The following is a 103,216-nucleotide window of genomic DNA, read 5'->3' as shown; positions in this document are numbered from 1 at the left end:
CGACCACCCAGTGAAGTTCACCAACGAGGGCGTCCAACTCGACCATCAACCGCAGAACAACTACGAGTGGTACGTCAAAATCCCGCACCACGACGACTACCACCTCTGGATCCCCACCGCCGCAAACCCCGAGCAACGCCCGTGGCTGGAAGCGTTGCACGCGGGTGACGCCGAGATGGGTGAGTGTCGGCTACTGGAACGCGACGGCAAGTGGTATCTGCACGTCACCGCGACCCGCGATCTCGAGAAGCGGTCGGCGTCTGACCCTACAGACCGGACGCCGGTCGGGGTGGACATCGGGGATGCTGCCTTGGCTACGGTGTGTCACCGTGACGAGCGCGGCACCCCGACCGCTCCCGATATCTACAGCGACGAGGCATCGCAGGTACGGTACCTCCGCAAGACGTACTTCTCGGCCACCCACCGCCTCCAGCGGCGCGAGAGCGAACGGATTGCGGAGGAGTATGGTGACAGTCTCTGGGAGCGCATCGACCACATCATCCACCGTGTCTCGCGGCAGGTGGTTGAACGCGCCCAACAGGTCGATTATCCCGTGCTGGTACTGGAGAATCTCCGGTACATCCGCGAGAACTTGGACTACGACGCGTTCATGAACCGCCGACTGCACGGGTGGGCGTTCGCCAAACTCCACGCACAAATCCAGTACAAGGCCGAAGAAGTCGGGGTTCCCGTCGCAACGGTGAATCCCCGGAACACGTCCAGAGAGTGCCACGTCTGTGGCGAGACAGGGACACGGCCACAGCAGGCGACGTTCCGATGCACGAACGACGAGTGTTGGGTCGGAGAGTATCAGGCGGACGTAAATGCCGCGCTCAACATCGCAGACCGCTACCGTAGCGGAGAGAGCCAGCCCCAAACCGACCAAGATTCCGGTCAGAAGACGGCTGGCGATGACTCGGCTACGGATGGGGCCTCATTGACCGGGCCACAAGACAGCCACTCCGAGGGCGAAACCCGCCTGGCGACGAGTGGAACGCATACGTCTTGAAACCTCGAAGTGCCAGTAGCCTGGCCCGAAATCCCATGTGGGGATTCCACGGCGTTTAAGCCGTGGAGGAGGTCAACGATCATGTACTCGACCTCTCCTTGTTCGAACCGGAGATTGAGGGGCATAGGTACGACACCAGCTTTCATGGCCCCGTAGAATCCGAAAATGAACGCCGGGACGTTGGGCATGTAGATTGCCATGTGATCTCCAGGCCCTAGCCCGTGGGCTGTGAGGACGTTTACAAATTGACTCGCGCGATCGTCGATTTCGCTCCAGGTGAACGTCTGGTCTTCGAAGAACAGTGCTGGGGCGTCAGGTTGGCTGCGAGCTTGGAGCTCTAGTTCCGTCGCGAAGTTCATGGGTGCTATTGTCAAACAATCTCCATAGTTCTTTCTGTCGGTAGTATCGGAAGCGGTGTCTGGGGTAGAGCGACGTGTTGTGGAGTATGGCGAAGACGCTGAGCACAATCTGGTTGAACTGGCGGTACTTCGATGGGGGATCGTTGTCAGAAGCACCTGGTTCGGTATCTGAATAGACCGGATTACGCTCGATGTGCTTTCGATTTTCCCACGGTTTTCGCTCGTACTTGCAGTCGAGATGTTCGAGCAGCCGGTCGGACCACGGCCCGCGGTCCCCTCGCACCAGCGGGCGACTGCGACATCGTTCGCGGATGTCCTCCAGAAACAGCAATACAGTGAGGCCTGATCGACCAGGCGAGATGTTGCCGGCTAGAATCTCTAACGCATCGGTTCGACTGCCGCACGAGCTGAGTCCTGTCACCCTTGCACGGCCGGCCAAACGGATGGGTGGTTCACACACTCCGGTCTCCAATCGCGAGTGGCCACGTGTCGCTGTCGCTGTCGAGCGCTGCCAGAACCTCGTCCACGGCACGGTATGTGCCATCGACGCTTTCGACATCTCCCTGTTGCTGGAGGTGTTCGAGGTGGGCGTACGCCTCGCCTGCGCCGACGAGGATGTGGAACCCGTCAAGTCCGCCGAAGAGTTCAGTGCAGACTGTCCAGACGTCTGCAGGCCCGATACGGTCCAGAATCGACAGGATTCGACCCGCACGCTGTTCGTGGTGTGCGATGATCTGGCGAGCACGATTCGACGGATTTGCGATCGGTGTCCGGTGTCCTGGCCACCCGCAGTCGTATTCGGCCGCCTCGAGGTAACGGAGGGACGAGAGGTACTGGTCGAGCGGTTGGTCCAACCGGGCGTCCGTCCCGCCGATATTTGGTGTGTAGTTCGGTAAGAGCGTGTCTCCCGTGATGATTTCCCGTCGTCCCGTGGCGTCGGTCGTGCTTCTCCCGAGCGCAAAACAGACGGACCCTGCAGTGTGGCCCGGTGTATGGCGAACTTCGAGAATCTGATCGCCAATAGTGAATGTCTCACCGTCTCCGAACGTCGTCACCGACGAAACCGAGGGGTACTCGGCGACTTCCGCTCGTTCCCGATGTGCAAACAGCTGTTGGCGTTTCGCTGCTGGTACACCCCACGATTCGAGACGCGACTGTTGCGTACTCGTGTACGACTCCCATACTTCCTCGTCGGCCCTAGCCAACGGTGCATCACACTCGTGGATACGTACCGTGGCCCCGCTCGTCTCCTGGAGTACTCCCGCGAGGCCCGAGTGATCGGGATGCCAATGCGTAAGGAATATTTCGTCGATGTCGGCGACCGTTACCTCGTGGTTCTCGAGGGCAGCCCGGAGGGCCGACTCCCGAGACTGTTCTCCCGTATCGATAAGCACTGTCTCAGTAGCAGTATCGAACAAATAGACGTTGTTGGCGCCTTCGAGTTCGTCGTTCTCTAAGGAAATTCGCTCCATTTGCTATGAGGGTATTGCTTGGGTAATGTGAACGTTACCATGCGAGGCCGAGGCGAGACGAACAGGGCTGGGAGCAGGTCGCCGGACCTGCGACTTTCGCCAGTTATCGGACCACACTGGTGTCCAGTTTCACGCGTTCATCGATCGTGCCGACGTCGCTGTGAGTGACTCAAGATAAAACTCTAACTGGAGGCCGCTTTGTTACGGTAACCTGGGAGCTGCCCTTCTCGCTCACCGCTTGCTCGGTTTGCTTCTTGGGGGCTTCGTGTTCTGTGTTTCCCCGTTAGGGCGGGGTCTTCGCGTGCAAAAATTAAAGGTTGTTACTTGTCCTTTGGGGAGTATGTCATACGAGACACTGACGTACGAACGCGATGCTGGGGTCGCCGAAATAACACTCGATCAGCCTGAGAAGCACAATCCGTTGAGTAACGCCGCCGCCCTGGAACTCACTGCAGCCCTCGAGCGAGCGCACGATGACAACGACACGACCGTCGTCGTGCTGACGGGGGCTGGTGAGTCGTTCAGTGCAGGTGGTGATATCGAGGAGTTCCGCGACCAGATGGACAAACGGGCAACCGAGTTGTTCGAAGAGGGTCGGGCTTCGGCGGAACTGTTCCAGCTGTTGGCGAGGTACGAAAAGCCCATCGTCGGAGCCATTACCGGCAGCGCATTTGGCGGCGGGTGTGGCCTCGTCGCTGCCTGCGACCTGGCATATGCATCCGAACGCGCACAGTTCGGCACGACTGAAATCACGCTCGGGTTGTTCCCGATGGTCATCCTTCCGGCACTCAGAACGGCGCTGGGCGATCAGAAAACGCTCGAACTGGCGCTCACCGGCAGGCGAATCGAGGCGGACGAGGCCGAGGACATCGGTCTCGTCACGGAAACGGTCGCCGACGGGACCGTCCTCGATCGGGCCCGTGAGACAGCACGCGAACTCGCTGGCCGGAGCCCGCTCGCGCTCACCCTGGGCCTCCACGCGTTCAATGAAACCACTGACATGCCTGCCGAGCGGGCTATCGAGACGTTGAACGCATATCGGGTCCTCTTCTACAAGAGCCACGACCTCAAGGAAGGTGCCGAGGCGTTCCTCGAGGACCGAGATCCGGAGTGGAAAGGGGTGTAGAATGCATCGAGAACTATATAGACGCAAGCTAGTGGGTTAGCCGAACGAGTCGCTCGGTCGGTGTCTCACCCTTGGTCGCACACCGAGGCATGCACTCCGTCGGCATCGACATCGACGGTACACACGCCCTCTGTGTCGAGGTAGTGGAGGTAGGCTGCCGCGACCAGTGTCAGGAACGGTAGTGTCGTCTCGCCAGCGTTGAGCGTTTCTTCGGCCAATTCACGGGCGGTCGTCTCACCACGGGCGCGTACGCCGTCGCGGAGTTTCCGTTCCGTTTGCCGGTCTTTCTGGATACAGTCGGCGATGCGTTCGGTGGGGGCAGACAGTTCAGGGCCGTGGCCCGGCACGAGGCGGTTGAGGTCCAACGTCTGCAGTCGCGAGAGCGACTTTTTGTACGCGCCGACGTCCCAGTATAGCGGTGCGTACATGAAATGACCATTCTCGGAGATTATATCGCCCGAGAACAACGTCCCTGATTCGCGGTGATACAACGACATGTGCTGGACCGAGTGTCCTGGTGTATGGACCACTTCACACTCGTAATCACCCAGACGGACGGTGTCACCGTCGGAGACGGTGCGCTCGATGGTCACGTCGGAATACGGCTCCTCCAGCGGGAAGAATACGTCGTAGAATGCCTTCTGCTGCTGCAGTAGAGAATCGGGAAGTCCCGCAGAGAGTCGCTGCATATCTTGCCGGGCCTCTCGGAGGTACGACTCGACATCGTTTAGGATGGCCGGCGTTCCATCGTACACGACGTGCGGAAGGTCGGCCAGTTCCGGAACGGTGACGGAGCCGCCGAAGTGGTCGACGTGCGGATGGGTGAGGACGACGCGCTCGATACCGGTGAGGTCGCCCTCGCGAATAGCCTGTTCGACCGATGCACGCTGGGACATGTGGCCTGTGTCGATGAGCGTGTCTCCAATCCGAACGGCGTTCACTGTACCCGCGGCCGGCTGTTGGAACTCGAATCGCTCGTACTCCATCGTAATTGGTGACACTCCCGGCCCATATCAATCACTCGGCCAGCCTGTGACGTACAGAGACGGGACAACCGACGAGCGTGACCAGTTTCTGTGGTGTTCGCAGACGTACTCTGTGGGGCATTCACGTTCGCCTCGATATTAAGGTGGTACCCAGCCGGTTCGGCCCCACCGCCGAAGCTCGAATGGGACGAACCCTCGTTACAGGAAAAACTATATGTGATTAACGTTTTGTTGTTAACAATCACCATGATGGAGACACAGCTGACCTAGGATACAATCGTAGACCGGGCGGTCTCGCTGTACCCCCAGCGCGAGATCGTGACGAAAACGCTCGACGGGTCACTGCACCGGTATACGTACGCCGACGCCTACGACCGTATGTGTCAGTTGGCGCACGCGCTGGACGACCTCGGCCTCGAACGGGGCGACCGGATCGCCTCGGTGGCGATGAACAACTACCGGCACCTGGAACTGTACTTCGGCCCGGCCTGCAGCGGGCGCAGTCTTCACATGTGTAACCCGCGCCTCCCGGACGACCACTTCCAGTATATCATCAACGACGCGGCGGACAGCGTCGTCTTCCTCGACCCGCCGTTCGTCGAGAAGGTCGCACAGAACGCCGACGAGTTCGAGTCGGTCGAACAGTACGTCGTCCTTTCCGATGAGGTACCGGAGGGAACGCCACTCGAGCCGGTCGTCGCCTACGAGGACCTGCTGGCTGACCAGCCCACGGAGTACGACTGGCCCGCCCTCGACGAAGACGAGGAGTGTGGAATGTGTTACACGTCGGGGACGACGGGCAAACCCAAGGGCGTCGAGTATTCTCACCGCGGCGTGTATCTTCACTCGATGGCCTCCGGGCTCGCCGATGGTAACGGCATCAGCGAGTCCGACGTCGTGATGCCGGTCGTCCCGATGTTCCACGCCAACGGCTGGGGCGTCCCGTACGCAGCGACCCTGTTCGGCGCGACGCAGGTTCTCCCGGGCGTCCACACGGATCCCGAGCCGCTCGCGCGACTCATCGACGACGAGGACGTGACGATGTCGGCGGCCGTCCCGACGATCTGGCTGGGGATGGCAGAGTTCCTCGAGGAGAACCCCGAGGTCGACATCTCGAGCATCGACCGCCTCACCGTGGGCGGATCCGCGCCTCCGGAGTCGCTCATCCGGAAGTACGACGAGGAGTACGACGCACCGATCCTCCAGGGCTGGGGAATGACCGAGATGTCGCCGCTCGGATCGCTTTCGATTCTCCGCCGCGAACTGGCGGAGGCTGATCCCGACGAACAGTACGCCTACCGCGCGAAGGCCGGGATCCCCGTTCCTGGCATCCAGACCCGCATTCGCGACGAGGACGGTAACGAAGTCCCTCGCGACGGGGAGACGTTCGGCGAACTCGAGGTGCGCGGTCCGTGGGTCACAGACAGCTATCACAACCGACCGGAAGCGAACGCGGAATCGTTCACCGACGACGGCTGGTTCAAGACGGGCGATATCGCGACGATGGACGACTTGGGGTACATCGACCTCGTCGACCGTGACAAGGACGTCATCAAGTCCGGCGGCGAGTGGATCTCGTCCGTCGACCTCGAGAACGCCCTGATGGCCCACGAAGCCGTGAGCGAAGCGACGGTCATCGCCGTCGACCACGAGAAGTGGCAGGAGCGGCCGATGGCGTGTGTCGTCCTCCGGGAGGGAGCGGACGCGACGCCGGCGGAACTGGAGGCCCACCTCGCCGAATCGTTCCCGGACTGGTGGCTCCCGGACGAATACATGTTCCTGGACCAAATTCCCCAAACCAGCACGGGGAAGTTCGACAAGAAAGTACTGCGAGAGCGGTTCGACGACGTCGTACTGGAAGCCACGGAGGACGAGTAGAGACAATGAGGGTCGGGCCCTAGTGGCGCTCGAACGGTGGCGACGGTCGCGGTTTGTCGAACGCGCAACTCACTGAGGGGCGAACGCGTCGATCAGGTCCTCGACGGCGTCTCGACTGGCTGTAAACGGGGGCCACAGAATAGGAAGATCTGCACCGGCTTCGTAGTATGGAGCGAGGCGTTCCCGGCAGGTCTCAGGGGTTCCATAGACGGCGAACTCATCGACGAGTTCGTCTGTGATGGCGTCAGCAGCCGCCTCCCGGTCGCCGGAGCGCCATCGCTCGTGGGCTTCGTTGGCGGGCTCTCCGAACCCGTGGTCATGTAGGAGGCGATTGTACCCCATCGCCATCTCCTGTGCGAGCAGGTCTTTGACGCGCTGTTTGGCGACCGCAGGTTCGTCTGCGACCGCTGCGGGGATCCACGGCGCTATCGTTGGGGCGGGCCGTCCAGCATCCTCGGCAGTCGACGTGAGTGCGTCGGCGTACTGTTCAAGTTTCGAAAACGGAGTGAAAACCGGCATCCACCCGTCGGCGAACTCACCAGTGAGGCGGCGGTTCTGTTCCCCCATTGCCGCGTTGAAAACCGGGAGCGTGTCCGATCGGGCGTCAAACCCGACCGAATACGGCCCGACATCGAACACGTCGCCATGGTACTCGACCGTGTCGCCGTCGACGACTTGCCGGATAATCTCGATCGCTTCGCGTGCTCGTCGCAACGGCTGCTCGAACTCGAGGCCATGCCACTCCGTGACGATCGGTGGGGAACTCACGCCGACCCCGAGTATCGCCCGCCCGTCGGATATCGCATCGAGCGTAACGCCGCTCATCCCCAGGAGACTCGGTGATCTGGAGAAGACGTTCGCGATTCCCGTTCCGAGTCGGATGGCCTCCGTCTCGCGCGCAATCGCGCTGAGGACTGCAATCGAGTTCGTCCCGGACGTTTCGCCTTTCCACACCGAGTGATACCCCCGTCGCTCGGCGTGTCGGGCAAACGCTATCATCTCGTCGATGCTGAAGCCTGCCAGTTCGTCGGGAATGACGAGTCCAACCTGTGGCATTGTCTGGCTATTACGACAGACGTACAAAGCAATTTGGTTAACGCACAAGACTTCACGGGGATTCCCTTGTTTGGTCACACATCGCTCGAATCCCCGACTCACCGTCGGTGGAGGGAGCTCGTCCGCGCCCGACAATTATAGAACGGGCCCCCAGAGTCCTCCCAGCACGCGTTTCCGACACTACCGGTTTGGGAGCAATCTGTAACCCCCGTGAGCGACCAGTTACTCCGCTAGGAACGCCACGTCCCATGACGGGAGTGGTCCCCTCCGGAATACGTTCACTCCGCCGAAAGGCGAACGATTGCATCACCTGTGACAACGCTATCACCTTCCTCGACAACCACCTCCGCGATGTCGCCGGCTCGTGAGGCGACCACGTCGTTTTCCATTTTCATCGACTCGAGAACGCACACACGCTCACCGGCGGTAATCGTATCACCCTCCTCGACATCAACCGAGAGGACAGTTCCATCCATCCCGGCCGTGATAACGTTCTCATCGTCGCTGTCGATCGCCCCGGCTCCCGCCGACGAGGACGAGGAGCTTTCGTTGTCCGGGCTCTCGTCGGCTGCTCCATCACGAGACGTCGCGTCACGCCCCGTCGATCCGCCGGTCCGGTCGACCGTTACCGATGCCCCCGCCTGGGTGCGAGTGCCCCCGGCGATTCTGACGTCGAACTGTTTGCCGCCGACCGTAACTGTCAGCGTCCGTGCCGGGTCGTCGGTCTCGGTCGTGTCCTGCCCCCACCGTTCAACTGCACGCTCGAGCCGTTCGCCGTCGAGTTCCTCGTCGAGGTAGGTCGTCGTGTGCATGCCGTCAACGAACGGATCGTCGCTGAGCATGAGCCTGTGGAAGGGAATGGTAGTGGGGATACCAGCGAGGTCAAATTCGGCAAGTGCGCGTCGAGACCGCTGGATGCACTCCCTGCGATCCGATGCACGGACGATGAGCTTTCCGATCATCGAGTCGTATTCGCCGCTGATTTCGTCGCCCTCACGGATGGAATCGTCGACACGCACGCCAATTCGACCCGGGGGATCGTACTGCGTGATGGTCCCTGTAGCCGGGTCGAAGTCGGCGGCGATGTCTTCGGCATTGATTCGGAACTCCATCGCGTGGCCGTCAACGTCGACCTCGTCTTGAGCGAAGGTCAGCTCCTCGCCGGCGGCGACTTTGAGCTGCCATTTCACGATGTCGATGCCCGTCAACTCCTCTGTGACAGTGTGTTCGACCTGGATGCGCGTGTTGACCTCGAGGAAGTAGAAGTCCGTATCAGGACCGAGTTTGTCATCGGGGTCCCGAGTGGGGTTTTCATCGACGAGGAACTCGACGGTTCCCGCGTTCGTGTAGCCCGCCTCGTGGACACCTTGGCGGGCAGCCTCACCGATTTGCTCTCGGAGGTCGTCGGTCAAGGCAGGACTTGGTCCTTCCTCGATGATTTTCTGGTGACGGCGCTGTAACGAACAGTCTCGCTCCCCGAGATGTCGGACGTTCTCATAGTCATCGGCGAGGATCTGCACTTCGACGTGGCGCGGTGTTTCAAGATATCGCTCCAGATAGACCGAATCGTTATCGAAGTATGCTTCTCCTTCACGTTGTGCACTCGTCAGTTGTGCTTCGATTTCGTCTTCGCCCCGAACGATCTTCATGCCGCGGCCGCCCCCACCTCCTTCGGCCTTGATCGCTATCGGGTAGCCGTGTTCGTCGGCGAACGCCCGGACCTCTTCAGGGGTCTGGACGGGCTCAATCGTTCCCGGAACGATTGGCACATCAGCTGCGTCCATCAGTTGTCGGGCCTCGGTCTTCTCCCCGAGCCGAGTCATAGCCTCGGCCGAAGGGCCGATCCACGTGATACCATCAGTCTCTGCTACCTGTCGAGCGAACGCAGCGTTCTCGGCGAGGAAGCCGTAGCCGGGATGGATTGCGTCGGCGTCGGCCTCCTGAGCCGCGTCAATGATGGCGTCTCCATCGAGATACGACTCCGCAGCACGTGCTGGTCCGACCCGGTAGGATTCATCGGCGTACCGAACGTGTCCCGCGTCTTCATCGGCTTCACTGTAGATAGCCACTGGCGTCACATCGAGTTCCCGACATGCGGCCATGACGCGCACCGCGATTTCCCCTCTGTTGGCAACGAGAACTTTCTCGAACATTACGGGTCATCAGACTGGCCACCCACATTTAGTTTTTCTTCCGGCAACGGTGCCGTCCGATCCGAATCCGGCGATGGATTATTATGCTCGACTTCAGTGCGTTCTCTATGGACATCGAAGGTGAGTTCTCGGAGACCACCGACCAGGAACTGGAGGCGATGGCGACTGCACTCTCGAAACACTTCGGCAGCGACGTTTCTCTCGTTGAGGAGGGGAGCGGCCGCGTCGTCGCCTCGAAAGACCGTATTGGTCTCCCCCGGCGCCAGTCACCTGATACCGTCGAGCCCGCGACCGAACGCGAATGCGAGGTTCTCGAAGAGATCGAGACGATCCTCAAGGGTGGCCCCGAGCGCGGACACGAAAAGCTCGAACAGATAGGCAAGCTGTTCGTCCGGGAACGTATCGACCGGCTGTTCGACGAGATCCTGTTCGAGGACGGAACGTTCGCCAATTACGAAGCCGAAGAGAACCTCGCGACTGACGCCATTGTTACCGGGGCGGGGGTGATCAATGACCGAAAGGTGTTCTTCGCCGCCAACGACTACACGGTCAAGGCAGGGACGATCGCCGACAAATCGATCGAGAAGCTCGTCCGGATGCAAGAACATGCAATCGAGGCGAAGGCGCCAATCGTCTATCTTATCGACTCGAGCGGGGGCAGGATCGACGTTCAATCCACGTTCTACGCCGATCGGTATCACGGCGGCAAACAGTTCTACAACCAGTGTATCATGTCCGGCCGTGTTCCACAGATTGCCATCATGTATGGGCCGAATTTCGCCGGAACTGCCTATCAGCCCGTCTTCAGTGACTATCTCATCATGGTCAGGGACATCAGTGCGATGGCCATCGCAAGCCCCAGGATGGTCGAGATGGTCACCGGAACGGAGACGTCGATCGACGACCTTGGAAGTCCCGACATGCACGCCCGCCATACCGGCAGCGTCGACATCGTCGTCGACGACGAGGCCGAGGCGGCAGGAACGGTCCACGATCTCCTCGAGTACCTTCCACAAAATTACAGCCAGCAACCCCCACAAGTAAGCGGCCGCAGACCCGCCGAGGACCCCACAGCTGTAGACACGATCATCCCGGACGAACCGAACGCCCCCTACGACGTCCACCGACTCATCGACCACCTCGTTGACGAGGAGTCGTTCTTGGAATTGAAGCCTGAGTTCGCGCCAGAGATGATAACGGGACTCGCCCGCATCGACGGAAGGCCGATTGGCGTGATAGCGAACCAGCCAGAGGTTAAGTCTGGCGCCATCTATCCTGACTCCAGCCTGAAAGGCGCTGGATTCATCTGGCAGTGTGACGCCTACAATATCCCGTTGCTGTATCTCTGTGACTCGCCCGGATATATGGTTGGAGAGCAGATCGAGCGGGAGGGGATCCTCCAGAAGGGACGGAAACTGGTGTATGCCACGTCCTGTGCCACGGTGCCGAAGGTCTCGGTGTTCGTGCGGAAAGGGTACGGTGCGGCGACCTACGCGATGGCGAGTCCGGCATTCGACACTGATTCGACACTCGCGCTCCCGAGCAGCGAAATCGCCGTGATGGGGCCGAAGGCAGCGGTCAACGCGGTTTACGCGAACAAGTTAGCTGACATCGACGACCCGGAGCAGCGAGCACAACGGGAGAAAGAACTGCGAGAAGAGTACCGCGAGGACATCGACATCCACAAACTCGCCTCTGAGATGGTCGTCGACGAACTCGTCCCGCCACGAGACCTCCGCGCAGAAATCGCCAATCGATTCGAGATGTACGATGGAAAGGAGAAGCATCGCCCGGACCGAAAACACGGCGCGATGCTGTTCTGAACAGCCACCGTCCACTGTCGGGTTCGTCTCCGCTGTCGACACCCCCCCAGAGTCTTTAAGCCGTCACATCCCAACACGGTTAGCAGCATGATACGCATCGGATACCCTTCCGGCTACTGGGGCGACGATCAGGCAGCACCATCGCGGATGCTCGAGTCGGCGGCCGATCTCGACTATCTCGCGATGGACTACCTCGCGGAGATCACGATGGCCATCCTCAAACGCCAGCAGGAACGGGACGAGACCCTGGGATACGCTCGGGACTTTCCAGCACTGGTCGAAAAGTTACTCGAGGACCTCGTGGACCAGGACGTGACGCTACTGGCGAACGCGGGCGGCGTCAACCCGGAGTCGTGTAAGGATGCCGTAATGGAGGTCGCAGCGAACGCTGACGCCGACGTATCTGTGGCGGCCGTGGCCGGCGACGAAATCCTCGAACGCATCCCGGGCCTCCGCGAACAGGGTATCGAATTCGACAACATGGATTCCGGACGGTCGTTCGAGACGGTCGCAGACGATCTCGTTGCTGCCAACGCTTACCTCGGGTCGTTTCCAATTGCGGAGGCACTCGACGAGGGGGCAGATATCGTCGTGACAGGACGGTGTATCGACGCCGCCCTGGCAATGGGACCGATGATTCACGAATTCGGATGGGACCCCGATCAGTACGACAATCTGGCGAGCGGGTTGGTCGCTGGGCACCTCCTCGAGTGCGGTGCGCAGGTGACTGGCGGTGTCTTCCTCGATGACTGGGAGGATGTCGATTTCATGGAGATGGGGTACCCGATCGTCGAGATGGACGCGGACGGCGAATTCGTCGTGACCAAGCCCGACGGGACGGGGGGACTCGTGAACGAAGCGACTGTTAAAGAACAACTCGTGTACGAGATCAAGGATCCGAACGCCTATCACACGCCCGACGTCACGGCCGACTTCACGACGCCACAGCTCAACCAGGTCGGCGAGAACCGCGTCCGGGTAACTGGATGTGAGGGAACGGCACCGCCGGAATCGCTTAAAGTGAGTGCGCTCTATCGCGACGGATACAAAGCGCAACTGCTGCTTACCTACTCGTGGCCAGATGCACTGAACAAGGCAGAGCGAGCCGACGACGTGATTCGCGGGCGACTCGACCGTGCGGATGTGGCCCTCAGCGAAATCCGGACGGAGTACGTCGGATACAACGGTTGTCATGACGGAATCAGCCCCCGTCCGGAGGATCCAAACGAGATCGTCCTCCGAATCGCCGTAAAAGCCGATGGGAAGGAGGCGATCGATTCGTTCGGGAAAACTGCGATTCCGATCGCGATCGCAGGGCCGCCGAACGTCACGCCGCTCGTGTCGGGGAGACCGGACCCCGAGCCCGTCCTCTCGTTTTGGCCCTGTACCATTCCTCGCGACGCCGTCGAACCAACACTCACTGTCGAGTCGACGGGGGTGAACTGACATGCTCGAATTACGCGAGATCGCACATGCACGCTCGGGTGACAAAGGCAACATCGCCAACATCGGCGTAATCGCCAAGGAGCCGGAATATTATCCGATCATCGAGGAACACGTCACGGCAGCGCGGGTCAAGGATCACTTCGGGGACTTGTGTGAAGGCGAGGTCGAACGATACCCGATGCAAAACATCCATGCATTCAATTTCGTTCTCCACGAAGCGCTTGGAGGTGGTGGCGTGGGATCGTTGTACCTCGACAATCAGGGAAAGACCTACAGCGGCGCCATCCTCCGGATGGAACTGGACGTCAGTATCGACACCGACGACTGACACCCGTCCGGTTGGCCAGTCGTAGGACCCGCTTCCGCACCGTTGTCACATCGGAACCGCCGTCCGCAGCGACCCCGAATATTTAATTTGGCGTGGGAACCCAACATGGTATGGGCACGCAAATACATCCCAAGTACGACGAGTCTGCATCACTCGTCGTCGACGGCACGATTCGCATCGCCGAGTACTTCCGCCAACCAGATCTCACCGATGACCGGTTCGACGACGAGGGCTACTTCTCCACTGGCGACTTCTCCCGGAGCGAAGACGACAGGTTCGTCAGTTTCTTCCTCCAAAAGAAGGACGTGATTATCCGCGGTGGGTACACGATATCGGCGACGGAGGTCGAGAACGTCGTTCTCGAGCATCCAGACGTCGCCGACGCGGCCATCGTCGGGATGCCGAACGAGGACCTCGGCGAACGCATCTGCCTGATAGCCGTTCCTGTCGAAGGATGTGACCTCTCTCTCGAGGACATCACCGACGCTTTGGAGGCCGACCTGGCCAACTCCAAACACCCCGAACACATCGAAATCGTCGAGACGATGCCGCGAAACTTCGTCGGAAAGATCCGGAAGACGGAACTCTGTGAGGATATTCCGGAAATCACCGACGCGGACACCGATGGAGGTGAGGTCTGAATGGCTCCCGACACACCAATCGACCGTGTTGCGGTCGTGGGGGCGGGAACGATGGGTCACGGTATCGCCCAGATGTTCGCCCAGGCTGGGTACGATGTCGTCCTCAACGACGTCGACGAGGAGATTCTGTCGACGGCACTCGAGAAGATCGAGGGAAGTCTCAGGAAACTCGACGAGTACGAGCCAGACACGGTTCTGGAGCGACTCGAAACCACGACGGACGACGAGGTCGCGTTCGCCAGTGCGGATCTCGTCGTCGAGGCCGTCCCGGAAAACATTGACCTGAAGGTGGACGTGTTCGGTACCGCCGACGAGCTGGCGCCGGCCGACGCGATCCTCGCAACGAACACCAGCACGCTCCCGATTACGGAAATCGCCGAAGCGACAGAGCGGCCCGAACGAGTCGTCGGGATGCACTTCTCGAGTCCTGTACAGATGATGCCGATTCTCGAAATCATCCGTGGAGAGGAGACGTCGGACGCGGTGTTCGAGACGGCGCAGGCGGTCGGCGAAGACATCGGAAAAACGCCCGTCCTCGTCGAGAAGGATGTCCCGGGCTTCCTCATCAACCGGATCAACATGCGGTTCTGGACCGAGGCGATCCGCCAGGTCGACGCAGGCATCCACGACACGGAAACGATCGATGCCGCGATTCGTAGACTCGGCTTCCCGATGGGACCGTTCGAGGTACTCGACTTCGCCGGCATCGACGTCTTCGAGATGGCGGCGCGGTCGATGCGGGAGCGCGGCGTGGCCCTGCACATCCCCGACCTCCTCACCGAGACGGTGGAAGCGGACCGATACGGCATGAAGACGGGCGAGGGGTTCTACGAGTACCCCGAGGCCGGCGAGTATTCCCGGGTCGACATCCCAAGTGAACCGCAGTACGACTTCGACCCCAAGGAAGTGATCGCGCCGGCAGTCAACGAGGCCGCGTGGCTGCTCGATAACGACGTCACGACCAAATCCGAGATCGACACGGCTGTCCAGATCGGAATGAACTGGCCACGAGGCCTCCTGACGTTCGCTGACGAGTACGGTATCGATAGGCTCGTCGAGACGCTCGAGGAGCTCCACGAGCGGACGGGCTGGGAGGAGTACGAACCTCACCCGTCCCTCCGCGAAATGGTCGAGAACGACGAGGTTGGACTCGCCTCTGGGAGCGGATTCTACGAGTACGAGTACGAACGCAAGACGTTTGATACCGTCATCTACGAGCGTCGGGAATACACCGCGTGGATCACGCTGAACCGTCCGGACAGCTTGAACGCGTTGGACGAACGGACGTGGACGGGATTGAACGACGCACTGGAACTGGCGGCGTCTGACGACGACGTGCGAGCCACGGTGCTTCGGGGTGCCGGCCGGGCGTTCTGTGCGGGCGACGATATCGCCGAGATTCTGAGCTGGGATTCGACCGACGACGCGTCCGCGATGGTCGAGACGGTTATGAAACCAGCCATCGAGACGATCCGTGAACACCCGCAGCCGTTGATCGCTGCCGTCGACGGCGTTGCCAACGGTGGGGGCTGCGAACTGGTGTTGTTATGCGACCTCGCGATTGCGGCCACGGACAGCGACTTCGCGTTGCCGGAAGCGCGGATCGGCGCGCTCCCGCCGATAGGGCTCACGTACGGGCGGACGAGTCTCGGGAAGAAGGACATCATGGAGTTGGCACTCACGAGCGATCAGGTGTCCGCGAGTCGCGCCCAAGAGATGGGACTCGTCAACTACGCCGTGGATAGCTCGCAGGTCGAGGACGTCACGCGAGAATTGGCTCGGGCGACGACTGGGTCGAGTCCGGGATCCATCGAAGCGATCGTCGACCTCTGGGTCGACATGGAGGACGAACTCCTCGACGAGTGGGTCGACGACGCACTGGAGACGCTGGTAGCACGCACGCAGTCGGCTGAAGCGAAAGAGGGGCTCCAGGCGTTCCTTGACAAAGAATCGCCACCGTGGGAGCGCTGATCGGGCTCGCAGTCCCTGCAGCCAAATAGTAGTATCTTTTCACAAGATTTGGTGTCGAATGTCCGAAACGGTGCAGGACACACCCGAACTCACCGCCTCTCTCCCTGGCGGTCGTGCCTCGCGATACCTGTGCCGGCTCCGGTCACACCTTTTGACCGGGCTCGCGGAGTACCGTCACCATGGGTGGTTGGCGGCCCGCTCCCGTGGCGACCAGCCGCCGGGAATTGGCGGAACCCGTGTGTGAACTGTCTACACGGCCGATACGAAACGATGGGGTTCCTGCCGGGCAGACTCCGGTGGTCTATGGCACGAAGCGGAGGCGATTCACGCCCGGCGGGAACACCGGGATTCTCTCGGTGAATCAGGATAGCCCTGCCAAGCCACCTTTTTTATTCCATGCATGGTTAGCAAAGGCATGACACGAACGGAGGTTGAGACAGGGAACGACGCTATCCGATATGAAATCGATGGGTACACGGCGTATGTGACCTTCTCGCGACCGGACGCGTACAACGCACTCACGCCGGCGATGATGCGTGCGGGGGCGCGCGCTATCAAGGAAGCGGACAATCGCGATGCGGTACGCGGGATTGTTGTGACTGGCAACGGCGAGGCGTTCTGTTCCGGTGCGGACTTAGGCGAGACTATTCCGCGGTGGACGGAGGATACGACCAACGTCCACCCTGCGGAGGATGACCTCCAGCTCCGCAGGACACTGATTACGACGCCCATCGTCGCAGCAGTGAACGGTGACTGTCTCGCGGGTGGGATGGAATTCCTCCAAGCGACGGATATTCGCGTCGCCGCGGAGAGCGCCCGGTTCGGATTGACCGAGGCCAGGTGGGGTGTTTCCCCAGTCTCGGGCTCGCACGTTCGCCTCCCGCGGCAACTCCCGTACGCCAAGGCGATGGAGTACCTGTTGACAGCTGATATCTTCCCTGCCGACCACGCCTTGGAGGCGGGGCTGGTCAACGAGGTTGTTCCTGACGGGGAGGTCGTCTCGCGCGCCGAGGAAATCGTCGACCAAATCGCACAGAACAGTCCTCATGCGATCCGGAAGACCAAAGAATCCGTCCTCCGCTGTCTGGGCAAGCCGCTCGACGACGCCTTCAGACTCGAATCCGAAATCGGCCGTGAGGTCTTCGCCCATGAGGACGCGGTCGAAGGACCGAGGGCGTTCATGAACGATAGCGAACCGTCGTTCCGTCCGGACGAATGATGTATCGGACCCAACGTTGATTAGGGTCCCTTGATACCGGTACCCATGGGACTCGATATCGACTGGTCTGAAGAGCCGGTTCCAAACCTCAGCCAATGGGACAGCTACGAAACCGCACGCGAGGAGTTTGAGTGGCGGATTCCGGAGACGTACAACGCCGGCGCGGATGTCCTCACCCATGAGGACGACGACCGGACCGCACTCGTCCAGCTGGGTCCCTCGGGCGAAGTGGAACGGTGGACCTACGCGGCTCTCGAACGACGGGCGAACAGCCTGGCGAATGCCCTCCGTGCTCGTGGCGTTGAACGCGGGGACCGCGTGGCCGTGGTCTCGCCACAGCGTGTCGAGACGCCGCTTGTCCACGTCGCCGCCTATAAACTCGGTGCTGTCGCCGTCCCACTCTCGGTCCTGTACGGCCCTGATGCGCTGGAATTCCGGTTCGACGACAGCGGGGCCGAAATCGTCTTCGCTGCCGAGGACGCTATTGACGCGGTCGAAACAGCCGTCGAGAGAGGTGACGCCGTCGACTGTGTCGTTGGCATTGATACCGCCCCACCTACCGTCGATGGCGTCGAAGGGGAACGGTTCGAGGATCTCACCGGGAGTAGCCAGTTCGAAGCCGTCGATACTGCCCCATCAGACCCAGCAGTCCTCATATACACGTCCGGGACGACCGGTCGCCCGAAGGGCGTCCTCCAGGGCCACGAGTACCTGCTCGGCCACCTCCCGTGTGTCCAGATGGCAACCACGTTCCCTTGGCACGAGGACGTCGACCCCGTGTTCTATACCCCGGCAGACTGGGCGTGGGTCGGTGGACTCTACGACGTTCTATTGCCCGCGTGGCACTACGGGGCCACGGCTGTCGGCTACGAGTTCGCCGAATTCGAGCCTGAGACGACGTTCCAGATCATCGAGAATCACGACGTCACGTACCCGTTGTTGACCCCGACGATGCTCAAGATGATGGCACAGGTTGACCACTCGTTCGACCTGGATCAGGTCGTGTCGGTCGTTACCGGTGGCGAACCGGTTCCACAGGAACTCCACCGGTTCGTCGACGATACCTTCGACGTGACGCTTCACGAACTGTACGGACAGACGGAGGCGAATCTCGTGGTCTCAAACTGTGCCGAGTGGTTCGATCCCAAACCAGGGAGCATGGGGCGACCAGTCCCGGGCCACAACGTGGAGATCATCGATGAAGATGGGAACCAGATGCCAGATGACGAACCGGGGACAATCGCTGTGCGCAGCCCCGACCCAGTCATGTTCCGGGAGTACTGGAACGAACCCGACAAGACTGATGCATCGTTCATTGGCGAGTGGATGGATACCGACGACCTTGGAGCCCGCGATGCTGACGGCTACATCTGGTTCAAGGCCCGCGCTGACGACGTCATTATCACTGCCGGGTACCGTGTCGGTCCCGCAGAGGTCGAAGACACTCTCATCGAACACGACGCCGTGGCCAACGCCGCTGTCATCGGCGTCGACGACGAGACCCGGGGACAGCGCGTCAAAGCGTACATCGAACCCGCTCCGGGCGTAGAGCACTCCGATGCGGTTGCAGACTCGATCGCAACCCAGGTCCGCGACGACCTCGCCAAGTACCAGTATCCCCGCGAGATCGAGTTCATCGACGAGTTACCGACGACCACGACCGGCAAAGTCCAGCGCCACCGCCTAGAGCAGCGAGAGGACGAGTGAGGGCCAGTGACGGTTCGCCCGTCATCTCCGATACTCAGCACCGTTACGTCAGGGGCGAGTGGCTCGGAGTCAAGCTCCGAGGGGTGAAGCCAGCACTCGGACGTGTTCTGTTCGTTCGATATAATGTTCGATCGCCTCGCTGGATCCCTGTCGTAGTTCAGATGTAGTACGACTGTTCCCAGAACAACCCATCAGTAAAGCTATTGGTGTGGATGGACGCCTTGAGACGTGGATTGGAGTTCCAACGTCGAACCGTGGCAGGGAATGACGAAACGTGACGTCTATGACCTCATCAGCCAGATAGCATCGGTGAACGGAACGTGACACGCGTCCTCGGCGGGCGCCCAACCTGACGCGCAGTAACCGACGGCGATAGGGAGCGACTCCGATTGCTGCCGAGCGCTGGGAGGGGGTCCCGGCCGATCGCTCGGGTCTGCCGTTGCAACGCCGATCACTCAGAACTCGTTGCAGACCGGGATGCCGATGGTCTCGTAGTCGCCCATTCCCTCGACCATCGCCGGGACTTCCTCAAGGGCGACGGTCTCCGTGACGATCCTGCCGGGGTCGATCTTGCCGCGGTCCATCATGCAGAAGATATTGCAGTACAGCGACGGCGCCGCGTCGCTCGCGAACGGCGCCGCGATGGTCGACACTGAGTTCCCGGACGAGAAAGCCGCTGAGACCTGAGGGACGACGGTGCAGGACAGACGGAGCCGCGCAGTTCCGGTCGACGTGAAACTCGGCGGCCCACTCCGGCCCAGCACGGACGCAAGCAGACTACCGTCGACGGGTCGTGCACACCGCTGAATCGAACTACGTCCAGTATCGATCAGGAGTGACTCTGTGTTGGGTCGCGCGGCCTGCTCAGCCAGTTACGCCACCGCAGTGATTGCCACTAGTGGTCCGTCAACCGTGGATTGATGAGTTTAGTAGGCTATTTACCCCGTTCATAGAACTCGAACGAACTGCAATCTGTCAGGACCGAAGTGATGGATACAATGGGCGTATCGATCACAAAAGATTTATTCAGCAGTCCGTGGTAATAAATGCCATATGTCGGGACACGATGCTGACCTCACATTTCCGACCTGTTGTACATACTGTCCGCATCTGCAGACATTCAAAGCGTCGTGTACGCACGATCTTAGGCAATCACTCATTCGGGACCTCACGGCTGATCAGCCCTGCCCCGTGTATTCACGAGAGAAAACTACCGGCATGCAGCAGCTTATAGAGAGCCAATAATTCTCTTCCACGCCAACAGAGTCCCATCGAAAGTCGCCCAATCCGATGGGCCACGAACCGCGTGTCCCAAAGCGGGTCAGATCACCGCAGCCAGATCCTCGAACAGTTCTTCCTCGCGATCCGCAAGCCTCTGTGCGTGTTCGCTGGCCTCAATGAGATGTTCCGCTCGTTCGTCCTCGTCGTCAGTCTCGCTGACGACCCTCAGCTCCTCGCCCAGGACTGTCCAGTCGTCCGCGATACGGTGCATGCGCTCGCCGAACCGGGGATCGAAGTCGGCTTCCGTTCCGAGGGTATCGAGGAAGTCGGCATAGAGCCGGCGGAACGCGCCACCGCCCGTCCCGCGGCGTTCAATGTTCTGGTACGCGAACCGTGCCATCCACTGCACGTCGTCGAACGCGGTCCACTCGGGCAGTTCGTCCGCGAACGCCCGGATTGCATCCACGCCACCGCTACCGAACCCCCGGCCACCCTCCAGCATCGTTTTCGTCGCTGACTCGACGGCGTCGCGGGTCGCATCTTCGACGGCTGTCCGTTCGTTCGGATCGTCGACGGCGAGCCAGCGACGGTCGAGGGGCCCGAACCCGTACTCCGAACTCCACGCGGCGTCGAACTCGGTTCTTGTGACCAACTGGGGCTCCGGGAACTCGCTGTCCGAAATCGTCACGGTGTCGGCATCGATTCCGGCGACGACGATCGTGTGCGGACCGAAGTGCGTGTCACTCCCAAAGTACGGCAGGTAGTAGAGGTCGACGAAACACAGGACCGGCCCCGACTCGAGACGTGTCTCTAGCGCCTGCCAGGCGGCGTCGCGAGGCTGGCCGTCCCTGTGGGAGACGGTGAGACCGAGATGGTCGAAGAACGCTGGTTCGAGACCTGCATTCCGGCCAATAATCATCCGTGATGTGGGCCCCTCCTCGTGGTAGCCGAAGCCGATGCCCGCTCCCAGTCCAAAACAGGCGGGTTCGTCGAACCCCCAGTCGTAGTAGTCGGCGAGGTTCCGAAGTGATGCTGACCCGCAGTGGTCACCGGGGGAGTGATGATACGCTGTGAGCATATCCAATCGTAATACGCGACCCAACAAACCGATACCGGAACTCTCCGCTACTGCCTCTGCCTGTGAACCGCCTCTGGGTCAAGCCCCGAGCCACTCGCCATGCTTATCTGTAGAACGAACCGTTCGACATCCTCCACACGGATGAACGGTAGTTGATGATTCGACCACAACAAGTGCTGAAGAGGAGTTGTATCTTCTTCTCTGTTGAATAGCGGTGTTGACCCGGACGGTCAGAATTTGAGCCGGCTTGTCATCGGTTGCCGCTATTGGTCTCAAGAACGGTATCGTCTCACGCTGACTCAGAGACCGCTATTCAACACGGCCCTAATATCTCAATTGATATTTACAGGGTGAATACTATCCTATGGGTATATCAAGAGTATCGTATATGAGAATACAACCGTCAGCCGGCAGCCTTCCCGATTTCATCAGAGCGACTGGTGGGGTTCTCCTAGTCGGCTATTTTGTACTCTTCGCGGCGTTCAACGGAGTCTCCATCGACTCCGTCACATCTCCCGAGTTCTTCGCCGGCACCGTCACTACGGTCCCGTGGATCGTGACGATACTCTACGGCGGGACAAGACTCGGTGAGAGCCAGTTACCCGTCAACCGGTTCCCTCGGGTCGGAAAGTGGTTCTTCGTCGGCATCGTGGGATTTCTGCTGTTGAACGTAATACTGATTCTCGTCTGGCCGGCTGATAGCCTGTATGACAACCTCTTGTGGGGGTGGTTCGCTGCTAGCGTCGGTGGTGTGGGCGGATTGGGTGTCGGGTACTTCGAGGCCCACGGTATCCACAAGGCGGTCGTCGCCGAACGGAACCGCGTCAAGCGAGAGGAGGCGGAAAGGCACAACGAGCGCCTCGAGGAATTCGCCGGTATCGTCTCACACGACCTGCGGAACCCGCTGAACGTCGCCAGTGGCCGGGCGGAAATCATCAAAACACGGTTAGCGTCCGGCGATACACCCGACGTTAGCGATGTCGAAGAGATCCTCAATGCCCACGAGCGCATGGAGGCGATAATCGAACAAACGCTGACACTGGCGCGAGACGGGCGCGTCATCAGCGACACCGAATCGGTCTCCCTCGCCTCCTGTGTGCAAGAGTGCTGGCAGACCGTCGATACTGGGAACGCGTCCCTCCAGGTTGAGGGGTCGGCCACGATCGAGGCCGACGGGGACCGGATCAGGCACCTGTTCGAGAACCTCTTCCGGAACAGTGTCGAGCACGGCGGACAGGATGTGACCATCCGTGTTGGGACGCACGACGCCGGGTTCTACGTCGCCGATGACGGGCCCGGCATCCCTCCCGAAAAGCGCGAGCAGGTCCTCGATGCCGGCTACTCGACCGCAGACGGCGGGAGCGGCCTTGGCCTCGCGATCGCCGATCGGATCGCCGAGGCACACGGTTGGCAACTCACGCTCGCCGAGAGCGAGACAGGCGGGTTAAAGGTAGCGTTCCACGACGTTGTACAGCACCAGCCGTCCAAGGGTACGACGGGGGCCAGCGACGAATCGCCCACAACGACGTAGGCGGTCGTCGCCGTCCGTCTAGCGCCCAAGCCGCCCAGCCGTGTTTGGGATAGTCGCACTCGAAGCGCGTCGCTATCTCATCTTGGCTATTTTCGATAACTAGGGGCGGGCGTGAGGGCAAGAAAACAGGCTTTCACAATTGTCCAGCCGCCGAGGGAGGCACAGGGTAATCGACCCCCTGGTCAGCGAGGTGTTTCCCGTGATGGAGGAATAACACACCGGGTCCGCGATGCGGTCGTCGGTGGCGGCATCGACAGTCCCGTCAACAACGCTGGCGGTGTACTTGCGGGTGCTGCACTCGTCTCCTCCCGCAATGGAAACCGCTCCAGCGACAGCCCCAAAATGCACCGTGTCAGCGACTGGATAGCCCGCTACTGCCCCGCGACCGCCGACCGCCCAGATGCCCCTCAATCAGCTGCAGCCTCTCCGTCCCCTTCGATCTTCACGAGTTCATCGACCGGCGGAATCTCGGCGTCCTGCTCGGTGAGGATCTCGACCCGACGGGTCAGCTTGTTCCGCGAGTACTCTACGACAGGGACGGGGTTGGTCGCCTCGCCCTGTGAAGTGTGGCGCACGATCCCGGCGACCAGCGGCATCAGGTCCTGTAAGGTGTTCTGGACGACTTCGGCGTCGACGCCCCCCTCATGGATCAGGTTCCGGACCTCCTGCATCCCGAACCCGACGTGGCGGCCCTCGTCGCTCCGGATGCGCGTGATACCCTCGACAAGCCCCTCCATGTGTGGGAACTCCCGGACCGCCACTTCGTCGGAGCCCTGATCTGAAAAGGCCGACTGGATGCCGTAGTACCCGGTCTGGGCCAGCACACTCTCGACGACGAGGTGGTAGTGGCAGTAGGCTTTCGCCCGGTTCTCCGGCGTATCCTCCTCTAGCAACCGCTCCATCGCAGCCTCGTTCCGGTCGAACAGCTCGACGTAATCGTCGTTGAAAAAGCGCTGGTCTGTCGGCCGGGTCACGTCGAAACCCAGCTCCTCCTCGACGGGATTGACGACTTCACGCCAGTAGCGATCGAAAAATTGCGTGTGCTTGGCTTCCTCGTAAATCTGGCTGGAGACGAACATCTGCTTGTTGATGTCCTCTAAGACCATCCCCAGTGGCATCAGGTCCTCCGTGACGGCTTCCTCACCTGCACCGAACAGCGCCAGTGTTGTCCGGAGGCCGTCAAACTCCGCCTCGGTCGGCTCGTCCTCGATGAACTTCCGACGATCGGCTTCGATGTCCTCCTGTGGGATGTCCTCGTAGGGGTCCCAGTGGCGGTAGACAGCGTTCTTGAAGTACCCCTGGGCGAACGATTCCGGATCGAGTCGCATGTCGCGGCTAGTGTCCTCCACCTGTGTCATGGTGTATCAACTCATACCCCTATACTCGGAGAAATGCTCTTCGCCCCAGTGGATAGGTTCTTTATGAACTTGTGAGCGACGGTACGGACTCCCGTTGGGTCGTATCGTACCCGGCAGGGACGACCTCGGTCACGAACTGGCTCTCGACGGCCTGCAGGTGTTCGGCGACGGTCCCGGCCGAGCAGTCGAGTTCTGCGGCGATCTCCTCGCAGGTCACTTCGCGGGGAATCTTGTAGTATCCCTTCTCGACGGCTTTGCGGGCGACTTCCTGTTTCCGCTGGGTGAGTCCGGAGAACAGCGTGTTGCTGTCGGGGTTGTAGGTCCCGATCCGGAGTAAGTCGACCGACATGCCCTCGGGGATTTGGTCGATCAACTCCCGTAACGCGTCGTGCTCAGCGATGAGTGTCACTTTCAGGCTCGACTGTGAGGGTTCGACGTACTCCAGCGGATACTCCGGCAGGACCGCGAACTCCTCCAGCAGCGTCAACAGCGAGTCCACCAGGTCGCCGGGGTGATAGTGACAGCGGAGCATCTTCCGGTCGTCGGCCTCCGTGAACTGGTAGTCGATCAGGTCGTCGTCTGTCTCCTCGACGGCCTCGATAATGCCCTCGGTCGGCCCGTTCAGTTCGTGGAGCAACACGACCGTCCCGTCGGCCAACAGCGCCACGTTTCTGATCCCGACGGTCGTGACGCCTCGCTCGCGGAACACGGCCTCTATCTCGTGGAACCACCCCCGATCCGGTGTCAGGACGAACGTCCCGTACCTCATAGTCTACCATGGGAAATTCCGAGTGATAATGTTTCTCATTCAAGGCCCGATCTGTCACTATCAGGGTGGGATAACTCGGGGACTGTCGGCAAACGCTCGTCGTCATCAACCGCGGGGCCGATCATTCCGTCCATCTTAGATGTCCGCAAACCGAATTCGTTGATGGACGGACTATATTTCTTCTGTCTCTGTAAGGTATCAACCCAGCTGTCGGACGTCTCGGTAAAACTCGGCCTCTCGTGAGGCTTGCCGACGAATACGCGCTTCTAAGTGATTAAGTACTGTTTGCCGTTCGTCGGGACTGTCCAACTCGCTCGCTTCTTGAAAGATTTCCCCGATCTCCGTCCACACGTCTGCAATCGCCTCCATTTGTACGGCGGCGTCCTCAAGGCCGGTAGCACTCTCCTGTGCGTCGAGAAACGAGGCGTACAGCTTCCGGAAGAGTCCGCCGCCAGTGCCACGTCGTTCGATATTCTGGTAGGCAAACCGGAGTACCCAGGCAGTATCGTCGAGTGACGACCAGTTCTCAATATCATCTGCCATCGCTCGAATCCCCTCGACTCCGTGGGTTCCGTACGGCATCGGCTCCCGGTCGAAATCTCCGGTGTCGAGCATGAACTCCGCCGTCTCCTGAATTGCGCTCCCAGCAGCTGTTTCGATCGACGTTCCGAGTGTCGGTTCATCGACAACGAGATAGCGATGTTCCAAGGGCAGCATATCTTTGGAGCTCCATGCCTCTCGAAGACTGGAAACGGGGAGTCGCTGGATCTCGTCGAACTCATTGTCGGCAACGAATGCGACATCGTCCGCTTCGTCGTATCCGACAAGCAGCAGTGAGTGTGGCGCGAAGTGTGTGTCAGTCTTGTAGTAATCGAGGTAATAGAGATCGACGAAGAGCATCACTGGATCACCGGATTCGAGGTGAGTCGTGACGGCGTCCCATGCGGTACTCCAGTCGTCGCCTTCCGTGTGGGTATGGGGGATTTTCAGGTTCTCGAAAAACGCTTCTTCGAGCCACATTGGGCGTCCGAAGAAGGCTCGCCACGGATTCATCGGCAACTCAAGGTACGTAAATCCGAGGCCGGATGCGAGGCCGAAACAGACGGGTTCGTCCAGATTCCAACCGTAGAACGTCGCGAGGTTGCGAAGTGAGGTTGACCCGCAATGTTCGCCCGGCTGATGGTAGAACTCGTTTAGTTTCATTGCTCGATGAATGAGGTGATGTTTTCGCTATCTGTCCATGCTGATTCGCCATCGTGATCGCCGGTCTTGTAGATCCCTCGTGCTGACGCGATTTCTGTGTCGTTTTTGTCACGGACATCGACCTCAGCGACTGCGACCGAGTCGCCGTTTCTGATGACCTCTGCCTCAGCAATGAGATCGGTGGTAGCTGGGTTCAGGTAGTCGATCCGCATATCTATAGTAGGCGTCACGGTATGGTTGAGCGAGACGACGGCGGCTCCGCCTACGGTGTCAGCGAGCGCGAATGCCACGCCACCGTGGGCGATGAGATGGCCAGGGTTTGAGGAGAGTTCATTTGTGAGTTCCAGTTGCCCTTTTGCATATCCCTCCTCAGCGTCGATTACGTCGATCCCAAGGTGTCTTGCGAAAGGGATGTGTTCCATGATATCGGTGATATCCATCATAGTACACTTACAGATGTCGTGTCGAAGGATCACTCCGACGAATCTGGGCTCGTAGTCGGTTCCGGGCTTGGGTTTTGTGAACGCGCGCTTGTTTGGGTAATCGAGAAGCCATTACGATACCACTCTTGTGCGCTCTAATAAAGAGTACCCCCGCCGTACGTTTGGTGTTAATTAAAGGTCAATCCGGAGGGACCGCTCCGTCCAGCCTCACGACTCTACGGCCGGCGGGTCTTCAAGCGGGTCGCGATCCTCGCGACGGCCGAAGGCGTCCTCGATGTACGGTTCGAGTTCCGCTTCCTTCTCGGCGACGTGGTCGGTGTCGCGCTCGTGGAACTCCGCCATCACCTCGTCGGCGAACAGTTCCAGGGACTCGCAGATGTGTTCGTGGCGGTTGTCACCGCCCTCCTGGACGAAGATGACCTGATCCACGCCGGCGTCCTCTAACTCCCGGAGGTGATCGCGGATCTGGTCTGGCGTACCGATGGCGCCGTCGCCCTGATTGCCCTCGAGGATGGCATCCGCGCCGACCTCCTGGAACCGCTCCCAGACGTTCGTTTCGCCGGGGCGGTGGTCGCCAGCGCCGTAGTAGTGGGCTAGCGCGTACTGGAAGAAGGCGAAGCCCTCTGCGCCGCGCTCGTAGGCCACCTGTTCGTCCTCGTGACAGGAGAAGCCTGTGACGATGGCGAAGTTCGGGTTGACGGTGTGCCCGATGGGTGTACACTCCTCCTTTAGTGTCTCGTAGTAGAGATCCACCCACTCGCTCGCCTTCTCGGGCGAGGCGAAGTCGAAGCTCAGTACGCCCAGTCCGAGCCGGGCGGCCTGCTCGATGGTCGAGCGGCCGGAACAGGCGACCCACAGCGGCGGATGGGGGTCCTGGACGGGTTTGGGGACGACATTGCGTGGCGGCATCTCGAAGTGCTCGCCGTCGTGACCCGGGTACGGCTCCATCGTCAGCATGTCGCTCACCTCGGCGACGGTCTCGCGCCACATGTCCTCTTTCTCCCCGCGGTCGATGCCGAACCCGCCCAGTTCCATGTTCGAGGAGGACTCGCCGGTGCCAAACTCCAGGCGGCCGTCCGAGACGAGATCGAGCGTCGCGACCTGTTCGGCCACTCTGGCCGGGTGATTGTAGTTCGGCGGCATGAGCTTGATGCCGTGGCCCAGCCGGATCTGCTCGGTCCGCTGGGCGGCCGCCGCGAGGAACACCTCCGGCGCCGAGGAGTGGGAGTACTCCTCGAGGAAGTGATGTTCGACCTCCCAGACGTAGTCGTAGCCCAACTCGTCCGCGAGTTCGATCTGCTCTAAGGCGTCCTCGTAGAGGCGCTGTTCGTCGCCATCGTGCCACGGTCGTGGCAGCTGGTGTTCGTAGAAGGTCCCAAATTTCATGGCTGTGTGTCTGGTCCCGGGACCGCCGACGCCGAGTCGACCGACGACGATGTCCCGTGAGTTGCTACCACTCCCCTTTCACCACGTCTCCGGCAAAGGGTTGTGCGTCAATACCGAGGCCGCTTATACGCCCCGTCACTCAAAAGCCCCCTCAGATACCGTGCGGTGGACTCATGTGTCGCTCGGTGGAGTGTGTAAACAGTTATCACGGGACGGCGACCGTCCCGGATCAGGGGGAGCCACAGATTATGACAGGATCTACCACACCGGACCTCGAAACGGTCGTCGACCAACCCGACGAACAGTTCAGGAAGAACCTCGGCCCGGCGCTCGACGGGGTGGACGACGAGGACGACCTCGGGGAGTTGCTCGTCACGCAACCCACGGCGTTCGAGCGCCTCACCGAGCGGATGGCCACGTTCGACGAGATCACGGCCTTCGCGAACGACGACCCGGAGACGGTCGAGCAGTACCTCACCGTTCTGTGGGACGGTATGGGGCTAATCGCCGAGAACATCTCCGCCGTCGGCGACGCCGTCACGGTCGATACGGTCGTCAACTGGGCGGCGACCGACTCGCCGATCGCCTTTCACGCCGACACCGACCCCGAGACGAGTTCGATCTCCGGCGGCCCCGGACTCGCCGACGACCCTGAAATTACCTTTGAGGGACAGACCGAGGTGCTGTTCCGGATGCTCGGGGACGACGAGTTCAACGGACAGTTGGCGTTCGTTCAGAATCGGTTCGACATCATCGGGCCGCTCGAACGCTCCCGGGAGTTCAACGACATGATGGAGGCCGTCAGCGAGGAGATGGAGGCGTTGGCCTGATGGCCCGCAACCAGTTCGGGGGCGCGACCCCGCCGGGCCCGAGCGTGGTCGAGCGACTGGGTCAGGCCCGCCGGATGCTCACCGAGGACGTGACGGGCGTGTTGACCAGCGCTCGCGAGGAGTACGGGTCGGTGGTCGACCTGACGATGCCCAGCGGCGACCCCGGCGTCCTGCTGGCCGACCCCGACGCCATCCAGCACGTCCTCGAGGGCAACGCCGACAACTACCGCCGGGCGTCGGTCTACCGCGAGGAGCTCTCTGAGCTGTTCGGCGACGGCCTCCTCACCAGCGAGGGCGACCTCTGGCACCGCCAGCACCGCCTGATCCGGCCCATGTTCGGCTCGGGGAGCGTCCGGTCCTTTACCGACCTGATCGTCCAGGAGACCGACGCCATGCTCGACCGGTGGATCACGGGGGACGAGATCGACCTTTTACCGGAGATGGAGCGGGTCACCCTCTCGATCATCGGTAAGGCGATGTTCAGCGCGGATGTCGAGCGCCACGCCGCGGAGATCAGGGATGCCCTTCAGGTCCTCCGCCGGGGATTCCAGCGCGAGGTCGGCGTGATCCCGACCTTCCCCGAGTGGGTTCCCTCGCCCCACAACCGCCGGATGCAGCGCGCCATCGACGACATCGACGCCGTCGTCCACGAGTTGATCGAAGCCCGGCGCGGGCGGGCCGACGAGTACGACGACCTGCTGTCGAAACTCCTCGGGACCCGGACCGACGACGGCGAGCGGATGGACGACGAGCAGATCCGCGACGAACTGGTCACCTTCCTGCTGGCCGGCCACGAGACGACGGCGGCGGCGCTGACCTGGACCTGGTACCTGCTCGCGAACAATCCGGGCGTCCACGAGCGCCTCCACGATCGCGTCGCCGACGCCGACCCGACCGACGTGGTTGGGTTCTCGGCGGGCGCGGCCGGGTCCGAGTCCTTCGTCAAACAGTGCGTGCAGGAGGCGATGCGGATCTACCCGCCCGTACCGGTCATCACCCGTGAGGCGATCGACCGCGACGAGATCGCCGGTTACGAGGTGCCCGCGGGCGCAGAGGTGGTCCTCAGCCAGTTCGTTGTCCACCGCGACCCGGACCTGTGGGAAGACCCACTGGCCTACCGACCCGAGCGGTTCGCGCCCGGCGCTGCCGACGACCGGCCAGCCTACAGCTACTTCCCTTTCGGTGGCGGCCAGCGGATCTGTATCGGTCGGCTGTTCGCCCTCGCAGAGGCCCAGTTGATCCTCGCCCGCGTCGTCTCGGACGTGCGGCTGACACTGCGCTCGCCGATCCACGATACGCCCGCCGTGGATTCGGCGGTGACGATGGTCCCCGACGAACTCGTCGCCATGGACGTCACCAACTGGGAGTGACCCGAGAGGACTCAGACGTTGAATTTACACCGTTTTGGGGTCAGGACAAGACCGAACCAGATCCCCGAGATCCGAACGCCGTCCGTAGAGAACCCATCGGTACTTGAACGTTGGGAGTCGGTCGGTAGATGTATGCCGGTTGCGTCGTCCCATGTCGGTTTCCTCTCCGGCCTACTCGCTCCCTCCGGTCGCTCCTTGAGGCCGGAGGCTCCACCTTGAATTACGCTGAAGCCATGAGGTCTGCGTGTCCCTCGAACCCAAACGGACACGTCGTGACTCCTCCTTGCGGATTGTCTCTTCGCTCTTGCCACATTCAGGGCACTCCTGACTCATCCACGTCCCCATTCTTCCTCAACCTCGATTCCGTATTCCTCATACACGTCATCGAGGCTGTTCATGGACCGACGGAACGCACGGAGGGTGTTCGTCTTCTCGTTCACCCCACGTTTCTCAGCGATTTCCACGACGAGGGTGGATCCAGAGGGAGGAAGTCAACCGTGCTGCAGTCTATCCAGTAACGTATCGAACCCATTGGTGGATTATTCTGTCAGGTGCCATCTATGAGGCCAACAATAATATAACATCCACTGTTAGCTTGGCGTATGCCAGGAGGCACTGACCAGACACTGCGGCCGTTCCTGTGGCGTGCGGAGAATCTCTACCCTGACACGGAGATCGTCTCCCGTACACACGAGGGAATCGAACGCTACACCTACGACGAGTACAGCGACCGAACGGCACAGCTGGCCCACGCCCTGACCGACGCGGGCATGGGCGAGGGCGACCGGATCGCGACCTTCTGCTGGAACCACCACCGCCACTTCGAGACCTACTTCGGGATCCCGACGCTGGGCGCGCAACTCCACACGATCAACCCGCTCCTGCCCGACGAGCACATCCAGTTCATCGTCGAGAACGCGGAGGACAAGGCCATCTTCGTCGACCCGTCGCTGGCCGAGAAACTGGCGGGGGCCTACGACGCCGACTCCTTCGCCGGCGTCGAGCAGTTCGTGATCATGAGCGACTCGGTCCCGGACCTGCCCTTCGACGCCGTCGACTACGAGTCGTTCATCGAGGGCCACGACACCGAGTACGACTGGCCCGTCGTCGATCAGGACCAGCCCGCCGGGATGTGTTACACCTCCGGTACCACGGGCAAGCCCAAGGGCGTCGAGTACACCCAGCAGATGCTCTGGGGCCACACGATGGCGACCATGACGCCCCAGGGCCTGGGCGTCGAGGACGACGACGTGGTGATGCCCGTCGTCCCGATGTTCCACGTCAACGCGTGGGGGATGCCGTTCTCGACGACCGCAGCCGGCGCGAAACACGTCTACCCCGGCCCCTCACCCGAACCTGAAGACCTCGCCCGGTTGATCGAGGAGGAGGGCGTCACGATCACGGCTGGCGTCCCGACCGTGTGGCTCGGCCTGCAGGAGTACATGCAGGCCGGCAACGAGGTCGACCTCTCGGAACTCGAAACTGTGATCATCGGCGGCTCCGCCGCCCCGAAAGCCATGATCGAGTGGTTCGACCAGTACGACGTCTCCGTGACCCACGCCTGGGGCATGACGGAGATGTCGCCGATCGGCTCGGTCGCCCACCTCAAGTCCGGGCTGGCCGAGGAGCTCACCTACGAGGAACAGATCGACCGCCGGGCCAAGCAGGGCCTGATCGTCCCCGGCCTCGAGTTCAAGGTGATCGACGACGAGGGGGAGGAGGTCCCGTGGAACGGCGAGGACTTCGGCGAACTGTACGTCCGCGGCCCGTGGGTCACCCAGGAGTACTTCGAGCGCCCCGAGGCAAACGAGGCCGACTTCGAGGGCAACTGGCTCAAGACCGGTGACGTGGTGAGCGTCGACGAGGACGGCTACATCAAGATCGTCGACCGCGCCAAAGACGTCATCAAGTCCGGCGGGGAGTGGATCTCCTCCGTGGAGCTCGAAAACGCGATCATGGCCCACGACGACGTGGCCGAGGCCGCCGTCGTCGGCGTCCCCCACGAGCGCTGGCAGGAGCGACCCGTTGCCTTCATCGTCCCGACGGAGGGGACCGACGCCGACGCGCTCGCCGACGAGTTGCGCGAGATGATCTCCGCGGACTACCCCAAGTGGTGGCTCCCGGACGACTTTATCCAGATCAACGAGGTGCCCAAGACCGCCACCGGGAAGTTCTCGAAGAAGGACCTCCGCGAAGAGTACGTTGACGAGGATTTGGTCGAAGGGCAGGTGCCCGAAGAGGCCGCACCCGACAAGGAGTAGTACTCCACCGTCACGAACCACCGCTTTCCTTTCGCCTACTGGTCACGGAGGTAGCCAGTTCGGGCCAGGAACACTCTCGGTTCTCACACGAGACCGAAGAGAAATGCGAGTGCCGTCAGGACAAGCACGGTACCGAACAGTGTCTCATAGCCGGCCACTTTCGCCTCCTCCGGCATATACCGATAGAACCGCGGAGCGACGATAGCCCCGAGTGCCGTTCCAGAGCCGAAAAGCACGACGAGCCGCCAGTCAATCCCCTGAAGTTCCGCATACCAGAAGACGCCGCTGATCGCGTTGCCGAGGATGACGAACACGCTGGTGCCGACGACCACCCGTGCGGAGAGACCCAGCAGGGACAGCCCAGGAAGAAGCACCGGCGTCCCGCTAATTCCGAACAGTGCCGTCGCGATTCCGGCAACGACACCGACCGCAATTGCCAACACTGCACGCACTCGCCTGTCTCCCTCCTGCTCCATGCTCAGGCCATCCCCACGGAGGATGGAAACCCCGGCGATAACGAGGAGAAACAGGCCGAACGCCCGTTCGAGCGTGGCATTCGCGAACAACCCCGCGAGTTGCGTCCCGAGATACGTCCCGCCAATCGTTCCGACCACCACGACCGAACCGAGACGCCAGGCGACGTTCCCGTCCCGGAAGTGCCCGATACTGCCGAACAGCGTCGTCGGGATGATGGTGGCGATACTCGTCGGGACGGCCACCTTGTACGGGACGCCGAATCCGACGATCAATACCGGCAGATACACCGCTCCACCCCCACCGCCGAACAGGGTGACCAACGCCCCGATAAGGAATCCGACAACCGGTAACGCCATAAGTCCGACATCCATACGGTCTGCTTCCACTGGTGGCCGCCTGATAGTTCCGATGGTGCAGGCTCGGGTCGAAAATCACGAATATTATCTGGCTCGCCAATCAATTCATAGTGATGACATCGCAGTCCTGGAACCGTGCAGACATGCCGAACCAGTCCGGTCGCACAGCCGTTGTCACGGGAGCGAACAGTGGCCTCGGATTCGAGGCGACGAAGGCCCTTGCTCAGAAGGGCGCACACGTCGTGATGGCGTGTCGAAGCCTCGATCGCGCGCGCTCGGCCCGCGACGAAATCCGTGACGCCGTCGACGGCGCCTCCCTAGAGGTGATGGAACTCGACCTGGGGGATCTCGGGTCCGTCCGGTCGTTCGCCGAGCGGTTCCGTGCCGAGCAGTCCGCACTCCACATGCTCTGTAACAACGCCGGCGTCATGGCGATCCCGCGGCGCGAAACCGCCGACGGGTTCGAGATGCAGTTCGGCGTCAACCATCTCGGGCACTTCGCCCTCACGGGATTGCTGCTCGACCAGCTCGAGCAAACCCCGGGTGAAACGCGTGTCGTCACGCAGAGCAGCGGCGTCCACGAGCGCGGCGACATCGGTTTCGACGACCTGCAGTCCGAATCGGAATACGACAAGTGGGGCGCCTACGCCCAGAGCAAGCTCGCCAACCTGTTGTTCGCCTACGAACTCGACAGACGATTCCGGGCGGCGAACGCGAGCGTGACGAGCGTCGGCTGTCACCCCGGCTACGCCGCGACGAACCTCCAGCGACGGGGACCGGAGATGGAGGGGTCGACGCTCCGCCTGTGGCTCATGAAGATCGCCAACCGCGTCGTCGCGCAATCTCCCGCGCAGGGAGCGCTTCCACTGTTATATGCGGCAACAGCACCCGATGTGGACGGGGGCGACTACATCGGCCCCGGCGGATTCATGGGTATGCGCGGTGCGCCAGAGAAACAACGTTCGAGCGACCGCTCGTACGACACCGACCGCGCCCGGCGCCTCTGGGAGATTTCACAGGAGCTCACCGGCGTCTCGTTCGATCTGCCCGCCCCCGAGTGACGCGTGGTGTCTCGCGGCGGCTTCGACCGGCAGGGTGCACACGGCTTGAAATGCATCTGATATCGCTGGCGGGACAGCCGGTGGTCGGTCTCCGATCCGGCAGTCCGCAGGTCGTCGGTTTCAGCCTGAGTGTTTCGCGGCGAGCACGTCGACTTCCTCGATCTGCGGGTCGTCGACGAGGAGGTCGTCAGCGTTGGCCATCAGTTGCTCGGCGATCTCGCCGTCGAGGTGTGCCTGCCGGCCGTCCTCGTCGGGGAAGGTGTCGAAGATGCCGAAGCGAGTCTCGTCGAGGCGGAGCGCGAACCAGGTCGTCGTGTTGGGTTCGGCTTCGGCCATCGGCAGCGCCGACTCGAGGAACTCGGCAACCTCCTCGGCTTTCCCCTCTTTGGCCTCGAACTGTGCCAGCAGCGCGTAGTCGGAGTCGCTCATGGAAGCATGACATAGTTGGTTTCGAGTCGGATAAGGTTCGGAGCACCGGCAAGGCGCTCGCCGGCGGGCGTGTGCCGTCGATGCACCGGGTGGCGCTCGTCGGCAGGGGGTGTCGCCTCAGCGGGTGGCGTCCCCGGCGGCGTCTTCGCGGAGGACCGTAATTTGATTCAGTGTCTCAACTGCTGACAGTGGGAGGTCACAGAATTCCTGTCGTGTCACGTCGGCTTAGACCGCTATCGCTGCACCGCTCATCGGGTCTTGTGAACGACACCGGCGACGTTGTTGGATCACTCCGCTCGGGCCAGCACCGCGAGGGCCTCACTGCCGCCAGTCGTGAGTGGCGTTCCGTGCCCGATACACGCCACGTCGAACGGCGGCGCCTCCTCGGACAGCCGGACGATACTCTCGCGGACGTCGCTGGTATCGTAACTCAGCGCCCAGCCCGATGCCTCGAGTGCACCGCCGGACTCGGACACTAGGTCGCCCAACAACCCGACACCCAGCTCCGCGCTCACATACGCGACGTGGCCCGGCGTATGGCCAGGCGTGTGGTAGGCGGTGAACGTCCCGATCGTCTCGCCGTCGTCGACGGTCTCGATGTCGAGTGCAGGATGGGTCATGAAGAGGCCGACAAGCCGCTGGAACGCGCCCTTGTGGTTCGTGAGCGGGGGCCTTCGACGGTTCCCCAGGATATCCGCGTCGAATGCCCCGGCATAGACTGTGGCGTCCAGTTCGGGGGTGAGCGATGCGAGGGTCCCGACGTGGTCGAGATCGTAGTGCGTCAGCAACACGCGTCCGATGTCACTGACCGCCACTCCGATTTCATCGAGCCCCTCGCGAAGCGAGTCCTCATCCCACGGCGTCCCGGCATCGACCAGCGTCGGGACATCATCGTCGACAAAATAGGCGTTGACGCCACGTAACTCAAACTGCCACACGTCCTCGGTCAGTGCTGTCACCATACCCAACAGTACGGCTCACGAGAATTTGAACGCTTGCATCTCAATACTCAGGTACTACCCAATCCACTAATCGACCCTTGACTATCGTGTCGGACCACGGTAATGCCACCCGGGCGTTCAAATCCCTCGACCCCTCAAGTACATGACGCTGGCGCACGTCCCCCGTCCATGGATAACGCTGACCGCCCAGTAGCAGTGGTCGTCGGGTCGACCAGAAACATCGGGCGTACCATCGCCGAGCGCCTCTCCGCCGACGGCTACCACGTCGTCGTGACCTCGAGACATGGGGAAGATGCCGAGCGGGTCGCTGCCGACCTCCCCGGAGAGGGCACCGGGTTCGAAGTCGACGTCACCGAACCCGCCGAGGTCGAGGGGCTCTTTGAGCACGTGGACGCGACGCTCGGCCGTCTCGACGCGCTCGTGAATAACGTTGCCTACACGGCGAACGAATCCATCCTTGACTGCGACCTCGAGACGTGGGAGCGGACGATACAGACGAACCTCCGGAGCTACTTCCTCACGACGAAACACGCCGCCACCCTAATGGACGACGGCGGTGCGATCGTAAACGTGACAGTATCGAGCACGCGCGGCCTGCCAGAGAAGTTCTCGTACATGACCTCGAAAGGCGGCGTCACGTACCTCACGAGAGCCGCCGCGCTCGATCTCATCGGCGAGGGGATTCGCGTGAATGCGGTCGGGAGCGGCCTCGTCGGCACGCCTGTCGGCTACGAGGAGATGGCGGGCCGCCCGGACGAGATCGATCGCATCCCCGCCGGGCATCCCGGCGATCCCGAGGACGTCGCTGCGGCCGTCTCGTTTCTCGTCTCTGATGACGCCGACTACGTCGTCGGCGCCAAGCTGGACGTCGACGGCGGCCTGGAAGCCTCCCTCTGACTACTCGCGGGTGACGCATTCGACGCGCTCGGTGGTGTCGTGAATCGCCGCGGTAACTATCTTGATACACTGAGAGAATCCCGCCCTTCCCGTGAGTGGCGAGTGTTCCGCTGGTCGGGACCGAGGAGGAACAGGTTGGGAAGGAATCACTCCCGGGCAACTACTCGACGGTCAGGCGAGCGTTGAGCGAGCTCGGTCCAGGATCTCCGTAAGCACGAGTTGTGGCCCCGAGTTTCCAATGTGCTCGACGTGGGTTCTCGCATCGCCTAACCGTCGGTCGAAACGATGGCGGATGTCGTTTGCATCAACGCGACGAACTGGAATGTGCGCTGTAGACCTGAATACTGGTGTCCCAGTGAGCAATGCTTCGCTACCGTTCTAGTTTTCAGTAGTATTTGGCAGTATCCGGGTAGAACCGGTGAGACTACTCGATTTGCTCTTGGCCGTCGACGAGGACCCGCTCGGCTAGATAGTCTTGGAGCTCCTCGTTGACCGTTGTCAACACGTCGTCGTCATCAAGAACGATCCACCGCGTCCGTGCGCCGTCGATTGTCGAGAGCAAATAACTGGCTGTCCGATTCGGATCGACGTCCTGGAAGACGCCGTCTTCGATGCCGCGCTCGATGATTCCCGCGAGGAGGGCCGTGAGTTCTTCGTTATTGGCCCGGAGCTGGGCCCGATACGCGTCACTATAGGGTGCTTGCGAACGCAGCTCCAGCATCGCCGTCTGGAACTCCTTGTAGTCGTCCGGGCCGAAGACCAGTTTCTCCAGAATCGTGGTCAACTGTGCCGCCGGGTTCTCATCGTCGCGTAGCTGGACTTTTTCGTGGAAACTCTCGAGGAGGTATTCGAGGAAGGCGACGAGCAGGTCCTGCTTCGTGTCGTAGTAGTAGTGGAGGGTCGCTTTGCTTTTTCCCGTCTCCTCGGCGATTGCCTTCATGGTGAGGTCAGCATATCCGTGCTCGCAGAGGGCCCGGTACGTCGCCTGCATGATCGCTTCGTGGGCCGCTTCGGTGTCGCCATCGCCCATCTTAACTAACTAGTTAGTCAGGATGTTCCAAAGGCATTACGGTTATGAGACGTTATCGAAGAGCTGATCGACCGAGTGCATCGACCCGACTGCAATCTCGCCAGCCTTCTGTTCGAGGAACAGCGTCGACGACGGCGACCGCTATAGGCTGTTCAGGGCGAGTGCCTCGGGGTTCGACCCCGAGGGTGAAGCCCGTCACCACGTTGAATTTGCCACGTCATGTATAGTGGTTTACCGACCGTGACGCGGGTTAAAGGCCTTAATCCGAAGCGGTCGTGTCGACTGGAAATGCGACACCTCTCAAAATCCGCTACTGGCGGTGCGACGGGAGTTGTCGGGTGGAGTGGAGCCACCGACCCTCACGGACCTGGTTGGTTCGGGTGTGACTTCCAGCCGACTCCTAGACTGAGAAGGTGGAGGGGAATTAGATTTACTTGTGGGAGCGGTGTGGTCCCAAGACGGTGAAGCCTCAGGGCTTGTCCCAGAGGTACTTCACTGTTCGATTCAGTGAGACACATCGAATTTGCGCTGCTGCCCGAGGTCGAGGAACCGCAACTCGACGTGGATCACGTCGTCTTCGCGGGTGACGTACTCAAGGTATAGAGGCGTCGAGAGGTGCCGGTTGGCCGTGCTCTTCGCGACGCCGAGGTCGGCCGCGAGTGCCGACGCCCTCGCGCGCCCGGGCGTTTCAGCGCCTCGACGACATCGAAGATGGTCGCGACGGTCCGGACCGTCCCCCCGCATCGTCGCCTTCGTCCGTGCTACGTGGCAGAATATCACACAATACATATCGTTCGATCTTCCGGAACGACGGCTGCCGACCAAACGCTTAACCACCGGCGTCGGTCACTACGCGCCATGACACGACCTGAAGCGGTGGCGAGCGAATTCGTCGCCGACCTTTCCTACGCGGACCTCCCCAAGAGCGTCGTCAAGACCGTCGAGCGGGCGTTCCTCGACACTGTGGGCGTGACGCTGGCAGGAGCCGTCGAGGGGGCTGGACGGACCGTGGCCTCGGCCGCGGAGATCACGCTCGGAGACGCCGCGGCCGGGACGCTGCTGGGCGTCACCACCGATGAGTCGCCGGCCGAGGCGGCGTTGCGGGTCGGGACCGCCAGTCACGCGCTGGACTACGACGACCTCTCGTGGGCGATGGACGGTCACCCAAGCGTGACGCTCGTACCGCCGCTGCTCGCGGTCGCCGAAATGGCCGACGCCAACGGCCGCGACCTGATCACCGCCTTCGTCGCGGGCTTCGAGACCGAGTGCGCCGTCGCGGGGCCGGTCAGTCCAGCTCACTACGAGGCCGGATGGCACGCCACGGCCACGTTCGGGACCTTCGGAGCCGCGGCCGCAGTCGCGCACCTGCTGGACCAGGACGCCGCGGCCATCGAACGCGCGCTGACCGCGGCCGCCTCGATGCCAGCGGGCCTCAAACGCAACTTCGGCTCGGAGACCAAACCCCTCCACGCGGGACTGTGTTCGCGGGCCGGCGTCACGGCGGCGCGACTCGCCCACGAGGGACTGACCGCCGACGACGCCGCGATCAGCGGCGAACGCGGATTCTGGGACCTGTACGGGCCCGACGAGCGCGGGACCTTCTCGATCGGCGAACGCTTTCGCCTCCGTGAGGAGGGAATCCACGTCAAGGCCTTCCCTTGCTGTTATTTCACCCACACGGCCATCGCAGCCACCCAGGCGCTGACTGCGGACCTGGCCCCCGACGCTGTCGATCGCATCGAGGTCGCGGCCGCCCGGGGCGCTGCCGACGCGCTCCACCACGCGGACCCCGATACCGGGCTTGAGGCGAAGTTCTCCATGGAGTACTGCGTCGCGAGCGGCGTCGTCCGCGACCGGGTCGGGCTGGCGGCGTTCCGCGACGACGCCATCGACGACCCCGGCGTCCAGCGCGTCCGCGAGCGGGTCGCCTTCGACGTCGACGAGTCGCTGCCCTACGACTCTCACGCGTCGGTGGTCCGGGTCGATACCACCGACGGGACGCGCGAGCGCCGCCAGGAGGACCCGCCGGGGACTCACGAGAACCCCCTTTCCGACGGGGAACTGCGGACGAAGTTCGCGGAGTGTGCCGGCGTTGTGCTGACTGAAACCGCCGTCGACACGCTCTACGATCGGCTCTCCTCGCTCCGGACCGCCGAGGACGCGACCGCGGCAGTGACCGTCGACGGACAGTAGTCCGTGCCTTTAATATCTGCTCTCATACAGGTTTAAGTGGTCAGATGGTACAGCGAGACACGGTACGGCTCACCGACCAGCAACGGCTGGTCCGGGACTCGATACGGGACATCTGCGACGACTTCGAGGCGTCGTACTGGCGCGAGAAGGACGCCGCCGGGGAGTACCCACAGGAGTTCGTCGACGAACTGGCCGACGGAGGCTGGTTCGGGGCGCTGATCCCCGAAGAGTACGACGGGGCCGGTATGGGGACCGAGGAGGTCATCGTCATGATGGAGGAGATCGCCGCCAGCGGCGGCGGGTTCAGCGCCGCGCAGGCGGTCCACGGCGCAATCTACAACACCCCACCGCTGGTCAACTACGGGAGCGAGTCCCTCAGGGAGGAACTCCTGCCGAAACTTGCCAGCGGCGAGGAGGTGATCCAGTCGTTCGGCCTCACCGAACCGAACGCGGGGTCTGACTCCACATCGATAGCGACCCGCGCCGAGCGCGACGGCGACGAGTACGTCGTCAACGGCCAGAAAATCTGGATATCGCGGGTCGACGCCAGCGACTACATCCTCCTGATGGCCCGGACGACGCCCAAAGGAGAGGTCGAGAAGCGCACCAGGGGCATCTCGATGTTCCTGATCGACTTGGAGGAGGCCTTCGACCGGGGCGGGCTGACGATCGAACGGATCGACAAGACCGCCAGCAACTTCGTCCACTCCTACGAGATGTGGTTCGAGGACCTCCGCTTGCCGGCGGACCGCCTCGTCGGCGAGGCAGACGAGGGCTTCTATCAGATGCTCGACGGCCTCAACGAGGAGCGGCTGGTCATCGCTGCCGAGTGCGTCGGCCTCGGCGAGGCAGCACTCGAAGCGGGCGTCGATTACGCCGCCGAGCGGGAGGTGTTCGGCCGCTCCATCGGGAAGAACCAAGCGATCCAGCACCCGCTAGCGGAGGCCTACGCCCGGGTCCAGGCCGCCAAACAGACGACGTACAGCGCGGCCACAGCCAGCGAACGGGACGGCGACGCAAAGGCCGTCGGGGCGCGGGCGAACGTCTCAAAGTACCTCGCAGCCGACGCGGCCTTCGAGGCCGCCGACGCGGCGGTCCAGGCCCACGGCGGCTTCGGCGTCGCCCGCGAGTACGATGTCGAGCGGTATTTCCGGGAGGCGCGGCTGACGCGGCTGGTCCCGATCACCCAGCAGCTCGTGCTCAACTACATTGGCGAGAACGTACTCGATCTGCCCCGCTCGTACTGATAGACGACACCGAGAGACCAATGACAGACACCGACGATACCACGAACGGCGAACAGGACAGACGACTGGTCCAGGGCTGGCAGGGCCGATTCTTCGAGGACTTCAGCGTCGGCGACGTATACAAACACCCCTACGGGCGGACGGTGACCGAGACGGACAACGTCTGGTTCACCAACCTGACGATGAACCTCAACCCGATGCACTTCAACGAGGCCTACGCTAGCGAGACGGAGTTCGGCGAGCGCCTCGTCGATGGCACATTCGTCATCGCGCTCGCGGTCGGCATGAGCGTCGTCGACGTCTCGGCCAACGCCACGGCGAACCTCGGCTACGATAACATCCGCCACCACGCGCCCGTCTTCCACGGCGACACAATCTTCGCCGAGAGCGAGGTGATCGACACGCGCGAGTCCGAGTCCCGCGATCACGTCGGTATCGTCACCACCGAACTCCGCGCGTACAACCAGGACGACGACCTCGTCCTCTCGCTTGAGCGGACGCCCATGGTATTGAAACGTGAGTCCGCCAACCCTTCCGCCGCACAGCCGACGGGGTGGCCCGACGGCGTCGGCACCCAACCGGAGGACCTGAAGTGAGTCACCTCTCCCGCACCGAGGGCGACCTCCCGACCGTCGACGCCGCGACCGCGGCCGTACGGATCGCGGCCGACGCCACCCTGCTGACGAGCGGGTTCGGCAGCGTCGGTTACCCCAAGGCCGTCCCGCTGGCGCTGGCGGACTCTGACCGGGACCTCGCGCTCACCGTCGTCAGCGGCGGGAGCGTCGGCGAGGAGATCGACGTGGCTCTCGTGGAGGCCGACGCCATCGCCAGGCGGTTCCCCTACCAGGCGCGCCCGCAGGTCCGCGATGCGCTCAACGACGGGCGAATCGCCTTCGCCGACCGCCACATCTCGACGCTCGCCGACGACGTGGGCTTCGGCGACCTCGCCGAGGCCGACGTGGCCGTCGTCGAGGCCGTCGCCGTCGGCGAGGACTGGCTGATCCCCTCCACGTCGCTCGGGCACACGCCGGCCTGGGTCGACCACGCCGACGAACTGATCGTCGAACTGAACCGTTCACAGCCGCTGGACCTGGCGGCGTTTCACGACGTGTATCGGCCGGGGCTCCCGCCGGATCGCGATCCGGTCCCGCTTTCGAGCCCCGGCGAGCGGATCGGGGGGTCCCGGATCGAGTTCGATCCAGATTCCCTGACTGCGGTGGTCGAGACGGATCACCGCGACGAGCCCTACGAGTTCCGCGATCCGACGGAGACTGACCGGGCGATCGCGGACAACCTCCGGGCGTTCCTCGAAACGGAGGTCGAGCGCTCACCGATCCACGGTGATTCGGTGCGCCTCCAGTTCGGCGTCGGCAGTCTCGGCAACGCCCTGATGAGCGCGTTCGGCGACGCGGACTTCGGCGACCGGGACCTGATCTACTACGGCGAAGTGATCCAGGACGGCCTGCTCGACCTGCTCGATGCGGGCCAGCTCAAGTGTGCGAGTGCTACGTCGCTGGCACTCTCGGCCGAGGGCCAGGACCGCCTGTTCGCCGACGCCGACCGGTACGCCGAGGACGTTGTCCTGCGACCCGCAGACGTGTCCAACAGCCCCGCGCTGATCGACCGGTTCGGTGTGATCGCGGTCAACAGCGCTCTGGAAGTGGACCTGTACGGGCACACCAACTCCACGCATGTCGACGGCTCGATCGCGCTCAACGGGATCGGCGGGAGCGCCGACTTCACCCGCAACGCCGCGCTGTCGGTGATCGCACTTCCCTCAACGGCAGCCAGCGGCGACGTCTCGCGGATCGTCCCGATGGTGCCCCACGTCGACCACACCGAACACGACGTCGACGCCGTCGTCACCGAACGCGGTGTCGCGGACCTCCGGGGGACCAGCCCCCGCGAGCGCGCTCGTCTTCTAGTCGACGAGTGTGCACACCCCGACTACGGAGACCGCCTGGAGTCGTATCTCGACCGCGCGCTGACGGGCGGCGGGCACGAACCCCACGACCTCGATACCGCCTTCTTCTGGGACGGGTGAGGTCCCGCCGGCTCCGGGCGTGCCAGCGGGAAAAGAGCTAACCCGGTGTGGTGGATCGAAGCGCCAGTTGACGCCGTCGCAATCGACGTAGTGGAACGAATACATCCCCAGTTCGCTTCACTGGATATCGAGCCGAGCGCTCTCGGCGTCGTCCAACCCATCGCTGAGACTGATCTGCAGTTCCGTGGGGGCGACGACGTCGTCGTACGCCGTTTCGTCGACGAGCGACTCGAGTTCGAACCACAGGTCACATTTTGTCGTTCTGCTCGTGGACTGCGAGGACGGGCGTTGTTACACGCCGGAGGACTCGTTCCGTCGTACTTCCGAGGAGATACCGCTGGACGCCACGGCGCCCATGGGTCCCCATCACGATAAGGTCGATGTCCTGCTCGTTTACGTATGCGAGAATCTCCTCGTCGGGGATCCCGCGTCGGACCGCCGTGACGATGTCGACGCCTCGTTCACCTGCCGTCGTTTGGATGTCCTCGATCGCGTGTTCGCCGACCGCCTCAAACCGATCGAAGAGTCGGTGGACATCGGCGTCGAGACTCACCTCATCGAGACTCGCGTCCGTTGCGAGTTCGGCGATCGCCGCATCGTCGACGACATACAGGACGTGAATCGTCGCATCGGTAAGTCCGGCAATCGTGCATGCCTCCTCGAGCGCTCGGCGCGCTAGGTCGCTGCCATCCGTCGGAACCAAAATCCGTGAATACGCCGAGCCATTCTTTCTGCTCGCTCCATCGTCGTCGGTGTGAGTATCAGTCATAGCCCCCCTCGTGAAAAGATCGACCGCCACCCACACTCGGCTGCCGTGAACTCAGTGATGAGCTCCTGTACGCTGACGAAGAGTCGTTCGTCCTCTGTCTGGTCGGCCGAAAGCGACTCGCTCAGAAGGTCCATAAATGCTTCTACCTCGTCTATGGCCGTTGAGGGGTCGTCGTACTCAGCGACGACGAAATCGTGGCGGTTGACCGATGCTTTCTCCTCGATAGTCGAGGCGCGAAGCTGAATGGGTCCCGTATCTTCCTTTGACTGGGAGTGGAGGCCAACGAGGATGCGCTTCGAATCAGTTACATCGTACACGTAGACTTTCGCCCCGTCGAGATCACCTCCGGACGCTGGTGACCATCCAGCAGGGAGACTGACTGACTGGTTAGTCATAATCGAATATTGGGACAGACCAGACTTAGGTGTTCTGACAGTGGCCCCTCCCCGGAGCGAACGCCGGGATTTCCTGCTGGTAGAATGATCTGGGTTAATCATCCGTCGCCGTTGATTCGGACGCGTCAATGTCAGGCCCGCGCTCTGTGAGGTCGGCCTCTCGCCAGGTCCCGCGCTGATACCACAGGTAGGCGATCACGGCCCCAGCGATGTTCGAGATGGCGAACGCCAGCCAAATGCCGGTCTCACCGATCGCCCCGGCCGCAACCCAAGCGATGGGTAAGCGGATCACGCCGAGCATCACCACAGAAATCGCTGCGGCGGTCAGGGTCTTCCCGGCCCCCCGGAAGCTCCCCGTGTACGCTCGCATTACACCGATGAAGCCGAAGGTGAGCGCGACGTAGCGCAAGAACTCTTCGGTCACACCGACGACAGCGGGATCCGTCGTGAACACGCTCGCAATCGGTGCTGCACCAACCCACACGAGGATGCCCGCTCCGGAGAGAACGCCAAAGAGGACTTTCGCTGCCAGGCCGGCCGCCTGCTCGGCACGGTCGGGTTTGTCCGCGCCGATGTTCTGTCCGGTCATCGTCTCGACCCCGCGGGCCACCGCGACCGCCGGCAGGAAAATCACCGAAAATACGCGCGTCCCGATCCCGAAAGCGGCGACGACCGTCGTCGGGAACATCCCCACGATGAACAACAGCAGGTTGATCGAGAGTGCACGACCCGTGCCTTCGATAGATGCAGGGAGCCCGATCCGAACCAGCCGCCGGAGATACGTGAGATCGGGTGCCATATCGCGCAGATTGATCTGCACACCACGAGTGCCCTGGAACATGATCGCGAGTCCGACCAGCATCGCGAGCCCACGTGAGAATACGGTCGCGATTGCAGCACCCTCGATCCCGAGCTCAGGTAACGGCCCCCAGCCGAAGATCATGAATGGGTCCAGGACGATATTGAGGACCACCGAGCCGAACATCACGAGCATCGGAGTGATCGTATCCCCGTAGCCCCGCATGAGCGCGATGAAAACAAAAAAGCCGAACATGAAGGGCAGCCCCAGTGAGATGACCTCCATGTAGCTGGTGGCCATTGGGAGGACAGCCGGAGATGCACCGAGCAGTCCAAGCAACTCCTCGACGAGGACGTATCCGACCGCGCCGAGGAGAATCGACGCGAGAATCGCGAACGTAATCGTCTGCGAGGCCGCGTATTCGGCCTCGGCTTCTTCCTCGGCCCCGGTATGCTGTGCGACGAGGACGCTACCAGCGACGGAAAGACCCATTCCCAGCGAAATGAGCAAGAACACCATCGGGAATGCGAAGCTGATCGCCGCCAGTGCATTCGTGCTGTATTGGCCGAGCCAGAACGTGTCCGCGAGATTGTATGCGGTCTGGAAGAGGTTCGTGATGACGATTGGGAGCGACAGGAAGAACAGAGGCTTCCCAATGCCCCCCGACGTGAGATCGAACTCCTCGTGCCCCTTGAACAGAGAACTCACCCGTTCTCGAACGCTCATCACGGCCACCTCCGGGTGAACTGCGACCAGGTGCCCAACGTTGTACGGCTGCCGGTCAGTGCTGGGATGAGGGTAGTAGGCCCGTCACCAGCTAGAGCTAATCGGGGACCGTGGAATCGAGATATCGACAGATTCCAACGTCCCGGTCTGCGGTGAGCAGCAACTGTGGAGGTCATCAGGTGTTCTCAGTATTGACTAACTGGTTAGTCAGTGAAAGGCCTTCGGATTTCGGACACAGCGATAGCGGATGTACCGATTGGGACAAGACGAAAGCACCATCCGTCGTTCTGGAAGAACCCACGGGTGATGGACTCGATTTCGTCAGGGACGTCGCCGGAATCGACCTTCCCTGATTGCGTGTTGTTGATATCGACAGGGAAGTCGTCGATTGAGACGTTGTCGACTCTCTGTTGTTGACTCACGGTTGTTACCCCTGAGGACTCTCAATGGAGCCCTCGCCCTCTCTGGGTGCGAAAAACACCACTCGAGGCAACACGCTAGGGGGGAGTAGATACTCTGTTCGTTGTTGCGCTTTTTAACGTTTGACATACTCCTCCGCGTGAACGCGGGGGAATCCCGAGCGGTGGGAGTTTCAGGTGTGCAGTCCAGTCACCGGACCACTAGACCTTTCGGGCACGGGTAGTCCCACGGTATCGGACTGGTGGACTGCTGGCCATGCCAAGTGGCCGTTACCCCTATCCTCAGCCATGTACGGCGTCCCGGTGTTGTTTTTGCCACGGGGACCCCAGCAGGCGTCGGCAGACTTGGGGGTACCTTTTGAGTCGCTGTGAGCAGTCGGCACAGAGGCACACCCTACGAGGATGTGACGTTCACCGCCTGCTCTTTCGGATACTGTCGTCCGAGAAGCGGAGCTTCTCGTGATCACTGAAATCTTCGATTTCCGAACGACCTCGTTACGTGGGCGGACAGGCCGCCTCCGAAGGACGGGTCGGAATCCGCTCCGTTCCGACTGATTCCTACTCACAAGTTGGGCGGCCTATCACTTAAACGTCACCGTGGGAAACTCAGGGCAGGCGGTTGAACGGTGGTCTGTTTCCCGAAGTGACGGCGCGTATCCACGCCGTGAACGGCGTGGTATTTCGCCTGTTCAGTCTATAAATTAGCTGAATAGCAGGCGCTAAGCCCCCTTCCTCAAGGAGCAACGCAGGGAGCGGAGCGACCGAGTAGCGCAGTAGGGAGGGGATACAGCGCCTGCTATTCAGCTCAAGGAGCCGCCGAAGGCGGCGAGTAGGCAGGGGTAGTTCACACTCGGAGCCGCGTTCTGAGGATTGCACCATCCTCCGGAGAATCACTCGCGAAGTTGCAGATATAGAGATCATTACTGGATGGCCTAAACAGTACATCTGACGGGAATACAAGTCCGTCATCGCTGGTAGCTAACACCGTCGTGTCGCCATCCTCAGTGACTCGAAGGATTCGATTCTGACTGTTCGCAGCGACGTAGATAGCACCGTCTTGAGCCGTGATGCCATCCGCGCCGAAGACGGCCTCCCCCTCGAAGAATGTCGTCGCGTTACCGGCACTGCCGTCTGATTGGACAGGTACTTCTATCAGTCGGCCGGTCTGGTTCGCTGCTCGCGTTACAGCGACATAGATTGTTCCGTCGGCGGTGCGGGTAATTCCATTAGCCCCGAAGCTCTCAGTACTTAATCGGTTATCGTCGAGCCACGTCTCGCGAGTGCCATCTTTGCTCACTGCATAGACCAGACCATTACTCGACTCTGTGACCAACACCCGGTCCTCATCGCTGTCATAGAGGATGTCATTGGGGAACCCACTTATCTGGACGAGTTGATTCGCCTCACTGTCTGGTGGGATAGTCCAGACGCCAGCACGGTCGTCTTGAGTTGCAACAGCCACAAAGACTGTTCCATCAGGTCCGACTTCAACACCTATAGCCTCTGGGAGCGTCCCGACCTGCTCTGTGTCGTCGATCGTCAACCCGGTATCACTGAGGCGCTCTGCTGGCAACCGTCGGACTTCACCAGTAGTGATACCGAAGTAGAGCGCCCCGTCGCTATCGAAAGCGAGGTTCTCTGGAACTCGCTCGCCGGGAATCGACACAACTGTCTGTACAGTGTCCGTTGCAGTCGGCGATTGCGTCTCTGATGGTGTCCCCGTCACCTCGGTCGGCGGTGCGGTCGTCGTCGAGGTCGAGTCAGACTCCGCACAGCCAGCTACTCCGAGTGTGATAGCGACGCTAGACGCTAACAGTCGACGGCGTGTCAATCGATTCGAAGACACATTGGTGGTTAAGGACCTTATGCTATTGAGCTCTTTCATAGTAATTATTTCTAGCGACTACTATAGCCCGACTCTCAAAAAAATAGAAATAAAAGGCCGAAGTTGTACGCGCGGTCAAGGCGACTGCCCCGGGGCTTGACCCCGGGGTGCGTTCACTGTAGCAGCCTATTTGTCTGACTGTTCAGCAACCGTACGTGGGGCTGGCTCTGAAGTCCAAAGCTCTTCAATCACATCAGACAAGCGACCGAGAACAATCAGTGTTGGTGGCAACGTTGCGATGGCCGCCACGAGCGTCAGGAAGATGACGCCAACAGTAAGAAAGCCAAAGTCCGAGAGCATCGGGAAGGGTGACAGCGTTAGCGCTGAGAACCCAAATATCGTCGTAAGACCAGAAACGCTAATGGCTTTACCAACGCGTGCTCCAGCCGTCTCAACAGCATCGAGACGTGACACACCAGCCTGCTTGACTTCCTCGAAGTATCGCTCCATGACGATGATCGTATACTCTGCGCCGATGCCGACAGTCATCGCACCAAGCGATGCGCCTAATGGCGATACTGGAATCGAGAGTACGGCCATGTATAGGTTCTGCCAGCCGATCACGAACAGCATCGGAACCAGTGGAGCAACGGCACGGAGCAGATTCCGGTAATAGAGCAATAGGGCTGCAAAGACAAGCACAACCCCAAGCCCTGTGGTGAAGTTCCGCTGTTCGATCTGGGAGATGATTGCTGGAGTCGCAGCTGCTGCTTGGCCAGTGATCTCAGCCTCAACTCCAGCAGGTGGTTGACTCAGATCTGTTGCTGTGTCAACATTATCGAGGAGGTCCAGTTGCTCCTGGGTGTTCATATTCTGGGCACCGATAACTGTGATGTGGGCATACCCGTCGTTGTAGAAGCGCTGTTTATCCTCTGCTGGAATCCGGGCTAGGGTTCGGTCGACACCACCCTTAGTTTTGGGCAGTGTTCCGTTATTGTATTCCTTGATCGTCGTTGCTGGCGTCTCCATTCCTGTGATCAAGGGTTTCCCGACAGCCACAGCGCGATAGCGCTCCATCCAACGTAATGTCTCTGGATCTTGAAGTTGGTCGCCACTCACCAGGACACTATACTGAACACTGCTGCCACCACCAGTTTCTGACCGGAACTGCTGCAGATCAGTCAGAGCAGGGAGATCCTGTGGAATGAACTCCTCGGTATCAGCCAGCGTCTCCAGATCAGACCCCGCATAGAAGCCACCCGTTGTGAGGATAAGTGCAATACCAAGGACAGCAAAGGGATGCGACGCCATAATTCGAGAGATTCGTCCAAGGGTTTGTCCCATCGTGCCAATATCAGACTGCGTGGTTGACGCAGTGTCGTGGGCTTGCTGGTCTTTAGCATCTGGCGATGCTGCTGTGTCTGACGAACCCTCATCCGGCTTCCGCCACCGTGTATATAGCGTTAGAAGTGGTAGTAGTATTAGTATCGCAGCTATAAATGTGAGGAGTACACCAAGTATGGCAGTCTGGGCGAACCAGACAAAGGCTGGCGTTCCAAGCGTCGAGAACCATGTCGCCCCAAACCCGAGGGCAGCTGCGATAACAGCGATCAGAACCGGTGGTCCGATACCACTCAACGCCTTTGGTAGTGCTTTTTTTGGTGGAGCGTTGCTGAGTTCCTCTTCATACCGTTCATGGAACTGGACTGAATAGTCAATCCCCAATCCGATAAGAATCGGGAACACAGCGCTTGTCAGCGTCGAGTTCGGGACGCCAGCATACCCCATCGCTCCGAACGTCCAGATGACGCCAGTAAAGACAGCAACAATTGGAAGGAGACGTAGTCGAACCCCGCGGAACAAGAAAAACAGAGCAATAATCATTAGACCAACCGCCAGCCCCAAGAGTTGTTGTGTACTCTGCTGGATTAGCGACGATAGCTGTGCCGAGAAGGCTGGTTGGCCTGTGATCGTGACTTCGATATCACTCGGGAACTGCGCCCAATCACGCGCTTCTGTGGCCTTCGTGTAGACTGGCCGGGTTTCTTGCTGGCTTAGATCCGAGCTGAGAACGGTGGTTACAATCGTGGAGTCAGAGGTCCCAACGACTGCCCTGATTTTTGCCTCCGAATCCGGAATGCGTCCATACTCACGACGAACGCGATCAGCAGGACTGACAACCTGCTCTACGTTCTCAGTCTGTGACAGCCGCCGATCATAGCGATCGATCGCCCGCATTGTTGCAGGCTCTGAAACCTCACCTCTGACTAGTGTTGCAACACTCCCACGATCAAATGTCTCCTGATAGGTATCGAGTGTCGGATTACTGCCAACGAAGGCTTCGGTGCCAGTAACATTTTCAATCTGTGCAGCGCCAGTGATGGCAATTCCAACCAATCCAATAGCGAAGAGAAGCGTGAGGACTGGCCGGGCTTGAATGGTCTTTCCCAACTTTCGGAAGAGATCGCGAAGGTCCCACATCGTTGGTTCTACTATCTCCGTTTATAGACGACAAATCCACCAGCGAGAATAATCCCACCCGCAAGGAGGCCAACTGGGAGGAACGGAATCCCACCGGATGATTCCTTGACAGGCACACCTACAGAGAGTGAGCCTGTAAAGCGTGTATCGCCATCCTGTTCGTCATATCGAACCTCAATCGAGGAACTGTATGACTTGTTGAGTGCATCGTCTGTAGCGCTGACTTGGAATGTTGCAGACACAGTTTCGTTCGGTTCAACCCTTCCAAGGTAGGCACCATCATCAGATGCCGAAAGTGGGTCACTCGTGAATAGTTTCGCATTTGCATTCTTGACAGGCTCAGACCCAGTGTAACGCAGGCTCACAGTGAGTGTGCCGCTTCCTCCAGATGCAACTGAGGTGTTAACTCCTACAACCTTGAACCGATCGCGTTCTGGTTCGATCTGGAGCGATTTTCGGATTGGCGTCGAAGTTGTGAGCACATCACCATCGGCGTTTTCGTACTCAACTGTGTAGCTAAACGACTGGGTACTTGGCTCGACAGATGGAGGAATATCTACAGTAAATGAGATAGGCACTGCGTCGCCGGGACCGAGATCACCGACTGCAGACTCACCGTTTGTGATAGTGATCCCCTGTTTTTGATTCATCTGGACAACGGCGTTATGGACAGTACTATCACCCTCGTTAACTAGCTCCCCTTGGATTTGTGCTTCTGGCTCGTCAACGCGGAAATCCGTCGTGGACAGGTTCTGAAGGGTGAATTTACGCTCCGATTGAATAGTTATCCCCGTCTGTAGCTGATCCGATGTTTCAGTAATTCCGTTGTCATTCTCGTATTCGGCAGTTACTACAATTGGGTATGTACCAGCCGAGACATCGGTGCTGGCTCCCATCTCAGTCGAGAGGCGGCGTGTCTCATTTGGCGCAAGCGAGGACAGAAACACGGATGTGGTCTGTGAGGGGCTAGCCCCCGTCCCGAAGTAGACCCCGGATGTCTGTGTCGATAGTGTAACGCGTGTATCGGTCGCTTCTCTGGTTCCAGTGTTTTTGAGCGAAAACGCAAATTCACCATTGTCGCCTGCATGGATAGCATTGGTATCAGTGTCGACGATGCTGAACTGAGGTTTATCTTCTATTGTAATTGTGATGTATTGTATGTCATCGTCTTCTGATTCTGTACGTTCTGTATCACGATACGGTCCATATGTAATCGCACGAGTGTGCTCATACGAAACCTCGACAGGAATCCGATATGTACCTGGCTTCGCATCGCCGATCTCAAGTTGGTATTGTAATGATGCGGTCCCACCACTAGCTAACCTGCTGACAGTCTGAGACCCCGTTTTGATATCAATCGGCGCATCAATGCGATCCTCTAAGACTTCAATCCGCATGTTACGCGCCGTTTGGACTTCCTGTTCGTATTCTGGTTGTCCACCTTTGCGGATTTCCCCATCATTGGTGACACTCAGTGACAGAGTCTGTGAGGAGCTAGCCTCGAATGTCGCATCAGGCGATGAAATACTGATCTCTGGCTCGCCTGTTACGAGATTTTCAGCTGCTACTACTGGAAGTGGTACTGTAGCCAGTGCAACCAGCACTGCAACAATAATAATCATATGCCGGGACGATACATATGAGTATGGTAACGTACGTGACATTTGTTTCAAGAAGTCGGTGACTTAGTTGTGCTGCATCAACGAAAATCCGTTTGACAGCTGATCGTGACGATGCGAGTTTAGTTGCCTTTCTAAGTCTATGTTACTGTAGAATGCTGGCTTAGTGATGGCCATTGGCTATAACAGGACTAACGAACGCTTGGTTGATTAAAAATTTTTATATTCAGCTTCGCGAACTGGTGACCGGAATCTTCACAATCTCGTTCCTCAACTACAATAGTATGGTTTCGGAAGATCTCTTTGCTGATCCGCCAACGGATACACAAGAAGAGATACTGCAGGCTGCATTTGAAGTTTTACAGGAAGAGGGATATTCTGGACTCTCTATCAAGCGTATTGCAGATGAAGTTGGTTTGCAGAAGGCATCTGTCTATCATCACTACTCAGACAAAGACGATCTACTATTATCATTTGTTGAGTATGTTCTTGACATGATCGAATCAGACCTAATTCAAACATCAGATATAGATCCAAAAACGCACTTAGAAGCCATCTTAGATAGCATATTATTAGGTGAACGTGCTTCTTCATCTGCTGTTGAAATTAACCCCCCATCTGATGATCTACTTAGAGTTTTCATTCAGGTTCGGGCACAAGCAACTCATGATCCGGACTACAGAGATCGAATTTTAGCGATTGATAACCGTCATGAGGAGCACTTAGCAACGATTATTCAGCGCGGGATTGATGAAGGTGAGTTCAGAGACGTAGATCCAAATCATGTCGCTACGACACTGAGTACGTTTATTCTCGGTACATTTTCTCGACGTGCAACAAGAACCCAACCAGACCTAACACCAGTTCACCAGAGTATCCATTCCTATCTTGAAAACGGTGTATATAATTGAGCAAAGATAGCAATCGGCGATCCGAAGAACATTCGTGCTGATGAAGACTGGGGTAGACCCTAATATCCCAACGTGGGAATCCCACGGCTTCACAGTAGGCCGTGTGAGGATGTCACAGAGCGGCTAGCAGCCGCCGTAGGTTTCGACGGCGCCAGTCAGTCCATACTCGTGAGGACGTCCTCGACGAGATGGTCAATCGTTTCGGGATCGTTCCGCTCGGCCCGGACCATGACCATCTCGGCACCGAGCTCGTCAAACGTCTCCAGCCCATCGAGCACCTCCTCGGGAGTGCCAACGAGCCCCCGGTGATCGTCACGGGGTGTCGGGTCAGCAGCCGCGGTCTCCCGCTGGAGGCGCTCGTAGGCGTCATGCGCTGCCTCGGCCGAGTCACGAATGACTGCCGTCTGCAGGACGGTCTTTTCGATCGCGTCGAAATCCGTGCCGAACCGCTCGCAGTATTCCGCAAGGATCCCGAGCTTCCGCTCGAAGGCATCAGGACTCACTCCCGGGACGTTCCACCGGTCGGCGAGGTCGGCAACAGCCTTCAGGAGCAGATCCTCGCCACCCCCGCCGACCAGTACGTCGGGTCCACCATCCTGTACGGGCTTGGGTTCCAGATACAGGTCCTCGACGCTGTGCCTGTCCGTCTCGTGGCTCAGTGGGGAGGACTTGCGCCACATTGCCTGGACGAGCGAGACAGTGTCCCGGAGATCGTGGACGCGTCGTTCCGGATCGGGGTACTCGAAGCCGTAGGCGTCGTACTCCTCTTCGAACCAGCCGGCACCGATCCCGAATACCGCCCGCCCGTCGCTGGCGTGGTCGAGCGTCGTCAGCTGGCGGCCAAGCATGGCCGGGTTCCGGTAGTGGGGACTAGTAACCAGCGCGCCCATCTCCATCCGGTCAGTCTCCCGAGCGACGGCCGGGAGGGTCGTGTACGCGTCGAAGTAGGGTTCGTCGCGCTGTCCAACGAAGGGCAACTGCCAGAGGTGGTCCATCGTCGAAAACCAATCGAAGCCGGCCTCATCGAGCCGTCGCGCCAGCGATATCGCCGATTCAAACGCCGACGCATCGCTTTCGGGAAAGTGAAACGACGCACAGTGATAGCCGAGTCGCATACAAACAATGCGGACGAGTACCCCAAAAAATCCCCTGATAGAATCGCCACGGATTCTATCGAAAAACCCGAGATGACAGTCTTTTTCGGCATCCAAGACATAAGACCGGTGTTATGTCTGATACGATGCGTGCCGTAATCGTTCCGGAAGCGGGCGGGGACTTCGAACTCGTCGAACGTGACGTTCCCGACCCCGGCCCAGACGAGGTCAGGATCGCCGTTGAAGCCTGTGGAATCTGTCACAGCGACGTCTTCGCCAAGGAAGGAACGTATCCAGGAATCAGCTTTCCCCACGTCCCCGGTCACGAGATCGCCGGTTGCGTCGATGCGACGGGTGAGGGCGTCACCACCTGGGCCGAGGGCGACCGAGTCGGCGCAGGCTGGCACGGCGGCCACTGTTTCACCTGCGAGCCCTGCCGCCGCGGGAACTTTCTCCAGTGTGAGAACGGCGAGATAACGGGCATCACGTTCGACGGCGGGTACGCCGAGTACGTGACCGTTCCGAGCGAGGCCGTCGCAGCGGTGCCCGAGGAGCTTGATGCAGCCGACGCCGCGCCGCTGCTCTGTGCCGGCGTCACGACGTTCAACGCCCTGCGGAACAGCGACGCCCGACCGGGCGACCTCGTGGCCGTCCAGGGCGTGGGAGGTCTTGGCCACCTCGGACTCCAGTACGCCCACGCCGCCGGCTACGAAACCGTCGCGATCTCACAGAGCCCCGATAAGGAGGACCTCGCGCGCTCGCTTGGTGCAGACCACTTCGTGAACGCCGCCGAGACTGACCCCGCCGAGCGGTTACAAGCCCTCGGCGGCGCACAGGTCGTCCTCGCCACGGCCCCCTCCAGCGACGCCATCTCATCGGTGGTCGACGGCGTCGGCATCGACGGCTCCGTAGTCGTGGTCGGCGTTCCCGGTGGCCCTATCGAGGTAGACGCCAACACGCTTGTCCAGACCCGCGGCGGCGTTGAAGGGTGGGCCTCCGGCCACGCCCGTGACTCCCAAGACACCCTGGAATTCAGTGCGCTGCGCGACGTGTCCCCCGAAATCGAGACCTATCCGCTGGACCAGGTCGCGGCGGCCTACGAGCGCATGGTCGAGAATGAGGCGCGGTTCCGGGTCGTCCTAGAACCCTGAGCGAACGCTGCCGACAAACACTGCCGCAATAGTCGAGACCGTGTTTCCACCGGTCAACCGCAAGAGTTCGGCGTGGAACACATTCATAATCGGAACGCTACAACACCACCCCGTATGAGTAGTAAGTTAGGCGGCTTGACGTTCGAGCGCCTCGGACATGCTTCGGTTCGAATCGAAACCGACGACGGTCGCGTCCTCTACATCGACCCCTGGAGCGACGTTCTCGACGACGAACCCCACGACGGGGATGTCGTGTTCAGCACTCACGACGACCCCGACCACTACGACCCCGACGGGATCGACGCCGTCGCCAGTCCCAACGCCACGGTTGTCGCCTACGAGACCATCGACACTACAGCACTCGATAGGGACGTCATCGAACTCCCGTACGGCGAGTCGGTTACAGTTGGTGGCATCGATGTCGAGGCGGTCCCCGCATACAATGCGGCGGACGGGCCGCACGTCGACGAGGACGGCGCCCCGTTCCACGCCGAAAGTGAAGTCGTCGGCCTCCTACTCGACATCGACGGCACGACCATCTACTTCACGAGCGACACTGACTTTCTTCCAGAACACGAGGGGATTCAGGCTGACGTGTTCATCCCACCGATTGGTGGACACTTCACGATGGACCGCCACGAGGCCGCCGAGTTCGCCGTATCGGTCGACCCAGATCTTGTCTTACCCGTCCACTACGACACGTTCGAGGCCATCGAAACCGACGCCGAGGCGTTCGTCGACGACCTCGAAACACGAGAGATCACCGTCGATCTGTTCTGAGTTCCGCAGGCCATTCTTGGGCAGGCGGTCCCTGTCACTCCTCAGTCTTGGCTGGCTACAGGGAGCGGTTCGTACGGTTCCTCGAGGGACTCAATCTCCGAGTTCGAGAGACCGAGGTCGGTCGCCCCAACGGCATCTTCGAGGTACTCGATCCTGGTGGTACCGATAATCGTAACGTCGATCGTGTTCTGCCGGAGGAACCATGCGAGATCTATCCGTGCCATCGTCACCCCCGCCTCCGCAGCGAGTTCCCCAAGCTGTTCGTCGATCATGTCGCCACCACCCTGGAGATGGGGCATGTCATGGAAGTAGGATATGGTCTCACCGCACGTTGCCCCGTCCAACTGTTCGTGCTGGCGGGCCGGGGCGCCGCGTGCGAGCGGACTCCACGGAGTGGGGCCCAATGGCCTCCTTTTTCGCCAGCGGGAAATATCGCATCCTCTCGGTGGAGCCCGTTGTAGTGGTGCTCTTGGTCGCGAACCGTTCAAGACCGGGTGTGTCCCTGCTGTGTAGCACGTCTACGAACTGGTAGGTCCACATCGCCGATGCAGCCAGGTGCGAAGCGTCTGTTCGATTGGCGTCTGTAGTCCCTAACGATACTTGGTAGAGGTCAATTGCGTCCACCCAGCAGCTCAAGGCTGTATGAGCGTTCATGTTTGATCGCCCTGTACGAGTGCCTGCTGGAGGTTCGGATGTTCTTCGCGGTCGTCATCCGATAGCATTCATCTGTAGCCGTCGATACCTTCGGAAGATCGGGGGTGAGTTGTCCGAGTGACGAAAACCGGGACCTGTAATTAGAGAGAGTCAAAACCCCAAATATTCGCTTCTACAGATAAGCGTCCGCCAGTAACTACCGAAGATTGACTCGCATTCGCCGGTAGAGTAATCGTTCGCTGTGTCGAAGAAGTTCGTCCGGCTCTGGTGAATCGCTGGACCGCGTCGGCCTGGACCGTTAGAACTAGGAGTAAGAAGCGGGAAACCGGCGATGTCCATGTCGAAGATCTCCCGCTTCACGAGCAAAGTCGTTCAGTTGGCTAAAAATGCTGTTGGTGGGCAAGGCGAAGTCGCCGCCCCCGAAGGGGGTGGCGGCTTCGCCGAGTCTGCGGTGCTGTCGCTGCACTTTCTGCGGGTTTACCTGGAGAAATCCTACCGAGAAGCACTTGATTTGCTGAGCGAGATGCCACATATTCTCGGGGAGATCGGCCTCGAAGCGGCCGATCTCCCACATTACTCAACGCTAGTGAAGTGGTTTGACAGGATCAAGACAGCACTCTGGCGAGTGCTGCTGCGCCATTCGGCGCAGCTGCACGACCCGAGTGGACACGCCGCCATCGACGCGACGTTCTTCGACCGCGAAAACGCCAGCAAACACTACTGCCGCCGGACGAATTACCGGGTTCAAACGCTCAAAACAACAGCTCTCGTGGACACAGACAGTCACGCGATTCTGGACGTTCACTGTACGACCGAGAAAACGCACGACACACAGCTCGGCTGGCAGGTCGCCCGCCGTAACGCGGGCGACCTTGCCAGCCTCGCCGCCGACAAAGGCTACGACTGGATGGATTCGCGCGAAAAACTCCGCGAAGAGGGCGTAAGACCGCTGATCAAACATCGTGAGTTCCGGCCCATCGACCACGCGCACAACGCGCGGATCGATGGGCCTCGATACCGCCAACGAGCGATGTGTGAGACCGTTTTCTCGACGATCAAGCGCACGCTCGGCGACACCGTGCGTGCGCGAACTTGGTACGGTGAATTTCGAGAACTCGTCTTGATGTGTGCAGTTTACAACATCACGCAGGCAGTGAACCAGTGAAATCAAGTTCCGTCTGGCGATTCACCACGGCCGACCGTTGCGAACGGCCGGTTCCCCCTGAAACTGATCACGACGCCGAGATTGCGACCACTGCAGTTGTGCCCTGGCCGACTGAGGGCTTTCTCGGCTTCGAGAGGGTCGCTGATCCGGGGCGGCGCATCGTATTCGATTGGCGGTCGCCCGTACGAATCGTCAGCGAGGTGGTGTCGAACAGCGTCTTTGAGGTCTTGGACACTGCTGGAACGATCGATCGCGAGCGGGACTTGGTTGACCATCGCTCCAATCGCGAGGACACAAGAAAAAGAGATCATAAGACGGATGGCTAACAAATTAGTGAATCTAGTTAATGAATGCGACTGCTGATCTTACGACGCAACAACAACGGGCTTTGGAGTTGATCCAGGAGCGGGGCGAAATCACCCAGAGCGAACTTTGGAAAGCGCTAGACGCCAACAGTCGGGCAGGCAGTCGCCTTGCGACTGCGCTTGCCGAGAAGGGATTAATCGAACGAACCGAAACCACGCGAAATGGGCGACGGACCTATCTTCTATCGCCAACGGATGCCCAGACAGCAAACACTGACGAGTCACCCGACGAGGATTCTCAGACTCGACAATCGGCAACCGAGGAGGTATCTCAACCTGCGTCCAGTGCAGCTGGGGACTCACAATCGGACTCCCAACAGGACCGCGCTCTCGAATTGATCAAGGATCGCAGAGCCCTCTATCAGAGCGAGTTGTGGAAGGAACTCGACGTGAGTAGTCGGACTGGAAGTCGGATCGCCAGCAAACTCGAAGAAAAGGGAGAGATTCGACGTGAAGCGACTGTCCACAACGGGAACCGAACGTATCTGCTCCGCCCTGCAAAGAAGGATCTTGACTTTTCGCTGTTGATGGCTGGCGACAAGATATCACCGTTGGTGGGTAATGACGGAGAGATCGACCCGATCACATCGGATGAACTCTCTGAATGGATATTCCAGTTGGTTCAAAATCAGTAGCGCTGTTCTGTCGGTGTAGGCAATATAGAGAGTGTATGCAGCAGGAAACGCAACTCATCGCTCAGTAGGTCTGGATGTGGGCGACGGTGTCCTCGTACTCACTCCCGTCCAGATCCTGTAAGAGATTTCCATCAGCGGTGTAGGCTATCTCATCCCGTTCGACGGCGAGTGCCACATAGGCAGCGTCGTACGCCGTGATGTCCACAGCATTCGTGATCTCCGCGATGGGGCCGACCGACCCGAACGCGACAAGTTCGATACCGTAGTTGTCCAGCGAGTGTGCGGCCTCGCGAAGGCGCTCACCATCGTAGTGGCCGCTGTAGTTGAGTGCATTGACGGCCTCGAAGGGCATGAGCGCCGGTGCGCACAGGTCGTGTTTGCCGTTGAGGAAATCGTCACGAAGTGTTCGGGCTTGCTCGTGATGCTGTTCGGGAATGTACCACTTCACGACAGTGCTAGTGTCGACGACGATGTCCGCCATCAGGTCTGTTCCTCTCCGTATCGGGTGTCGCGGAACTCACGGATCTGTTCTGCCGTGTTGGTCGTCGCCACCTCGTCGGCGTCGACGGCACTGCTCAGTCGCTCGCTGGTCGCAACTGCGTGGGCGATATTTCGCGATTCCAGACTGTGTAGTTCCTCCTCGATGTGGTCACGGAGGACTGCACTCCAGTTCACCTCGTCGTGTTCTTCCATCCGTGCTTTCACCTCGTCGGGCACACGGAAACTGACACTCCCCATGGTGTATTACATGTGCTATTGTAGTATAAGTACTACGCCGTGTCCAGCGCGCCCGTCAACGAAAGGTTAGTGTTGAGCGATCTGGGGGAGGTCTGGCTGTTCCATGGCTTCGACTTGTTCCCGGAACCAGCCAGGCATCCGATCTCGAGTTTGGTTGAAGAGGTCCTCAAAACTTGTGTCGGCTACGTACGTTGCGCCCCAGTCGTCTGGGGACCGGACAACTCGTCCACAGGCTTGCATGACGGTCGCGAGCGTTGTCCCGTAGTACCATGCCCAGTCGCCGTTCTCGTTGACTCGTTTGTCGACGGTGGGGTCCATCGTATTCGGGTATGGCGCTTTGCAGAGGACTTGCCACCGAGCGAGATCGTCCTTGAGATCGAGCGCTTCCTCCATCTTGACACTCAGGAAGACGTCGGGGTCGCTGGACCGTTTCCAATCAGCGAGCGCGGGGTCTCGGTCGGCGCTATCGTGATCTCTGAGCCGGGATGTGCCGGCGATATATGTAAGATAATCATACAGTCTCTGTTGAATTCCATACGAGTGGCAGTGGATCAGCCCCTTTTCGTCCGGGTGTTTAGCCATGACCCTCGCGATGGCTTCGGCAATGTCTGGAATTGTCTCGTCGCGCTCGTCCATCGTCATCTTCCCCTGCATGATATCGTATAGGGGCCGGTGTTCGAGGGGGAACGTGTGATCGATATCGACCAGCGCGACTCGATCGGGGTCGAGTCCGACTTCCCGGCAGAATGACCGACGGCTGAGAATCGTTGCTGACAGCAGGGCGAATTTGTTGCCTCGGTCCCACAGTGTGTGGTAGAGCAGGCGTTCGGGGTTGATCGGCTTGACCGTCACGGCGCCGTCGTCTCCCTGACTGACGTGCCACTGCGTTTCCGTCTCGGAGTTGTGGTACTCGTTGAGGAACCACGAGAGGTCTCGCAGGAGGCGCTCGGTTTCGTTCAGCTGGGCCCCTTCGTCGGGATTGAGGTTCGGTTTTCCTTTCAGGTCAATCCTTGTCTGCTCCAGTTCGGCGTTAATGTGGCCGGCGAACTGGGCGGCGTCGGTGATGCTGTTGATCGAGGGGGTTGGAATCCGATTCCAGTTCGGCACGGTATCGGGACCGAGCGTGATGGAGCCGTACATCTCGGCCCACTTGGGGAGGCCGTGGGCTTCGTCGATCACGATCACGTCTCGGTCCTCGAAGATGCCAGTGATAGCAGACTCGAGAAACAGGGCGAGCGTCATCGCGGCAAAGCGGCCAGTCTCTGCCACTTCCCGATCCTCGTAGTAGGGACAGCGGTGCTTGATGTCACAATCGAAGCTACTCTGCAGGTTGCAGGGGGCTTCGTGAACGGGGACACCGTCGGAAACGTCGGGATGAATGCAGTCGTAGTTGCCTTTCCCCTTCAGGACGTCAAAATCTGAGAGTAACTCGTCTTCGGCGACGTCGTCGATCTGGGACACCTGGGGCGTGGTGTAATAGGCATCTGTGGCGGCATCATCACTGTCAACTTCCGAAGCGTGATCTGCACACCCGGCGATGGCGCGGGCCAAGAGACTCTTCCCACTGCCTGTCGGGGCTCGGATCAGGACCACGTCATTGCCGTCCTGGTACGCCTTCTTGATTTGGGTGAGTGACTGCTTCTGATAGCCGCGATAACTCGGCGCGGGAAACTCCTGGTGGATACGACCCGGCTCCATCTGATTATTGTAGCTGATTATCCCGGTGTCTGTCAATCTGTCGGTAGCTGTTCTTGAGCTTCTATTTTGTCGATGAGGGGGCTCTTGATACAAAATTTGAGAACCCAACCGTCATGATCAAGGTCTTCCGTCTAGTAACTTGCAGTATGGATAATTGGTCCCGAAGAGCGGTTTTGTCTGGTACTGCTGTCGCTATCAGCTCGGTTGCTGGCTGTCTTGGTGGATCTGGTGAGAATGCTACGCCAGCACCGGACGGTGTTGCGCCGTCTGCTGCTCCGCGGCCGTCTCGTGGCCCCGAGGACGCGTCTGTTACTGTCGAACTCTACACCGATTACGAGTGCCCGCACTGCCACGATTTCCACAGTGGCACCGAACAACAGCTAGTCGACGAGTTTGTCCGATCGTCGTCCGATCCGAACGTGCAGTTCCAGTTCTATGACTACCCAATCCCAGTCGGTAACAACTCATGGTTGGCTGCGATGGCGGGCGTTACAGCTGGTGTCGAAGCGGGGGCATCTGCCCACGTGTCGTATCGCGACCAGATGTTCGAGTCCCAGAACGCGTCAACGGACCTGATCCGGACGACACTCGAAGAGACGGCAGGCGTTTCAGATTCGGTCTGGGAGGATGTCCAAAACCAGTACTATCGAAAACCAGTCGAAGCGGACAAAGAGCGCGGGAATTCTCATGGTATCTCTGGAACGCCGGGTGTCGTTGTCAACGGGACGGTCGTATCGCCGCCAGAGGGTGACCGTACGTATCAGGATGCGATTCGGGCGGAAATCCAGAGCCAACTCTAGAAATCAGCGATCGATACCTGCCGGTCCAGTTCCTCTTTTCGCCGGCGCTCGTACGCTTCCTTCGCTTCGTCTTCGATATCGATGCACTTGACGGTGAGAGGGGTTTCGTCGTCGTACTCGAGTTCAGCGGCGATTGCGAGGGGGGCGGTTCCAGCGCAGGGGACCATGACCGTGTCCCCGGAAGTGGTTAACTGCGAGAGGTAGCTCCGGTACGGTGCGAGGGGTTTCGCTGTCCCCCAGTCGAAGTTCTCTCGTTGCCGGCCGCAGGGAATGTTGAGTCGGAGGTTGCTTCCGACCGGGTGGTCAGCCGGGATCGGACAGGCTTGTTTCCAGGCAAACAGGACGGAATACCCGCCGTTGGTGAGATACATTCCGGCTGTGGATTTGTCCGGTTCACCATCTTGGGTCAGCTCCGTCACCTGCCCGGTTCGGATTCTCGACTCCCCCCACGTGTCTTGAATGTAGTCCCAGAGCCGAGGGAGTAGCCAATCGTCGACGTCGGCAATGAGAACACCGCCGGGTTCGAGACACCCGTGGACAGCGTCGATGAGGGCGGAGGTAGTGAGGGACGTGTCATGGTCGTCGTGATGGTCGTCCGACTCGGAAAACGAATGTGTCGGGTATTCCACGCCAAATTGTCCATTCCGCATCGGCCTCGCCCACGCATCGTCCAGGTGGATGAGCGATACGCTGTTGTTGGGACGAGAATGGAGTGTTTCGAGGGCATCTGCTAGTCGGTAGGTGATCGAAACCATCTGACTTGGTTAGTTCTCGAAGTCTCAATGTGGGAGCGTGCTACTCGTTTGCGACCGGATCGGTACTGGCTGTGTAGTCTTCAAGCAGATCGAGGGCAGCGGTTGTGTGGAACCCGCCGACGTGGTCGATGTTCCACAGCCCGGATTGTCGTATTTCTCCGGCCGCCGCGTGGTTGCCGAGCCAGCCGTCTGGAATCTGCTGATCGCCACGCAATCGCGACTGGCTCACGAGAGCGATCGTATTCTTCTCGATGAAGGCCCGGTCCGATTTTGGGCCCGGCTCGCCGGGAATATCGACGACCAGGAACGGCAGCCGGCGGATGTACGCACTCACTGCGAGTTCGAGCGGGTGTTCCTGTTCTCGCAGTTCCGTTGTTTCGATCGGGATTCCATCTCGGTGGGGCGTGCCCCAGTGGGAAAACTGCTCGTGTAGTCCGTCCCGTTCGATGAGGGCCCGCCCGACGTGTCGCCGCCAGACAGATCCACGGTGGTTGCCGCCATTCGGGTGTTCTGCCCGCTCCGTGTTCCCTCGGTGCTGTCGCAGACGGGACCAAAGTCCGTTGCTCGAACCAGCACTCACGCCAACGGTTCCGATCCGAACAAGCCGCCACTGAGATGGTGGTTGGGAAAAGTCCGTCGTCGGATCGAAGAAAAAGTAGATGCCAGCGTCTGGCCAGTCTTGGTTTCCCGTGGCGTTTTCGAGATAGAATGGCCCACCACAGTTGTCCTGCAGCGTAGCTAAAATGGACTGGAGCCGGCTGTGTGCTGTGTTGCGACCGGTGTATGCGGAACTGAGCATGGGCTCGTGTGCTGTGATGACCGATCAGGAGAGCCGTTCATCAAGTTCGTCAGCGAGGACGTCGACGGCGACTTCGCGAAGCGACGAGCTGGTTGTGTGGTAGGGATATTTGTCGCTCCCTCGCAGGACATCTTTCGGCCAGATCCGCTCGTGGACGTACGGCATCCCGCTTGTAGTCAGTGCAACCGTTGGTTCGTCGTCGACGAACACTGCGCTCACGATGAGCGAGTTGGCGACACCCCGTGTGGAAATCTCTTCTGTGGCAGCATGGTCCTGCAAGCCTTCAACCACTTCGGAAAGATACTCTTCAAACTCCTCTTGCGGGTCTGCTTCGATTCGGACTTCAGTCATTGGTCGAACAGCGGGACGAAGTGTTCATCCCCATCTTCGACCCACAGGTCTCCGATGGTTCCGTCGCGCTTTACTCCTGGCTCGAATTGTACCGGCTCGGATTCTTCACCAGACATCGTCACAGCTCCTGCTGACCCACAAGATCGGCCACCTGCTCGTCGGTGTACTTCGAGAGGTCGAACATTTGACCGGCGAGGGGTTCCTGGAAAAGCCTGCGCTGGCACTCCTTGCAGCTGATGAATAGTGCCCGAGTGGCACTGCCGTAGTCCGTCCGAGACATTGCCGGAGACCCGCCCATATGGTCACCGCGTGTCGCGAGACGTGTGAATTCGAGACTGCCACAGAAGGGACACTCGTCCCCGATGCCATCGAATTCGGCGGTCCGAATACGAGGGAGCGCTTTTGTGGTGCCGTCCGGTTCTTCGAGAGTGTGTTTAGTGATATTACGGTGGATCTCGTCACCACTCTTTCCCGTCTCTATTTTTAACGTCATAAGTCGGTTCCACAGCTACCGCCCCAAGTTGTACGAACAGGACACTTGGGAGGTACCTATGGGCCGGTGGAAAATGGCACAGACTACCCTGTTGAGGGTGTACGCGAGGCAGAAAACCCGTTAGTCGTCGGTGTCGCTCCCGTTCTTCTGGAGCGTTTCCATCTTGACCCGAGCGTTTCCGTCCTCGTCGACCGTGAACGCATCGGAGTCCTCGACGTCGAAATCGAGGTCGTCTGGGTCAGTCATTATCAGGGTGTTCTCGTTCAAGGGTTAAATACTCTTCCCGTAGGATGTATTTGCCGATCAGCAGGGCTGCACCGGATATCCCGGCAAAAACGAGCCCACTGACGTAGATGTGGTTTGGAAGGACTACCAATACTGCTCCGCCTAACATGTAGAGTACTCCGATCACTAAACTGGTGAGACACCGCTCGACCCATTTTGAATTCGCGATTACTACTTTCCGGTTGTCTCTGATTGCGTCGCTATATCCATGAAGCATTGTATCTTGGTGAACCGCCTCGGGGTCAAGCACCGAGGCTTCTTCCCGTGGATTAGTCGGACACGCCTCGGATACCATCGGTCTGGTTACCTCGACCGGTATCAGAGGTCACGGTCGGGCCGTCCACAGACCCCGATGCCTGCCGTCGCAACTCCCATTTCCGCACTTGCGGGAGTGTGTTGAGAGCAGGCACATTTCTATCGTCTTGCGTTCTCAGCCACTTCTGCGCGACACTTACACCAGCACCACGGTCGGCGTGGTCTTGATGCTCGCACTCACAGCACTTGAACCGCTTTCCGTTACGATTCGCCCGTTCTGTGTGTCCACACAGCGGGCATTGCTGGCTGGTGTACTCCGGGTCAACATCATCTGAAGGGATTCCTTTCCATGCGGCTTTGTAGCTGATGAAATCCCGAAGTTTGGCGAACGGGAGCGAGTGCAGACGGCGGTTCATGCGAGGCCCGTACTCGATGTCGTCTCGTATATCTTTGAGGTCTTCAAAGATAATCACGGGACTGTCGAACCGCTGAATCCACTCTACCACCCGCCGTGACACCGTGTGGAGTTGGTCGTGAACGAACCGTTGCTCCTTGTCGCGGAACACGTCATTGAATGCGGTCTGTTCGGCTTTCTGCATCCGCTTCCGCATCGTGAAGTAGCGGTGTCGCTCTTCTTTGATTTCTGGGTAGTCAATGACGATGGAATCTTCGATACCGCTCTCAGTCAGTGCCGCCAGTGCAACGCAGCCTTCGTTAATATCGACCCCGACAACGGTTTCTGTCGCCGTTTTTGCATCAACTTCGGCGGTTTCGTTTGTGACCGTGACGTGCAACTCTTCGCGTCCCTTTCGGCAAAGTGCTTCGGCAGTGCCGACGTGCCAGTCACCATCGTTAATTGCCTGTCTAAGCAGGTCGAATTAGTCTTGTGTGCCACGAAGTTTGCCTTTGACGTGGTTATACGGTTTCGTTGAAATACGGAACCGGACCGCTTCGTCTTCGAGAAAAAGGTTGTAGCCTTCGCTGTAGTTCATCCGCAATGGGAAAGTCTCGTGTTTGTACCACGGGCGTCCCCAATCGTCGTTGTCGTAGTAGTTGTCGAGTGCGTCAAAAGCTTTGTCGATGACGCGCTGTGCGGTGTTTTGCACGAGGTCGGCGTTCTGTTCGACAACATCTTCGATTTCGTTCCAGCCCCACCCGTCATAATTGAGGCGTAGCACCTCGTTGAAGACACGGCGACACTCCAATCGAGCGTCGTGAAGCAGGCTCTCGTTGCCACTCTGCACGTCCAGCGGGAACACGAGTGTCTTGGTGAGAGCCTGTGTCTGCGTCATTCTTGGTCGGTTTCGGTGGGGTCTGAGATACGGACAACTTTCACGTCAGCCCCACGCCACCGCTTTGGAACGGTGACGTGAGCGCTGTTGCCGAACTCTTTGACTTCGCCGTCAAGGACTTCTTCGCCGTCGATTTCAAACCGATTCCCCATACAAAAGTATATATTTTGAATATACTTGAACGCAACGGGGTTTGGTCACTGGAGCGTACGGCCTTCACCCTCGGGGTCAAGCCCCGAGGCACTCGGCCTGCTCCGCCTGTAGACGCTGTCGCAAAGCCCGTTGACGTGGCTGACGAGTTCGTCGAAGTCGTCCTGCTACATCAGGTGTTGCTCGTTGTTTGCGACTGCTTCTTCGACCGTCGCCACGACCTCGTCGATAGTGTCGTAGGAACGTCGTGTTCCTGCAGTGCTAACTCGAACGATTCTCGGATGTCCTTAAAGTTGACCGGCTGATCTTCCATGGTCCGCTCTACTGGCCAGCTCTCAACACCGGGCTTTAGACTGCCTAAGCAGGAGATAGGGTCATTTCCCGGAGTTCGATATGCTCTTTGCCGGCGGCGTGGTACGCGTCCCGGTGCGCCTCTGCGGTTTCACGGTCGTAGAAGATCGCATCTTCGGAGCTGGGTTCGGGGCTGTGGGATTCAGGAATGTCTTCGGGATTGTCCGACTCATCGATCAGAATGAGCTTGTTGACGGGCAAGAACGGCTGATCGGCCTTTGTCCCGATCGGTTCGGTATTGATCAGCACGTAGTACGTTCCGGCGAAACGGTCTGTCTCTGAATTTTCTGACATGGTAACCTCTACTTCGATCGCGGGTCCGCAATCCGCTGGTAGCTGCTCACTGTTGAGGCTCCCATTCCGGTGGGAGAGCCCCATCGTATAGTGGGAGTGCTTCTAGTGTCAACCTGACATATAGTGTCTGGAGCGTATGATACGGAACGTGGGAGATATCGTCGATCGGCGGGAGTTCGACTGCCAGCGATTCCAGGAGATCGCCATTGTTGTTCCCGACAACTCCAAACCCATCATAATGCTCCGCGAAGTCACCAAGATGGTCGTACACTTCCACGAGCGAGAGCATCCCGGCCATCTCCGAGACACCCACTGCTTCGCGGACTGCAACAGTAGCAGCGGCGTCCCGAAGTGCTCTGTTGTCCGGCTCTTGGACTCGCTTGCGAACGAACTGGGCTAAACAGTCGCCCCGTTCCGAGAAGGGAAGAGTTCGGATCGCGTCTTTGGGTGTCTCAACTGTCTCGTATTCCGTTGGCTGTACCGTCATTGTTCAATCCTATTGCCTTGACACAACCCGGCTACTCGGCACTGAGAAGCCGATCGTTTGCGCTCTTCTTCACATCCTCGTTTTCGTACAGCAGCTGCCCCGTCTCATCGGAATGGACATGGGCGAGAGAAAACAGAAGAACGTGGTCGCGATCGTCGTCGAATTCCACCTGGATCTTGGGGAATCCCTGACCACGTTCGAATTCGATATCGTCGACGGGAGTTTCGCCGTCCACCCATGCTGGCAGGTCGCGATCCTGCCAGTAGAGGGCGTAGGCTTTCTCCCAGTCGTCAGAGTCCTCGAAGATTTCGTGCAGTAGCCAGACAGTCTGCAGGTCGCCGAAGTGGGTGTCGTTGACCGTCGTGGTGAGACGTGCCTGGTTGTCCTGCGTGGAGATAGAGAACGAACTGTAGTCTGACCGTTCTTTTTGATGGAATCGCGCGGCGATCACACTGGACTGGGCTTTCTCTGGGAGCGGATTCGGAAGCGCCGCCGGATATATTTCGGCCACCTCGTAGTAGAGTGAGTAGGGATCTGGGTCTGAGTCGGTTGATGGAGCTTGATCGGTTAGGTTTCTGAAGTGAGAGATGAGAGTGGAGTTGGCGGGATTCTGGTTTTCCAACCAGTCAAGGCAGGCCTTGAGGGAGTCTTCACTGGGTTCTTCGTCTTCGATGATACTGCTAATCGTGGACTGATGCTCCGGTGGCAGTGGTTGGGAGTTGGCCATAGAATTACTCTCCGCCGGTGATCTCGCTGATCGTTTCGTCGTGTTCGCCGGCGTCGATTTCTGTCATGATGTCGTTGGCGAGCTTTGCACAGTGTTCGTCGATTTTGTTTAGCTCGGTTTTGACGTGTTTGTCGGTGATCGTGCCGATGTGGTAGCCGTCAGAATCGTGCAGTTCGGCCGTGACACCGATGCAGTCCGGGACGGGGTAGAGGACTTGGATGCGGGGGCCGTTCTCGTTCTCGTCCAGTGGGCGCTCCCAGACCCGGCACCAGATACCGCCGCCAGTGTGGATCAACTTCCCGGGCCCCCACCCATCGGGTCCGTCTTGGACCTCTTCGAACCCTTCAGGCGGTTCTGGGAGAGTGATACCGCGCTGTTGCTGCCTGCAGAACGCTTCTATCTCGTCAGTATCGCCACTGAACGTGAACGGTTCTCCACGACTGGGCGAGATGGTGATATATCCGTCGCCGTCTTCTATGCCGACCTCGACGTGTTCGCTCCCGTACACTGGCGCTGAGTCTGGTAACTCGAACTGATCGCTGCTGTCAGATTCTGGCATCACCATCGCCGCAAAGCCACAACTCAGAGAGATTGCATCGAACAGCCGTACTCGGGCTTCTCCCGATTCCGGTCACTCACGGCTGCTTGCCTCGACCAGTTCTCGTTCCATGGTTTGGAATACGTTGCAGTGTGCCGATCCGTATCTCCCCGACAGACTCCGCATGGGGCGCGGGCTTCGACACAACAACCAGGATACTCGATTTCACACGACGGGCAGACGGTACCGAACTCATCCTCGAATGCTGGAGGAATCTCTTCAGACAGCATCGGAGCGAGGATCCCACCGGAAGTCGTCAACTGGACCGCGACACCCGAAAAGCGGTTTGCTCTGTTGTCTCGATTGACCCATACCGAATTGGAGGACTCCATGTTTCGTGGGGCGATGAGAGTGCAGTCCTCGCACTCCCAGCCGTTGACCGTCACGGTGGACATTCGTTCTTCGAGTGCATCTTGGAGCCTGCTATCGTAGACTGCCGATACTGGCAGCTCGAACTCTCCGTGAGTGGGGCCGATGTTTTGCTCACACTCCGGACACACGCACCCTGATTTGTGGTTGCGTTCCTTCGGGCGGATTTCGAGTGTCGGGGTTTCGTCGCCCTCGTCGACGACGCCGAAGTCGGACAGCGATTCGCTCGCCATGATCACCACTCCCCGGCGTCGATCACGGCCTGTCGTGCTTCTGGATGGGCTAGGAGTTCTCGGAGCGTGTGTCCAAGGACTTCCCAGACGTACGTTCCGAGAGCGTTTTCTTCCCTGAGCATATCCGTGAGAAACTGGTCAGAGGGAATTGGCGACTGGTAATGAGACAGGTAAGCACGGGCCTCCGTTGCACCGATTTCCTCGTACATCCACATCTGCCCCGTAAGTGAGAAATTCCCGAGTTGGGGAGCGAATATCGAAACGAGGTCGTCTGCAAGTTTGTCCCGATCGGTGTCTTCGTCCGAACGGATTTCGACTGCATTTGCCGTTGCACAGAGCGACCCGACCATCATCAGGGGGTCAACGTGAAGCGGATCAGGCGGTGACTGCGACTCGAGCATTACTTCCGGGAAGTCGTCCTGCACACCGAGTTCGCACCGAACCGTCTCACGAAGCACTCCGGTGGTCAGGTCCGGAAGCACGTCTCTCACTGGCCCGTCGGCGTGGTCGGTGAGCTGATCCGTTGCGATGGCGGCACGGAGTGGGTGTTTGGACGCGCAGTACTCGATCAAGAACGTCTGCTCTGTGAGTGTCGAAGGGAGTTGGCTACTACCGTTGGTCTGGGCGTTGGCCGTCTGCTCTAGTACCGCTTCTCCGACCTCGTCATCGGGGACCGCTGGGGGGAAGTCCCCTGGTTCGATATCGAGACGGGCTTCGATCTGGCCGACAGCATTGCTGAGGAAGGCCCGTGCGTTGAACGGTTCACCAGTGTCGAGATTTGTTGTCTTGTAGAAAATTGGGATAGCCGTGCTACTCTGCATCGTGATCCTCCTCCAGTGAGATTGTCTTCTCGACCGTCACTCCCGCGAGAGACCGATCGCCGTCCCACTCAAGGGACTGGTCGTCCCACGCGTCTGTCCGGAGGAGGTTGAATTCGCCGACGTCTTCTGGTGGAACCCACGCTTCTCCGGTAATTTTGATGTGCTGGGACTCCCGAGAGACAGCGACTGTTGCACAGCCGTGATCGCAGTCGATATCTTTGAACTGCCTGTTGATCCGCTCGATCGTGTTGACAACGTCGGTCAGCCGGTCGATCTCTTCCGTGAGAGTACTGACAGCTTCTGTGACATCATCGAAATACCGCCCGTTGTCATCTTGATCAGCGTGTTCTGGGTTTTCCAAGTCCATTCTGGGACGGTAGCCGGGCCTCAACTCTCGGCGAGAGTGTTGGACTCGACCTGTTCGATGTTGCTTTCCTGGAGGTCGACTTTGCAGACGAGGGCGGGTTCTTGACCGTCTCGCCCTGGCGTCCCGGTCTTGATCGTAATGATCTCGCCTATGATCCCGAGCCGTTGCAGCTGGCCTTCAGGGATGGCAAACGTGTATTCCTCACCGGGATCAAGATCGATTCCCAATTCCACGAACAGGTCGGCACCCGACTCGTTTAGGAGCTCGACGTCGACGAGGGGCGGCCACTGCATATGGTCAAAAATATGGTTTCGAACAGCGACAGCGCGGGGCGTGAACTCATCGCCAACCTCGTCTGTGCGGGGATTGACCGTCTCGTGAGCCCGTGATGACCTGGACATGACTGCTCAGTCCAATCGCAGTGCCACAACCGTTTGAGCGCCCACGCCTTCCATCAGTCCGGGGCGAACAGGAAATCCGACTGATAGTTGTTCGTTTCCCAGCCGATCTCATCGCCGATTTTTTCGACGAGCCGGCCAGCTCTCCCCGGTTCAACGTTGAATACGGTTTCGAGGGCCCCATCATCTAGCCGGTAGACTCGCCACCGAGGCGCTGAAAATCGATACTCGAACCCATCGGCATCGACACCGAGTGGTTCGGTCTCGTCTGGAATCCCCCGCTTTGCTAACTCTTTTGGGTCTAGCCGGCGCTCTTCGTGCGGTGCCGACGAGCTGTCTCCCGTTTGCTCTCTTTCGTCCGCTGTCTGTTCAGTTCCCCAGGCGCTCATATCTATCACTATGAATTACTCTCACTTTAACTTACCTAATTATTCTGTTAGTTTTCGGTGTAAACGAACCGCGTAGTATGCTGGGTTTCACCGGATTTAGTCCAGTCCTGACGCTCGCACCCAATAGAAATATATAATTTCTGTTTGGATTCAGAATCCGACGAGCAGGCTGGCGAGTTCGTCCAGTTTCGGGGTGAGATTCGCCGCGTCGTAGACGGTCGTCGTCCGGGCGTACTTATCTTCGAGTTGGGCAGCAGATGCCGGCGCGTTGCCGTGGGCTTTGTCTGTCGCAATCGTGAGCGAGCAAATGGGAGTGAGAGTGTTGTCGACGATCGACCCGACGGCGTCTACGTCGTCGGGCTTGTCGTCGGTGATGTTGATGATGAGCGGCTCGTACTGCTGTTCCTGCACGAGCGTTGTGCCCAGTTCGAGCGCATCTGAGAGTGGCGTCCCGCCACCAACATCTGATTCAGTTAGCGTCTCGCCGACGAACTTTGTATCGACAGAGAACGGCTTGACGAGCCTAGCATCGTCTCGGATGAAGTCGATAACGGCCACGTCGATGTCCAGTGACTCGGCGGCCGCAGCGAGTTGGGCGACAGCTTGACTCGCGGCTTCGATTTTCCCGTCGCGCTGCATCGAGTACGACCGGTCGAGAATGATCACGAGGGCGTATCGCTTCTCACGGCCGGGGAGGTCTCGCTTGAACACGGACGGATCGCCGTATGAAAGTTTGTATCCCTGACTGGTATCGTAGGCCCCGCTGGTGAGGCCGCTGCGGGAGTTAGTTTGCCGATCGAGACTGAGAGCCTTCGCGAGCGTATCTGCTATCGACTGGGCGTCCTGTTCGATGGCATCCCACTCGGTAGTGGGTTCACTGTCTTCGGTGATTCCGGGAAGGATAGAGAGTTCATCGAGCGAGCCTGGGCCGCCCTCGGTCGTGGTACTGGCCTGATCGAGTTTGGTATCCAGACGCCCGAGTTCACGTTCGAGTTCGTCGTCGGCAAACTCGGGTGGTTCGGCGTCGGCTTCTGCCCGTTTGGCTTCGGCAGATTCCGTTTCAGGGCTACTGTCGCCGTTGGCGGCGATCTCGGTGTGTTTCGGTGTCGGCTGGGATTCAGCATCCGACTGGTCGCCGGCATCGTCCTGATCAGCTGCCGAAGCAGGGGACGACGGTTGCGAGGGAGAGTCGTTTCCGTCACTGCCGGTTTCTTCGTTGGATCGTTGGTCGGCCTGCTTGCCACCGCTGGCTGGGTCGTCCTGGCTATCGTCGCTCTGGCTGGCTTGTTCTTCGCTGGCGTCGGGATCTGCTCCATCATCGCCGTCCGTAACGTCTGCATCAACGGGATTCTCGTCGCTGCTTTCTGAGTTACTGCCTTCGTCTTCAGATCTGGCCGGCTCGGTGTCGGATTCTTCGGCGGTGTCGTCATTTTCGTCCTCGTCTTGTCCTGCTGAGGCGAACTCCCCGAGCCGAGATTGGCTTGGCCGTCCCGTCGACGGCGAAGGGCTGTCGGGGCTGGATGGCTCATCTTCGGTCCTGGCTGAATCATCACCAGCGTCGGTACCGTCTGCACTGTCTGAGCCCCTGTCACTGTCGTTGTCCGCCTGACTACCGCCTGACTGGTCACTGCGACTTTCGGAGGTGTTATCGTCTGGGGCAGAGTCAGGCGACTGATCTGGGGACGTTTCGGTATCGGAAGGCGATGGAGTTGGGCCCTCAGACTGATCTTGGCTGGATGACTCCGAGTTGTGTGCTTGTTCGGAGGTGCTGTCGGGCTGGGATTCGCTCGTATCCGGGCGCTGTTGGTGTTCGCTTGGATCTATGTCCACTGCGTCGGCATCCGGCTCATCTCCGATCGACGGGCGATCCAGTACGTCTTGACCGGGTGTGGACTGGTCATTGTGATCGCTATTGAGGTCGGAGGACTCGCTGTCTTGGCCTCCCCGCCCGGATTGGTCGGATTGACTCTCTCCGTTGGACTGATCTCCGCCGCCAGCGTTGTCAGAACCAGATTGGTCTGGTTGCGAGTGCTGGTCTATGATGGGCCGGAGTGTGTCGTGCCACGTTGAGAGGAGGCGCTTGGCGCGGGCGAGAGAGGCTGTCTTGTCGTGGTGGTCGGAAACATCGTCTGGATTAGCGCTCCGGATCGTGAGTACATCTACGGCCAATGAGCGGAGGGCCTGATCAACCTTGAAGAAGGCTTCGCGGTCGGTATCCGACTCGAATGTGACCGTTTGGTTGTTGGGGTTGGTGAGGGAGTAGAGCAGGTTCCCTGTCGGTGGGGAGTAGATTGCGTATTCGTAGAGAGCAGAGGTGACGGCATCCCACCAGCTGTAGGTTAGTGACTTGCCGTCTGGAATCCTGTCAGTGGTGTCGGTGATGTCCTTCCGGAGAATGTGGAGTCGATCTCGGATAGCGGGGCCGAAGTTTTCGCCGGTGATGGCTTCGTTTTCGATGGCGCCGTCCTCGACGATGTTGAACAGCTCGTGGACGTGGTCGGTGTACTGGTCTTCGACCCCGTCGTCGATGAGATCCGCGACCGCGCCGTTGGCGGTTTTTAGCGCGTGGAGCAGTTCGTGCGTAGCCGCACCGAACTGGCGATAGCGATCGGCGGCTAACTGCGTTGTGCAGGGGAGGTCTGACAGTGGAGCCGGCTGACTGGAGATTACGACTAGGTAATCGCCGTCGGACTGGTTGATGAGTTGCTGTGCCTGGACAGAAGCGTCGTCAAGGGGAGAACTACTGGACTCGAGAACCGCATCCTCACTGACTGGCATGATCAGAGCCGTGTCGATAGCCGGCGTGAGGTGGACGTCGATCGATGCCGAAACCGATGGAGGCAGTGCGCCGTTGAGGTAGCGTTTGAGTCGCTTTCGTCGTGACTCACTGCCCCGTATCGCATCTGGATCGGTCGTGTTGATGCCCGCTTCCGAGAGTTGTGACTGGGGCTGGTGGATCGGTTGGTGTGACATGGTTGTAGTGCCCGGAACCGCTATCTCATTCCCACTGCGATACCACAACGACGAAGTGAACTACCCCGGCCTACTCGCCGCCTTCGGCGGCTCCTTGAGGCAGGGGCTTCCTGCTTCCACGACGCGCTTTGCAGGAACAACCGCAGTTCCCGCAGGGAGCGCAGTCTCCACAGGCGTTCCTTCGGAGTGACCCACTCCTAGGTCGGTGAGTCCGCGAGAAAGAATGTTGCACGCCGCGTTTGCGTCTCTGTCGGCCTTGAAGCCACAGGCAGGACAGGAATGTTCACGTACCCACAGCGGTTTCTCGGTTTCGACGCCACACTGAGCGCATTCTTTGGTGGTGCCGTCGGGGTCAACCTCCACGAAGTGCGTGCCTTCCCGTTCACACTTGTATTCGAGCATATCAGTGAAGGTATTCCACGCCGCCGACGCTGTGTTACGGCTGTTGCGGGGTGATTCGAGCATCCCTTTCACGTCAAGGTCTTCGACGGCCACCAGGTCGTACGCCCGAGCGTAGTAGTTCGAGAGTTTGTGCAGGAAATCACGCCGCTTGCGCTTGATTTGGAGGTGACACGCAGCGACACGCCGACGTTGGGTCTCCCAGTTGTTCGACCCATGCTCTTTCCGGGAGAGTTTCCCTTGCTCTCGTTCGAGCCTGTCGCGTTCTTCTGAGAGGTCGAGTGATTCGACCGCTGTGCCGTCTGTATCGTGGGCATACGTCAGAATACCCACGTCAATCCCAACCATCTCGTCGGTGTCGATGTCCTCCAGCGGTGGCTTGGCTGGCGGTTCTGTGTTCATTTCGATACCGAAGATAGCGAACCACTCGCCGGTTTTCTCTTTTTTGAGCGTGACTTCCTTGACTGTGGCATCGTCGGGGAGCGGTCGATGGAGTTCGATGGGTATATCTGCGAGTTTCGACAGCGACAGCACAGTCTGACCACTCTTCTTGTCGAGTTCGAAGCCAGACTGATTGTAGGTGAAACTGCGGAACTCCCGAGGTGACTTCCACCGAAGTTCACCGACGTTGTAGCCCTGTGCTTTGAGCTTCCCGAGTGCGTTGATATTCTTGGCGACCCGCATGACGGTGGGCTGGAGCACTTTCGAGTACACGTCGGTAAGCGCGTCCCACCAGTCTTTGAGGTCTGGAAGCTCGTCACGAATCTTCCGGACACGCTGTTTGACGGTGCCCTCGTCGTCGAGAATCTGATTAAAACGGTACAGAGCGTGGTTGTAGAGCTGTCTACAGGTATCGCGGTGGTAGTCCAGCGTCTCTCGCTGGTCTTCTGTGGGCGTGAGGCGATACCTGTAGTTGTAATTCATTCCACGCACGCCGAGAGAGACGTGACAGACGTATCAATCCTTGCCGTCCGGAGTGAAAGTAGTCTCCCCGTGGGCCTGTGATCCGGTAACAAGCAGGTGTCTGAGAGACGATGACGGCGGTGTATCCCCTCCCTACTGCGCTGCTTGTCCGCTTGCGCGGACTGCGCTGCTCGTTGAGGAAGGGGGATTACCGCCTGCATTCAGCTAAGGGGGGTTTGACCGGGTATTCACGAGAGACGGATCATCATGTTCCAATGCTGTTCGCCAGCATTTCAGCACTGCCCAAGTGACGACATCCACTGGTTCAACCTCGATACATGACGGGACTGTTGTGTTCGCATCGGGGGGTTCGTGAAAGTGTTTTTCTGGTGCGTTTGGCTCGGGGTGACGGTCGAACCGGAGGTCGACACCATCCGTCTCGGTGTAGTGAAAGTTGTAGCAGTCGCGTTCGGTCCAGACAATATCAAATCGACCGGACGGGCTTGAGCCGAATCCTTCGCCGACTGTGACATTGAGTTCGGGTTGAGGGTCAAGCCGACCGCTAAGAGCGTGGTGGGTAACCAGCGGTTCGTTCGCAAGGAAAATGTCGCGGATTCGCTGTAATGCTTCGTAGTCGACCGGCCCTGTATCTCCTGTGAGATAGGACATAGTTCACACGACCACTTGTTGGGCGTCGTAGAAGCTGATCGCCGCTTTTGCGAGATAGAGATTTTTCTGGGCGGTCTGCCACGTTGTGTGGTCTTCCCATCCCTCGTGGTCGTCCGGATCAAGTTGCTGGGCGAGTTCTGCAGGGGATTCAACCCCGTGTTTCGTTCTAATTTTGTTGACGGTCTGTTTCAGGCCCTGAAGCGTCTCAATCAGTTCTTCTTTCGAGTACTCTTCGTGCAGTTTCAGCACCTGCTGGTAGATATACATCTGGTCGTTCCGCTTGTAGAGTGCGCCCTGAGCGCCATCGATTTTTTCAACCAGACCAATTTCAGCGAGTTCCGTGAGTTCGTCACGCACCACTGGCTGACTAGCGTTTGCTTTCTCCGCGATATCTGACGCCGGTGTGGGTTCAGTCGTGCGCTTGACGATTTCCTTGATCCGCTCTCGTGTTGTCGTCTCCGCCTTCCATTCGGCAACTGCTGCCTCATTGACGTCGTCGTATTCTTCAATTGGGTTGTGATTCATGTATAACTCGTATTCTAGCCTGATCTGGCATGATCTGCGGTTTCATCACCGCCGCTGTCACCCATCGTAGTGTAACATATAGTCCGAGGTCCGAATATATCTTTCGCAGAGTTCAGATGTTGTCAAATCGGTGTTTGGTCACTGTTACAGGTATCGGTTCAGCTCGTCGTAAGTTGCTTCGTGGGATTGGTTTGGCTCTGAGACGGCCCGCAGTTCGTTCTTGACGGCCGCCTTCGGCGTGGCTCCGTAGTCGATATTCTTGCAGAGTAGCGTCAGGTTCCGCGTTGACAGCGTTGGGTAACTGCTTTCATCGCGAGTGGCGTGAGCGAACTTAACGATCTTGGTAAGCGTGTCCCGATCGACGATGGTACGCGGCGAGTTCACCTGCTGGTCCAGCGTGTCCACTTCTTGTTCCACCGACTGGATATACGGCACTTGGTAGGTAAGGAATCGACCGCGGGTAGCGGCGTTCATCGGTTCGGAGTCACGATACTCGACTGTCGGCGGGTTCATCGTGATGACGACACGAGCCGCCGGGTGCGGTTCGATGAGTTCGCCGTGGGCCTTGATCAGCAGCGAGCCTTCGTTGAAGTAGCGATGCAGTGCGATTGCCGCGCCGGCCTGCATCACGGGGAACTCGTTGAGGACGACCGTACCGCCGTTGATGAGCGTCTGCTTGACGGCGGCGTTCCGTGGCTTGATCACACCGTTTTCGTCGGGAGTGAGCGGGCCAAACAGGTCTTCGGGTGTGGTGGCCGCGTCGACGTCGATTGAGACGTAGGCTCGGTTGGTCTGATGGTGGATGTATTTCAGGAGGTAGTTCTTCCCTGACCCACGGGGCCCGATCAACCGGAGTGCGGTGTGGTCGTGGAGCGCCTTCGCGACGAGTTCATCGACCGGGACCTGCAGTTCGGGCTCGACCGGGACAGCTGGCGCGACGACGTCGCCGTTTTCGTCGACCGGGAGCGCACCTGGGCCTGCGTCGGGGTGCGTTTCAGCCTTCGGAACCTGCGGGTGGTGTTCGTCATCGAGGACTTGGAGTCCGCAGGCCACGGGATCGGAATCATTCGCGCCGATGTCGCTCACGTATTGATGATCCTCGGGTGCTTCGCCGCTCGTGAGGGCTTTGGGGTCTCCGACCGTCTGCTCGGTTCGCTCGATTTGTGTGATCGACGCCGCGCCCGATCCACTGCCATCCAGGTCGTCTTTGTAGCTCTGGAGGGCTTTTTGAGCGAGTGTATCCCCGACGGGCAGTTCCATTTCGGCCGAGTGGACGATCTGCTTGGCCTCTTCGTCGGTGACAGTGAGAGCTTGGTTGTTAGCGGTAGTGATGATCTTCTCTGCCTTGGCTTCCGTTAGCGTCGTGTGGACACCGCTTAGTGCGTCAGCGTCGGCAGTCGCGAGGTCGTGAAACGACGTGTACCCAGCGTTGGTAAGCGAGTCTGCGATGCTGCCGGTGACCAGACTGATCTGTTCGAGATGGGCGTCGGGCGCTGCGACATCGAGATGGTTGTTGATCTCGGTCTTGAATTCAGCTGGCGACCGCGCTGCAAGGTCTTCGAGTGAGTGGTAGCCGAGGTCTGCGATGATCGGAGCCAACTCACTGGGGATCGGATCCAGATCGAAGAAGACCGCTTTCCCTTCGAATGCCTCCGTGATTGGATCCGGCTCGGGTTCTGAGATAGTTCCGACATCTGTGACGAGGGTCTGCCCATCGTCTGTCTGGGTGGTACTGATTTCATCAGCCGTGTCGACAGTGATCGACGCGACGTCGGTACTCTCGATATCGAGGATGGACTCGGCCCGAACTGCGATCCGCTGCACGGGAACTGAGCCACCTTCTTCTTCGAGTAGCCGTTTGGCGATGTGAGCGATTTGGGTACTGATCGTACTGCCGGACGCTGCGCTGGATGCCATTGTGATTACCTCACTACTCTCGCAGGATCACAACGAGACAGGGGACAGCGACCGGAAAATCAAACGATCAGTGTGGCGTTGAGACTGGCGAGAACTCTTGACTTCCGCATTTCGGGCAGATGCTCATGTCGTCCGGCTCTTCGTTTCCACATTCGACGCACTCTTTCATCGCAGTTTGTCGAAGAGACGAACCGCAAAAACGCTAGGCTGTCCGGGCGTTGTAGCCGCCACCAAAATGTTGAGAAGCGCCGCTATAGATCGCGGGGCTGGACGGTCTTTCGGTCGTTTTCTTCGGCACGGCGGGCGGCATCTTCAAGGACTTCTTCGACCTCGTCGTTGAGAGCCTCGTAGAAGTCGCCGGCCACGTTTTTGTCGTCGAGCGCTTCCTTCACAGTCGATTTAACCACAAGATCAGCCATTGCGTTTGGCTACTCAGAGGCCTGGAGTATAAAAGTACCCGCTAAACGTGCTACAGAGAGGGTCTGCGACTAGTGCTGGAGGGGAGGTTCGTGTGTTGTTTCTTCGTGGCGTGCTGCTTCGGCTTCGCGAAGCAGGGCGTCAGCGAGGGCTTCAGCGCGGCTTGGCGGCAGATGTTGGAGATCAGAATCCCCGAGCCCCACAGTAACGTTCCCACCTTCGGAGTTGACCTGGAAGGGACAGGCCGCAACGAGGTCTGCCTCTTCCAGATCGCCTACCCACCCACAGGTAACGCAACAGACCGGATCTCCTGGAAACGGTTCCAAGATTTGGCCGCAGTCAGGGCAACCGTATCGAGACATGACTATGCTTTGACCGCGATTTTCGAGCGGGCCGTCGTCTTGAGCTCCTCGATACCGTTGACTTCCCCGACTGCAGGATGGCGGTACACTTCATCAGTCGCTTTCAGAACTGCCCGGATCTCGTCTGCGAACGAGGCCCCGCTGGACACGTCAGCCAACACGGCAACTCCATCAGACACCTCGTATTCCACGGTCGCGGTGTAGGGCGCACCGTGTTCTTGTCGCGCGAAGAACCGCACGTCTACCTCGATGCTGTTCGGAACAGCGGCTGACTGCCCCGAAGTCTGCACTTGCTTGATCTCGGGGGCGTCCGAGTCTTTAGCTGCATCTTGGCCCTGAACTGCAGCCGTGACCTCGGAGTTATCGCGTCCAGGGCTGGCTTCAGACATTGGAACCACCAGTTTGTGGCCGGTCTGAATCCATTCTGAGGGTGTTTTTCTCGCGATTCGTTGGTGAGTGGGTGGGGTTCGTCATTGCTTCCACTATCCACTATATGTCTACATACTAATAAGTATTTGGTATGGTATTACCAGATAAGATATGGTACAAAGAGATAGACTGCAGTGGCGTAGTTAGCATATTGCTATGGTAGTGATCTGATATTACAGGTGATCGAGGCGAGTGTCCCGGGGGCTTGACCCCCGAGGCGATTCACCGCAGACTTTCGGAGAGGGTGAGCTGGAACTTCCGATCGACCGCCATGAAGACATCGGGGCGGTTCGGGCCACGCTGGAAGAGATACAGAGCGTCGCGGGACCAGCCGTCGGCGGCGGTCGCGATTCCGTGGGAATTCCATCCGAACTCGATGAGGATCCCGCCCGGTTTCACGAGCGGGGCGAGGGCTTCGCGAGCGGCGGCGTAGTCGCTTGCGTGCCAGCCCTCGTAGACCTTTGCTGCCTCGTCGCTGTCGAAGGGGGGATCAAATATTACACTGCCGAAGGATTTGGGGGCGAAGAATTGATCGAGTGTGACGACGTCTTCTGTGTAGTCGGTCTCGATGTTCGGGTTGATGTCGTTCGTGACGATCTCGCCGTCTGGGTGGGTGAGACGTGTTTTCCCAGCTGTGGCATTGAGAACCCGGCCTTGGAGATGGGACTGAACGCGTTTTCGGACTGGCCGACAGTCGAACGTCCAGCGGCCGAGGTACGTGGGTGAGCCGTCGCGCTCGCGACCGCCGACTGGAACGACGTGGACAGGATACTGCGACGAGGGATCGCTTTCTCCCGCTAGGTGTTCGCTGATCGTCTGCTGGACAGCGCCTTTCCCCCGTTCGACGTTGGTGACAACAGTTGATGTGTAGACGCCACGGTTAGCTGCCTGTTCGCTCGGTGTTTTGTCGCCGAGAACGACGGCTTCGTAGTCTTCGCGAGCTGTTTCGCTGATGGCTTGGAGGCACTGTTCCTGCGTGGGAAACGGAGAGGGGCCACTGTCGTCTGGTATCGCAGCCATATCACTCCTCCATCGGATGCAGTTCGACGATCGTGTGGATGATCCCGTCGTAGAGGTGGATGTACTCTTCGTCACGCGATTCGAGGACGTTGATGATCAGGTTGTTCGTGCCGATCTCGACGAGCTGATACCACTCTTCGAAGGCCCAGTCGGGCAGGTCGTCCACAGTGTCTGCTTCCGGTGTTTCTTCAGCTTCGTGTTTGAGGTTCTTTGCGAGTTGGTTGTACTCTTCCAGGAGCGTTTCCTGCTTATCGTCTGGAAGACTTTTGCAGATTTCTTCCTCGCTGACGTTGAGATAGTTCTGGAATTGGTCAACTGATTCGACGAGTTTCTTCTCTCCTTTCCTGATCGTCATCTCATCTCAACTGCTGGACCTCAACATACCAAGATGCGAGGGGGGAATGCTCCCGACACTGGATTTTTGTCATTGGCTGCACACGCCTCGGTCATGGACGAGTTACTCGATGTATTCGAACTCGACCTGAGCGAGCTGTTGGAGGGCGGACTCCAATTGTTTGTTTCGGCCCTGTTGCTCGTTGTTGGCGTCGTGTTGATGATAGCCGAACTACTTGTTGACGGGACGTTCATCTGGGGTGCGGTGCTGACCGTCCTTGGCATCGTTGCTGGGCTGTTCGCCGTCGTGAGTTTTTTCGATGTCTTCTTTTGATCTCACCATCTCGGTGATCCGGCAACGCGAGAATTTCAGTTTTGATCGGCAGCGCCGAGTCGCTGTTGGACGCGGTTTTCGATCTGCTGTGCTCCAGCCGCCGAAATATCAGCTTCGTTGACGCCGGGGATATCGAGGACATCATCGAGAGATTCGGCCAGCGTCTGCTGGTCGTTCGGCAGGACCTGCTCGTCTTCGTCTTCGTCGTTGGCGTGTTCGAGGTCCCACTGTTCGACAGCCGTCTGAATCTGCTGGGCCGGATACTGTAGGATCTGGCCAGCGAGTTCTTGCAGTTCGTGGAAGCGGTTGGATCCGTACGACCCGGAGTAGTTTTTCAGGAGCGCGAGTTTTAGCGACAGTTGCAGGTTCCACAGCGTTGGTTCCGTTTCGGGATGAGCGAGGGCGGTTGCTCTGTCCGCGGCATCCTCGGCGTAGCTGGCGGGGATACCGAGACACTGGTAGAACTCGTCAACTTCGAACGGGAGGTCAGTGAAGTCGATGGCGACCAGTCGGGCTCGAATGATGTTCTGGTTGACCTGCGTGCTGAGGTCTTCCAGTTTGCTGAAGATCCGCTCGTGCCACTCGATGAGGGGGACGCGGTCATTTTTCCGCTCGTGGCTTTCGGACATCACGTCTCCGATGTGCTTGCGGTTGAATGTCGGCCCGGGGAGCGGAATCGTCACATCGACGGAGGGGATGTAGATAACCGGTTTGGCGGAGATCGTCTGGGTGCCCCGAAAGTCGTAGGCTGTCCGGTCGCCGTAGTAGATGGAGAATTCGCCGTCAGAATCCAGATCGGCGTCGTCCGTATCGGCGTCTTCGATTGCCTGCTCAACGGGGTTGTTCGCGATGGTCAGTTCCCCGCGTTCGAGTGTAATGTCGCTCTCGTCAGGCTGGGAGATGTTGTACTTGAGACTGGGGTAGATGGTGGTTATCCGAGCCGAGCCGCCCCAGTCGAAGTGGGAAATCCAGCCGAAAGCGTCGTCGAATCCCCGTTTCTGCGCAGCGGCGATTTTCCGGTTCAGGAACTCCTGCATGTCGCCGGCGTCGTAGCCGGTCGACGCGATTTGCCATCGGAACTTGACGTCGAAGCCAAGCGCCCGAAGCGCGAGCCGTCGCCGGTCGATGATGTCCTGGTGGTCGTCGACGCGGATTCGCGTCGGGGGAGATGCGTCGGCAGCGATCTGTTCGAGAGACTTGCCGACGGCGTCTTCGAGGTCTTCGGCTGGGAAGCCGTGAACATCCCGAATAGCTTCCACATTGATCTCGACTTCGCCGTCCCCAGCGAGGGAGGCGAATTCGTTTTCGGCGAAGAGGGTTCCGTATCCCGCTTTGGGGAGAACCTGAATTGCCTGTTTGAATGGGCGATCAGTGCCGGAATCCAGAAACCGATCCCCGACGGGCGTGAGGTCGTCGGGATAGTCGCTCTCGGTTGTGAGCCCGCGGTACGGAATGACGCCTTCGTTCTTGATGAGGCTCTGGACGGTAACGATACGATCGTGGTCTGCCGACCCAGATCCCCCGCTCGTGTTGGGGGTATCCGTGGTCGACGACGTGCTGGTGTCGTTGCTACTACTCATGGTTTTGACCGTGTCTGGTTGGAACGCCGCTATGTCGGTCGCAGTGCCACAACGAGACGGGAGAAAACCGCAGAGAGAACGCCGGAGTGCGGGATTCGCACCCGCGATCCAAAGTGTATAGTCGGGCTCGGATCGGCTAGGCAGGCTCCGGTTGGACCGCCAGCAGAAGAAAAGATCGTGCCGTCTAGGTGTCCTGGATACGCGGCGCGATCATGTTGACGCAGGTGCCGTTGTTGCCGGCGAAGTCGTGCGAGAGGATGACGGGGAACTCTTCGCCGAGTTCCATCGAGACGATGGTCTGCTTGGTGATCGGCTTGGCGATGTCTTTCAGGTACTCCAGCGAGAACAGCGAGTTGGCCTCACCGGGTTCGTAGAGTGCGAGGTCGCGATCTTCCTCGAATTCCTTGCTGATCGAGTCGGTGTCGCCCTCTGCGGTGAGGGTGAAGTGACCACTGTTCGGATCAGCTTGCAGCTGGACGTGGTCAGAGACCATGTCGGCGGCCGTGAGCCCCTGCTTGAGTTCTTTGCCTTTCATCTTGGCGTACATCGGGAGTTCGAGAGCAGGGAGTTCGGGTTCCTGCCGGATCGAATCGGGGTCGATCAGCGCCATCGTCCCGTCGATGTTGCCGACACTCACCCGGAGTTTCCGCTTGGCGGCATCGAGTTCGAGATGGATGAGATCGCTCTTGTTCTCTGCGAGACCGACGAGTTCGTCCAGACGGTCCAGATTAATACCGAGGACGCCACCGTCGGTTTCGAGCATCTGGAACGCGTCGACCGAGAGTCCAGCGTCGACCATCCCGACGTTGGCCGGATCGACTGCGATGGTTCGGATACCGTCGTTGGAGACGTGGATCTTGGCCTCGTCGACGAGAGGATCCAGCTTCGAGATGAACGACTGCATGTCGTTGACCTCGATTGCGGCACTGAACTGCCCGACTTTCCCGCCGGGGACGCCCGGGCGGTTGTCGTTGGGGACGTCCGGGATCGCGTCGTCGTCCTCGCTACTGGCTTCGTCGTCGCCAGTAGCGTTTTCGTCGGCGTCTTCGCCCTCGGCGTCTGCGTCTTCGCCATCGTCGCTGTCGACCGCGTCGTCGCTGTCGACCGCGTCGTCGCTGTCCTCTGCACCCGCCTCTGAATCGTCCTCGACGTCGGCGTCGGCTTTGTCGTCTTCTTCGACGGCGGCTTCTTCTTCGCTGGGATCAGCCTCGTCGACGCCGTCCTCGCTGTCGTCTTCGACTTCGGGTTCGAACTCCCCGCGAGCCTTCTGCCGCAGGGTGTCGACATCTCCCGTGGCCTTGTACCCGGTTTCCTCGGCCACGTGGCTCCGAAGGTCGTTGTGGTCCATTTCGTCGATATCGTCGGTTCCACTGTCGTCACTGGCGGTTTGTGCTTTCGACATGGTTGAATCAGTGCAAGCGGATCTGCTCACCGTTTCCCGCTCACTCCCCTCGCAGAACCACAACACGGTGCGGTAGAGGCGAAAAAGGGCTCGGAAAGTTAGTGGTCAATCGACTGTGAATATATAAATAAACAAGTTTCTAGTATTCCTATATATTCTGTCCGTGTATGGATAAATAAACGCGATCCGTCAGATATATGAACCGGAGTCTGTCCATAGCAGGCCAAACAGTGAGGTTCTCACCACCTCCAGAATATATCGCAGAGCCGAGGGCTGAAGTCATCTCTCTTCTGTCGCGAGTACTCTGCTGCCCTCTCAGACCGACTGCGTCTCGGCGGGGAACTGGACAGCAGATGTGAGAAAATTTTTTCGGCTACGAGTCAAGATATCCCGTAATTCTAAGTAGAGATGCACCGATTTGTTCGGCATGCCCCGCGACACTGGCATCCAGTTGGTAAAGTATGCCGATCGAAAGATAGGCGATTCACTGCGGACTGTGGCTGTCCTCTTCGCAGACGACTGTGAAGTCCTCTATCTCCGTGACGATTTGCAAGAGTCATACAGCCCATCCCAGTACAAGCAGATTGCCGGATCGTTCAGAGTCGATATCAATGCGGAAATCCACAGGACAGACAAATCCCCGCTTGAGGCAAAGGAGGCACTCATTCACTACCATCGAGAGGCATACGTCTTTCAATTTCCCCACGAGGACTGCCATAGCATTCTACTGAGTGTCGAGTCAAGCGTCGGACCACAACTGGCCACCTTCATCGAAGGCTGCAAAAATCAGGTTTGACAAGGAGAATACATCATCGGCTGAACTATCCTCGTCGAAACGAAGGGATAGAAAAACAGCGCAAGTTCCCCGCCTCACCGTGGGTGGGATGAAGCGCATCACTCCGGCATGTGTTCCGTCTCTTCGATACACCATTCGTCTTTTGCTAAGACTGATAGTAATATTCAATGCAGAAAATATAACTAAAATGTTAGGAGGACAATTCCAGCCGGTGAGGCACTTTTCATCGTGAAACCTGGCGATAAGAAACATTGAGTGGTGGTTTCTTCGGCGTTTTGGCGTGTGTTCGAGCTAAAATTCGGCCGAATATCACGGCTAGATAGTATTACAGTAAGTATTAGCTAAAGATGGATGATTGGACACACCATTCGTCTTTAGCTAAGACTCACACCTCGGTTGTGTAGCGGTAGCGAGCGTCTCTTGCAGTATTGGTCGTTGCTGGTGGATCTTCTGCGCGTCTTCGATCAGCCGCTCCAACAGCGGCGGTGGTGAGTAGCCGAGGTACTCACCGAGTTCGTGGAGGATGAGCTGGGCGTGCGACCGAAAGGTCGCCGCCCAGCGTTCCGGCGGGAACACGATCTCATCGTCGGCTTGCTCGGTGACCAGATCCAACAGCTCACGGCTCACTAACAGCGACAGCAACGCCGCGTACAGCAGAATTTTCACCACATCTGGGTTGCTTGTGTCGAATTCGTCCAGTTCGTACTGCGTCTTCAGCTCACGGAACAACGTTTCTACCTCCCATCGACACCGATACAGCGTTGCTAGATCCGCCGGGAGGAACTCCTCTCTTGGCAGATTCGTGATGTAGAGATGGTAGTCGTCGGCGTCCTCGTTGCGGACGCCGACGACGCGGAACCGCTTCGTGTCCAGCGACCGAGTTCCCTCGTACTGACCTCGCTTGAACTCCGCTTCGACCTCTACGTCGATGTACTTCCGTGTGAGATCACCGACCACATCCTGGATCTGCTCGCCTTCCAAGGGAATGGCGCGGCCGCGCCATTCCCGTAATTCCGCCGTTATCACCGGATTTGCGTTCTGCTTCAGCCGACTCACGAAGTAGCCGTTGTTCTCGTCAATCAACGCGAAGCGGCGGTACTTGAAGTACGCTAGGTCGAGCAGAACTAGCCGTCCTTGCAGCCACGAACCAGTCTTGAACAGCGTGCTGTCGTGCGTTTTCTCGTCGGTCACGTCGATCCGTTCAATCGTCTGCTCAGTCGCATTGTGGAGCAGGTGGAGCTTCGCTCCAGCCTGCTCCTCGTGACGGGCTTGGAACTCATCAGAGAGGAACTCGTGCAACCGCAGCACTGTTCCATCAGCGATCATCACATCACTGAATCGGTCGATGTCAACCTCAACAACGTCGGGAACAGCGACCTCGTCGAGACCGTGCTCGACGAGGTCGCGGAGGTACTCCGCGAGCGTCGGCGTCAACCGCTGATAGAACCCACCCGGTGAGATCGGCTCGTCAGCTGTCGAGTTGTAGCTGCGTCGAAACCCTGCGAGTGTTCGGCTTTCGCCTGCGGCGAAGCCGAACACGAATGCCAAGACGAAGGCGGGAATCTGGAGCTTGCGGTCGCGTTCGACCACGCCGAGTTCCTCGGCGTGCTCTTCGAGGAACTCGGAGGGAAACAGTGTAGTGAGCCGACGCATAATGCGAGATGAGGAAGTCTGGTTGTACACAGACTCGACTTCCTCATTCCTCTCGAAAAGAAGCCTCGATAAGCTACCGCCGTACAGCGATTCATCTCCTAACTAAAGACGGATGCCGTCTCATTAACTGCAAATTCGTCGAGTAGATCCTGAACGAGAAACAGGGACTAGGCGGTCTCAAGACCAAGCCACAACACGGTTATTATCCCGATCATAATCGATCACGTCGAGGTTATCCATCTTCGGCAAATGGATGTGATGCAGTTCTATTTCGATCTGGTCGATGCTGGTCTCGTCAATGGCAGCCTCGTTTTCTTCCCATTTGACGACTGCCTCCGCGAGGTCTTCAAGATCGATAGGGACGCTTAAGACGGCAAGGACAGATAGCGTCGTCCGGCGTCGCCTCACCGCCATCAATCGATGATAGTCGTCCTCAGTTAACGACTCTGTCCCTACGTAGGTCTCCAAATTGTACTGTTGAGTCTGGTTCATAGTGATTCCATCTTCAGCGAACCGGCCTCAACCGGTCTACTCTGTCAAGGGGCACCACTGCCAGTAGTACTATTGCCTACAATGTAAGGTATCCGCGACGGGAACTGGAGTCAGTTGCTATCCACTTCTACCCGGTTCGGTATCGGAAGTCTACAACTCATGTCCTGGTGAAATTAGGTGGCGTCTTTCAACCACTCTCCGACGACGGAGTCTTCATATTCGTTGGGATGCTTCCGGAGCACAATGGCAAACAATGCACTGACGGGCGCACTCCGGGAGACACTCGCCCTCTTTGACAACCCAGTGGCGCCGCGGACGACCTCGGAGATCGCCAATGAACTCGACCTGGGCCGCCGGAGCACCTACGATCGTCTCGAGCGGCTGGTCGACCAGGGTCGTTTGCGGACGAAGAAGGTGGGCGCAAACGCCCGTGTCTGGTGGCAACCTCCGTCTGATGACGACGGTACTGGTGGAGACAAACACCCACAGTTTCATTCCCTCGTGGACGCCGTCGAGGAGTATGCCATCTTTCTGCTCGATCCCGACGGGTACGTCAGGACGTGGAATTCCGGGGCCGAGGAAATCAAGGGCTACGTCGAGGAAGAAATCGTCGGCGAGCACTTCTCGACGTTTTACCCGGAGGAAGATCGCGAGGCCCGCGTTCCTGAGCGGAACCTCGCGCAGGCCGCCCGCGACGGCTCCGTCGTGGACGAGGGATGGCGCATACGCGCTGACGGAACGCAATTCTGGGCGAACGTGACGATCACGGCGATCTACGACGACGAAGGCGAACTGGAGGGCTTCGCAAAGGTCACCCGGGATATGACCGATCGCCGCGAAAGAGAACGGCAGCTCCGTCGCGAGCGGGACCTGGTCGAGCGCATCCTCGAGACGGTTCCCGTCGGTCTCGGCATCGTTACCGCCGAGGGTGAACTCGTCCAGACGAGCACACGGGCGAAGGTAATCCTCGGCGGACACGACGCCAAGGAAGGCTCACGGATCAAAGACCGCCAGCTCTACGACGCAGATGGCGACCCGGTTCCCCCGGAAGAGCGGCCCTCCGCGCAGGTGTTCGCGACCGGCGAGTCTGTACACGAGTGGCAGTGTCAGATCGAAGACCCCGACGGGGGGCGCCGCTGGCTGACGGTGAATGCCGCCCCGCTGAAGGGTGAGGACGATGAGGTCGAGCGTGTTGTCGTGGCAGGCGAGGATATCACCCAACTCAAGGCGCAAGCCCGACAGCTCGGACGCCAGCGTGACGAACTGGAAAGCGAACTGGGAGAGATTTTCGAGCGAATCGACGACGGCTTCTTTGCGCTGGACAAGAACCTCTGTTTCGTCCATCTCAACGACCAAGCGGTAGACGCGTTCGACCGTGCCGCCAGCGAGTTCATTGGCGAGCACGTCTGGGACGCACTCGAACCCAGTCTGAAGGCCGAGGCTGCCTTTGAGGCGGCCCTGGAAACGGATGAGTCGGTGACGTTCGAGGAGTATTCTGAACCAATGGAGACATGGTTCGAGACTCACGTCTACCCCTCCGAGACAGGCCTGTCGGTGTACTTCCGGGACGTCACCGAGCGCAAGCACCGTCGGCAGGAACTCGAACGCTATCGCAGCGTCGTGGAGACAATGAGCGAGGGAGTGTATATCGTTGACGACGACGGCTACTTCAGTCTCGTCAACGACCAGTATGCGTCGATGGTCGCCCGGTCGAAAGATGCCCTCCAGGGTGCCCACGTCTCAGCGGTGATCGACGACGAGTCGACGCTGGAGCAGGCGAGACGCCTTGAGGCGGAGCTGATCGACGGGGAGAGAGACTCGGCGACGCTCGAAACCGAACTGCAGCGGCCGGACGGGGAACCGTGGATCGGTGAGGCGACCTTCACGGTGATGGCGACCGACAGCGGTCACGAGCGCATCGGCGTTGTGCGGGACGTTACACGGCGAAGGGAACGCGAGCGGAGACTCGAACAGTACGAGCAACTCGTCGAGACTGTCTGGGACGGCGTATACGCGCTCGATGAGAACGATCACTTTGTGCTCGTAAACGAGGCGTTCTGTGACCTCGTCGGTTACGACCGCGAGGAGATTCTCGGAGAACACCCGACGCTCATAAACAGCGAGGCGGTGAACGAGACCGCAAACGAACTGGAATCGGAGGTCCTCACCGGCGATCGAGAAGTGGGCGTCCTTGAATTTGAGGTCGAGACTGCGGACGGTGACACCGTGCCCGTGGAATCCCGATTCGGTCCATTCGAGTATGAGGACGGACGCGTCGGTCGTTGTGGGGTGGTCCGTGACGTCAGCGGGCGCAAGGAACGCAAGCGTGAACTCAAACGCCGCATCCGCCAGCAAAGAATGGTTGCCACCCTCGGGCAAGACGCCCTCGACATTGAGAACCTCGACGGGTTGTTTTCAGAGGCAGCAGAGATGATCGCCGAGGCGCTCGACCACGAGTACTGCAAAGTGCTCGACCTCGACGGCGACACCGACGAACTCCTCCTCCGGCAGGGCGTCGGCTGGGACGACGGCATCGTCGGGTCGGCGACGGTGTCCGCCGTCGAGGCCGATTCCCAGGCGGCCTATACGCTAGAGAGTCGCGACCCGGTGATCGTCGAGGACCTGACGACGGAGACCCGGTTTTCCGGGCCCGATCTGCTGACGGACCACGACGTCAAAAGCGGCATCAGTGTCGTCATCGGCCCGTCCGACGACCCGTGGGGCATACTCGGGACTCACGACACCACGGCGAAGGAGTTCTCTGACCAAGACGTCGACTTCGTCCAGGCTGTCGCGACCATCCTCGCGACGGCCATCGAACGCCGCCAGCACGAACGCCGGCTCGTCCGCAACAATGAGGAACTCGCCGCCCACGACAGTTTGAACGCAGTCGTACGCGATATCACGGAAGCTGTCATTGAGCAGTCCACACGCGAGGAGATCGAGGCGACTGTCTGCGAGCGCCTGGCCGAGTCAGAGTCCTACCAGTTCGCCTGGATTGCCGACGTGGATCCCCAGACGATGGCGCTCGATTCCCACGTCGAAGCTGGCGTAGAGGGCTACCTCGAGGAGGTCCCCACCTCGATGGACCCGGACGAGCCGTCGGGACAGGGGCCAGGTGGCAAGGCAATTCGGACACGGGAGATACAGACGATCCAGAACGCGTTGACCGACCCCGACTTCGAGCCCTGGCGGGAGCAGGCGAAAACGTATGGCTACCGGTCAATGGCCGCTATTCCAATTCTCCACAATGGCACGCTCTACGGGCTGCTCGGCCTCTACGCAGACCGACCAACTGCATTCGAAGGCCACGAAAAGGAAGTGATCGGCCAGCTCGGCGAGATCGTCGGCCACGCCATCGCTTCCGCCGAGCGCAAGCAGGCGCTGATGAGCGACGAACTCGTCGAACTCGACTTCCACATGGATGGAATTCTCGACGAACTGGACGTGTCGATGCCGGCCAACGAACGAATCACGCTCGACCACGCGGTCCCTCTGGGCGGCGACGAGTTCCTCGTCTACGGGACGGCGACACCAGGTGCCGTCGAGACCGTCCGCGATGTCGTCGACGTACTCGACTACTGGGAGTCGGTCGAGTTTCGCGATGATGGTGATCCGTTGCGCTTCGAACTCCAGATGAGCGATCCACCGGTGTTATCGACGGTTGCCTCTCTTGGTGGCTACGTCGAAGAGGCCATCGTCGCGGATGGCGACTTCAAACTCCGGATTCACCTGGCACCGACCGTCGACGTACACCGTGTCATCGACGTCGTCGAAACGGCGTATCAGACCGCTGAGATGCGCCGGCGACGCCAGATTACGCGCGCCGCCGCCGACCCACAACGGATACAGCGCAAACTGTTGGCTGACCTGACTGAGAAACAGCGGGCCGCGCTTGAGGCCGCCTATCATGCGGGGTTCTTCGGCTGGCCGCGGGACGTTTCTGGTGAGGAACTCGCCGACTCGCTGGGGGTAGCACCACCGACGTTCCATCAACACCTGAGAAAGGCCGAGGCGAAAGCCTTTGGCTCGTTGCTAGCGGCCGAGACACCGTCTTAGCGTACGTACTGACCGTGAGCTTTGCAACGGATACTCAGAACAGAGTGATCAGCTATTCGGCGGAGCCTCGGCCCATGAAAATGGCCCGACCGTCCTGATACAGTGTAATCCTATATCCCTCATATGTGAACTCAACCATCCCCTGTGCCTCGGCAGGCGGTGGTGACGAATACAGGCTATCTATTAAGCCATCAACCCACGAATACAGCGGATCCAGTTCGTCCTGCTCGACGCCTTTCAGTTCCGCAACAATGGTCACAAGTTCCTGTACCGGACTTTGCTCTGCCTTATCGAAGATGCTCCGATGGTATACATCTGCCTGTTCCTCACTGACATTGTCTGAATCAGCCATATACGGCCAAATGTTCTGGCCGATAAAACTCTTATTTGGTAAACGTTGAACCGATAACTGCGAAACCATTGCATCTTGGCTCCCGTCGTTATGGCCGCAGCCTTTACTGACCGACTCTGTGCCAAGAACCGGACGCGAGGGTAGCCATCGATCCACTGGCCATATATCAAGGAACATTTACAGATTTCCATTATTCAAGATTACATTGGTTATTGCAGGCGCATTTCAACTTCCCATCGGGTATGTAAATGCATTAAATCAATTTAGAGCAGGGTCCCAGGGTGATAAAATATCTTGAATACGGCTTATCCGTATCCCTCTGCTTCTCCACCTATGGGAGAGAAACTCACCCTGGGACCAGTCATGGTGGACCAAATTCTAAACGCTCTCAGCGACGTAACCCGTCGCCGTATTCTACTACTGATTGCACAGGATAATCCCCGCAGCAGAGAGGAGTTTATACCGGATACTGTAGACGATGAGGGCGAGACAGAGTACATGATCTCTCTACATCACGTGCATTTTCCGTTTCTCGATGATGCTGGGTTCATCAACTGGGGTCGGGAAGCAGACACCATCGAAAGAGGCGACAATTTCGAGTATCTCAAACCGTTCCTCAGAGTCATCGTGGAGCATCAGGGTCCAGGAGAAGCAGGTTCAGTACCTCACAAAGCTGGTTAGCATCCGTCTTTAGCTAAGAGAAGAACCACGTGACAGCGGCGGCTTATCGAGGCTACTTTTCGAGAGGAATGAGGAGGCGACGAGTGTGTACAACGACACCTCCTCATCTCGGATTATGCGTCAGCTCACTACACTGTTTCCCTCCGAGTTTCTCGAAGAGCACGCCGAGGAACTCGGCGTGGTCGAGCGAAAAGGCAAGCTCCAGATCCCTGTCCTCGTGTGGGCGCTCGTGTTCGGCTTCGCCGCAGGCGAGAGCCGAACACTCGCTGGCTTCAGACGCAGCTACAACTCCACAGCTGACGAGCCGATCTCGCCCGGCGGCTTCTATCACCGGTTGACGCCGACGCTCGCAGAGTACCTCCGCGACCTCGTCGAGCGCGGCCTCGACGAGGTCGCTGTCCCTGACGCTGTTGACGCTGAAATCGACCGATTCAGGGACGTGATGATCGCTGATGGAACCGTGTTGCGGCTGCACGAGTTCCTCTCTGACGAGTTCCAGGCCCGCCACGAGGAGCAGGCTGGAGCGAAGCTCCACCTGCTCCATAATGCCACCGAACAGACGATTGAACGCATCGACGTTACCGACGAGAAAACGCACGATAGCACGTTGTTCAAGACGGGTTCGTGGCTGTGCGACCGACTCATTCTGTTCGATCTGGCGTACTTCAAGTACCGCCGGTTTGCGTTGATCGACGAGAACGACGGCTACTTCGTGAGTCGGCTGAAGAAGAGCGCGAATCCGGTGATAACGGAGGAGTTACGGGAATGGCGCGGGCGCGCCATTCCCTTGGAAGACGAGCAGATTCACGATGTGGTCGATGACCTCTCGCGGCAGTACGTTGACGTTGAGGTCGAAGCGGAGTTCAAGCGGGGTCAGTACGAGGGAACTCAGTCGCAGGACACGAAGCGGTTCCGCGTCGTCGGCGTCCGCGACGAGGACGCCGACGACTACCACTTGTACATCACGAACCTCCCGAGAGAGGAGTTCTTGCCGTCGGACTTAGCGACGCTGTATCGATGCCGGTGGGAGGTAGAGGTACTGTTCTGGGAGCTGAAGACGCAGTACGAATTAGATGAATTCGACACGACCAACCCTGTTGTCGTGGAAATTTTGCTGTACGCGGCGTTGCTGTCACTACTGGTGAGCCGTGAGCTGTTGGATCTAGTCACCGAGCAGGCCGACGATGAGATCGTGTTTCCGCCGGAACGCTGGGCGGCGACCTTCCGGTCGCACGCCCAGCTCCTCCTCCACAAACTCGGTGAGTACCTCGGCTATTCGCCTCAGCCGCTGTTGGAGCGACTGATCGAAGACGCACAGAAGATCCACAAACAACGACCGATCTTACAAGAGACGCTCGCTACTGCTACGCAACCGAGGTGTGAGGCTTAGCTAAAGATGAATGTTGGACACACTTTCCGCACCCTGCTGCTTCGTACATGACGCTTCTATGGCAGGCTCTAGAGAGGAAATCCGTATTCGGCTTGGCTCAACCACGTAGTCAGATTCACAATACGAGCCCTGTATCTTGCACAGTATCAGAGAAGTCCAATGAATTTGATAACTGAACATCGGCGGTGAGAACCCACACGTTCAGGCTTGAAGCGACAGTTAGTCCTCAGCAGTTTGTATGAAGTTCGATCAGGCCATATTGTGGTGGGGGTCGTCAACATCTGTATCGGTACCACTTTCCTCTGCTTCGTCCGCGAGGAGCGTCCGGCCACTGATCCGACCTTCTTTCTTGCTTTTTCGTTCCCGCCGCCGAAGCGCCCGGGAGGTGTCGCTGTAGTCGGGATTACTGGCCATGGCCCAACTACCGGACTCTTGGGTTTGCGGTTTACTCCAGTTACTCCCTGATGATTTGAACGAGCGGACGGAGTTGCCGCCAAAGCCGGTCGGGGCAGTGGGCGTATCAGCGTCCCCAGCCTCAACCCGACGGACGGTTGTATTGGAGGTCGCAACGACGGCGACACGACCTGTCGTGTGTGTTCGTTCGGCGGGACCGCCTGACTCACTAGTTGTCGTGGCGCCAAGCTCGGACGTTACGAAGTTTTCCAGTTCGATCACGTCGCCTTTCTTGTACCGCTCACCCTCAACCAGACCAGAAGCGTCCTCTTCGCGACCGATATCGAAGCCGGTGGCACGGCCGCCTGAGAATGAGGGCGCTCCGGCATCACTCTCTTTCGAGCCGTTGAACAGCGTCACTTTGGACCGGCCGCCCCACTGGTCCTGAATGACGAGTACCTGATGTTGGGTGTCGGGATCATTTGGCTCGAACGCGCCGACGACCTCGCCACGTACCTTTGGCGACCCGTCGGAGGGGCTTTTGCCCCACTTGTCCTGCGAAGAGAGCCCTTCCAGTGGGACGACGGTGTCGGGAATCCGGAGCGATCCGCGCCGTTCTGAGAGGATCATGGCCCCGCGCTGGGGATCGATTCCGGACTGGGCCATCTCGTAGAGGATCTGGCCAGCTTGGTCTTCCTCCAACGAGGGGAACTGCTCGGTGAGCAATTCAGCGGTGGACTGCAGTTCGGCGGGGTCGATCTGTGCCGACACTGGGTCCGGTTCGGGATCGACCACATCTGCGACTGGCTCGATCCAGTCGTCGGTATCCCAGTCTGGCTCGGGCTCAACCAGCCGTTCTTCGCGCTCGGCGCGGTTGGTGCGAGTATCGTCGACGATTTCATCGCGAGCGGCGACCGCTCGGTCGTGGTCGGCGTCGGCCACGGTGGCAGCTGTTGCCCGGCGTTTGAGTTCGAGTTTCTGCTTGCCAAGTGCTTCTTCCTGCTTGGCGCGCGTCCAGGAGGGCTTATCGATGTCGCTCGGGAGAGCCCCAGCGAGACTCTCAGTCTCCGGTTTGAGCATCTCTTCGACGTCGGGAGCAGCGAACACCTGTTCGGCATCGTCAATTCCGAGACCGTAGCCGGATTCCCCAAACGAGGGGTCCTGTGCCGCCATGCGATCGGCGGGGCTACCGCCGCCCCGGTCTTGCTCCTGTTCGCGAGAAATGACGAGTTCGACGTTAGGGTCTTGGGGTTCGAGCGGCTCGTCCGAGAGCATATTCTCTCGGTAGTCGCGACGGGCGGTCTTGGCAGTCCCAGCATCACGGTCGGGAGCGGGGGCGTGCCCCGTGTTCGATATCTCAATCTCGCCCCCGTTCTCCCGTGACCTGGCAGCTTGGTGTTTGTCCCAGCCTTCAGCGTAGGGGGAGTCTACGTCTTCTGGACTGTGGCCACTCCGCTCGGCGGCGTCTGTGTCGTCTTCTGCCGCTGCTTCAGCAATGTCGGCTTGTGCGTCAGCACGGAACTCCGCCCGATCAAGTTGGGCTTGCTCGTCGTCTTCGTCTGGCGCGTCTCCGTCCCGATCTGGTGCATCGCTACGGCTCCCGTCGACAGTACTTGTAGAGGACCGAGATCGGGATTTGTGTGCCATGGCGAGTACTACTCCGTTTCCGTCTCCGTTTCGTCGTCCAGTCGGTCGTCAAACCGGAGAGCGTCGGGAATCTCGACGTCGACATCGGGGCTTCCATCGCTCTCGTCGTCGATCGTGTCCATCTGTTCTGGCCGGACGAGATTCCCACACTCGGGACACTTGTACTGCTTGATATCACTGTTTCCAGCGGGCGTACTCGTTGGTTTGGCGATCCAGCGCGAGCCACTGGACTCCTCTCGCATCTGCTGTTCGCGACGTTGTTGATCCCGACGAGTCCGATCTGATGCCGGGTCGGTGCGTTCGGTAGCTGCTGTTTGGGATGGATTGTAGCCACTGCCGCTCTGGGTCTGTCCTCGTTGGGCAGATGGCGAGCCGGGCTCGAACCCGCAGTAGGGACACTTCGATAGAGGGGTTCCCATTAGTCACCAACCTCCGTTGCGGCGGGATCGCGGTCAGCTGCAACTGGTGCATCGCTGTCGGGCGTCACTTCGGCGTCGGAGAACGGATCGTTCTCTGGCCGAAGCCGGCTAACATCGAGTCCATCGCGAACAGAGCTGGCCAAGTCATTGTAGGTTGCTTGCATCGTTTCGGCGTCTTGTTTGCGGGGTTTGACGACGTTTCGCCACTGGTTCTGTCCGGCGGCCGCTGTGACGGTATCGGCACAGTCCGAGAGGTACTTTGGCTTGAGACAGCCGATCAAGAAGAGATTGATCGGATACTCGTCTGCGATTTCCTCGGTGTGTTCGTAGAGATCGGCAATCTGGTTCCCGTTGCCGGACGTGAAATACCGAACCGCGTAGAAGGCAGCCATTGAGGCATCGAGGCGGTCAAATGCTTTGTAGCAAATCCGCCGTTCTGGGGCTGTTTTTCCTTTGACCAACGGGATAATGTCGATGTCCAGCCCGGCGTCGGTGATCCGGTTCGCCATCCAGAGAGTGCCGTCCATGCACTCGAGGATTCGTTCGGCCCGTTCCTCGGCTGGCAGGTCCTCGTAGTCAGAAACGTCCGTGGGAATGTGGTAATCGGGTTGGAAGGCTTCGACCGTCTCGAATTCGGACTGCCACGACGTGAGCGTGAGTTTCCGATCAGCCATGGTCGTCGTTGTAATGACGATCGGCTTGGAACCGAAGTACGTGTCTGCTGTCTCCCCCCGCTTGACGAGTGTTTCGGCGTCGTTGAGCGTACACATTACTGCTGTCGGCTGAACTGCATCGACGAACTCGTGATGGGACCACTGCGGTTCGACGCGCGCTACGGGACCAGTCAGGGGAGGAGCCATCTAGTATCGGAGTTGAGACACTAGCGTATTAAAAGAAACCCCGCGTTACAGACGTTCTACCAGCGGAAAATACGATTCAGGTTTGTTCGCTGTCGTCAGTGCTTGCACCTTCTTCATGGTCAGTGAACATCCGGTCAAGACCGTCAAGAGCGGCGGTATATCGGTAGAGATCCTCACGCTCCGAGCGTGCATGGTAGTACCCGTCTGGCGTTTTGTCAATATAGTCGGTGTCGAAGAGACGCTTGAGCGTCACTTTCGCTGTGCTGTGTGGGATATCGAGTTCATCGCGGATTTCCTGGGGACTGTATCCATACTCGTCATTGCGATAGAGGAAGCCGACGATGTCGGATTTTGTCGTTCCCGGTGTCAAGTCTACGTCCGGGTCGTGTGATTCGAGATGGACGGGCATGTAACCCCGAGTAACCGGTTGAAACTGTTAAATATATCGGGCAGTCGCTACCGACTCGGATCGGGGTCGTCGTTGATCGGCGAGCCGAGTTCGTCGCGAGTGCCGATTCGGATCCAGTCCACAGTCCCATCGAAGCCGATTGGCGTGGTGTCCATCGGCGTCCTGCTGGTGAGCCGATCGGTGAGTTCCTGGACCAGCTCGTCCCGGTGGAGTTGCCGGCGTGACCAGGAACCGTGCCCAGACGCGAGTGTCGAAAAGCGAACGTACTGGGTTCCTGGCGGCACTTCGTCGCTGAACAGCGTGATATCGAGATACTGGAGGACCAGATTTGCGTTCGCTTCTGGCGAGGTGTACTGGATGACGACGTCGTCGCGAGCGGTCATCTCGACAAGCCATGCATCGATCAGCCGTTCAATTGCATCATCGTCGCGCAGGTTCGGCACGCAGAGCGGTTCGAGTTGGGCAAGAGGGTCGTGGGGAGGGACGGGGCGGCTGCCGGTCAGCGTCTCGATGTGCTTGTCTATGGCCGGCGCGAGATGCTGGTGGGGCCTGACCTTCGCCGCGTCGCCACTGGCTGTGTCCTCTCCCCCTCCCGTGTCCGTTCGCGAACTGGAGAGGACCGACTTGATGACCTGACCGGGGCGAGTATTGTTTGGTGAGAACATGGTTCTGTCGCTCACTCCCCTCGCAGATCCACAATTTGATCTGCGTCACTCATCGAGTGCGGGATGGTGGATTTGATCGCTCTCGTCGATTTGTGACCGGACTCGGCGGATCGTCCGTGCCGAGATCGAAGCGAGCGCGGCGATTTCTGTATCGTCGGCTGACGGACTTGTAGCGAGAGAGATGCAGCTAGCAGCAAGCGAGGCGGCGGGATCGGTGAATGCAGACGAGTTGTCGAGTTGGGCGGCGAGTTCTGTCGCCGCAGATTCGGTTTCCATCGAGATGCCGAGTCCCGTTGCCAGTCGCGGAATGAGATTTTGCGGGTGTCGTGGCGGAATCGGCAGTGAGAGGTCTCGCACGAGACGTGAGTAGACAGTCTGGGCGTCCTGCTTTGGGACGGATGTTGCCCGGGCAACTTCATCGAAGAGCCGGGAGATTTTGTTGAGCCGGCAGGTAGCGTAGACACAGGCGGCAGCGACAGATTCTACAGACCGCCCGTTGACGAACTGTTCGGACTGTGCCCTGTCGAAGAGGTCAATTGCTTGGTCCCGGGTTTCCGTCGTGAGGCCAAGAGCGCCGATCAAACGGTCGATTTCCCGAGTGGCGATTGTTCGCGACCGCTCCTGTTCGGACTGATAGTAGGCGCGGCGTTGTTCCCGACGGAGCCGAACCAGCCGCTTTCGCTTGCGGCTGTCGAGTGGCGATCCTGTGGCGTCGAAGTTGTCCCCGATCTCGGTGAGTGTTTGCTCTCGGTGGGCAGCCGTCGGCTGTTTGGCTCGCTGTGTTGTGCTGGACTGGGGCCCACTGTGGTCATATAGTGCGCGGATCTCTGTCGTGATGGGTTGGTCCTCGATGATGAGACCACAGACTCGACAGTACTGTTCCGATCCGTCGGTGTGGACAGGGCCGCCGCAGTCAGGACAGGCCTCAGTCGCGGGCTGGTGGTCAGTGGGCGAATCTGGGAGAAAGTCAGACATGGAGAAGTCGCCTCTCCCGCATAGCCACAAACACATCGTCGGGTTGAGGTTTGATGTTGGGTCTGTTCAGCCGATAAACAGTGGTGTTCGCAGACCTCACACAACCATGTAAAAAAGATCGGTGAAACCCAGCCGGGTATTGTATGTTACCAGCACAGCTCTTGGTCAAACAGGGCCACGCGACCAATCAGCCTTTTTCGTCGTGGACGACGATCCAGTTGTCGCAGTCGACATTGGCGCAGGAGGTCACCCGACGAATCTCGCCTTCGTGGATCGGATCTGTTTCTTTCTCTGTGCCGCATTCGCCACATTCGACCATAATACGCTCTCTAGGCATTGGTTTTCATATCGAAGACGGGGTGTGTTCTAGGGTGTGGAGTGGGTCGCTGCGATGTGGGTCGTGGCAGATTAGGTCGCTGCAAATTGGGTCGCTGTACGGTGGCTGGAGAGTAAGGGGTTCGCCTTTGGACGGAGGGGGCCAGAGACGACTGCGTGCTCCCATGACACGTGGCCATATTCAATTCTCAAACCTCAGAACACCTAATCTTGTCGTCACCGGTATTGTGGTCGTGGTGTGGTTGCTGGGCGGCCGCGGTGCGGCCCCTGGATCCCCCGAACCAGGCTGTGCCGTCGGTGAGGGGGATGGACCGCGTCCGGCGCGCGCCAGCGCGCCGTAGCGTACTTTTGCGGTGCGGCTCCTGTGCGGTCCAACTCGGGGGAAACGAAAACGGAGGTGTGTTTCCCCGAGTGGGGGACAATCCGCGCGTGAGAGCGATAGCGGACACGCGTGCTGGTTGCTGTCGGCCGCTTGATCCAGCGCGCGAGGGAGCGAACAAACGCGCGCTGGATTCGGTGATTCATTGGAGATGGGGCAGTGGTCAGATTCCAGAGTGGGCGTCCAGCTCTGCCGGCTCGTCTGCCGGCGTGGTTTCGACCGGCGTTTCTGTCTGAGTCTCGCTTTCATCGGCGCTCTGGTCGCGTTGGTCCAGCATCTGCACGGTGAGCGCGCCGTTGATGACGAGCGAGAGGCAGTGCGTGACCGCAGTCTTGAACAGGCGGTTCCAGGTGTGCTCGTCTGTTGGCTGGATCGTTTCCGGGAGTGCATCACGATCGAGAGCCGCGAACAGCTTTGGGTGCCCGACCGCTGTGGCGTCAAAAACGAACGACTCCCACGCCTGATAACAGTTGAAAAACCCACGCGTCAGGGCCGACAGCGCTTTCTCCCACGGCAGTTCGGTAGCCATCGGGAGCCCGTTGACCTCGACGATTTGCTCTGGAGAGCACGCATCGCGAGCGGTCGAGAGGAACTCGTCGGCGAGTTCGTTGAACATATACTCGCGGGCCTGGTCCAGATCAAACGAGCGCCCTTCGAGTGTCTCGTCGAGCAAACTGAACGCGACAGGATCGACCGAATACTGGTCGATCGGAGTGTAGGCGTCGATGGCAGTGAGTTGTTGGCCGAGGACTCCACTGGGGACAGGAGCGTTGGGAGTTCGCGATGCCGAGAACGTCCACGTCGGTGCTGATCTACTCATACTGCTCACTTCAGTGGCGTATCCACAACTGGCCGAGGACGAGGGAGTCAGCCCGCGTGGACAGTGGTTTCGTCCCCCATGTCATGGTTGAGTCAAGGGCGAATCATTCCGTCGATCGTATCCGCAACGAGTTCCAACCCCTCACGCGTCAGTTCTCCAGACGGGAGATTATCTCGAATCGATGAGAGCGGGATTGTGTAAATCGCCCACGGCATCATGTAACTCGTCTTCCGTAACTCGACGCCGTCAACGAACTCGTGCGGAAGCCGCGTCACGTCGTGCGAATAATCGTTCTGTGTACTGAGACACACAACCGTCGCTTCCTGTTCGACGTACGGCCGGTCAACATCAGAAATCACGATCACCGGGCGCGGATTCGTGTGCGCGCCGGTCGGGTCTTGAGCAAATACCAGACTGCCTTGCGGATAGTAATATGACATAAAGGTAGCTCGTGAACAAGTGGTCGAGTGTTACGCCTCGTCGTTTTCAGCTGCGACCCATTCCTCCGGTGTGGGTTCTTCGCGTGGTGTATCCCGTTCCTGCAGGCGGTCGGTCGGGATTTCCGTTTTCGCACTCGCACCGGTTTGCTCGACGTCGTCCGGATCGATCCCAGCTTCAGGGTACCGAGACAGCATCGTGTCGAGTGAGACGAGGCTTTGCGCGAACCGGCGGAGGTCCTCACGGTGGTCGAGGCCGTGGTAGAGCCCGTCGCTCGTTTTCCCGATGAGCCCCTCGCCATGGAGTCGGGAGAGTGTCCCCGACACGGTTCCGCGCGGCAGGTCGAGTTCGTCTTGGATCTCTGCGGGTGTGAAGCCGAGATTCGTGTTCAGGTACAGTAGTTTGATGATTTTGGCTTTGTTCGTCTCTGGTCGGATCGTGATTGGGTCGTCGGGGTCGTGTTTGCGAAGATCGATCGGCATTTTGAGTGTACGCGTTTGTACGCATTTGTAGCGGATAAGCATACTGGTCAACTACTCCCCTGTACTGACCGTTCACCGAGCAGCCCGAACGGGCGTTTGCGAACCAGCCCAGAACACCCGTCGCTGCAGCCCCATCCCGACGATTTTTGTCAGGGCGCACTCGAGGCGGTACTCGTTGCGCCTGCGGATTCGTCGGTCTCCGGGTTCGAGACAATTGACAACGGCCGGCTCCGCGTGCCGGCCCGCTGCATTGACGATCTCAGCGACTTCTTGATCGTCCGCAAGCCCGGTGAGTAACAGGCAGTCGCGTGAGAGCGCCCGTCGCCACTACGGCGGTCGGATCGCGGCCAGGCGGTGGCTGGCTGGACGCCTACCAGTCGAGGTAGTCCTGTTCCCACTCGCGCCGGACCTCGATCTCGCGGCGGCCGCGCTGGGTGAGCGTATAGACGTTGGTGCGGCGGTCTTTCGAGCCCTTCTTGACCAGTCCTTTGTCGACGAGCGTATCGAGATTGGGGTAGAGGCGGCCGTGGTGGATCTCTGACTCGTAGTAGTCGTCCATCTCGTCTTTGAGCGCGAGGCCGTGGGGATCGTCCATGCCGGCGATCACGTACAGGAGATCGCGCTGAAACCCAGTCAGATCGTGCATATCAGCCCAGAATAGCCAGCCCACTGTCTTGGATGTATTGTGAGACGCTCATCTGTAGCAGTGAATACTTCCTTGTGAGTGGAGTTCGTAACTGGCTCCAAGATGGTCAGCAGAGAGAGCGTGGACGAGGTCTTTCTGCCTGACAAGGAGGATTGTCTGGAGTATCTCCGTGAGCAGCGATGGCCGGATGAGGTGACGTGTCCGCACTGCGAGAGTGCGGACACGATCAAGAACGCTCTTGGGTAGAGGATTGTTGGTGAGAGTCCAGCGGTAGCTGGAAGTCACAGCGGGCAAGGGTGACGC

The 103,216-nt window shown here is 59.4% G+C and carries 100 protein-coding genes and 4 pseudogenes; 34 read left to right on the top strand and 70 right to left on the bottom strand.

Features of this window, described 5'->3' with window-relative positions:
* Positions 1-1,009: RNA-guided endonuclease TnpB family protein (locus BMX17_RS11715; RefSeq protein ID WP_092660222.1), on the top strand; the 1,009-nt coding region annotated here is incomplete at its 5' end.
* Here BMX17_RS11715 and BMX17_RS27505 read toward each other — a convergent pair.
* Positions 895-1,368, bottom strand: coding sequence for an AMP-binding protein (locus BMX17_RS27505; RefSeq protein WP_092660194.1), 474 nt, complete (start codon positions 1,366-1,368; stop codon positions 895-897). The two genes, BMX17_RS11715 and BMX17_RS27505, sit on opposite strands and share 115 nt — an antisense overlap.
* Before the next feature lie 452 nt (positions 1,369-1,820).
* Positions 1,821-2,840 (bottom strand): MBL fold metallo-hydrolase, encoded by a 1,020-nt coding sequence (locus BMX17_RS11705; RefSeq protein WP_092660192.1) that lies wholly within the window; start codon positions 2,838-2,840, stop codon positions 1,821-1,823.
* A 340-nt stretch (positions 2,841-3,180) separates the two neighbouring features.
* Between BMX17_RS11705 and BMX17_RS11700 the strand changes: the two genes are divergently transcribed.
* Positions 3,181-3,966: an enoyl-CoA hydratase/isomerase family protein gene (locus BMX17_RS11700; RefSeq protein ID WP_092660190.1), complete on the top strand. Its 786-nt coding sequence runs from the start codon at positions 3,181-3,183 to the stop codon at positions 3,964-3,966.
* A gap of 65 nt (positions 3,967-4,031) precedes the next feature.
* Here BMX17_RS11700 and BMX17_RS11695 read toward each other — a convergent pair whose 3' ends face one another.
* Entirely contained in the window at positions 4,032-4,952 is a 921-nt protein-coding gene (locus BMX17_RS11695; RefSeq protein ID WP_092660188.1) for an MBL fold metallo-hydrolase, read from the bottom strand.
* A gap of 276 nt (positions 4,953-5,228) precedes the next feature.
* Between BMX17_RS11695 and BMX17_RS11690 the strand changes: the two genes are divergently transcribed.
* Positions 5,229-6,830, top strand: coding sequence for a long-chain fatty acid--CoA ligase (locus BMX17_RS11690; RefSeq protein ID WP_211611328.1), 1,602 nt, complete (start codon positions 5,229-5,231; stop codon positions 6,828-6,830).
* A 69-nt stretch (positions 6,831-6,899) separates the two neighbouring features.
* On the opposite strand, the gene BMX17_RS11685 is transcribed toward BMX17_RS11690, so the two are convergent.
* Together BMX17_RS11685 and BMX17_RS11680 are read right to left on the bottom strand one after the other, a co-directional pair.
* Positions 6,900-7,886, bottom strand: a complete 987-nt coding sequence (locus BMX17_RS11685; protein WP_092660186.1) for an LLM class flavin-dependent oxidoreductase — start codon at positions 7,884-7,886, stop codon at positions 6,900-6,902.
* 278 nt (positions 7,887-8,164) lie between these two features.
* Positions 8,165-10,039: an acetyl/propionyl/methylcrotonyl-CoA carboxylase subunit alpha gene (locus tag BMX17_RS11680; RefSeq protein WP_092660184.1), complete on the bottom strand. Its 1,875-nt coding sequence runs from the start codon at positions 10,037-10,039 to the stop codon at positions 8,165-8,167.
* A 158-nt stretch (positions 10,040-10,197) separates the two neighbouring features.
* On the opposite strand from BMX17_RS11680, the gene BMX17_RS11675 reads away from it, so the two are divergent.
* The 7 genes from BMX17_RS11675 (at position 10,198) to BMX17_RS11645 (ending at position 19,174) form a co-directional block, all read left to right on the top strand.
* The gene (locus tag BMX17_RS11675) at positions 10,198-11,862 is read left to right on the top strand and encodes an acyl-CoA carboxylase subunit beta (protein ID WP_244514995.1); all 1,665 of its coding nucleotides are present in this window, start codon (positions 10,198-10,200) and stop codon (positions 11,860-11,862) included.
* 87 nt (positions 11,863-11,949) lie between these two features.
* Positions 11,950-13,308, top strand: coding sequence for an acyclic terpene utilization AtuA family protein (locus BMX17_RS11670; RefSeq protein ID WP_092660182.1), 1,359 nt, complete (start codon positions 11,950-11,952; stop codon positions 13,306-13,308).
* Between the two features lies 1 nt (position 13,309).
* Complete coding sequence (locus BMX17_RS11665) at positions 13,310-13,636, top strand: AtuA-related protein (RefSeq protein ID WP_092660180.1); 327 nt, start codon at positions 13,310-13,312, stop codon at positions 13,634-13,636.
* 110 nt (positions 13,637-13,746) lie between these two features.
* Entirely contained in the window at positions 13,747-14,277 is a 531-nt protein-coding gene (locus BMX17_RS11660; protein WP_092660178.1) for an AMP-binding enzyme, read from the top strand.
* A complete protein-coding gene (locus BMX17_RS11655) occupies positions 14,278-16,248 on the top strand; it encodes a 3-hydroxyacyl-CoA dehydrogenase/enoyl-CoA hydratase family protein (RefSeq protein ID WP_092660176.1) in 1,971 nt (656 codons plus the stop codon).
* A 415-nt stretch (positions 16,249-16,663) separates the two neighbouring features.
* The gene (locus tag BMX17_RS11650) at positions 16,664-17,467 is read left to right on the top strand and encodes an enoyl-CoA hydratase/isomerase family protein (RefSeq protein WP_092660174.1); all 804 of its coding nucleotides are present in this window, start codon (positions 16,664-16,666) and stop codon (positions 17,465-17,467) included.
* A gap of 45 nt (positions 17,468-17,512) precedes the next feature.
* Positions 17,513-19,174 carry an AMP-binding protein gene (locus BMX17_RS11645; RefSeq protein ID WP_092660172.1) on the top strand — a complete coding sequence of 554 codons (1,662 nt, stop codon included), beginning with the start codon at positions 17,513-17,515 and terminating at the stop codon, positions 19,172-19,174.
* Between the two features lie 455 nt (positions 19,175-19,629).
* Here BMX17_RS11645 and BMX17_RS25145 read toward each other — a convergent pair whose 3' ends face one another.
* The gene (locus BMX17_RS25145) at positions 19,630-19,827 is read right to left on the bottom strand and encodes a hypothetical protein (protein ID WP_139203497.1); all 198 of its coding nucleotides are present in this window, start codon (positions 19,825-19,827) and stop codon (positions 19,630-19,632) included.
* Between the two features lie 668 nt (positions 19,828-20,495).
* A complete protein-coding gene (locus BMX17_RS11640; protein WP_092660170.1) occupies positions 20,496-21,473 on the bottom strand; it encodes a DUF4872 domain-containing protein in 978 nt (325 codons plus the stop codon).
* Between the two features lie 364 nt (positions 21,474-21,837).
* Between BMX17_RS11640 and BMX17_RS11635 the strand changes: the two genes are divergently transcribed.
* Positions 21,838-23,004 (top strand): sensor histidine kinase, encoded by a 1,167-nt coding sequence (locus BMX17_RS11635; RefSeq protein ID WP_211611327.1) that lies wholly within the window; start codon positions 21,838-21,840, stop codon positions 23,002-23,004.
* A 407-nt stretch (positions 23,005-23,411) separates the two neighbouring features.
* Here the strand turns inward: BMX17_RS11635 and BMX17_RS11630 are convergent, their stop codons facing one another.
* The 5 genes from BMX17_RS11630 to BMX17_RS11610 all read right to left on the bottom strand — a co-directional run bounded on the left by BMX17_RS11630 (position 23,412) and on the right by BMX17_RS11610 (position 28,163).
* A complete protein-coding gene (locus BMX17_RS11630; protein WP_092660166.1) occupies positions 23,412-24,362 on the bottom strand; it encodes a ferritin family protein in 951 nt (316 codons plus the stop codon).
* A gap of 61 nt (positions 24,363-24,423) precedes the next feature.
* Positions 24,424-25,131 (bottom strand): helix-turn-helix domain-containing protein, encoded by a 708-nt coding sequence (locus BMX17_RS11625; RefSeq protein ID WP_092660164.1) that lies wholly within the window; start codon positions 25,129-25,131, stop codon positions 24,424-24,426.
* Positions 25,132-25,329: 198 nt separating this feature from the next.
* The gene (locus BMX17_RS11620; protein ID WP_092660162.1) at positions 25,330-26,334 is read right to left on the bottom strand and encodes a BtrH N-terminal domain-containing protein; all 1,005 of its coding nucleotides are present in this window, start codon (positions 26,332-26,334) and stop codon (positions 25,330-25,332) included.
* Complete coding sequence (locus BMX17_RS11615; RefSeq protein ID WP_092660218.1) at positions 26,331-26,774, bottom strand: hotdog fold thioesterase; 444 nt, start codon at positions 26,772-26,774, stop codon at positions 26,331-26,333. Before BMX17_RS11615 ends, BMX17_RS11620 begins: the two co-directional genes overlap by 4 nt.
* A gap of 210 nt (positions 26,775-26,984) precedes the next feature.
* Positions 26,985-28,163 (bottom strand): LLM class flavin-dependent oxidoreductase, encoded by a 1,179-nt coding sequence (locus tag BMX17_RS11610; protein WP_092660160.1) that lies wholly within the window; start codon positions 28,161-28,163, stop codon positions 26,985-26,987.
* 248 nt (positions 28,164-28,411) lie between these two features.
* Between BMX17_RS11610 and BMX17_RS11605 the strand changes: the two genes are divergently transcribed.
* The 3 genes from BMX17_RS11605 (at position 28,412) to BMX17_RS11595 (ending at position 32,624) form a co-directional block, all read left to right on the top strand.
* Complete coding sequence (locus tag BMX17_RS11605; protein ID WP_092660158.1) at positions 28,412-28,993, top strand: hypothetical protein; 582 nt, start codon at positions 28,412-28,414, stop codon at positions 28,991-28,993.
* Entirely contained in the window at positions 28,993-30,363 is a 1,371-nt protein-coding gene (locus BMX17_RS11600; RefSeq protein WP_092660156.1) for a cytochrome P450, read from the top strand. Before BMX17_RS11605 ends, BMX17_RS11600 begins: the two co-directional genes overlap by 1 nt.
* A 602-nt stretch (positions 30,364-30,965) precedes the next feature.
* Positions 30,966-32,624 (top strand): long-chain fatty acid--CoA ligase, encoded by a 1,659-nt coding sequence (locus BMX17_RS11595; protein WP_092660154.1) that lies wholly within the window; start codon positions 30,966-30,968, stop codon positions 32,622-32,624.
* An 83-nt stretch (positions 32,625-32,707) separates the two neighbouring features.
* On the opposite strand, the gene BMX17_RS11590 is transcribed toward BMX17_RS11595, so the two are convergent.
* Positions 32,708-33,472, bottom strand: coding sequence for a sulfite exporter TauE/SafE family protein (locus tag BMX17_RS11590; protein ID WP_092660152.1), 765 nt, complete (start codon positions 33,470-33,472; stop codon positions 32,708-32,710).
* A 98-nt stretch (positions 33,473-33,570) separates the two neighbouring features.
* On the opposite strand from BMX17_RS11590, the gene BMX17_RS11585 reads away from it, so the two are divergent.
* Complete coding sequence (locus BMX17_RS11585; RefSeq protein WP_092660150.1) at positions 33,571-34,518, top strand: oxidoreductase; 948 nt, start codon at positions 33,571-33,573, stop codon at positions 34,516-34,518.
* A 120-nt stretch (positions 34,519-34,638) separates the two neighbouring features.
* Here the strand turns inward: BMX17_RS11585 and BMX17_RS11580 are convergent, their stop codons facing one another.
* Entirely contained in the window at positions 34,639-34,947 is a 309-nt protein-coding gene (locus tag BMX17_RS11580) for a putative quinol monooxygenase (RefSeq protein ID WP_092660148.1), read from the bottom strand.
* 287 nt (positions 34,948-35,234) lie between these two features.
* Entirely contained in the window at positions 35,235-35,909 is a 675-nt protein-coding gene (locus BMX17_RS11575) for an MBL fold metallo-hydrolase (protein ID WP_092660146.1), read from the bottom strand.
* 168 nt (positions 35,910-36,077) lie between these two features.
* Between BMX17_RS11575 and BMX17_RS11570 the strand changes: the two genes are divergently transcribed.
* Entirely contained in the window at positions 36,078-36,806 is a 729-nt protein-coding gene (locus tag BMX17_RS11570; protein ID WP_170845399.1) for an SDR family NAD(P)-dependent oxidoreductase, read from the top strand.
* 424 nt (positions 36,807-37,230) lie between these two features.
* Here the strand turns inward: BMX17_RS11570 and BMX17_RS11565 are convergent, their stop codons facing one another.
* Positions 37,231-37,836, bottom strand: coding sequence for a TetR/AcrR family transcriptional regulator (locus BMX17_RS11565; RefSeq protein WP_092660142.1), 606 nt, complete (start codon positions 37,834-37,836; stop codon positions 37,231-37,233).
* A gap of 504 nt (positions 37,837-38,340) precedes the next feature.
* Positions 38,341-38,580, bottom strand: coding sequence for a helix-turn-helix domain-containing protein (locus BMX17_RS11560; RefSeq protein ID WP_092660140.1), 240 nt, complete (start codon positions 38,578-38,580; stop codon positions 38,341-38,343).
* Positions 38,581-38,694: 114 nt separating this feature from the next.
* Between BMX17_RS11560 and BMX17_RS11555 the strand changes: the two genes are divergently transcribed.
* From BMX17_RS11555 to BMX17_RS11540, 4 genes are read left to right on the top strand one after another with little or no spacing between them, the layout of a single operon-like run.
* The gene (locus BMX17_RS11555) at positions 38,695-40,029 is read left to right on the top strand and encodes an MmgE/PrpD family protein (protein ID WP_092660138.1); all 1,335 of its coding nucleotides are present in this window, start codon (positions 38,695-38,697) and stop codon (positions 40,027-40,029) included.
* Positions 40,030-40,073: 44 nt separating this feature from the next.
* Complete coding sequence (locus tag BMX17_RS11550) at positions 40,074-41,276, top strand: acyl-CoA dehydrogenase family protein (RefSeq protein WP_092660136.1); 1,203 nt, start codon at positions 40,074-40,076, stop codon at positions 41,274-41,276.
* A gap of 20 nt (positions 41,277-41,296) precedes the next feature.
* Entirely contained in the window at positions 41,297-41,872 is a 576-nt protein-coding gene (locus BMX17_RS11545; RefSeq protein WP_092660134.1) for a MaoC family dehydratase, read from the top strand.
* Positions 41,869-43,320, top strand: a complete 1,452-nt coding sequence (locus BMX17_RS11540) for an acetyl-CoA hydrolase/transferase C-terminal domain-containing protein (RefSeq protein ID WP_170845398.1) — start codon at positions 41,869-41,871, stop codon at positions 43,318-43,320. The genes BMX17_RS11545 and BMX17_RS11540 overlap by 4 nt, the downstream gene beginning before the upstream one ends.
* A gap of 54 nt (positions 43,321-43,374) precedes the next feature.
* Here BMX17_RS11540 and BMX17_RS27500 read toward each other — a convergent pair.
* From BMX17_RS27500 to BMX17_RS11500, 7 genes and pseudogenes are all read right to left on the bottom strand, one after another.
* Positions 43,375-43,569, bottom strand: a pseudogene (locus tag BMX17_RS27500) (hypothetical protein); the annotation flags it as partial.
* Positions 43,568-44,119, bottom strand: coding sequence for a universal stress protein (locus BMX17_RS11530; protein WP_244514993.1), 552 nt, complete (start codon positions 44,117-44,119; stop codon positions 43,568-43,570). The gene BMX17_RS11530 and the pseudogene BMX17_RS27500, both read right to left, overlap by 2 nt.
* The gene (locus tag BMX17_RS11525) at positions 44,086-44,484 is read right to left on the bottom strand and encodes a hypothetical protein (protein WP_092660128.1); all 399 of its coding nucleotides are present in this window, start codon (positions 44,482-44,484) and stop codon (positions 44,086-44,088) included. The genes BMX17_RS11530 and BMX17_RS11525 overlap by 34 nt, the downstream gene beginning before the upstream one ends.
* A gap of 94 nt (positions 44,485-44,578) precedes the next feature.
* Positions 44,579-46,009: an MATE family efflux transporter gene (locus tag BMX17_RS11520; RefSeq protein ID WP_092660216.1), complete on the bottom strand. Its 1,431-nt coding sequence runs from the start codon at positions 46,007-46,009 to the stop codon at positions 44,579-44,581.
* A 1,263-nt stretch (positions 46,010-47,272) separates the two neighbouring features.
* Complete coding sequence (locus tag BMX17_RS11510) at positions 47,273-48,259, bottom strand: SMP-30/gluconolactonase/LRE family protein (RefSeq protein ID WP_244514992.1); 987 nt, start codon at positions 48,257-48,259, stop codon at positions 47,273-47,275.
* Positions 48,260-48,439: 180 nt separating this feature from the next.
* The gene (locus BMX17_RS11505) at positions 48,440-50,734 is read right to left on the bottom strand and encodes an efflux RND transporter permease subunit (protein WP_092660123.1); all 2,295 of its coding nucleotides are present in this window, start codon (positions 50,732-50,734) and stop codon (positions 48,440-48,442) included.
* A gap of 11 nt (positions 50,735-50,745) precedes the next feature.
* Positions 50,746-52,338, bottom strand: a complete 1,593-nt coding sequence (locus BMX17_RS11500) for a COG1361 S-layer family protein (protein WP_244514990.1) — start codon at positions 52,336-52,338, stop codon at positions 50,746-50,748.
* A 299-nt stretch (positions 52,339-52,637) separates the two neighbouring features.
* On the opposite strand from BMX17_RS11500, the gene BMX17_RS11495 reads away from it, so the two are divergent.
* Positions 52,638-53,264 carry a TetR/AcrR family transcriptional regulator gene (locus BMX17_RS11495; RefSeq protein ID WP_092660212.1) on the top strand — a complete coding sequence of 209 codons (627 nt, stop codon included), beginning with the start codon at positions 52,638-52,640 and terminating at the stop codon, positions 53,262-53,264.
* Positions 53,265-53,419: 155 nt separating this feature from the next.
* Here the strand turns inward: BMX17_RS11495 and BMX17_RS11490 are convergent, their stop codons facing one another.
* Positions 53,420-54,379: an LLM class flavin-dependent oxidoreductase gene (locus BMX17_RS11490; RefSeq protein WP_092660119.1), complete on the bottom strand. Its 960-nt coding sequence runs from the start codon at positions 54,377-54,379 to the stop codon at positions 53,420-53,422.
* 125 nt (positions 54,380-54,504) lie between these two features.
* On the opposite strand from BMX17_RS11490, the gene BMX17_RS11485 reads away from it, so the two are divergent.
* Positions 54,505-55,509: an alcohol dehydrogenase gene (locus BMX17_RS11485; protein WP_092660210.1), complete on the top strand. Its 1,005-nt coding sequence runs from the start codon at positions 54,505-54,507 to the stop codon at positions 55,507-55,509.
* A gap of 114 nt (positions 55,510-55,623) precedes the next feature.
* On the top strand, positions 55,624-56,289 hold the full coding sequence (locus BMX17_RS11480; RefSeq protein ID WP_092660117.1) for an MBL fold metallo-hydrolase: 666 nt from the start codon (positions 55,624-55,626) through the stop codon (positions 56,287-56,289).
* Positions 56,290-56,330: 41 nt separating this feature from the next.
* Here the strand turns inward: BMX17_RS11480 and BMX17_RS11475 are convergent, their stop codons facing one another.
* Positions 56,331-56,693, bottom strand: coding sequence for an aldo/keto reductase (locus BMX17_RS11475; RefSeq protein ID WP_170845396.1), 363 nt, complete (start codon positions 56,691-56,693; stop codon positions 56,331-56,333).
* Positions 56,694-57,280: 587 nt separating this feature from the next.
* Here BMX17_RS11475 and BMX17_RS11470 point away from each other — a divergent pair.
* The 3 genes and pseudogenes from BMX17_RS11470 to BMX17_RS26950 all read left to right on the top strand — a co-directional run bounded on the left by BMX17_RS11470 (position 57,281) and on the right by BMX17_RS26950 (position 59,108).
* Positions 57,281-58,108, top strand: coding sequence for an IS5 family transposase (locus BMX17_RS11470; RefSeq protein WP_092660208.1), 828 nt, complete (start codon positions 57,281-57,283; stop codon positions 58,106-58,108).
* A gap of 346 nt (positions 58,109-58,454) precedes the next feature.
* Positions 58,455-58,634 (top strand): annotated as a pseudogene (locus BMX17_RS26955) (helix-turn-helix transcriptional regulator); the annotation flags it as partial.
* Positions 58,635-58,808: 174 nt separating this feature from the next.
* The gene (locus BMX17_RS26950) at positions 58,809-59,108 is read left to right on the top strand and encodes a helix-turn-helix transcriptional regulator (protein WP_244514999.1); all 300 of its coding nucleotides are present in this window, start codon (positions 58,809-58,811) and stop codon (positions 59,106-59,108) included.
* Positions 59,109-59,169: 61 nt separating this feature from the next.
* Here the strand turns inward: BMX17_RS26950 and BMX17_RS11455 are convergent, their stop codons facing one another.
* The 3 genes from BMX17_RS11455 to BMX17_RS11445 all read right to left on the bottom strand — a co-directional run bounded on the left by BMX17_RS11455 (position 59,170) and on the right by BMX17_RS11445 (position 61,544).
* Complete coding sequence (locus tag BMX17_RS11455) at positions 59,170-59,589, bottom strand: type II toxin-antitoxin system VapC family toxin (RefSeq protein WP_092660109.1); 420 nt, start codon at positions 59,587-59,589, stop codon at positions 59,170-59,172.
* Positions 59,589-59,846 (bottom strand): hypothetical protein, encoded by a 258-nt coding sequence (locus tag BMX17_RS11450; protein ID WP_092660107.1) that lies wholly within the window; start codon positions 59,844-59,846, stop codon positions 59,589-59,591. The genes BMX17_RS11455 and BMX17_RS11450 overlap by 1 nt, the downstream gene beginning before the upstream one ends.
* A gap of 66 nt (positions 59,847-59,912) precedes the next feature.
* On the bottom strand, positions 59,913-61,544 hold the full coding sequence (locus tag BMX17_RS11445; protein WP_092660105.1) for an ATP-dependent DNA helicase: 1,632 nt from the start codon (positions 61,542-61,544) through the stop codon (positions 59,913-59,915).
* Between the two features lie 113 nt (positions 61,545-61,657).
* On the opposite strand from BMX17_RS11445, the gene BMX17_RS11440 reads away from it, so the two are divergent.
* On the top strand, positions 61,658-62,344 hold the full coding sequence (locus tag BMX17_RS11440; RefSeq protein WP_092660103.1) for a thioredoxin domain-containing protein: 687 nt from the start codon (positions 61,658-61,660) through the stop codon (positions 62,342-62,344).
* On the opposite strand, the gene BMX17_RS11435 is transcribed toward BMX17_RS11440, so the two are convergent.
* Complete coding sequence (locus tag BMX17_RS11435; RefSeq protein ID WP_092660101.1) at positions 62,341-62,973, bottom strand: hypothetical protein; 633 nt, start codon at positions 62,971-62,973, stop codon at positions 62,341-62,343. The two genes, BMX17_RS11440 and BMX17_RS11435, sit on opposite strands and share 4 nt — an antisense overlap.
* Positions 62,974-63,205: 232 nt before the next feature.
* Here BMX17_RS11435 and BMX17_RS26085 point away from each other — a divergent pair, with 232 nt between their 5' ends.
* Positions 63,206-63,532: a hypothetical protein gene (locus BMX17_RS26085; RefSeq protein ID WP_170845395.1), complete on the top strand. Its 327-nt coding sequence runs from the start codon at positions 63,206-63,208 to the stop codon at positions 63,530-63,532.
* A 390-nt stretch (positions 63,533-63,922) separates the two neighbouring features.
* Here BMX17_RS26085 and BMX17_RS11425 read toward each other — a convergent pair whose 3' ends face one another.
* From BMX17_RS11425 to BMX17_RS11325, 24 genes and pseudogenes are all read right to left on the bottom strand, one after another.
* On the bottom strand, positions 63,923-64,249 hold the full coding sequence (locus BMX17_RS11425) for a hypothetical protein (RefSeq protein ID WP_092660099.1): 327 nt from the start codon (positions 64,247-64,249) through the stop codon (positions 63,923-63,925).
* Positions 64,250-64,367: 118 nt separating this feature from the next.
* Positions 64,368-64,529: a hypothetical protein gene (locus tag BMX17_RS26080; protein WP_170845394.1), complete on the bottom strand. Its 162-nt coding sequence runs from the start codon at positions 64,527-64,529 to the stop codon at positions 64,368-64,370.
* A 333-nt stretch (positions 64,530-64,862) separates the two neighbouring features.
* Positions 64,863-64,988 carry a hypothetical protein gene (locus tag BMX17_RS27300; protein WP_280141386.1) on the bottom strand — a complete coding sequence of 42 codons (126 nt, stop codon included), beginning with the start codon at positions 64,986-64,988 and terminating at the stop codon, positions 64,863-64,865.
* Positions 64,981-65,322, bottom strand: coding sequence for a hypothetical protein (locus tag BMX17_RS25140; protein ID WP_139203495.1), 342 nt, complete (start codon positions 65,320-65,322; stop codon positions 64,981-64,983). The genes BMX17_RS27300 and BMX17_RS25140 overlap by 8 nt, the downstream gene beginning before the upstream one ends.
* A pseudogene (locus BMX17_RS11415) lies at positions 65,297-66,574 on the bottom strand (RNA-guided endonuclease TnpB family protein). Before BMX17_RS11415 ends, BMX17_RS25140 begins: the two are co-directional and overlap by 26 nt.
* Complete coding sequence (locus BMX17_RS11410; protein WP_092660095.1) at positions 66,571-66,726, bottom strand: DUF2080 family transposase-associated protein; 156 nt, start codon at positions 66,724-66,726, stop codon at positions 66,571-66,573. The pseudogene BMX17_RS11415 and the gene BMX17_RS11410 overlap by 4 nt, the downstream one beginning before the upstream one ends.
* Positions 66,727-67,081: 355 nt before the next feature.
* Complete coding sequence (locus tag BMX17_RS11405) at positions 67,082-67,369, bottom strand: hypothetical protein (RefSeq protein ID WP_139203494.1); 288 nt, start codon at positions 67,367-67,369, stop codon at positions 67,082-67,084.
* Between the two features lie 46 nt (positions 67,370-67,415).
* Positions 67,416-67,856: a hypothetical protein gene (locus tag BMX17_RS25135; protein ID WP_139203493.1), complete on the bottom strand. Its 441-nt coding sequence runs from the start codon at positions 67,854-67,856 to the stop codon at positions 67,416-67,418.
* A gap of 31 nt (positions 67,857-67,887) precedes the next feature.
* On the bottom strand, positions 67,888-68,583 hold the full coding sequence (locus BMX17_RS11395; RefSeq protein WP_092660089.1) for a hypothetical protein: 696 nt from the start codon (positions 68,581-68,583) through the stop codon (positions 67,888-67,890).
* A 4-nt stretch (positions 68,584-68,587) separates the two neighbouring features.
* A complete protein-coding gene (locus tag BMX17_RS11390) occupies positions 68,588-69,142 on the bottom strand; it encodes a hypothetical protein (RefSeq protein WP_139203492.1) in 555 nt (184 codons plus the stop codon).
* Between the two features lie 23 nt (positions 69,143-69,165).
* Positions 69,166-69,783 (bottom strand): hypothetical protein, encoded by a 618-nt coding sequence (locus BMX17_RS11385; RefSeq protein ID WP_092660086.1) that lies wholly within the window; start codon positions 69,781-69,783, stop codon positions 69,166-69,168.
* A 2-nt stretch (positions 69,784-69,785) separates the two neighbouring features.
* The gene (locus BMX17_RS11380; RefSeq protein ID WP_092660085.1) at positions 69,786-70,604 is read right to left on the bottom strand and encodes a hypothetical protein; all 819 of its coding nucleotides are present in this window, start codon (positions 70,602-70,604) and stop codon (positions 69,786-69,788) included.
* Positions 70,594-70,995 (bottom strand): hypothetical protein, encoded by a 402-nt coding sequence (locus tag BMX17_RS11375; protein WP_139203491.1) that lies wholly within the window; start codon positions 70,993-70,995, stop codon positions 70,594-70,596. The genes BMX17_RS11380 and BMX17_RS11375 overlap by 11 nt, the downstream gene beginning before the upstream one ends.
* A complete protein-coding gene (locus tag BMX17_RS11370; protein ID WP_092660083.1) occupies positions 70,992-71,264 on the bottom strand; it encodes a hypothetical protein in 273 nt (90 codons plus the stop codon). Before BMX17_RS11370 ends, BMX17_RS11375 begins: the two co-directional genes overlap by 4 nt.
* 161 nt (positions 71,265-71,425) lie before the next feature.
* Entirely contained in the window at positions 71,426-71,767 is a 342-nt protein-coding gene (locus tag BMX17_RS11365; RefSeq protein WP_139203490.1) for a hypothetical protein, read from the bottom strand.
* Between the two features lie 141 nt (positions 71,768-71,908).
* Entirely contained in the window at positions 71,909-74,731 is a 2,823-nt protein-coding gene (locus BMX17_RS11360) for a VWA domain-containing protein (RefSeq protein ID WP_092660081.1), read from the bottom strand.
* Positions 74,732-74,791: 60 nt separating this feature from the next.
* A complete protein-coding gene (locus BMX17_RS11355; RefSeq protein WP_092660080.1) occupies positions 74,792-76,054 on the bottom strand; it encodes an RNA-guided endonuclease InsQ/TnpB family protein in 1,263 nt (420 codons plus the stop codon).
* Positions 76,055-76,258: 204 nt separating this feature from the next.
* On the bottom strand, positions 76,259-76,702 hold the full coding sequence (locus tag BMX17_RS25130; protein WP_139203489.1) for a toxin-antitoxin system TumE family protein: 444 nt from the start codon (positions 76,700-76,702) through the stop codon (positions 76,259-76,261).
* 3 nt (positions 76,703-76,705) lie between these two features.
* Positions 76,706-77,227 (bottom strand): DUF7342 family protein, encoded by a 522-nt coding sequence (locus BMX17_RS11350; RefSeq protein WP_092660078.1) that lies wholly within the window; start codon positions 77,225-77,227, stop codon positions 76,706-76,708.
* Positions 77,228-77,371: 144 nt separating this feature from the next.
* On the bottom strand, positions 77,372-79,144 hold the full coding sequence (locus tag BMX17_RS11345) for an AAA family ATPase (RefSeq protein ID WP_092660076.1): 1,773 nt from the start codon (positions 79,142-79,144) through the stop codon (positions 77,372-77,374).
* Positions 79,145-79,395: 251 nt separating this feature from the next.
* The gene (locus BMX17_RS11340) at positions 79,396-79,563 is read right to left on the bottom strand and encodes a DUF1931 domain-containing protein (protein WP_092660074.1); all 168 of its coding nucleotides are present in this window, start codon (positions 79,561-79,563) and stop codon (positions 79,396-79,398) included.
* 362 nt (positions 79,564-79,925) lie between these two features.
* Entirely contained in the window at positions 79,926-80,312 is a 387-nt protein-coding gene (locus tag BMX17_RS11335; RefSeq protein WP_092660072.1) for a hypothetical protein, read from the bottom strand.
* A gap of 262 nt (positions 80,313-80,574) precedes the next feature.
* On the bottom strand, positions 80,575-81,372 hold the full coding sequence (locus BMX17_RS11330) for a hypothetical protein (protein ID WP_092660070.1): 798 nt from the start codon (positions 81,370-81,372) through the stop codon (positions 80,575-80,577).
* 1 nt (position 81,373) lies between these two features.
* Positions 81,374-81,727, bottom strand: coding sequence for a hypothetical protein (locus BMX17_RS11325; protein WP_092660068.1), 354 nt, complete (start codon positions 81,725-81,727; stop codon positions 81,374-81,376).
* A gap of 93 nt (positions 81,728-81,820) precedes the next feature.
* Here BMX17_RS11325 and BMX17_RS11320 point away from each other — a divergent pair, with 93 nt between their 5' ends.
* Entirely contained in the window at positions 81,821-82,039 is a 219-nt protein-coding gene (locus tag BMX17_RS11320) for a hypothetical protein (protein ID WP_092660066.1), read from the top strand.
* 35 nt (positions 82,040-82,074) lie between these two features.
* Here the strand turns inward: BMX17_RS11320 and BMX17_RS11315 are convergent, their stop codons facing one another.
* Both BMX17_RS11315 and BMX17_RS25125 read right to left on the bottom strand, forming a co-directional pair.
* Positions 82,075-83,619 carry a hypothetical protein gene (locus BMX17_RS11315; protein WP_092660064.1) on the bottom strand — a complete coding sequence of 515 codons (1,545 nt, stop codon included), beginning with the start codon at positions 83,617-83,619 and terminating at the stop codon, positions 82,075-82,077.
* A gap of 184 nt (positions 83,620-83,803) precedes the next feature.
* The gene (locus tag BMX17_RS25125) at positions 83,804-85,021 is read right to left on the bottom strand and encodes a DNA polymerase sliding clamp (protein ID WP_244514987.1); all 1,218 of its coding nucleotides are present in this window, start codon (positions 85,019-85,021) and stop codon (positions 83,804-83,806) included.
* A 427-nt stretch (positions 85,022-85,448) separates the two neighbouring features.
* On the opposite strand from BMX17_RS25125, the gene BMX17_RS11300 reads away from it, so the two are divergent.
* Positions 85,449-85,817 (top strand): DUF7522 family protein, encoded by a 369-nt coding sequence (locus BMX17_RS11300; protein WP_092660062.1) that lies wholly within the window; start codon positions 85,449-85,451, stop codon positions 85,815-85,817.
* 378 nt (positions 85,818-86,195) lie between these two features.
* On the opposite strand, the gene BMX17_RS11295 is transcribed toward BMX17_RS11300, so the two are convergent.
* Positions 86,196-87,470, bottom strand: coding sequence for an IS4 family transposase (locus BMX17_RS11295; protein ID WP_092660060.1), 1,275 nt, complete (start codon positions 87,468-87,470; stop codon positions 86,196-86,198).
* 177 nt (positions 87,471-87,647) lie between these two features.
* Positions 87,648-87,962: a DUF7344 domain-containing protein gene (locus BMX17_RS11290; protein ID WP_092660058.1), complete on the bottom strand. Its 315-nt coding sequence runs from the start codon at positions 87,960-87,962 to the stop codon at positions 87,648-87,650.
* Between the two features lie 243 nt (positions 87,963-88,205).
* Here BMX17_RS11290 and BMX17_RS11285 point away from each other — a divergent pair, with 243 nt between their 5' ends.
* Positions 88,206-92,021, top strand: coding sequence for a PAS domain S-box protein (locus BMX17_RS11285; RefSeq protein ID WP_092660056.1), 3,816 nt, complete (start codon positions 88,206-88,208; stop codon positions 92,019-92,021).
* 52 nt (positions 92,022-92,073) lie between these two features.
* On the opposite strand, the gene BMX17_RS11280 is transcribed toward BMX17_RS11285, so the two are convergent.
* On the bottom strand, positions 92,074-92,373 hold the full coding sequence (locus BMX17_RS11280) for a HalOD1 output domain-containing protein (RefSeq protein ID WP_092660054.1): 300 nt from the start codon (positions 92,371-92,373) through the stop codon (positions 92,074-92,076).
* 333 nt (positions 92,374-92,706) lie between these two features.
* Here BMX17_RS11280 and BMX17_RS11275 point away from each other — a divergent pair, with 333 nt between their 5' ends.
* Together BMX17_RS11275 and BMX17_RS11270 are read left to right on the top strand one after the other, a co-directional pair.
* On the top strand, positions 92,707-93,054 hold the full coding sequence (locus BMX17_RS11275) for a helix-turn-helix transcriptional regulator (RefSeq protein WP_092660052.1): 348 nt from the start codon (positions 92,707-92,709) through the stop codon (positions 93,052-93,054).
* A 115-nt stretch (positions 93,055-93,169) separates the two neighbouring features.
* Positions 93,170-94,444, top strand: a complete 1,275-nt coding sequence (locus BMX17_RS11270) for an IS4 family transposase (RefSeq protein WP_092660202.1) — start codon at positions 93,170-93,172, stop codon at positions 94,442-94,444.
* 249 nt (positions 94,445-94,693) lie between these two features.
* Here the strand turns inward: BMX17_RS11270 and BMX17_RS11265 are convergent, their stop codons facing one another.
* The 11 genes from BMX17_RS11265 to BMX17_RS11220 all read right to left on the bottom strand — a co-directional run bounded on the left by BMX17_RS11265 (position 94,694) and on the right by BMX17_RS11220 (position 102,913).
* Positions 94,694-96,484 carry a hypothetical protein gene (locus BMX17_RS11265; RefSeq protein ID WP_139203488.1) on the bottom strand — a complete coding sequence of 597 codons (1,791 nt, stop codon included), beginning with the start codon at positions 96,482-96,484 and terminating at the stop codon, positions 94,694-94,696.
* A gap of 8 nt (positions 96,485-96,492) precedes the next feature.
* Positions 96,493-96,903: a hypothetical protein gene (locus tag BMX17_RS25120; protein ID WP_139203487.1), complete on the bottom strand. Its 411-nt coding sequence runs from the start codon at positions 96,901-96,903 to the stop codon at positions 96,493-96,495.
* A complete protein-coding gene (locus tag BMX17_RS11255; protein ID WP_092660046.1) occupies positions 96,903-97,673 on the bottom strand; it encodes a hypothetical protein in 771 nt (256 codons plus the stop codon). The genes BMX17_RS25120 and BMX17_RS11255 overlap by 1 nt, the downstream gene beginning before the upstream one ends.
* A gap of 166 nt (positions 97,674-97,839) precedes the next feature.
* Positions 97,840-98,172 carry a helix-turn-helix domain-containing protein gene (locus tag BMX17_RS11250; RefSeq protein WP_092660044.1) on the bottom strand — a complete coding sequence of 111 codons (333 nt, stop codon included), beginning with the start codon at positions 98,170-98,172 and terminating at the stop codon, positions 97,840-97,842.
* Between the two features lie 47 nt (positions 98,173-98,219).
* Entirely contained in the window at positions 98,220-98,837 is a 618-nt protein-coding gene (locus BMX17_RS25115) for a hypothetical protein (protein WP_139203486.1), read from the bottom strand.
* 45 nt (positions 98,838-98,882) lie between these two features.
* Positions 98,883-99,812 (bottom strand): transcription initiation factor IIB, encoded by a 930-nt coding sequence (locus BMX17_RS11240; RefSeq protein ID WP_170845393.1) that lies wholly within the window; start codon positions 99,810-99,812, stop codon positions 98,883-98,885.
* Between the two features lie 187 nt (positions 99,813-99,999).
* Entirely contained in the window at positions 100,000-100,131 is a 132-nt protein-coding gene (locus BMX17_RS27295) for a hypothetical protein (RefSeq protein ID WP_280141384.1), read from the bottom strand.
* A 559-nt stretch (positions 100,132-100,690) separates the two neighbouring features.
* On the bottom strand, positions 100,691-101,347 hold the full coding sequence (locus tag BMX17_RS11235) for a hypothetical protein (protein ID WP_092660038.1): 657 nt from the start codon (positions 101,345-101,347) through the stop codon (positions 100,691-100,693).
* Between the two features lie 92 nt (positions 101,348-101,439).
* Positions 101,440-101,787: a hypothetical protein gene (locus BMX17_RS11230; RefSeq protein ID WP_092660035.1), complete on the bottom strand. Its 348-nt coding sequence runs from the start codon at positions 101,785-101,787 to the stop codon at positions 101,440-101,442.
* Between the two features lie 30 nt (positions 101,788-101,817).
* The gene (locus BMX17_RS11225; RefSeq protein WP_092660033.1) at positions 101,818-102,267 is read right to left on the bottom strand and encodes a MarR family transcriptional regulator; all 450 of its coding nucleotides are present in this window, start codon (positions 102,265-102,267) and stop codon (positions 101,818-101,820) included.
* Between the two features lie 370 nt (positions 102,268-102,637).
* On the bottom strand, positions 102,638-102,913 hold the full coding sequence (locus tag BMX17_RS11220) for a PadR family transcriptional regulator (protein WP_092660031.1): 276 nt from the start codon (positions 102,911-102,913) through the stop codon (positions 102,638-102,640).
* 102 nt (positions 102,914-103,015) lie between these two features.
* Between BMX17_RS11220 and BMX17_RS11215 the strand changes: the two are divergent.
* Positions 103,016-103,144 (top strand): annotated as a pseudogene (locus BMX17_RS11215) (transposase); the annotation flags it as partial.
* Between the last annotated feature and the right edge of the window lie 72 nt (positions 103,145-103,216).

Source organism: Halorientalis persicus, assembly GCF_900110215.1.
Lineage (GTDB): Archaea > Halobacteriota > Halobacteria > Halobacteriales > Haloarculaceae > Halorientalis > Halorientalis persica.
Note: the sequence above shows the minus strand (reverse complement) of the source record. Positions and strands in the feature narration are given on the sequence as shown.

Bases quoted from the DNA above. Each gene is read 5' to 3' on its own strand.
- BMX17_RS11390 (WP_139203492.1), bottom strand. From the start codon at position 69,142: ATGCCAGAATCTGACAGCAGCGATCAGTTCGAGTTACCAGACTCAGCG.
- BMX17_RS11555 (WP_092660138.1), top strand. From the start codon at position 38,695: ATGACACGACCTGAAGCGGTGGCGAGCGAATTCGTCGCCGACCTTTCC.
- BMX17_RS11290 (WP_092660058.1), bottom strand. From the start codon at position 87,962: ATGAACCAGACTCAACAGTACAATTTGGAGACCTACGTAGGGACAGAG.
- BMX17_RS11655 (WP_092660176.1), top strand. From the start codon at position 14,278: ATGGCTCCCGACACACCAATCGACCGTGTTGCGGTCGTGGGGGCGGGA.
- BMX17_RS25125 (WP_244514987.1), bottom strand. From the start codon at position 85,021: ATGTCGAAAGCACAAACCGCCAGTGACGACAGTGGAACCGACGATATC.
- BMX17_RS11600 (WP_092660156.1), top strand. From the start codon at position 28,993: ATGGCCCGCAACCAGTTCGGGGGCGCGACCCCGCCGGGCCCGAGCGTG.
- BMX17_RS11605 (WP_092660158.1), top strand. From the start codon at position 28,412: ATGACAGGATCTACCACACCGGACCTCGAAACGGTCGTCGACCAACCC.
- BMX17_RS11405 (WP_139203494.1), bottom strand. From the start codon at position 67,369: ATGTCAGAAAATTCAGAGACAGACCGTTTCGCCGGAACGTACTACGTG.
- BMX17_RS11455 (WP_092660109.1), bottom strand. From the start codon at position 59,589: ATGGCGGACATCGTCGTCGACACTAGCACTGTCGTGAAGTGGTACATT.
- BMX17_RS11590 (WP_092660152.1), bottom strand. From the start codon at position 33,472: ATGGATGTCGGACTTATGGCGTTACCGGTTGTCGGATTCCTTATCGGG.
- BMX17_RS11380 (WP_092660085.1), bottom strand. From the start codon at position 70,604: ATGCAGAGTAGCACGGCTATCCCAATTTTCTACAAGACAACAAATCTC.
- BMX17_RS11620 (WP_092660162.1), bottom strand. From the start codon at position 26,334: ATGAAACTAAACGAGTTCTACCATCAGCCGGGCGAACATTGCGGGTCA.
- BMX17_RS11300 (WP_092660062.1), top strand. From the start codon at position 85,449: ATGCCCCGCGACACTGGCATCCAGTTGGTAAAGTATGCCGATCGAAAG.
- BMX17_RS11480 (WP_092660117.1), top strand. From the start codon at position 55,624: ATGAGTAGTAAGTTAGGCGGCTTGACGTTCGAGCGCCTCGGACATGCT.
- BMX17_RS11470 (WP_092660208.1), top strand. From the start codon at position 57,281: ATGTCGAAGATCTCCCGCTTCACGAGCAAAGTCGTTCAGTTGGCTAAA.
- BMX17_RS11425 (WP_092660099.1), bottom strand. From the start codon at position 64,249: ATGACTGAAGTCCGAATCGAAGCAGACCCGCAAGAGGAGTTTGAAGAG.
- BMX17_RS11680 (WP_092660184.1), bottom strand. From the start codon at position 10,039: ATGTTCGAGAAAGTTCTCGTTGCCAACAGAGGGGAAATCGCGGTGCGC.
- BMX17_RS11395 (WP_092660089.1), bottom strand. From the start codon at position 68,583: ATGGCCAACTCCCAACCACTGCCACCGGAGCATCAGTCCACGATTAGC.
- BMX17_RS25135 (WP_139203493.1), bottom strand. From the start codon at position 67,856: ATGACGGTACAGCCAACGGAATACGAGACAGTTGAGACACCCAAAGAC.
- BMX17_RS11560 (WP_092660140.1), bottom strand. From the start codon at position 38,580: ATGCGGGGGGACGGTCCGGACCGTCGCGACCATCTTCGATGTCGTCGA.
- BMX17_RS11485 (WP_092660210.1), top strand. From the start codon at position 54,505: ATGCGTGCCGTAATCGTTCCGGAAGCGGGCGGGGACTTCGAACTCGTC.
- BMX17_RS11640 (WP_092660170.1), bottom strand. From the start codon at position 21,473: ATGCTCACAGCGTATCATCACTCCCCCGGTGACCACTGCGGGTCAGCA.
- BMX17_RS25140 (WP_139203495.1), bottom strand. From the start codon at position 65,322: ATGGTATCCGAGGCGTGTCCGACTAATCCACGGGAAGAAGCCTCGGTG.
- BMX17_RS11355 (WP_092660080.1), bottom strand. From the start codon at position 76,054: ATGAATTACAACTACAGGTATCGCCTCACGCCCACAGAAGACCAGCGA.
- BMX17_RS11665 (WP_092660180.1), top strand. From the start codon at position 13,310: ATGCTCGAATTACGCGAGATCGCACATGCACGCTCGGGTGACAAAGGC.
- BMX17_RS11320 (WP_092660066.1), top strand. From the start codon at position 81,821: ATGGACGAGTTACTCGATGTATTCGAACTCGACCTGAGCGAGCTGTTG.
- BMX17_RS11685 (WP_092660186.1), bottom strand. From the start codon at position 7,886: ATGCCACAGGTTGGACTCGTCATTCCCGACGAACTGGCAGGCTTCAGC.
- BMX17_RS11325 (WP_092660068.1), bottom strand. From the start codon at position 81,727: ATGACGATCAGGAAAGGAGAGAAGAAACTCGTCGAATCAGTTGACCAA.
- BMX17_RS11670 (WP_092660182.1), top strand. From the start codon at position 11,950: ATGATACGCATCGGATACCCTTCCGGCTACTGGGGCGACGATCAGGCA.
- BMX17_RS11610 (WP_092660160.1), bottom strand. From the start codon at position 28,163: ATGAAATTTGGGACCTTCTACGAACACCAGCTGCCACGACCGTGGCAC.
- BMX17_RS11370 (WP_092660083.1), bottom strand. From the start codon at position 71,264: ATGCAGTGGCCGCCCCTCGTCGACGTCGAGCTCCTAAACGAGTCGGGT.
- BMX17_RS11700 (WP_092660190.1), top strand. From the start codon at position 3,181: ATGTCATACGAGACACTGACGTACGAACGCGATGCTGGGGTCGCCGAA.
- BMX17_RS11645 (WP_092660172.1), top strand. From the start codon at position 17,513: ATGGGACTCGATATCGACTGGTCTGAAGAGCCGGTTCCAAACCTCAGC.
- BMX17_RS11570 (WP_170845399.1), top strand. From the start codon at position 36,078: ATGGATAACGCTGACCGCCCAGTAGCAGTGGTCGTCGGGTCGACCAGA.
- BMX17_RS11705 (WP_092660192.1), bottom strand. From the start codon at position 2,840: ATGGAGCGAATTTCCTTAGAGAACGACGAACTCGAAGGCGCCAACAAC.
- BMX17_RS11440 (WP_092660103.1), top strand. From the start codon at position 61,658: ATGATCAAGGTCTTCCGTCTAGTAACTTGCAGTATGGATAATTGGTCC.
- BMX17_RS11330 (WP_092660070.1), bottom strand. From the start codon at position 81,372: ATGGCTGCGATACCAGACGACAGTGGCCCCTCTCCGTTTCCCACGCAG.
- BMX17_RS11295 (WP_092660060.1), bottom strand. From the start codon at position 87,470: ATGCGTCGGCTCACTACACTGTTTCCCTCCGAGTTCCTCGAAGAGCAC.
- BMX17_RS11660 (WP_092660178.1), top strand. From the start codon at position 13,747: ATGGGCACGCAAATACATCCCAAGTACGACGAGTCTGCATCACTCGTC.
- BMX17_RS11445 (WP_092660105.1), bottom strand. From the start codon at position 61,544: ATGGAGCCGGGTCGTATCCACCAGGAGTTTCCCGCGCCGAGTTATCGC.
- BMX17_RS11220 (WP_092660031.1), bottom strand. From the start codon at position 102,913: ATGCACGATCTGACTGGGTTTCAGCGCGATCTCCTGTACGTGATCGCC.
- BMX17_RS11240 (WP_170845393.1), bottom strand. From the start codon at position 99,812: ATGTCTGACTTTCTCCCAGATTCGCCCACTGACCACCAGCCCGCGACT.
- BMX17_RS11550 (WP_092660136.1), top strand. From the start codon at position 40,074: ATGGTACAGCGAGACACGGTACGGCTCACCGACCAGCAACGGCTGGTC.
- BMX17_RS11545 (WP_092660134.1), top strand. From the start codon at position 41,297: ATGACAGACACCGACGATACCACGAACGGCGAACAGGACAGACGACTG.
- BMX17_RS11335 (WP_092660072.1), bottom strand. From the start codon at position 80,312: ATGTCTGAAGCCAGCCCTGGACGCGATAACTCCGAGGTCACGGCTGCA.
- BMX17_RS11490 (WP_092660119.1), bottom strand. From the start codon at position 54,379: ATGCGACTCGGCTATCACTGTGCGTCGTTTCACTTTCCCGAAAGCGAT.
- BMX17_RS11565 (WP_092660142.1), bottom strand. From the start codon at position 37,836: ATGGGCGATGGCGACACCGAAGCGGCCCACGAAGCGATCATGCAGGCG.
- BMX17_RS11580 (WP_092660148.1), bottom strand. From the start codon at position 34,947: ATGAGCGACTCCGACTACGCGCTGCTGGCACAGTTCGAGGCCAAAGAG.
- BMX17_RS11495 (WP_092660212.1), top strand. From the start codon at position 52,638: ATGGTTTCGGAAGATCTCTTTGCTGATCCGCCAACGGATACACAAGAA.
- BMX17_RS11520 (WP_092660216.1), bottom strand. From the start codon at position 46,009: ATGAGCGTTCGAGAACGGGTGAGTTCTCTGTTCAAGGGGCACGAGGAG.
- BMX17_RS11235 (WP_092660038.1), bottom strand. From the start codon at position 101,347: ATGAGTAGATCAGCACCGACGTGGACGTTCTCGGCATCGCGAACTCCC.
- BMX17_RS25120 (WP_139203487.1), bottom strand. From the start codon at position 96,903: ATGGGAACCCCTCTATCGAAGTGTCCCTACTGCGGGTTCGAGCCCGGC.
- BMX17_RS11615 (WP_092660218.1), bottom strand. From the start codon at position 26,774: ATGGATATCACCGATATCATGGAACACATCCCTTTCGCAAGACACCTT.
- BMX17_RS11675 (WP_244514995.1), top strand. From the start codon at position 10,198: ATGGCGACTGCACTCTCGAAACACTTCGGCAGCGACGTTTCTCTCGTT.
- BMX17_RS11285 (WP_092660056.1), top strand. From the start codon at position 88,206: ATGGCAAACAATGCACTGACGGGCGCACTCCGGGAGACACTCGCCCTC.
- BMX17_RS11225 (WP_092660033.1), bottom strand. From the start codon at position 102,267: ATGCCGATCGATCTTCGCAAACACGACCCCGACGACCCAATCACGATC.
- BMX17_RS11695 (WP_092660188.1), bottom strand. From the start codon at position 4,952: ATGGAGTACGAGCGATTCGAGTTCCAACAGCCGGCCGCGGGTACAGTG.
- BMX17_RS11410 (WP_092660095.1), bottom strand. From the start codon at position 66,726: ATGGGGAATCGGTTTGAAATCGACGGCGAAGAAGTCCTTGACGGCGAA.
- BMX17_RS11230 (WP_092660035.1), bottom strand. From the start codon at position 101,787: ATGTCATATTACTATCCGCAAGGCAGTCTGGTATTTGCTCAAGACCCG.
- BMX17_RS11625 (WP_092660164.1), bottom strand. From the start codon at position 25,131: ATGAGGTACGGGACGTTCGTCCTGACACCGGATCGGGGGTGGTTCCAC.
- BMX17_RS11265 (WP_139203488.1), bottom strand. From the start codon at position 96,484: ATGGCACACAAATCCCGATCTCGGTCCTCTACAAGTACTGTCGACGGG.
- BMX17_RS11360 (WP_092660081.1), bottom strand. From the start codon at position 74,731: ATGTCACACCAACCGATCCACCAGCCCCAGTCACAACTCTCGGAAGCG.
- BMX17_RS11525 (WP_092660128.1), bottom strand. From the start codon at position 44,484: ATGACTAACCAGTCAGTCAGTCTCCCTGCTGGATGGTCACCAGCGTCC.
- BMX17_RS11350 (WP_092660078.1), bottom strand. From the start codon at position 77,227: ATGAATCACAACCCAATTGAAGAATACGACGACGTCAATGAGGCAGCA.
- BMX17_RS11595 (WP_092660154.1), top strand. From the start codon at position 30,966: ATGCCAGGAGGCACTGACCAGACACTGCGGCCGTTCCTGTGGCGTGCG.
- BMX17_RS27295 (WP_280141384.1), bottom strand. From the start codon at position 100,131: ATGGTCGAATGTGGCGAATGCGGCACAGAGAAAGAAACAGATCCGATC.
- BMX17_RS11280 (WP_092660054.1), bottom strand. From the start codon at position 92,373: ATGGCTGATTCAGACAATGTCAGTGAGGAACAGGCAGATGTATACCAT.
- BMX17_RS11250 (WP_092660044.1), bottom strand. From the start codon at position 98,172: ATGCCCGTCCATCTCGAATCACACGACCCGGACGTAGACTTGACACCG.
- BMX17_RS11505 (WP_092660123.1), bottom strand. From the start codon at position 50,734: ATGTGGGACCTTCGCGATCTCTTCCGAAAGTTGGGAAAGACCATTCAA.
- BMX17_RS11315 (WP_092660064.1), bottom strand. From the start codon at position 83,619: ATGAGTAGTAGCAACGACACCAGCACGTCGTCGACCACGGATACCCCC.
- BMX17_RS11650 (WP_092660174.1), top strand. From the start codon at position 16,664: ATGACACGAACGGAGGTTGAGACAGGGAACGACGCTATCCGATATGAA.
- BMX17_RS11450 (WP_092660107.1), bottom strand. From the start codon at position 59,846: ATGGGGAGTGTCAGTTTCCGTGTGCCCGACGAGGTGAAAGCACGGATG.
- BMX17_RS11345 (WP_092660076.1), bottom strand. From the start codon at position 79,144: ATGGCATCCAGCGCAGCGTCCGGCAGTACGATCAGTACCCAAATCGCT.
- BMX17_RS11630 (WP_092660166.1), bottom strand. From the start codon at position 24,362: ATGACACAGGTGGAGGACACTAGCCGCGACATGCGACTCGATCCGGAA.
- BMX17_RS25115 (WP_139203486.1), bottom strand. From the start codon at position 98,837: ATGTTCTCACCAAACAATACTCGCCCCGGTCAGGTCATCAAGTCGGTC.
- BMX17_RS11635 (WP_211611327.1), top strand. From the start codon at position 21,838: ATGGGTATATCAAGAGTATCGTATATGAGAATACAACCGTCAGCCGGC.
- BMX17_RS11270 (WP_092660202.1), top strand. From the start codon at position 93,170: ATGCGTCAGCTCACTACACTGTTTCCCTCCGAGTTTCTCGAAGAGCAC.
- BMX17_RS11340 (WP_092660074.1), bottom strand. From the start codon at position 79,563: ATGGCTGATCTTGTGGTTAAATCGACTGTGAAGGAAGCGCTCGACGAC.
- BMX17_RS11275 (WP_092660052.1), top strand. From the start codon at position 92,707: ATGGGAGAGAAACTCACCCTGGGACCAGTCATGGTGGACCAAATTCTA.
- BMX17_RS11575 (WP_092660146.1), bottom strand. From the start codon at position 35,909: ATGGTGACAGCACTGACCGAGGACGTGTGGCAGTTTGAGTTACGTGGC.
- BMX17_RS26080 (WP_170845394.1), bottom strand. From the start codon at position 64,529: ATGTCTCGGACGGACTACGGCAGTGCCACTCGGGCACTATTCATCAGC.
- BMX17_RS27300 (WP_280141386.1), bottom strand. From the start codon at position 64,988: ATGACTGACCCAGACGACCTCGATTTCGACGTCGAGGACTCCGATGCG.
- BMX17_RS11255 (WP_092660046.1), bottom strand. From the start codon at position 97,673: ATGTGTACGCTCAACGACGCCGAAACACTCGTCAAGCGGGGGGAGACA.
- BMX17_RS27505 (WP_092660194.1), bottom strand. From the start codon at position 1,368: ATGAACTTCGCGACGGAACTAGAGCTCCAAGCTCGCAGCCAACCTGAC.
- BMX17_RS25130 (WP_139203489.1), bottom strand. From the start codon at position 76,702: ATGTCCTATCTCACAGGAGATACAGGGCCGGTCGACTACGAAGCATTA.
- BMX17_RS11385 (WP_092660086.1), bottom strand. From the start codon at position 69,783: ATGGCGAGCGAATCGCTGTCCGACTTCGGCGTCGTCGACGAGGGCGAC.
- BMX17_RS11585 (WP_092660150.1), top strand. From the start codon at position 33,571: ATGACATCGCAGTCCTGGAACCGTGCAGACATGCCGAACCAGTCCGGT.